The sequence below is a fragment of the Psychrobacter sp. 1176_08 genome, from assembly GCF_052850615.1.
Genome location: NZ_VXCU01000001.1, coordinates 519,045 through 634,387, shown reverse-complemented (window position 1 = coordinate 634,387; position 115,343 = coordinate 519,045). Strand labels below are relative to the sequence as shown.

The window sequence follows — 115,343 nt, the reverse complement described above, 5'->3', positions numbered from 1 at the left end:
TCAGCTGGTTGCTTTTTAGACAAACCACACCGATGGGGTCGGATATGAGCGGGGTAAAATCAATGTCTGTTTGATTGATACTCGTACAGTTGCCCAATGCTAAATCAACCTCGCCTGTCAGTAAGCGATTTGCCACCCCTACTGCATTATCATCTATCAATACAATCTCAATATCGGGATGCTTTTTTGAATAGGCAGCCAGCACGCTAGGCACTAACTTCGTGACCAATGATGGCACGCTAGCAATTCTGATCTTTCCTTTGTCCCCTGAGGCGATTGCCTGTAAATCGTCTTCTAATCCTTGATAAACGCTGAGAAATTGCTGAATTTTGGGTAAACAGCTTTCTCCAAAAGGTGTCAGTGTCGTTTTGTTTCCGACTTCGAACAAACGCTGATCCAGCGTCTTCTCTAATTCCTTTATAGACGCTGATATTGCTGCTTGTGAGCGATTGGCACGATTGGCTGCTGCCCGAAAACCTCCTTCTTCTACCACGATTAAAAAATGGCGTAACTGCTGTATTTTCATATTCAGACCATCCAAAACTATTTCTTAATAATTTACCTTAGGTGATAAATTAAATCTATCAAAATTAAAATTTAACTAGTTAGATTTATCACGTTTAATTGCGTAGCATAACAAGTAGAAAATAAAGGATTGATAAAATCATCTATTTAAAGGATATGAAAATGACTACTCACTCAACCAAACAAGCCATTAAAACCTCGCTTTATGCCTCAAAGTCGCCACTTGAGTGGGCCATTACTAATAACGGAACCTTATACACTGCGCAAATTCCTATCGATGAAAAGGGTGATGTGATTGCAGGCGGTATAGAAGCGCAAACACGGCAGACGCTAGACAATTTAAAACACACTTTAGAATGTGCCAATACCAGTATGGAGTCGGTATTACAAGTATTGATCTATGTCACTAATCGCGAGTATCTAAAAACGGTCAACCAAGTCTATGCAGAATACTTTACCGCGCCTTTCCCAAATCGAGCAGCGCTGGTCATATCGGGATTGGCACGAGAAGAGATGCTAGTAGAGCTGATCGTTTATTCCGCTGTGCCACAATAATTTCCTACTTTATTAGATAACTTATCTAACTGTTCAAATTATTTTATACCCTAAATTTTAGCAAACTAAATGAGGACGTCACTATGTCAGCTGAAACTTTAAAGCAAGATCCTACAAAGTCACTTTATATCAATGGCGAATGGCAGGAAGGTGAAAATACCATTGCGAATATCAACCCGTCTGATGTTACAGAAACGATTGGCGAGTTCGCTCAAGCAAGCATTGATCAAGTCAAAGATGCCATTGCTGCTGCCCGTCACGCACAGCCAAAGTGGGAAGCGACGCCATTGGAGAAGAAGCAGTCTATCTTGCAGGCGATTGGTGATGAGATAATTGCTCGTTGTGATGAGTTAGGCACGTTGCTATCACGCGAAGAAGGCAAGCCGTTTGCGGAAGGGCGCGGTGAGATTTATCGTGCTGGTCAATTCTTTCATTATTATGCTGCTGAAGTCTTACGTCAGATGGGTGACCTTGCTGACTCAGTACGTCCAGGGGTTAAAGTTGAGGTCACACGTGAAGCCGTCGGTGTAGTCGCTATCATCTCACCATGGAACTTCCCGACGGCTACCGCGGTCTGGAAAATCGCTCCGGCATTGGCTTTTGGCAATAGCATCATTTGGAAGCCTGCGAATCTCACACCAGCCAGCGCGGTTGCGTTGGCAGAAATCATTCACCGTCAAGGTTTGCCAGAAGGCACGTTTAATTTAGTACTTGGTGGTGGCTCATCGGTCGGTGATGCGTTGATTAACTCAAAAGACATTGATGCAGTTAGTTTTACGGGTTCAGTCGCGACTGGCCGCAAAGTCGCTGCGGCAACTGCCCCGAACTTTGTGCGTTGCCAACTAGAGATGGGCAGTAAGAATGCCTTGGTCATTGCTGATGATGCGGATTTGCAAGTCGCCATTGATGCTGCTGTTGCAGGCGCATTTGGCGGTTCAGGCCAGAAATGTACCGCGTCTTCACGTCTGATTGTCATGGACGGTATTCATGATGCGTTTGTTGAGGGCGTGGTGGCAAAAATGAAAACCTTGAAAGTCGGTCATGCGCTTGATGACGGTATTTTTATGGGTCCAATTGTGGACGATAAGCAGCTCGCATCAAATATGGAATGGATCGACAAAGCTAAGCAATTGGGTGCCAATTTAGCCTTTGGTGGCGAGCGATTAGAGATGCCTCACGACGGCTACTATATGTCGCCAACCTTATTTACGGAGACGGATAACAGCTGGGCTATCAACCAAGAAGAGGTGTTTGCTCCGCTGGCTTGCGTGATGCGCGTCAACAGCTTAGAAGAGGCGATCGCCATGACCAATGATACCCGTTTCGGCTTGACTGGCGGCATCATCACCCAAAGCTTACGTAGTAGCGCGATGTTCAAAGAACAAGTGCAAGCAGGCTGCGTCATGGTCAATCTGGCGACGGCTGGCACCGATTATCATGTGCCATTTGGTGGTCGTAAAGAGTCTAGCTTTGGTCCACGCGAACAAGGACAGTACGCCAAAGAGTTTTATACCATTGTTAAAACGGCTTATCAAAAAGCGTATTAGGGCACGTACTAGGCTTCTCAAAAGTTTATCAATTGTATTGAAAGTAGAAAAGGAATTTAACATGTACCAAGACCATATCGTTATTGACGGATTACAGTACAGCCATTGGGATCGTGACTATTTCAAAATGCTGCAAGCCAGCGGTATTCATGCGGTACATGCGACCTTGGTTTATCACGAAGATGCCCGCCAGACGATGACGCGTTTTGCAGAATGGCATGCACGATTTGAGCAAAACTCAGATCTTATCTTGCCTGTTTATTCGGTCGCTGATATTGAGTCGGCAAAAAAGCAAGGTAAAGTCGGCATATTTTTTGGTGCGCAAAACTGCTCACCGATTGATGACGAGATTGGTCTGATTAGCGTCATGCGCCGTTTAGGATTGCTTATTATGCAATTGACTTATAACAATCAAAGTCTGCTAGCGACGGGTTGTTATGAGCAGAACGATTCTGGTATTACACGCTTTGGTCAGCAGGCGATAGCAGAGATGAATCGCGTCGGGATGATTATTGATATGTCGCATAGTGCTGAGCGCTCAACGCTTGAAGCGATTGAGTGTTCTTCACGCCCGATATGTATCAGTCATGCCAATCCGCTCACCGCATATGATGCGCTGCGCAACAAGTCTGACGCTGTCATCAGTGCTTTAACCAAGTCGGGCGGGCTGTTAGGTTTTAGCTTATATCCTTTTCATCTGCCTAATGGTAGTGATTGTACGTTGAATGATTTTTGCAGCATGATTGCCGATTGTGCGGATAAATATGGTGCGGAGCATTTGGCCATTGGCAGTGATTTGTGCCTGAACCAACCGCAGTCAGTATTGGAGTGGATGCGTAATGGACGCTGGTCAAAGGCGATGGATTATGGCGAAGGCAATGCCAGTAATTCAGGCTGGCCAGATACGTTACCGTGGTTCGCTGGTAAGGACGGCATGGAAAATATTTATAACGGTCTGCTAAAACATGGTTTTGATGATAATACTGCTGGCAAAATCATCGGGCAAAATTGGTTTGATTTCCTTGAGTCTGGCATAAAGCCCGTCGCTTAACTGTTTAGAATCCTCCTCATTTAAATAATGTAACGCTATCATATGGAGCCACATCATGGCCGATTTAAAGGGACTTAACCGAGATAATGAGCAAGGACGCTCGCATACTGTTGGTAAAGTAGGCGATGATTTGAACAAGAGACAAGATTCAACAGATACGTTTGGTCTTAAAAACCCCGCATTTTGGTACAGTGGTGGTTTTATCATTGCCTTTGTTTTGATGGCAGTATTTGCAGAAGCCCAGTTGGCAACGGTCATTAATGAAGGCTTTGTTTGGTCTGCCAAAATCTTCGGTCCTTTTTGGCAAATTTTATTATTGGCGACGTTTGTCATTGCGTTAGCGGTGGGGGCAGGTCGTACAGGCGATGTCATTTTAGGTGATCTACCGAAGCCTGAAATGGATGGCTTCAAGTGGATGGCTATTTTATTTTGTACCCTACTGGCGGGTGGTGGTGTTTTTTGGGCAGCAGCAGAGCCTATCGCTCATTTTGTCAGCGCACCTCCTCTTTATGGCGAATCTGCTGATATCCAACAGCGTGCCATTAATGCACTCTCGCAATCATTTATGCATTGGGGATTTTTGGCGTGGTCGATTGTCGGTAGCTTGACGGCGATTGTGATTATGCATCTGCATTATGACAAAGGCTTACCATTGAAGCCGCGTACGCTTCTTTACCCTATGTTTGGCGAACGGGTGCTCACTGGCCAAACGGGCGCGATTATCGATGCTTGCTGTATCGTTGCGGTTGCTGCTGGTACAATCGGCCCCATTGGATTTTTGGGTTTACAAACCAGTTATGCGCTCAATACGTTATTTGGTATTCCTGATACTTTTATTACCCAGCTTATTATTATTATATTTGCCATTGCGCTTTACACGCTTTCAGCCATTAGTGGATTGGCTCGCGGTATGCAAATATTGAGTCGTCTTAATGTGATATTGGCTTCCGCACTGATGGTATTTATTTTGACGTTTGGGCCAACCAAATTTATTGTCAATGGCTATATTCAAGGCGTTGGCACGATGGTTCAGAACTTCATCCCGATGGCGACTTATCGCGGTGATGAAGGTTGGCTTGGTGGATGGACGGTATTTTTTTGGGGCTGGTTCTTGGGCTATGGTCCGATGATGGCGATTTTTATTGCCCGTATCTCACGTGGCCGCACTATTCGTCAATTGATTACTACGGTTTGTATTATTGCGCCGCTGGTTACGTGCTTTTGGTTCACGATCATTGGTGGGTCAGGTCTTGCGTTTGAAATTGCCAATCCCGGTAGTGTCAGTACTGCTTTTGAAGGCTTCAACCTGCCTGGGGCGTTATTAGCCATTACTCAGCAGCTGCCATTTCCTTTGATTATATCGCTATTATTTATTATTTTGACCATGATCTTTATTATCACGACAGGCGACTCGATGACTTATACCATTAGTGTCGTTATCAGTGGTGAGCACGAGCCAAACTCTATGATTCGTGCGTTTTGGGGCATTATGATGGGGATCACTGCTATCGTTTTAATCTCGCTTGGTGCGGGGGGCGTGACAGCGTTGCAATCTTTTATCGTGATTACAGCAGTGCCAGTGTCTTTCATTCTATTGCCGTCTTTGTGGAACGGACCACAAATTGCGCGGCAAATGGCTAGAGACCAAGATCTTTATCGTCCTAACCGAGTTGAGACTGAACATCTAATCATCGAGGAAGAAATGGCTAAAGACACAGCTGCCAGAAATATTGATCAAATAGATCATTAATATATCAGTCATTTATTGATTGTCTTATCGCGTTAATGAGCCTTGTGGCTTAAAGACCCTAACCAATCTGTGACTGGCTTCACGCATTATGTAAGGTGATAGGAATATGAAACAGACATTGCCAACCAACGATACTTTAGATGCCATCAGCTTTCGCACGCCTGATGTTGTGATGAAATCTGAAAGATTGGGTGCTATGCATCAAACGCGCATCAGCTTTGTGCGGACACTTTTACGTAAAATCGATCAAGAAAATTGGACGTTAAGTAAACATCTTTGGGAGTTGGATAAAGATGGTTATGGACAAGTTATCTATCGTTTGCTAACACCAGAACACGTTTATCACTTGGTCGTATTCTGTAATGAGCTTGCAGATGAAGAGCGCAATGATCGCGTTATTGCTCAAAAATGGGACGTCACGTTTGCTTTAGTTTATGGCGAGATAGATGAGGCGTTATTTGCTAACTTAAAAGCCAATGTACCGCTGCAAGAAGCAGGCCGCAACTCCCATAAGGTCATGGTGCTGGCTCGTGCGAATAAGAGTGTGCGCATTTTTGATCATATGGTTAGCGCTCTGGCTAGTGGACAGCAACCGGATCTTGAGGTGCTGGCGCAAGTCGGTTATATCCTACGCACTACCGCCGTCTATGGTAATGGTAAGTTTGGTATTTATGATTTCAAACCGCTTGATCATAGCGAAGACTTCAATCAATCATTTCGCGCGCAGATGTGTGCGGTTTATTTGTTGAGAGAGTTTAGCCTTGATTGGGTTGATTATTTGGCAAAGCAAAAAGGTGGTAGTAACGCCGTCAGCTTACATCCAGAGATTAAGCGTTATTTGGGTATCGGTAATGCGACTGGTCTTGGAATGGCACCCTATTTAATTAATCATCCGTGTGTGGTAGACCAATGGTTGAGTACTCGTGAAGCGGCATTACAAGCTGTATTGACTTGTGATATCGAGCCTAAAGCCGATAATAGCAAAATACAGCAATTCTCAACGTTAATAAGTCGTGCGATTCAACATTTCTCTGAAGTGGTGACCATTAATGAGCCACAAATCCTGTTGAATAGCATGGTGGTTAATGAGCTAACAATATTGCAAAAAACTCTTATGACTGATCTCAATGACTGCATTACATGGGCAGACTTTTTGCAGCGTAATGATCATCTAAGCTCTGAGAGCCAAGAAGTTATTATTTCTTGCATGATGGAGCTTTATCCTGAGCGTGTAGACGGGTTTTCAGGACAGGTTAATGCCGATGAAACGATGTCTTTACCCAGTGGTAAAGTGGTGCAAGATCTCATCGATGTATTAGAGGCGCGTTATCAGTGGGCCATTAGCATTGATTTTTCAAGCGATGACAATGTCTATTGGTTTTGGTATCGCTCTGAGGATAAAGAAGAGCCAAGAATGGGCGTGCGTGGACAAGAGCGAGGTGATGATAAGGAATTTCTACTAGATATTGGACGACAGGCAAATACCCTATATTTGGCATTACGCCAAGCAAATCCACAACAGCTTATTTCTGAATTTATCTTAACGCAGCCCAAATATCGCTCGATTGCACGTCGTGTCTGGACAATGGGTCATAAAAAGATGGGCGATATTCAAATTAATGTGTTGCAGAAAACCGCGTTACCAATGCATCTATTGCGCTGTAAGCTGTCTATGTTTGGGGCAACCAAATTTGATCCACGCTCGGATCGTTGGGTTCGTGTCACGCTATTCCAAGGCGCGCCTTTGTTTGACGACGTAGATAGCGACGAATGGTTGTTTCCTTTACTACCAACATTACCTTTATCCGTACAATAAGAAGGATTGAGACATGATTGTATCGCATAATGAAATCGTGACGATGGTCAATAAAGCGTTTTTGGGCATGCAGCGAGAAGTCGGTGAGGCGGATCTTATCGCCTCAATGGTAGCAGAGCTGCAAATGGCTGGACTCAACGGCATCTTACATTTTAACAATGCCAGTCCATTCATCGTGTCTGAACGCGATGTGCCGATTGAGATTCTCCATCAAGCTGATGACAAACTCACCTTGGATTTGCACGGTAGTAGTCTGGTCTGTCACTTGCCAGCGGTGATAGATTACGCGCTTGAAAAGATGGACGGTAGAGCCCACTTCAAAATTTATCTGCAAAACTGTCACAACCGCTGGCTGGCGTATAGTGAGCTAGTAAAATTGGCCGCAAAAGGCATCGCTTGTCTGGCAAAATGGGACAATGGTGCTGCACCCAAGCACACCATATTTACGCTAGACAAACGGTTCGTATATCCTGACTTGTATTATTTCGACGACGCGCAGAATAACTACAATACCAATGATATGGTGATTGAGCTGTCGACCGATAATTTTAATATTGAGCAAGATATTCACGGTTTTGATCATAAAATATCAACAGATGCGCTTTACGCGACCCATCAACGCGCTTGGAAAGAAGGCATTCATGTTGATGATCAACAGTGGTCAATACTTAAAAAACGCGCGGCTGCCATATTGGTCGAAAACAGTGAGGCATCGAGTAAAGGGGCAGGAGGCGTATAGGTCGGAAGGTTAAGCCTTGATTATGAAAGTGTAAGACATACTTAATGTTCGACTATAACGCTGGAAATGATCAATTGTATCGTTTTTCGACGATTGCTCTTTATATAGTTCATGCATCTAATTTTAATATAACTTATAAGTTTTTAAAAAAATCTAACCGTTCATCTATCAGACGAAGGGCTATTACTTGTCGATAAACAAAATCATATACTACTAAATAGCTCATAATTGTTGGGCAACTTAAGGAGAAAGGTATAAAGCTCGATATTTTTATGTTGAAAGTACTAGCTATATGTTTATTAATTTTTGCATTAATAACTACTGTGATAGTTAGGTTTCATTTGATGCAGCAAGTTGTCTTTTCTTAGTGCTAATCAACATTGCGAGTAAACGCTTGACTGAGATTGTCTATACTGACGCTAAGTGTATTCCCTATAATATAAATCCTACTATATGGCCGAGATCCTATAGTGGGAAATACATAAAAATAGTTAATAGAATATAAGTCGCCTTACTAAACATACTTTAGTAGGGCTTTATTTTTAATAGTGTTTTATACCAGCAGTATCTGGCGTGTCGATTTAATTTTTCGCTGACCATATCATCAGCCTCAAAGGTATAGACTGCTTAAAGCAGCGCAGTGGAGCCAGCCCAGAAATTTTACTTATGACACGAGTTATCAGCAAGCGCGTGCAGTATCCCGCAGGATTTAGCTGGCGCTTCTGTGGCACATTGTTGCCGCAACGCGAGTAGATGTCGCTTTAACTGAACCAACTCCTCAATACGTGTTTCTACCGCATCGATATGCTCATCCAACAACACATTGACCTCACCGCAGTTTTCATCAGGTTTATCTCTATACTGAAGCAGGGTTCGTACTTCATCCAAAGTCATGTCAAGCGTACGGCAGTGCAGGACAAATTGCAGACGTTCAAGATGCGCCGCATTATACAAACGATAATTGCCTTGGCTGCGCGTAGGCTCTGGTAATAACTCTTCTTTCTCATAATAGCGAATAGTTTCGACCGTCGCTCCTGTCCGTGTGGCAAGCTCGCCAATCTTGATAAGCATGTTCATCCCCTCAAATAATTCAATCCGTCAGTAATTACTTTAACGATTAAAGCTTATAGTAACTATAAGGTTCAATAATAAAAAAATCAAATGGCTTTGCTTTCAAATATTTTTGCTATCGAATATCTTTGCTATTAAAAGCTCGTCAAAAGCCTTGACCCTAAAGCCACTATAGGGTCCATACTGCCTTTAACAAGAGGAGGAATGACGATGCAATATCATGTTAAAGGGATGGACTGTGCAAGCTGTGTTGGCAAAATTGAACGGGCGCTCATACGTATGCCAGGAATCTCTGAGGTTCAGCTAAACTTTGCGACCCAAAAGTTAGCGCTAACCCTAGCACCTGATGCTGCAACTGACAGTAAAGATATCGAAAAGACCATTAAGCGCCTCGGGTTCGATGTGTCAGCATTAACTAATCAACAAGCGGATGGCGACACTGATAGTCATCAATCAGTGATAGAGGATGAACACTGGTGGCAAACCACAAAGGGTAAGCAGGTCATTGGTATTGGGCTTCTGTTAATCGCCGCATATGTAGTGTCTTTGATTTTCCCTGAATATGGCAAATGGACCTTTATTGCCGCTGTGGCTGTCGGTGTTTTCCCATTTGCTCGTAAAGCTTTTGCACTGGCATTAGTAGGTTTACCTTTTTCAATTGAAATGCTTATGTCTGTTGCGGCTATCGGCGCCCTTATCATTGGAGAGGCAGAAGAAGCTGCTGCCGTAGTCTTTTTATTTTCAGTTGGTGAGCTTTTAGAGAGCGTCGCGGCTGATCGTGCTCGCGCAGGCATTAGAGCGTTATCATCGCTAGTACCAAAGACGGCTATCTTGTTGGACGCACAAGGACAACAACGTCAGGTGGCAGCGACTTCACTACAAGTGAATGATAAAGTACTTGTGCGGCCTGGTGATAGAGTCTCTGCAGATGGCGTGATTGTTCAAGGGGTATCTAGCCTTGATGAGTCAACTGTGACGGGGGAGTCTGTTCCTATTGCCAAAACCATAGGCGATGACGTCTTTGCTGGTTCTATCAATGTGGAAGGGGCGCTACAAGTAAGAGTAGAGAAAACAGCGGCGAATAATACGATTGCTCGTATTATCGAGCTTGTGGAGCAGGCGCAAGCGTCTAAAGCACCGACCGAACGTTTTATTGAGACCTTTAGCCGCTACTATACGCCTATCGTCATGGCGATTGCCGTGCTGGTCATTATTGTTCCACCGCTACTGATGGGAGCAGAGTGGGGGACATGGCTATATCGTGGTTTGGCTTTATTGTTGATTGCGTGCCCTTGTGCCCTTGTACTGTCTACACCAGCTGCTATTGCCTCGGGTTTGGCTGTCGGTACGCGTCATGGCATGCTTATCAAAGGGGGTCATGTCATGGAGCTAGTGGGTCAGGTCAGCACCGTGGCTTTTGATAAAACGGGAACGTTGACAGAAGGCAAACCTCGGGTAACCGATGTCATTGGTTTTAAAACAGTAGATGGCAATGCTGAGGGTCACGATACATTATTGGCACTGTTTGCAAGCGTCGATGCTACCTCCAGTCATCCGCTTGCTATCGCTATTGTGGATCATGCCAAGGCCGCTAACGTCGTCATACCTGAGTCTTCTAATGCTTTTGCGACTGCAGGTAAAGCGGTTCATGCAACGGTTGCTGGGCGTTCTTTAGCCATCGGCTCGCCCGTTTACGTCGCCGAAAACGTTATGTTATTAGATGAGCAACAGACTCAAATTGAGACGCTACAAAACGAGGGTAAGACGGTATCAGTTTTGTTTGATGATCAAACGAGGTCGGTACTCGGATTGGTCGCTCTACGTGACGAGTTGCGAGAAGATGCACAGCAAGCCATTGCACAGCTTCAAAAGATGAATGTGCGCTCTGTCATGCTTACAGGTGACAATAGCCGTACGGCAAAAGCGCTTGCCAGTCAGCTAGATATAGAGTGGAAAGCGGAGTTATTACCTGAAGATAAGTTGCGTTTGCTTAGCGAGATGCAAGCGAGTGGTAAAATAGCGATGATTGGTGATGGCATCAATGACGCACCCGCTTTGGCAACGGCAGATGTTGGAATTGCCATGGGTAGCGGTACCGACGTGGCTATCGAAACGGCTGATATTGCCCTATTAAAAAACCGCGTGGTAGACATGGCAAATCTCATTGCCTTATCACGCGCCACGATGCGAAATATCCATCAAAACGTTGTCTTTGCACTGGGTTTAAAAGGAGTGTTTCTCATCACGACTGTGTTCGGTATAACAGGACTTTGGATTGCGGTACTGGCTGACACTGGTGCTACTGTGCTGGTTACTCTGAATGCGCTGCGTTTATTGCGCTTTAAAACAGGGTCTTCTAATTAACGGCTATTGAAGAATAAAGTAAAGAATAAAACGGTCTCGATCACATCAGAGACCGTTTTATCAAAACTGTGATATACCAGTAGAACATTATGATTTTTTAAAGTAAATTTCAGCCGCTTGATTATTAAAGGTTTGTATGCCATTTTTAAAGCCAGCCAGTGCTTGAGTATTCGAGCGGATAGCCTCAACTGCATTTTTAGACTCTAGTACGACGAGTGTGGCAGGTGCACCAACCTCAATCACGCTGTTTATTGTTAATAATTTAGCAGCATTTTTAGTAATCATATCAAAGGCATCATTTATCTCGTCATCTGTAGATAACTGCGCAAGATTGGCATACATATTTGCCATTCTTATCAAAGATGCATCACCATAGGGTGTAAAAGCATTTAAAATATTATTGCTAGAAATAGTTGTATTGATACCTAGCTCTGCGAATTGATTGGCATTGACCGTTCCTCTCGGAATCAAGGCCTCATAGCCACTACCGTTTATATAGATGTCAGTTGCAGGTAATACCGTCAAAGTAATATTGGCTTGTTTAAGTAGTCCTGCCATCTCACCACGCTTCATTTTGTCCATGGCCGACAGCTTGGTAACGTGACCAATAGAAACACGGCCTTGATAATCACGTTTGATGGTTTCTTCGACCAGTTTTGGTATGCTTGAATTTTGTGGATCTAAGTCAAAATCAAGATGAAAATCCACGTCAACGTCAAACTTTTCAGCGATATCAAATATCATCTCAATATGCTTATCTGGGTTTTCGTCTTTATAGGGGCAACCCCCAATAAGATCTGCGCCTTGCTCTAGTGCTTGCTGTAATAGCTGTTGAGTGGTAGGTTTGGTAGTAAGACCCGACTGAGCAAACGCACAAATCGCAATATCCACAGCAAACGCATATTTGTCGCGTGCTCTTTTTATGGCATTAAAACCTGCTAGCTCTGTTTTCTCATCCGTTTCTACAAAGGTGCGTAGGCCAACGGTGCCTTTTTTGATGGCCATTTCAATGACTTTTGAGGCGCGATTAAATACATCTGCTTCAGTAAAGTCCTCTTTCGCCTTACCTGTCTGTTCAACCGCTTCAGTAAGCGTACCTTCACTGATGCTACAACGGTCTAGAATACAGGCTTTATCGAGATGAATATGACTTTCAAAAAATCCTGAACACACAAAATGTCCTTGTGCATCATAAGTGTTTGTAGACACGTTAGCTTCTTCACCAGCTTTTTCGTCTTCAATGACCTCAATACTTTCAATATGCTCGTTTTTAATGTGAATATTAACGGGATATTGGTAGCTTATGAGCCGAGCGTTACGTATGGTTAAATCAGTCATTAATTTAGCTCCTTCAATTATTTATTAGCTTTAATATTTTTTGCTAAGGGCGGGTATCGAATGACTTATAATGAAACATTGTCACTTTTATCTATTATCTTCTTAATATTTTCAGCTTTAGAAGCTTTAAAACGAAGCCAAACGACATTTAAAGAATATTGAGAGAGTGTCAACTACTACTATTTGCTATATTTGGGTTCCTATCAGAAATTGGCAGACCTACACTAATGTTAAAAAAACAACTATCTTTAACTATAATATCCATTTTTCCATTATGAGCATTAATAACTGCTTGCACGATAGACAGCCCTAATCCTGTACCTGAATGCAAGGTATTATGTTTATGGTGACGATAAAATCGCTCAGATAATTTATCCGCTTCTGTCTGTGTTAGTGGTGCCGCTAATTGATTGGTAAATACTATATTTAAATAAGGTTTGAGGTCAGCTGTGACTTTTTTCTCATCGCCATTTAGAGCCCTGTTATTAATAATAGACGCCGTAATAGTAATCACACTGTCATTGGCGGCATAATAAACCGCATTTGATATCAGGTTTGCAAACAGCCTTTGTAGCAAGGGGTCATCGCCTAATACTGACTCAAAGTTACCACTTTTCTCAAACAATATGCTCTTATCTTCTGCAATTAATTCATAATAACCTATCATCTTTGTGATAAGGGCCTCAACATTAACAGCCGTAAATTGCGAGTCATAAAGTCCTTTTTGTGTTTTTGCTAATAACAGCATGTTGTTAATCAAGCCTGATAGCTGCTCAATCGTTTCATTCTGATCATGGAGTTGCTCAATATACTCAGAACGGTCTCTGGGCTTGCTTAACATCACTTGGGTTTGAGTACCTAGGGTGGCAAGAGGGGTACGTAGCTCGTGAGCAATATCATCTGAGAAACGCGATAACGCTGCAAAATTGTGTTCAAGTTTATCCATCATGGCGTTATAAGCATCTGCTAGCGGTCGCAATTCACTAGGCATATTATTAATAATAATACGATCATCAAGCTGTTCTGTGTTGATTCGGGTCATTTTCTGTCTAATAGTTGATAATGGTGTAAATCCTAAGTGCACACTAAAAGCCGCCACAAAAACCAAGATGAAGGTAATGGCGATGAGTATTATGATTAGTTGGCGGTTAAATTGGGCAAGGTATTGATGATGCACATCAATCGGTAAGGCGATGAGTGCCAAACGCCCAGAGTGCTGAATAACAAGTGCTCTATAATGACGATGGTCAATATTCAAATCGAACGGCTGTTCGTGATAGCGTTTCCAAAGTTTAATGATTGAAAATTTATACTTTGACTCACCCATAAACCCTATAGGTTTACTGGTAAGAATTTGCCCTTTATTATTCGCAATCATCGTTTTTATATCGTAGTCTAGTTCTATATTCTGTAGTGTCTGCAATTTTCTAGGTTGATTTAAGGTGGGTGCTATGTCTTTAGTATCAGATGTGCTATCAGTCATATATTGACGCAAGTTTAACGCTGCGTGGGTTAGTATTTCTGAATCCATCTGTTCGAAATGACCATTTACGGATCGTTGAATCCAAAGGTATAAGCAGATTTGGGTGATGACCACACAGAGTGTTAACAGAAATATCGTCCGCCATAACAATGAGAGGCGTCCATTGGTTACGATAGGGGTCATATCATTTATTTTCTATTGATAGTGTTGAATCATGACTGCTATCCATAACCTCTAGTCGGTAGCCCATACCGCGTACCGTATGTATCAGCTTCACTTCATAGTCATCATCGATTTTAATTCTTAAGCGTCGAATTGCCACATCAATGACATTGGTATCGCTATCAAAATTAATATCCCAAACCTGAGAGGCAATGACCGAGCGTGGCAATACTTCACCTTGACGCTCTAGTAAAAACTGTAACAAGGAAAACTCTTTTGCGGTCAATTTAACCGGTAGCTCATCTCGATAGACGGTACGCTTAGCGATATCCATCTTTAAATCTGCAATTTGCATCAGATTGCTGCTGTAATCAGCCTGATTGGCACGACGTAGCAAGCTCTTTATTCTCACCAACAGCTCAGCAAAGGCAAAAGGCTTAGTTAAATAGTCGTCACCACCAATCTCAATGCCCTTAATGCGATCAGCTAAGTCATCTTTAGCAGTCAAAAATAAAACGGGGGTGTGTTTACCTGCCGCGCGGTAGTTACGCACGAGCTCAAAACCGTTGATGTCAGGTAACATCACATCCATGATAACAGCATTAAAATCTTCACTTATTAAGGCGTGGTAGCCATCCAGCCCAGTAGTGTAATGCTCAACGATAAATCCTGCCTCGGTCAGACCTTTTTTTATATAGTCCGCAAGTGATACCTCATCTTCAACTAATAGTAATTTCATGACAGGCACGCGTTTATTGGTTAAATTTATAGTATGAATGATAGAGGAATGTTGACGATATTTCTACGACATGACCGCAACATGACAAAATTGTCATCTTTGCGTCATGTTGTTGTCAGAGTCATCATACTAAACTATTCATAATCTTAATTTATTGCCAGATTGATTCATAAATAGTATCAAGCATTATTAAGTACTGATTGCGCACTATCAAACCATATGAGAGCCACTATGAAAACCCCTACAAAGAAACTTAGTTTTCATGCTAACCGAAAGTCTAATAATTTATGGCAGGGTACACTGGTATTACTGGCTTCATCAGCGTTACTTGCTTGTAGTCAACCTGAAAGTAGTGCCTCCAACACAAGTCAAAGTTCTATAAAAACTGAACAGCAGGTTGTTACTGCGAATGCAGCTGAGCCACATGTTATAGCTAGCTCTTTGATGAATTCGCCTACAAATAATCCAAATTTACTCAAAAATATATCAGTAATTGTTTATAAAGATGTGAATTGTGGCTGCTGTAAAGATTGGATAAGTCATGCAGAAAATAACGGTTTAGGCGCAACGGCACAAAATGTTGCGGATGTGACATTATTTAAAGACCGTTATGGCGTACCAAACGAGATGCGATCCTGTCACACCGCCGTCACCACTGACGGCTACGTTTTTGAAGGTCACGTACCCGCCAAATATATGGCGCAGTTTTTAAAGAATCCGCTAGCACAAGCCATTGGACTTGCTGTCCCTGGAATGCCAGTAGGTAGCCCAGGTATGGAATATCAGGATAAATTCATGCCGTATCAAGTCATGCAGATTAATAAAGACGGTACTACCCAAGTTTATGCAAATATTAACTCTACTACCCAACAATTATAAATTATAGAGGTCGCTTTATGGACAATGCTCATCAAAAAAAGATGAATCCCTATGTGAAGTTTACGTTGATGATCGTGACGTCCACAGTCGTGATGTTCATCATGATGTATTTCAATACATATCAACTAGATCATGTGTATTTTAGTGAGACACGCGCTTATATGGCGTTATATATGGGCGCGGTCATGGCAATAATTATGCTCGCTTTCATGGGTAATATGTATAAAAAAACTAAGATAAATTTGATGGTTTATGGCGTTAGTGTTGTACTCTTTGCCATCGGTTTATGGAGTGTTAGATCTCAATCAACCGTTGACCAAGTAGACTGGATGCAAGCAATGATTCCGCATCATTCGATTGCTATTTTGACCAGTACTCGTGCTGATATTGAAGATCCACGTGTGCGTGAATTAGCAGATGGCATTATCAAAACACAAAAGAAAGAAATTGCTGAAATGCAAGAGTTGATTGAAGAGTTAAAGTAAAACGCATTATTTAATCTATTCATTTTAAGGGTATATCATGACTATTAACCATAAATCAGGCTTTTCAGTATTGGCTATCAGTATCAGTCTTGCCCTTTTTCTAAGCGCTTGTCAGCCAGCTAATGATATCGCTAAGATGCCAGTAGTGGAAGAGGGAGCATCCGTTGGTACTACTGAAGCAGATGCGACAGCGATCGACCCCCATGCTGAGCATAATATGAGTGCTGGTACTATGGTGGCTCATAGCACACCGATGACGCCAATGCTCAAAGACTATACCGAGTCCATGACTAAAATGCATGAAGAGATGATGATTGGTATGAATTATAATGATCCGGATGTGGCATTTGCCCAAGGCATGCTCGGTCATCATATTGGTGCGGTGGATATGGCAGAGATTGAGCTTAGATACGGTACTGATGAAGAGATGCGACAATTGGCGCAAGAAATCATAGAGGCCCAGCAGCCTGAGATTAAACAGATGAAAGCGTGGCTCGCCGACCATCCTGATTCCGCTGAACCAATAGCCAATACTAAAGTCATGCAACAAGCCTACGCTGACGGTATGGACGCCATGAATGATAATATGATGTCAAGCATTGCTGATCCTAGACCGGACATGGCATTTGCTCGTGGTATGTTAATGCATCATATCGGCGCAATCAATATGGCAAAAGTTCAGCTTAAATATGGTAAAAATGAAAAAATGCGAAAACTGGCGCAAGAAATCATTGATGCCCAACAGTCTGAGATTGAGCAGATGCAAAGCTGGATTAAAGCGAATAAAGGATAAGCGCATTGTTTAAGACCTTGCTAGTGAGCATTCATCTACTTAAACAAAGATTATTAAACCTAAAAAAACAGCTCTCTAAACATGTATTTTAGTCGCTGCTTTTTTAATTACCATCACTTAACAGTGTAGAAAACAATAAACTATAAAATGTATTAATTTTCGCCGCACAGACAACACTGAACCCTTCCGTCAAATTCGTACAGCTAAACTTGGGAGATTCTATTTACGCAACCTAACGATAAAAGTTAAACCACACTTGTCTTGGCAGTCTATAGCCCAAACTCTTTTGAATTCTTGTTGGATTATAATGCAGCTCAATACACCCAACCATATCGTTGATCGCTATAAATCTTGTTTTATAAGCTTGAGGATAGATTAGTTAATTTTTCCTTACGGAACAATGCTCCTCACCCGAGAAGTTTTTTATCCTCTCATTGTTAAAGTAATAATCTTTATCGCTTATTAAGCTCGTAAACTGCTGCTTAATAATCCTATGGTAGGCATGGCTACAGTACTAACTGACTATGTCAGCGTGAACAATTAGGTTTAAGCTAGGACGTCTTTTTTTGATTATTATGAGAAAAGCTGTCACGATGAAATCGGGACAGCTTATAAATAGATTTAATCATTCTTAAGATATCTAATGGATCCTGTATTTAATAAGATAAATATCTCAGTGAAGTACTATTGAACAACCTTGTCATTATAGCCGAGAGAACGAAAAGCCATTTTTAGATTACTGTTATGCTCAAGAATTTTTTTCTCAACTCTCATATATTCTTGCTTTAGTTTGTCGTCAATCTCATGCAAACGTTCAGAGTACCCATTCTTTTTCATTTCAATTTTTTGCGCTTTTAGTGCTTGCCATTCTGCTACGGTTTGCATGAAGGCGTTATGCTCAAAATTAATACGGTCTTGGAAGGTTTTCATAGCATGAGGAATATCTAGACCGGCTGACATTACTGTACTAATCTTTTGCTGAGCTTGTTTAAATTGCATTTTTACTTCGGCGTGTTTGATAGTAGCATTATCAACGGTACGTAAATCAGTAGTCAGACCCACTTTAGATAGACCCGCAATCAACCATTTAGTCGGATCATATTGCCACCATTTGACGCCATTACGATAGTCGTATTGAAAGAAGTGATGGTAATTATGATAGCCTTCGCCCCATGTGAATATAGCGAGGAAAAAGTTGTCACGTCCACTATTAGTATCGGTATAGGGACGTGAACCAAACATATGGCAAAACGAGTTGATAAAAAAAGTAAAGTGATGAGTTAATACCAAACGTAATAGACCAACAATCACTAATGAGCCCCATACATCGCCAAGTAACCAACCCAGCGCCGCAACCAGGCTTACATTCGTCACCAATACCCATATGCCATAGTATTTATGTTGAATCTGTAAGACTTTATCTTTAGTTAAGTCTGGAATGTTCTTAAAATCCATCTTACGGCTTGGATAGTTGCGTAACATCCAACCCATGTGACTAAAGAAAAAGCCACGCTTCACAGAGTAGGGATCGCCAAATGGATCATCAACATAGCGGTGATGGTCACGATGACTAGAAGCCCAATCAAAAGCTGAGCCTTGCACAGCAAAAGTCGCTCCTAATAATAAAAAATTTCTCACTATCGGATGAGCTTTATAAGCTTGATGTGACAATAAGCGATGGTATCCTGCTGTAATACTCATACCCGTCCATACCATAAAAGCAGCAAATATACCCCAAACAGGCGCACTGACTTGGTGAGTCATCAAATACCATGGGGTAATAATGACTGCTGCAATTGGCGTTGCTATCAAAATAGCAGCAGGTATCCAATTAATTGGAGCTTTTCTAAACTCAAGCTCTCTGATATCAACCGCTTCATTTATAGAAGTATTCTGTCTATTAGAGGTCTTAGTTACTCTGTTACCAAGATATGCCCTAAGAGTTGTGATATAGGAGTTGATGGTTTTTAGAGATTGTCTACTGAATTTAAGAGGCCAGCCTACCGTATTTTTTATACTCATATAACATCCATTATATTCTTAGCATTTTTCTTTGGTTTAGAAGCTATTAGACTTGAGACTGTCAAATAAGCTCTATTGACTATTAAGAATTTCGTCTAAACATCAAGAATGATGCAGGTTGTGGTGGCATGAGCATATAATTTGCCATCAGGCCCTACAATTTTGCCTTCAGCAGTCGCTGTTCTTCGACCAGCATGAATGACTTTACCTTCAGCTCGTACTAAAGGTGTTGCCACTGTCAAAGCTCGTACCATATTTACTTTTATCTCTAACGTTGTATAGGTTTTTCCTGCTGGTAAGAGAGTATGTACAGCACAACCAACAGCAGAATCTAAAAGCGTACAAAACCAGCCACCGTGGACTGTACCCAGTGGATTGTAATGATGACGCTTTGGACGCCCTTGAAAAACGGCAATACCTTTTTCCATATGGATAGGAGTGTAGTCAAGTGTTAGGCCGATAGGAGGATGAGGTAGCTCTCCTGCAAACATAGCATTAAAAATATCCATACCACTGCGAGTGGTTAAGTCTGATAGTGGAATAACACCAGCGTCACCTAGCTTTTCTCTAATACGTGCTTCTTCTGCTTCCCATGTTGCTATTGTTTCTTCAACATTCATTTTCAATTCCTTAAAACGATAAATAAGAGGTTAGCCCATTCTTATAAAGACTAAAGTTTCCTCAATTAATACTTTTAATGTCCGCTTTTATTTTTAAAATACATCGTTACATAGCCGATTAACCAAAAGGCACAAATTGCTTGAAACCAGATAAGACTGTGCATGGCAACGGTCATAATATTATCAGTCTCAACGTTGTAGTGTAGTAATGACAATAAACCCATCAAGGCGTACAAATAAAGCCACCAATGCCCCTTGTTCATTTGGCTTTTGACAGCCACGATCAAGCCATAGATACCGATTGGTGTCATGACGAACCAAAAAGCATCTACCAGATGAGGGGATAACCAATCAGGCTCAGGATAGTGGTCAAAATGAATCACATTATGAACATAGTGCAAAATGCTCGAAAACACATTAAGTAATACAATGAAAATTAAAGTTTTATATTGTTTGTAACGGTTTATCATGGTGTACCTTGTTGATCGTATCTAAAATATCTTGCCAAATATGAGTGTTTTTACTTCTAAAATAACCAAAATGCCCAATTGATTGTCCTGATCCCTTACGAATGCTATAGCGTTTAAAAATGATAGGTTGATCGCTAGTCACATTTTTCCAAAAATTATGCAGGTTGCGTTCAGTACAAATTTCATCATCATCGGCAGTGAAGACAAAGGTTGGCACATTGAAATTTTTATAAGTACCAAGAGGAATGGTTTTGCCATAGAACTTGTCAGAGAAAAACAGCTCTTTTTCTCGGCACCAGGCCCCCCATTCATCTGTAAAACCAGCAGGCAAATCTTCCATAAGTCTTAGGTTTTTAGCGGGTACATAATTAAAAATTTTATTACTAAGTGGCGCCAAAAAACGGAAAAAGAAATTGGCTTTAAGGCGATAACGAGGCGGCATATAGCTAAAATATCCCGCTGAAACAGCTACTGCGATTAGAGCATCCAATCGATCAGCGTTATGAGCAAGACCCACCTGTTGGCCTCCAGTGCTATGACCTACGCAATACAAGGGTAAATCATTGAATAGGCGCTTAGCTGTATCGATGGCAGCTGGAATGTCATAGCGCCCAATATCAGAATACTGATAATGACACTCCTTTAGATGACTTATTTTAGAATCGCAAAACCCTCTATAGTTCCAAAGAATGACATGAAAACCATGCTCTCTTAAGTATTTAGCAAACGGCAAATAATAAGAAGTTTTAGTGGCGGTTCCTGGATTTATTAGAACAACGGCTTTAGGGTTATTAGCTTTATAGAGTGTTGCACGCAGCTCGACGTTGTCATCCGTCAATATATTGATATCCATAAATAAGCCCGCTTGTTGTTAATTAACGCCTACTATAAACTATGGACATTACTCCACAGTCAAGTATTAATTGAGAGGGCCCGATTATGAATATAAAAGAATTAACTGAGACAGTCGGATTAAGCAGAGATACAATTCGTTTTTACGAAAGAGAAGGGTTGATATCGTCGCCATCTAGAAGAGCCAATGGCTATAGAGATTATGACGATAAAACGGTCGATCAACTTAATATGATTACTATGGCCAAAGAGTTAGGTTTTACCTTAAAAGAGATTAAAGAGTTAACAGAGTTACTGTATTCAAATAGCCTGACCCAATCACAAATGGGTGAAAAACTTCTAGAAAAGAATAAGCAGATTGAAGTTAAAATTTTAGAGTTGTCTAAAATGAAAGCATTGATAGATAATGCTTTAAAAGGTATGTGCGAGTATAAAGATAAGTTGGCACTTCAGTAGGTTATCGTCAAACTGTGTGATTCAAACCTCTTAGATTTGAATTTACACAGTTGAAGACTAGGACTAGTTAAAAGAAATTTTTTAGAACTTATCATTCTAAGTATTTATTCTACTTATCGGCAATATTATTAAGTTTCATTAATTGTTCACTCGAAAGCTGTACATTCATTGAGCCCAAGTTTTCATGTAAATGTTCTATTGAAGAGGTTCCAGCAATCACTAAAATATTAGGTGATCGATGTAATAGCCAAGCTAAAGCAACTTGTTTAGCAGTAGCACCTACTTCATTAGCAACGTCAGAAAGAATTGATGACTGTAATGGCGAAAAGCCGCCAAGAGGGAAGAACGGTACATAAGCAACGCCTTCTTTGGCTAATCTGTCAATAAGTTCGTCATCATGTCGATATATAAGGTTGTACTGGTTTTGTACACAAACAATATTGGCAATCGTCACAGCTTCATCATATTGTGCGGAAGAAACACAAGAAAGACCGATATGGTTAATCAAACCTTGCTTTTGTAACTCTACCAGAGTGTTGAGTGGTTCAGCCAGTGATCTATTATCAGCGCCTTCAGCATTTCCTAGACGTAAATTTACAACGTCTAAAGTATCTACCCCCAAGCTAGTAAGGTTTTCATTAACTTGTTTAATTAAACCGGCTTTCGAACAGTCAAAATTCCATGAACCATCGTTACCACGCTCGACACCAACTTTGGTTATAATTACCAAATCATCGTTATAAGGACTCAGCGCTTCATAAATAAGCTCATTAGATACGTGTGGACCGTAGAACTCAGCGGTATCAATATGGTTAGCACCCAAAAGAACCGCTTCGCGTAAGACTGCAAGAGCATTGTCTCTATCAAGAGGTGGTCCCATTACGTGAGGACCAGGCAACTGCATTGTACCGTAGCCCATACGTTTTAGCGTCAATGTTGTACCAGGAAGTGTAAAATCACTATTTAGGTTTCTTACAGTACTCATGTTTTTCTCTCTAGGTTATATATAGTATGGAATAATTAAAAAATGAGCAACGCGATAAAAGTGGTATATATCCAGCCACTTAATGTTTTAATTTATAAGAAGTCAATAACTCCTAATATGTCACAGTCATTACAATATGACGAATTAATCCTGCACTACTAAGTGCACTTTCAATGTCATTATTATCACCTGATTACATGGTAACTAGCATGTGCAGTCGAGCCAACCAATCATTCTTGTCGAAATTACCTCTCTTTAGCAAAGTGTTTTTGTCTGCTAAACAAGCAAATGAGCTATGCTAAAGAAATTATAGAAGCAAGCTTGGTAAGCTAGGGCTTGTTCTCATTTTTAGCCTATTTAGTCGCCTTAGCTCAGATTAAGGATAGAGCCTAAGTATATTAAAAGAAATTTATTACGATTAAAAAAATCAGCACCTACAGAATAGAATTCAAAGCTAAAGCCATCATTTGACTGTTTTATACCTTTATCAAAATTACGTCAGCATTTATCAATCAGATAGATAAAAATATCAATTTTAGTTTATTATCATTCATAACTGATATATTACATACCATTTGCACAAGGACAGATGATGAATTTTGTCACTATCGATGTAGAAACTGCTAACTCAGATGTCGGCTCTATTTGCCAAATAGGTATGGCGAAGTATATAAAAGGTAAGCTGATAGATACCTACTGTAGTTTTATAAGACCACAGTCTAGTTTTAGCCGAACGAATATAGATATTCATGGTATTGATAGTAACCAAGTAAAAGATGCACCTTCCATATTTGATATCTATGGCAATATTATTCAATTTATCGGTAATAATGTTGTGGTCAGTTATACCGATTTTGATCAAAGAGCAATAACGAAGTGTTTATTAGATCATGATTTGCCACTACCGTCTTGGCAATGGGTAGATGCCTCTGTCATGGTACGCGATACCTGCCAGCGGTTTAGTACATCAGGATATAATCTTGCTAATGTATGTAAGGAATGGCGGTACGCGTTTGATCATCATGATGCACTAGAAGACGCCAAAGCGTGTGGGTTTGTGACGACAACCATTCTTAGAGAAAATAATGCTTCAATCACAAAATGGTTAAATGCTCAGCCATCTCATTCAAAAAATAGTAATAGTCGGACACAGCGCTTCACTCAAAACCGATCTATAGAAGGTAATGAGCAAGGGCGGTTTTTTGGATTAAATATTTGCTTTACAGGCGAGCTATCTATAAAACGCGCAGAAGTTGCTGATATTGCAGCAAGGCAAGGTTTTCATGTTAAAGCCGGTGTATCTAAAAACCTCAATTATTTAGTTGTAGGTACACCAGATTTAACATTACTAAATGGACATGATAAAAGTAGTAAACAACGTAAGTCAGAGACACTAATTGCAGAAGGTGTCGACATCAATATTCTTACAGAACATGATTTTCTTAAAATGCTTAAGCTTTAATCTTGCTGTACAGCTCTTTTATCTAATTCTCTTGGAATGGGTTTTATAGGTAATGAAAAACTTTATCGACAATGTATTGGCGCTATTCAGAGAGAAATATGACGCCAAAAAAGATGAGACGAAAACTCATTTTATAGATTTGCCGCCTGACATAAAGCCGTCTAAAAATATTGTAGAGACCGAAGTTAATTTAGACGTTGCAAACCATAATAACTTTGCTAATCCCAGCACCCAAAATCGTTATGCGAAACAAAGCAAGACGAGAAGGTATCGTGATGAGCATTTAGATGATGTGGGGGAGCTGGCAACCTTTGTTATCTCGTCAAACAAGCAAAAGCATGATATTGCTTCATCGAACCGCAAACTAGGACGCTGGGTATCAAGGCATGAATCTCTAAAAATACAGGGACGTATCATTGATAAGGGCTTTTTTTATTTTGGTGGTAAGCTTGAAACTTTGATTGGTTACGGCACTGAGCCATCGTTAATAAATGATAGCTTATCGGTCGGTTCGCCAAAAGTTATTTATAGCACCTCACATATCCATAGTGACGAGTCGCTTGGCTATTGGCCAAGTTATGCAGCTTTATCACCCTTGTGCCGCGGGGCTTATTTGGATTGGTTGGCCTCAGATCGGGCGAATCCCAATACACCAATTGGATATGTTTTCATTTACTTTGGTGGGTTTGAACGTAGAGTGATTGAAGGTATTAGTGACGATAGCGTGTCTGATGATGAGTTCGTTAATATTTATAATGAGGTGTTACGGCTGCATGATATTTATGGCAAACAGTCCTCATTCAGTAACTACTCAGCGAATTTTTTAGAGTTTATGACACTAGTACGCTCGCCACTATCTGAAGAAAAAATACAAACAGCACAGCTTTTATCGCCGCCAGCCAGTAGTCAAAACCTAACCTTTAAAATGCAATTAGCAAAAATGGTAACCTTAAAGTTACCTATTCCTGCTACCTTAGCATGGGAATGGCTCATTTTTTCTAATGTATATAATTTCAAAACACCTGCAAGGCGCTGTGAATCAGAGTTCAAAGATCTGTTTGAGGTTTTATATCAAAAAACTTATCTCAATGGATTTATCGTCCCTCCTAATAAAACCAAATTAAAAATTAGCTATCGTGCTGCGAGCCAATCAATTGTGAGTGTTGACCTTACCCTCGATGATTTGCAAGACCCAAGCGCCTTAAGATCGCCTATCAAAAAACTGATCGAGATTGCCGAACAATGTAACGAGGCTTTGGATGCTTACAGTCGCTATCTAGGGAGAGAGGATAACTCTGCAACAGACATAGACGCCATTATGTTACTGCCAAAAGTGCTTATTCAGCAGCAAGCATATCGAGAAAAATATCCAGTCATACAAAACTTTAAGGCATGGGCAGAATCTGTTACTCAAAACGATGAAGGGCTGACGACAGTTAAAGAGCTATGGAGATATTTGGATGAGCGGTCGTCACATACTATGCCCAAATCATTTGCTAAAAAACATAGTGAGATGATAACCAATTTAGCTGAGTTGGCTGGCTTCGGTGTTGTACCAGATCAGCGTTATCATCAGACCAGTCTTAAACCGGATGGATATGTGGTTTTATTTGATGGTGGTCATGGTCAAGACTTTGACCCGAGTGCATCATTTTACCAAATCAGTTTGGCGCTTAGATTGGGTGCCATGGTTGCAACCATTAATGGCTATGTCGATAAAAGAGAGGTGGATACGCTACTGACGATTATTGAGCAAGACACTCAGCTTACTGCTATTGAAAAGGCGTCGCTAAAGGCTTATCTGTTATGGCGCTTAAATAGCCCCTCTAATATGGCGGGTCTAAAAGCAAAGCTAGCAGTACTTAATGAGAAGAACATTAGCTTTATCAGTCGTTTTATCATCTCAGTTGCCTTAGCTAACGGTAATGTAGAGCCAAGTCAAATCAAACAAATTGAAAAGTTGTACCAGGCTCTAGGTCTTGATAAAAACTCAGTAGTTAGTGATATTCATCATTTAACCAGTACTAAAAAGAGCGTGCCGACGTTTAGTGGTGCGACACAGCAAAAAACGACCAATGACAATAGTGTTGGGGTTAATGTTGAAATCTCAGATCGTAATAGTAAGCCGTTTATTTTTAATACGGAATTACTAGCTGCTTATGAAAGCGAGACAGGCGACGCTAAAGCAATGCTGGCAAGTATATTTGCAGTAGATGATGACGATATGGAAGCGGATAATGAATCCCTATCAGATGAGCAAATAAATAATGACACTGAGATTGATAGGGCCAAAGAATCTGTTGCTAAAGGTCTAGATACGATTCATAGTAAGTTGTATCAACAGCTTATTAGTAAAGAAGTATGGCAAAGAGAGGAAGCTGAAGTGTTATGTGAGTCCTTAAATTTAATGATAAATGGGGCGATCGAGACTATCAATGATTGGTCGTATGACAATGTCGATGCCCCAGTATTAGAAGCTGAGGATGAGATAGTGATTGACTATGAGATTGTCGAAGAATTAAAAATATTGGACTAAATATAAGAATCAGTAAGGATGCATAATGAGTGGTAAAAAAATTAGAGCAAAAGAGCGTGATGCTATTATTCAGTCATTGAAGGCGGGAGTCACGCCCAAGGTAGGGATTCAGCATATCCAAGTGGGGCGTATGAATGAGCTTAAAGCGCTCATAAGTGATATCGAGCGCGTCGCTGATGGTGGTTCGGCGTTCCGTCTTATTATTGGTGAGTATGGTTCAGGCAAGACCTTTTTTTTAAGTGTGGTAAGGGCGATTGCGCTTGAGCGTAAACTGGTCACTGTTAATGCTGATTTGTCACCTGACAGGCGTATCCAAGCATCGTCAGGACAAGCAAGAAACTTATATTCTGAGCTTATGCGTAATTTGTCTACTCGTAATAAACCAGATGGTAATGGTTTGGCCAGTGTAGTAGAGCGCTTCATTATAGAAGCACGCAAACAAGCAGACAGTACTGATGAGGCTATTAGTGAGGTTATCCAGCACAAGCTGGCTGAATTAACAGAATTGGTTGGCGGCTATGATTTTGCCAAGGTTATTGAAGCTTATTGGCAAGGGCACGAAGAAGGGAATGATGAGCTAAAGGTCAATGCAATTCGATGGTTACGTGCAGAGTACTCAACAAAGACCGATGCTAGACGTGATTTAGGCGTGCGTACTATCATATCTGATGCCTCTTTTTATGATGCGCTTAAGATAATGAGTTTATTCGTACGGCAGGCAGGCTATCAAGGATTGTTAGTCAATCTTGATGAGATGGTCAACTTGTATAAGCTTAATAGTACACAAGCACGCCAAGCCAATTATGAGCAGATTTTACGTATTCTAAATGACTGCTTACAAGGTACCGCTGAGCATCTAGGGTTTTTATTGGGCGGTACGCCAGAGTTTTTACTCGATCCGCGCAAAGGGTTGTATAGCTATGACGCCTTGCAAACGCGATTAGCAGATAATAGCTTTGCCAAGCGGGCAGGTGTCATTGATTATTCCTCACCTGCATTGCATTTGGCTAGCCTCACACCAGAAGAGTTATATATCTTACTTAAAAACCTGCGTCATGTTTATGCAGGTGGTGATGAAGCTGAATATCTGGTACCTGATGAATCCTTACAAGCTTTTTTACAGCATTGTAGTCAAACCATCGGTGATGCTTATTTTAGAACGCCTCGTAATACCATTAAAGCGTTTTTGGATATGTTAGCTGTCATTGACCAAAACCCAGACATTTCATGGGATCAACTTATTGAATCAGTAACTATTGAACCTGAAATGCCATCCGATATGGATATTGATATGAGTGGTATGGATGAAGAAGACGAGCTTACTGATTTTAGGTTATAGGTCACTAATAATATCAATAAAAAACATGAGAAACTACCTTTGAGAGACGCTCATCTCCAGCTCGACTTCCGTATACAGCGTTGGATATTTAACCAAGGTTGGAGTGGATTGCGCGAAGTGCAGGCTAAGGCGATCGCGCCAATTTTGTCTGGAAAAACCGACGTACTGATTAGTGCAGCGACTGCTGCTGGCAAGACTGAAGCGTTCTTTTTGCCAGCGTGTAGCGCCCTTATCAAGTCATATGATAGCCAAAATGTAGACGGATATGAGAAAGAGGGTCAGGGCAATGGAGTAGGCATTCTATATATAAGCCCACTAAAAGCGCTCATTAACGATCAATATCGAAGGCTTGAGAGTTTAGCAGACCTGCTTGATATGCAAGTGACGCCATGGCATGGCGATAGTCCACAGAGTAAAAAGAATAAACAAAAGAAGTCACCATCCGGAATTATTTTGATTACGCCTGAGTCGCTTGAATCTTTATTGGTTCGGGATGCAGGTTGGGTCAAACAAGCTTTTAGTAATCTAAAATATATTGTGATTGATGAGTTTCATGCGTTCTTGGGTAGCGAGCGTGGTCAGCATTTACTATCACTTCTGACGCGGCTTGAGCATGTCACTGAACGTTTAAATTCACCTATCCCAAGGGTAGCGTTGAGTGCAACGTTGGGAGAACTTAAAAGCGTACCGCAGTCACTAAGACCTAATCAGTCATTGCCTTGCGTCATTATTGAAGAGGATGAAGCAACCGCTAGCATTAAGGTGCAAATAAAAGGTTATATAGAGCCGAGTCAGTTAGCGCTTAGATCAAATAATGAACACGTTAATTTTGAAAGTTTTGGCTCTAAAAATGCTCTCTCTAAAGATACTGACTCTGAAAATATGGGTATTCAGCATCCCTATACTGCCGAAGCACAAGTCTGTGCTGACTTATACCGTTTATGTCGTGGCGGTAGCCATCTGGTATTTGCTAATAGCCGCAAGCGTACAGAAATGATTGCTACAGAGCTGAGCGAGCTATGTGAGCGTAACATCGTGCCCAATGAGTTTTTTCCTCATCATGGTTCACTCTCAAAAGAGCTTAGGGAAACCTTAGAAGCACGACTACAAAAAGAAGCGCTACCAACCACCGCTATATGTACCATGACCTTAGAGCTAGGAATTGATATTGGTAAGGTTGATACGGTGGTACAAGTGACAGCGCCGCATTCTGTAGCCAGTCTTCGGCAACGGCTCGGACGCTCAGGTAGGCGTGGTGGTTCAGCCGTACTTAGAATGCTCATTACCGAAAAAGAAATCAGTAAAGAGTCCAGTCTCATTGATGATCTACGTCTTGAGTTAATACAGTCACTCGCGATGATAAGACTGTTGATTGTCGATAGGTGGTTTGAGCCGGCGGACACTTCTTTATATCACTTTTCAACCCTATTACATCAAGTACTAGCGACTATCGGTCAATGGGGCGGTATTCGTGCTGACCAGCTTTATATCCTGTTATGCAAACAAGGACCTTTTCAAAAAATACAACCAACTCACTTTAAATCGCTGCTTAGCCAGATGGGAAATGCTCAACTGCTTACCCAACTCGGTAATAATCAATTGGTGTTAGGTATTGTCGGTGAGCGTATTGTTGGGCATTACACTTTTTATGCCGTATTCAAAACCCCAGAAGAATATCGTATTGTGGCGGCTAATAGAACGCTTGGAACGCTACCAATTGAGACTATGCTACTACCTGAGCAGTACATCATTTTTGGGGGTAGACGCTGGCAAGTTAAAGATGTTGATATAGACAAAAAAGTAGTGGATGTTATCTCTGTCAAAGGCGGTGGTAAGCCTCCAGCTTTTGGTGACAGTAGCATGTCTATACATGACCGAGTACGCCAAGAGATGTATGAGATATTGAACAACGGTGATTATCGTATTGCAGTTGGCGAGCAATATCTAGATTTTGCTGATACAACGGCTAGACACTTATTTTTAGAAAGTATAGATACTTTTAACAAATACGATTTAAGTAAACGACCGGTTATAGATAAAGATAATTATAGCTACATATTCATGTGGCGTGGCGATAAGATAGTGAACACTTTGAAAATGCTGCTTATACGAGATGACTTTGTCGTTGAAGCTTATGCAGGTGTCATCCGTATTCATAAAGTAGATTCGATTCAGGTTTCTCGATTTTTAAAAAGGCTTTCCAATCAGACTTTGCCCACCGCCACTGAGCTTGCAGAAACTGTACCTAACAAGATGATCGAAAAGTTCGATGAATACTTACCTGATGATTTGCTCAATATTGGTTACGGTGCCCAAATGTTTGATATCGTTGGATTGAAAGAGTGGTTGAAGGGGTTAGAAAAATAAAATCAGCTTTTCAGTCTAATTCAGAGGTTAAGCTAAAAACCAATCATTCAAAAAATGTTTGTCCTGAAGGGTCGAGGTATGGATATAAAGACTATAGAAAATTTTAATTCAATTAACAGAAAAACGGGATGTTCCTATGATAGTTATCAATAATTATAATGCATATATCATACGCTAGATTGGCAATGAAAAGTCTTTATTAATAATAGAAGATTCCTTTAAAATCAACGGAATACCAAATTATAATGAACTAACCCATGTGATAATAAATGAATTTAGACAGTATAAAAAAAATGGTTAAAGGCGAGCTACACGTTCACCTAAACGGATTAGTAAGCACTGAAGTTATAAAAAAAATGATCCAGGATGAGTTATGTGAAATACCACAGAATTTTGATTTAAGCGTAGATTTAAATATATTGAGGCCTGCACAATCCCTTATAGACTATTTGCGGCCTTGGCAAGTATTAAGACTTATACCAAGAAATAAAGATAATCTTAGACTTATCGTAGAAAGTGCATTTGAAAACCTTAAAGCTGATAGTGTTTCTTTTGTCGAAATTCGGAACAGCATAGTTTATATAGCTTCTCTTAATAATATTTCCGTAGATAACGCGCTACTTTGGCTTATTGAAGAGATAGAAAATGCTTCATATAAATACCAGATTAGAGCAGGTTTGATTCTAACAGTTTCAAGGGGTAGTCATACTAATGAACATCTTAAGATGTTACTTCAAGCATATAAAAATCTTAGTTTTCCCGAGTGTGTTATAGGACTTGATCTTGCAGGTAACGAAGACATTGACCCTCCAAAAGAGACAGCCCATTTATTTCTGAAAGCTAAATCTGAGTATGGTCTTAAAATTACTATCCATGCTGGCGAAACAGGCAATTACGAAAATATTAGAAAAGCTATTATAGAGTTTGGTGCAGATCGGATTGGACATGGAACGGCTGCATCGAAATCGGATGAAGTTATGGGGCTACTCAAAGATAGAGATATATGTCTTGAGGTGTGTCCTATTAGCAACAGACTTACCAAAGCAGTTGGTGAGTATGAAGAGCATCCTGTCAAAACTTTTATTGCTAAAGATGTGCCCTTTGTGATTTGCTCTGACAATCCAGCAATTCATGCTTCTTCTCTTAGTTTTGATTATTACAGGTTTCTAAGTGAAACAAATAGTGAACAACATCTAAGAGACATGTATTTAAATCAGAAAAAATATAGTTTTCTAGAGAGAATATAATGAAAATTCGCTTTCTTACTAAGAATGATCACAAAGCGGCTGAAGTTAGTGCAATCCTTATGGACACAGGGTTTGAAGTGGTAGCAGCTAAATACGTAATCAACGAAATTCAAACTGAAGACGTCAATATGCTCGTTAGAGATAAGGTCTTAAAGGCTTTCGAGATAGTGGGGCGTCCCGTATTTGTTGAACATACAGGGTTATATATAGAAAGTTTAAATGGCTTTCCAGGAGGCTTAACTCAAATATTTTGGGATAAACTACAAGCAGATAAATTTTCTGAGCTTTTTGGTTTTAGTGAAGATAATGGACTAATAGCAAAAACGGTTATTGGTTATTGCGATTCTATGAAAATACATATGTTTGAAGGAGAGGTCAGAGGGACAGTTGTAGATCAGCCCAGAGGAAACCGCGACTTTCAGTGGGATTGTGTTTTTATTCCCGAAGGACAAACAGAAACATTTGCAGAAATGGGTTTACGTAAGAATGAAATCTCAATGAGGAAAATTGCGTTCGATAAGTTTAAATCGTTTTTAAAGGACTCTACAAAATAATGGAACAACTTCTATCATCCTTTAAGAAAGGAAATGTCATACTATTCGTTGGAGCAGGCGTTTCGATGAACTTAGGTTTGCCTTCATGGAGAGCGCTAATAGACAAAATTGCTGAGGAATTAGGCTATGACGCTGACATATATCAGACTTTTGGAAATAATTATGCTCTAGCAGAATATTATAAGCTAAAGAAAGGCAACATTGGACAGCTAAGAAGTTGGATGGATAGGAAGTGGCATTCGGACAGCATTGATATATCTACATCAAAAGTCCATGAGTATATTGCCAAAGCTGAGTTCCCTATAATTTATACAACAAACTACGATCGTTGGATTGAGAAAGCATTAAGTAATTATGATATACCCTACAATAAGATAACGTCTGTTGCAGACCTCACTGAAGTAGATAGAAATAGTACGCAGGTTATCAAGTTTCATGGTGATTTTGATGATGACTCATCTATAGTGCTAGGCGAGACAAGTTACTTCGAACGCTTAGAGTTTGAGACACCATTGGACATAAAACTACGCGCAGATGTCTTGGGTAAATCAGTCCTATTTATTGGGTATAGCTTAGATGACATTAATTTAAGGTTCCTTTTCTATAAATTAACTAAATTGTGGAAGAACAGTGCGAACGGAAGAACACAGCCAAGGTCGTATATTTTTTCTCCCATACCCAATCCTATCCAAGAAACGATACTTGAGCAGTGGGGTATAGACGTAATTTCTTCAGAAACCGAAGATTTAGGCTACGCACTTGAAGAATTTCTCAGTAAGTTTCAGTCGACTAAATAAGATTTGATTACTTCCTTCCTCCAATTGTGTCGGATACTACTACAAATAACTTATCCGTTTCATCATAAATCACTGATGAACGTCGAATTAACCAATTTTATATTCCAACCTAGAAAATAAAATTATAGGTTGTTCACTATACTAGCCTCTATGATAAACATATAGGTTTGCCATCATGACTGCTTCTCCTAATAATCGCCCTTCACAAAATCCTCGCTCTATTGCACAAGCTTGTGCAATTACTTTCCTAGGTAATGCCAGTAATAACTTGCAGCAAGACGCCTTTTTCTTTTTAGACAATTGGTATCAAGAAAACTTAGGTGTGATGGCAGTGACACCAGTTGTATCACCATTTTGCTTAGCAGTGTCGGATGGAGTAGCAAGTTCTAATTACTCGCAGCACTGCTCAAGGGCAGTGGTAAAAGCAATCAGACGGTTATGGAACGATCAGAAGAGTATCTGCTCAGATAATATTCATCAACTGATTAATCAAACCAAGCATTCATCTAAGCGTCATGGTGCAGCGGCCACCCTTGCGATGGTTGCCTGTGAGTTAAATAGTGATGGAACAATAAAGGCAGTGATAACGCATGTGGGTGACAGTCGTGTTTACCAGTTATCTAAAGGTGCGTCACAATGGCAGTGCCTAACGCGAGATCATAACTTGCTAAATGAACTTATTGATCAGCAAGCACAAGAGCAAGGTCGCAAAGTAGAGTTTTCTGACTATAACCGAGAAGGAATGGCAGGGAGTCTATATAGCATCACAGAGTGTTTTGCATTGACGGCTGATGATGGTCTTTTGAGTAGTGAAGCGCCAGAAGGCAACTCTTGCACTATCGATGTTAATAGCGGTGACTGTATCGTGGTTTGTACGGATGGTATTCATGACTTAGTACCGAGCCACGAGTGGCAACCTGTCAGCACTGAGACTGATTTACAGAAGTGGTTAATTGCTCTTAAAGACCAAGTCTATGACTCAGAGGGTAATGCTTATGATAATGGCACTGCGATTTTGGTTCGTTTTGATTGAACATGTATTTTAATCATGAGTTGTTTACTTCATCAATTTAATAAAGAGGCTACTATGCCAGCATGTCCAATCGCCAGCTATACAAAGTCAGCACGTCTATTTGCTTTATATCAATGTTTGCCTCGAAGTGAGGCTGATGCTGTATCACTGACACAGCTTATGCAAAACTACGGTGATGATCCTGGTAATTATACAAATGAGCGTAAAAATTTAGAAAACGATCTGATTGGCCTAAATCAAATCTTTAACGATATCTTCTATAGTGAGGCTCTGGTTCGAGTACCGAGATGGGGAAAAATAATCAGCGGCAAGACGGCACGATTTTATATTGAACCCAGCTTTAGTATTGATGTCCTTAACGAGCAAACCGTGTTCTTTTGGGAGATGTTGGATAAATATACCGCCAACTATTTGCCAGTGTCTTTTAAGCAAAAAATTACAGATAAACTGACTCAGTTAGATCGACAAGAAAAAGACAGATTTAATCAAAGTTCTTTAGGGCATTGGCAAGATCATCTCATCAGTTTGCCCAGTGTCGTGCAAGCACCAAAGCTTGATAGTAAAGTGCTTGCTAGTATCCATCAAGCATTGCTACAGAGTCGTCAATTACAAATAAGGTATCAAAACAAATGGGAAGGACAGCCAACTCAAAGAGTGGTGTATCCCAAAGGGCTGATCTTTATTGACAATATGATCTATCTCACAGGTTTTAATCCTGTTGATGATCATATCAATGATGACATACTTTTAAAGGCGCATCGTAATTTTGCAGTCAACCGTATTGCCGAGGCAGTAGTCATAGAGAAGCCAATACCTGACTGGATAGGGCGTGATGCTTTTTCATTAGAGCATTTGCATCAACTGGGTAAGTTAGAGCCGACTATTGATGGCCAGATTAAACTGGTTTTAAAAGTACAAAAGTATGCCTGTCAGCATTTATACGAGCGTCCCTTATCGACAGATCAGAGTATTACGGTCATTGATGACACTTGGAATCAAGTTAGTGCTACCGTTTCTAATACCTATCGCTTGCAAGATTGGCTGGTAAGTATGTCGCAATTGTCTGTCGTTCTTGAACCACTGGAGCTAAAGACCGTTGTTTTTGAGCGTCTAAAAAGGGGGATGCAGCTTTATAAATGATATTTAAGTGGATGTTTTTCCATATTGTTTGTATCTATATATCAATAAATAATTACACTATTTTTTTTATAAAAACCAATTAAGGATTAATTATGGTAATGCCCAATTTATTTAAATTTGCTACTTCCGAGCTTTCTCAAGATGCATTTATATGCTGGTTACTTTCTTGGGCAAAAAAAGAGTATCAAACAGGAGATGACAAACAAAAGGCGCTAAATAAAATTGCAAATAAGGTCCTAGCATTATTCTTCGACAAAGCTGGTAAAAATTTACCGAGTAGCATCGACGCTATAGTTGTGCAACGTCAAGTCAGTAATATCGATATTCTATGTATTATCAATGATACGTACTGTGTACTAATCGAAGACAAGGTAGGTAGTATTCAGCACTCAGATCAACTGGTTCGATACAAACAGTTTATGATTGATGAGCATTCTCAAGTATTTGAAGAAGATAAAATTGTTGCTATTTATTTGCAGACCCATGATCAAAGTAATTATAAAACAGTGATTAAAGACGGTTTTTATCCTGTGGCTAGAAGAGATTTACTAGATATTTTTGACAGTGAACAAGTTGAAGCTCTGAAATATAGCGATATATATACCAATTTTTATGATTATCTTCAATCGATTGAAAATGCAGTGCAAAGTTTTAAGCACTTACCAGTCAGCAAATGGGGACACAAAGCTTGGATAGGCTTTTTTCAATACCTACAATCGCAATTAGGAGAGGGAAATTGGGGTTATGTGGCTAACCCTGCAGGGGGATTTATGGCATTCTGGGGACTTACTCGTAGAGTAGGTGATATGGATATTTATCTACAATTAGAACAAGATAAAATTTGTTTTAAAATGGCTATACCTCAAAAAGAAAACCGTAGCAATCTTAGGAATAGATTTTATAAGTTATTCGTAACAGAAGCCGCTAATTTTGAGTTAACAGTCAATAAACCTAAGCGTTTTGGTTTAGGTAAGCATATGACCTTTGCTGTACTTGATACAGATATTATTAATAATAATAATGAGAATGTAGTGAATTTAGAAGATGTAAATCTACTGATAGATGAATTACGTAGGTTTATTAATCATGGTGTAGATCAATACGATAAGCAAAACAACTCTTAATTATCATGGATCCTATACGTTAGAATGATTCTCTCTTTTAACAAGTATCTGTCTATGATAGCAACCCCTAAGACACTTTTATATAAGCCAAATATAAAGGAATAACATCCATCAGTTATCACTTATTTTTGTGTTAGTGGTGATTGATATTGCATTGGCTTATTTCACTTACTGAAAAACAAACACTTTTTATTAGTAGGTATACAGGCAACTGACAGCGAAATGGAGAGCTTGGATATCGGAGAAGGTGTTGTTAGTCGTCAATTTAATGAGGTCTAATAAGTGATGACAGTCTTTTTATCAGTACTATCTGATAGAGATAAAATTGGTGTAGATGCTATCGATAGCAAAAAATCCTGCCAAGTTGATACAGACTAGGTAGGCTGATGGACATGCAAGATTCAGAACAAGTAGAAAGCGCTGTTAATCATCTGCTCAATCAAACTCCTAAAGTTCTTAGTATTGAGTATAAATGTGGTTTGAATTGCATTCTAAATACGGCAGATAGGCAAACTACTATTACTTAAGTAGCAAGGAACACAGCAAATGAAAACTATTAATAAAAACTTGTTCGACGATTTTATCCAAGCTCAAGATACTATCTATTCACAAGTGATTGAAGAGCTGACCCAAGGGCATAAACGTACGCATTGGATGTGGTTTATCTTTCCGCAGGTTAAAGGGTTAGGACAAAGTACAATGGCTCGACGCTTTGCAATAGAAAGTCTAGAGCAAGCAAAAGCGTATTTGCAGCAAGATGTGCTCGGAGCACGGTTGATAGAATGTGCTGAATTACTATTGCTGCATCTTGATAAAAGTGCTTTAGATATCTTTGGTTCCCCAGATAACCTAAAGCTGCAATCCTCACTAACGTTATTTGCTTTTGCAGCTGGTAACAAGTGTGTATTTGAGCAGCTTTTGTACCAGTTCTACGCAGGCAGTTACGATATAAACACTATAAAAATATTAAAGCAATTGAGTGATTAATAACAAGACTAAAAACAACTGAATGATATTTTAAAAAGGATGTATGAGCATGAGTGTAGTGCAAAGTTTGATAAACGATGTTAGCCAAAAAATCCATGCTTTAGAGACCGCGCAAGCGCTCTATAGTCGTCAACTGTCTCCAGACTTCAGTACTTTTGATTATATTAATACTGATGAATTGGGACTTAGCCGTATTTTAGCGGCTCTGCTTGATCCTAAAGGGAGCCATGCTCAGCAGGAGAGCTTTTTAAAATTATTTGTTGAGCATTGTTTGCCTACTATACATAGAGATGATAAGTGGCAGCTTTTTCTTGATAATATCGAAAAAACGGAAGTTTTTCTTGAAGAAGTGACTGGGAAAAGTAACAGTCTACGTCGCATGGACATATACCTAAGATGCAAGGTGGATGATGAAAGTTACGGTATTTGCATTGAAAATAAACCCTATGCAGTAGACCAACCTAATCAACTGATTGATTATTATAATGAGCTTATAGCAAAAGGTCATACTGACCCTCAAATTGTTTATCTAAGTGAATATAACGATACCCCAAATCCAGCAAGTGTCGATGCAGAGACATTAAAATGCTGGATAGATAAGAAGCAATATAGCCATCTTCGTTTCAGTGATCTGATTGGTTGGCTCAAAACGTGTCAAGTAGAATGCCAAAATCCTAGTGTCAGCGAGTTTATTGCACAGCTCATTAAGTTTATTCAAAAACAGTTTATGGGGATAGAAGATATGAATGAAGACAACGCAATTTTAGAGATTATTAAAAAAAATGCGGCTACTATTGATGCCAGTATTAAGGTATCTAACACTGTAAATCGGATGAAGAAAGAGCTGATAGCGAAACTGAAAATCGATTTGTTAGCAAAATATAAAAAAGCTGATTATGAATTAGATATTAGTTATATCGGCGAAGGCAGAAGATACGAACAGATTAGATTCATAATTCCTGGCTATGATATGGGATGGATCTGCTTTGAGTTTGATAGTGCAGATTTTGATCGTCCAATTCTAGGTATTAAGTTCACCTCTGTAGAAGCCGCCAAAGCTTGTCCATATACAGAAAAGATGAAAATGGTATTGAATACGATGCTAACTGATAAAAAAGTGAACTCCTCTGCTCAATGGCCTGCTTATTACTACTTTGATCCACAGGATTGGAAAGGTTCGAGTGAGGCATGGTTAATGATAAATGAAGGAACGATGGCAGATAAAATTCTGGGAGAAATGGATGTCGTTTTTAATACTTTAAAAGCGAATGGTTGTTTTACGAAATATTAGTTTGAAAACACTTTATTCAAGGGTTCTGTCCTCACTCCACTCGATAAAGGAATTCAAAAAATGACTAAAATTAACAATATATCAGATACTACTACTACAAAAAAATGGATGACAGATCTTTGGGCATGGGCCGATGAGTTTGAGGTTTCTGAAGAGGATTTACCACGGAACGAAGCACATTTATTGACGATAACAAATTTGACTATTTGCTCTGACCAGATTACTGAGTTGTCTGAAAGTATCGGTTACTTGCAAAATCTAACCCATTTAGCCCTAAACTGCGAAGCGCTTAAGCGTTTACCAGAGTCTATAGGGCAGTTAAGCCAGTTAGAGAGACTGACGATTACTAGTGATAAGGTTAAGCAACTTCCTAAGAGCTTCGCTAGGCTAACTAGTTTGAGTTCGCTAAACATTCCTACTCACTTAAACAATCAGTTGCCCTCGACTCTTATGAATAAATATCGTAATGAAAATAAAAGGTTATGTATAGAGCGTATAGCTTTCACTTCGTTATATAAACCCTTGGAAAATAATTATGGCTTATCTCGCTACGGATTTTTCCTTATTAGTGATAATTGGGACGAAAAAGCACTAATTGACCTGAAGTTTGAAGCAGCACCAGATTTCTTACTCGGTTTGCAGACGACTGAAAAAAGCATCAATCAATTTGATGTGGTAGATGGCGTTATTATTTGCGAGCCTGATGAAGTACAACAAGTAATGGAAATGTTTAAACCTACATTTTATGAAGGTTATGTGTCTATAGACCATGCAGATATTGAAGAAGCGCTAAGTTTTGCAAGACCTGCTAAGTTTATACAAGTTAGCGCATTAGAAATGTCTAAATTGGACAAGGTATTTAGTCAGGTAATTGATCGAATTCCTAAAGATATCACTATAAAAGCTATGATGTTTCACGCTAGAAGCAACCGTGAATTTACGCTTGATGAGTTTAAAATTGTATCAGATACTATTGATAAAATGGATATAGAAGATGAACATATTTTCTATAGCACAGAAGTTGTCGATAAGCCTGAGCACTGCTGGATGGGTATAATATATATGGTTGGGTAGTTGTATTAAATGCAAGTGTAGTAGATGGCTCTTAATCGCTGCTATCATACTGTTATTGGGCTTTAGCTGCTTAAAATTTCTTACTTAAATTGATCTACATTTTTTTAATTTTAATAGGGGGTTTTTATGAAAAAATTTATTCAGATAATGAAAAACGATATTGAGGAATTTCACCTAAGTCGGAAAATCAGTCGGGCACAGGAGTTGTCAGAACAAACTGGTATGCATGTTAATCATAATGAGTATCCTGCATACTTTTTTGGTGACCCAAAAGCAGAATTTGTGTTGGTACATCTTAATCCTAAACAGCAGGATAACAAGTCAGATGTATATGAAGAAGATTTTAAATTTGCTAATTTCGATGAGTATTATAATTTTCATCGATACTATGGCAAAATTCATTATGGTAAGAATTCCAAAAAGACTCTTAAATCGCCCTTTGATCTTAAACAAATTAGATTTCTTAAGCCGTTCAATGTTATCGGATTTGATGACTCTGACAATAAATATCCGAACCTAGAAAAAGTTATGGATAATAAGCTGCAACTCGAGTTCTTACCTTTTGGCTCAAGTAAATTCGAAACGGCACTAATGAGGAGTAGCTTATTGGATCCTTATGTTGATACTTTATTAGATACCATTGATAGTCAAAGTAGAAAATATATTATATTTTGTGGCAAGGTGTTTGAGAGTGTGCTTAAGGATTATATTGTCTCCAAACAGGACTATGAATTTAAACTATTAAAAACAGATGGCTCAATTGCCAAAAACAACTCTAGCTTCTCTAAAATACTTTTAGATTTTAATGGCAATAAGATTTCAGCTGGTATTGCTCAATCTTTTGCTCAACAGGGCTTGAATATGTCAGAGTATGGTAAAAAATGTTGTGAGTTATATAATAAGTGATTCTTTTTTGATAACTCATATATTCAAGACTTGTGAGTTATTCCTTAAGATTCTATAAGGTCACTATCATGCCAACAGCAGAATTCCAGCTCAACTTTTTAAGACGTATTCAGTGGCTGCTTGAATCTAGCTCCTATACTTCGACCTATAAATTTGCCTTATTAATGGCAATGGTTAATCTGTCTATAGAGACTGGAGTTAGTGATGATAGTGAACACAGTATTTCTTATGAGCAGTTAGCAGAGCAATTTATACAGCTTTATTGGACACAAGCATTACCATACTCAGATCAAAGTAGTAATTCTGTACTCAGACAAAGCAGTACAACAGGGCAGGCTAGTGTTATTAATAGCATTCTAGATTTGCAGCATAAAACTAAGACAAACAGTCTAGCTATAGCCCGCACACAAAACATCAAACTCTGGCAATCGACTATAAAAGATATCGCTTCAACTATCAAAAAGTACCCTGCAAGATATCTGCAAAGTGCGGAGGACAAAGTTAGTCGTGAGTTCTTATATGTTTATGATTCAAAATTAAAGGTAGTAAATTTAAAGCCTGGCATTACATACTGTTTTACACGTTTTAGTAAAATAATTAACAAGCTGTGCCAGCAATACTGGACAGAGTTCGTACGTAAGAACAGTCGTAACCAAATACATTTTAGTGATGATATTGATTTGCAGCAGTTCTTGTTCAATCAATCGCGCCAAAGTCTAAAAGTATTAATACCTATACTGATTGATACTCAACAGGGACAGTGCTTCTATTGTCATAAACCATTGAGAAACAATATCGAAGTTGATCATTTTATTCCTTGGTCGAAATATCCTATTGATACGACTCATAACTTCGTACTTACGGATCATAGCTGCAATAATAGTAAGCGTGATTATTTGGCTGAAGAGTTGTTTTATGAAAAATGGCTAGAACGCAATCAACAACATGGTGATACGATTGAAAAGGAAGCGAAAACTATTGGTTTTACGACCAATCAACTTCGCTCTGAAACAATTAGCCAGTGGGCTTATCAAATAGCAGTGGAACATGAGGATCTAGTCTGGTCACCAGAACCAAGCATAAAACTACGAACTATTAACTCTAGTTTACTGCCTAGGCTTAGGGGCTGATAAGTAAACTTATTATTATCTACTGGACTAAAATGAAGACTATAGAAGTTGTTGCCGCCGTTATTGTTAATGATGGGGAAATACTGTGTGCTCAACGTGGCAAAAATAAGCTGGATTATCTTTCTGAGAAATTTGAGTTCCCAGGAGGTAAGTTGGAAAGTGATGAAACGCTAGAACAAGCATTAGCTCGTGAGATAAGGGAAGAGCTTAATATGTCGATTAGCGTTGACCGTTTATTACTAACAATTGAACATGTGTATCCAGACTTCAAAATTATTATGCACAGCTTCATTTGTTATACGCAAAGCCGTGCTTTGTTATTGAATGAACACTTACAAGTACTTTGGTTAGGTGTGAACGAGCTTGATTCGCTGGATTGGGCTGCTGCTGATCTTCCAATTGTAGAGCAGCTAAAGGCTATTATGTAATGAGCGATAAAATTCAAGAGCTACAAAATGCGCTGATCTCTGGCTTTATAGATCATACGCGAGCTTCGAAGCATACTTTTAAACCAGAATTACTAGTGAATGATGGTCAAGGTAGAAAGGTTTTAACTTCAATTAACTCGCATTTGCAATTTTGCGATAAGTTCTGGTTTTCTGTTGCATTTGTCACCACCAGTGGTATCGCTTGTCTAAAGCAAGAGTTGATGGAACTCGAAAGAAAAGAGATTCCTGGACATATACTTGTTTCGCAGTACCTCAATTTTACCCAACCAGAAGCATTGCGTGAACTACGGAAGTTTAAAAATTTAGATGTGCGAATTGCAACAGATTCTAATTTCCATGCGAAAGGATATCTATTTAGTTCATCTGACATTCATCATTTAATTATTGGCAGCAGTAACCTAACAGCGAATGCCTTAACGTCAAATAAAGAATGGAATTTGAAGGTAAGCTCTAGTAACTCTGGTTCTCTTTCTCAACAAGCCATACATGAATTTACGCAAGAGTTTGATTCTGCATTGCCTGTAACATCCGACTTTATTGAGCGTTACGAACTAATATACCAGCAAGCCAAGGCACTCTCTCAGCAAATAAAACAAGAGTGTAGTCAGGAGTCGGTAAATTCTATTGAACCTAATAAGATGCAGCAAGAAGCACTGGGAAACCTGACAGCGTTGCGTGCAGAGGGTAAAAATAAAGCGTTACTGATTTCTGCTACTGGGACCGGGAAGACATACCTTTCTACCTTTGATGCACTGAATGTCAATCCTAAACGCTTACTGTTTATCGTTCATCGCGCAAACATAGCTAAGAAAGCTTTACAGACCTATCAAACCATTTTTAAAAATGACAAAACATTTGGTCTATATAGTGGTCAATCAATGGACTCTGAGAGTGATTATATATTCTCAACCCTACAGACTCTCTCTAGAGAAAATCATTTGGCAAGATTTTCTCCTGATGCATTTGATTATATTGTTATTGATGAAACTCATCGTGCTAGCGCTTCATCGTATCAAAAAATATTAGACCACTTTACTCCTAAGTTTCTTTTGGGTATGACGGCAACTCCAGAGCGGACTGATGATAGCGATGTATTTGAGATTTTTGATCATAACATTGCCTATGAAATTCGCTTACAGAAAGCGCTAGAAATGGATATCTTAGCGCCGTTTCATTATTACGGTGTGACAGACCTAAGTATTGATGGCGAATCTATAGATGACACTTCAATGCTCAATCTGCTTATCAGAGAAGATCGTGTTAAGCACATCCTTCACTATATCGATCGCTATGGCTGTGACAATGGTGATGTTCGCGGCCTCGTGTTCTGCTCTAATATTCAAGAATGTAAGGCTTTGGCTGATATCTTTAGTAGCCATGGTTTACCATCCATTGCATTGACTGGGGAGAACTCAGAAGAACAACGTGACAGTGCAATAGAGCGTTTAAAATCCTGCAATCCAGTAGATAAGCTTGATTATATTTTTTCTGTTGGTATTTTTAATGAAGGAATCGATATTCCTTGTGTTAATCAGATTGTGATGCTGCGGCCAACAGAGTCGGCAATCATTTTCGTTCAGCAGCTAGGTCGAGGTCTAAGAAAGTCACAAGATAAAGACTATCTTACCGTCATCGACTTTATTGGTAACTACAAAAACAACTTCATGGTACCTATCGCTTTATACGGTGATGAATCCTATAACAAGGATACATTGCGTCGCTTATTAGCTAGAGAAAGCTGCTTTATTCCAGGCTCGTCCACGGTAAGTTTTGACAGAGTTGCAAAAGAGCGTATCTATCAAGCGATTGATACTGCGAATCTACAAACCAAAAAAGATCTATTGAAAGACTATAACTTACTTAAATATAAGTTAGGTTACGCACCTATGATGATGGACTTTATTCGTCATGGTTCCCGGGATCCTTTCTCATATGTGGAGTATGCCAAATCTTTTTATCATTTTGCCAAACAGCAAGAAAAAGATGCCTTACCGGCTCTAAATGATAACGAACTAAAACTAATTAGCACCTTCTCAAAAGACATTAATAACAGTAAGCGTATTGAAGAAAGCTTAGTGCTAAAAGCTCTTCTTACGGAAGAAGCTATTACGGTTGATGCTTTGGCATTGACTATAAAAGAGCGATACGGTTATAAGATGAACTCTGAAGTTGTATCGTCAGTGATTAACAACCTCAACTTAGGCTTTGTGACCGAAAAACATGAAAAAGAATTCAAGCCTGTAGGTGAAATTTATGGTTTTAATGTGGTTGAATTAAAAGAGGGTAGGTTCTGTTGGCATCCTGACTTCTTAGTTTATTTAGCCAACGACACTTTTGAGCAGTTTTTAATAGATAATACAGATTATGCTATTCATCAATACAGTGAGCAGTTCAAACTGTTTGATTTTTTTGATGGTTTTCAGTTATATCGCAAGTATTCACGTAAAGATGTTTTTAGGATTTTAAACAAGTCAGTTAATCCTCTCGCTCAGAACGTTGGTGGGTATATGGTTAGCCAAGATAAAACCAATTGCCCTATCTTTGTGAACTATCATAAATCTGAGGACATCGCTGACACTATAAGATATGAAGATGACTTCATTAATGAGTCTGTATTTAGTTGGATGTTTAAATCGAGACGAACGTTAAACAGTCCAGAAGTACAGTTATTCAAAGCGCATCATAGTGGATTTCGTATTCCTTTATTTATTAAGAAACACAACGACGAAGGAAATGACTTTTATTATATGGGCGACATGTCACCAAGAGCTGAAAGCTTTGAACAAACCACTATCTCTGGCGTTTCTGTGGTGAAAGTCGAGTTTGATATGCATACAGAGGTTCGAAGTGATATCTATAAGTACTTAATTGATGAGTAGAAAAGTAAGATTTATCGCTTGAAATTTCTGATGGTTTTGAATAGATCATTCTAATCTGCTAAGCCTATTCTACAATAAGCTTAGCTGCCTAGATTTTTTTAGTGATAACGAGTGTATAAGTAATTTTATACTAACCCTAACGCCTGCTCACATGCTTCAGCTAAATAAGGGTCAACCGTATCCTGTTTCAGTAGCCACTTTAGATATCCAGCTCCATCTGAATGAGTGGCTAAATCTGCAATAGCCTCACCCTTATGTTTACCAAAACTTAGATGCGTAGGTATACGAGCTATTTGACTAAAATTATATAAGCTCTCTACATTACTTATCTCATGACATTGGCTATTCGCTAAATCAATCAGACTACCAAGTACCAGCTGAGTGAAGTAAATATCAGCAATAGCAGCATGCGCATTCTTTGCTTGAACGCGGGCTATATCTCGATGAAAGTGATAGAGGAGGGATACTAGCTTATGGCTCTCAAGCGTAGGAAGAAGGAAGTTAGCCATAGCATTAGTACATATCAACTTAGGTGTATGAGATACGCCTGCATTTTTGAGAACTGCCATATCAAAATCAATATTGTGACCAATCAAGTACTCAACATTGTTAGGCAGTCTGAAGTCTGTATGAGGTGGCTCATCTGCCACATCCTCATCACATATATGTGATATCGCCATAGACCCCAAGCTGATTTCTTTCAGAGGGTTAAAACGCTTAGCTCTTGGGTTTTGTAGTACATCTACCTTGCCGTTATTAATCTCAACAATAGAGTAGGCTGCTTCAGTCATGTGTGGCTCAACAAGCCCTGTTGTTTCGGTGTCTAGTATGTACGTGGTCATAATGGGCCTTGATAAATATGAGGAGTTTAGCAGTCTGTTATAAGTGGTTCCATTGTATCAGTCTATTTTAAGTGGTCTATTAATTGATTAGAAGCTGTATATGACTAGTTCCCGTAGGGTATAGTTTAACAATAAGTTAGCTACTAAAAATATTGCTCTAGTTTATTAAATAGACGTAGACCATGCTCATTTGGCGGAACTGGATTGGCTGCTACTTCTTGGTCACATTGATCAATTAACTTATTTACTCTTCTTAAATCATTATTTGCAAAACTTAAAACTCTTTCTTGTCCAAACTTAAAAATACAAATTATCAAGGCTTTATCTACCAAATCAGTTATTATTCTTTGATTTCCCGTTGCATCGTCTAGACCTCTAGGTATCATCATTAAATTATGTTTGGCTGCCATGACATTTGAGAACTCTATACATAAATCTTTATAAGACAGCTTAGATATATTTTTAGAATATTTCATCACTCCCTGTTGAGTATGGACTTCTTGTTTAGGAGCAAAACTGTCAGTAATCACTGTTCCAACTTCGACTTTTTTTTTGAATAAACCAAACATATTATTATTTACCTGCCATTTATTTGCATTTTATTAAGGAAGAATTCGTGTGGCTTTACTTTTAACTTATTAGGAGCCATCATAGAAAACGGAGAAGATAGTACGCTAAAGAATTTTATCGATTTTTAGGCAAATCACCAAGAATATTATTCATTCACTGTTTCAGAAATTACCTTTCTTATTGCCTTAATCAGAAAAGACTATTATAAAAATTGTTAACTTTTATAATAGTTGCTTCAAGATCGTCATTATCATGATCCCAGATACCTGAATTAAAAAATATCATGCAGAATTTTGGTTTTACAACTATATGACATAAGTTATGGCATGCTTCTTCATTACCCACCTCGTTAATTAACGCATAAAACAAAGCTTCATGAAGGCAAATACCTTTTTTTGCTGCTACAACAAATAGACTAGCTGTTCTTTTTTCGAAAGAATCACAGTAGGTTTGGATGAAATCTATAGCATAGTCTAAAGATTTTTCTTGAAAATATACCTGGTCTTTATTAGAAAGTAAGTGAGCTATTTGAAATAGCATATTGTGGTGCAATGTATCTGCTAGATCATAGTCTTCTTTGGGTAGTAACCCTTGAATATATAGCCCTGCTATAGCTGTTCTATAAGCATAAAGCATAGGCATCATGAATTCTGGCCTTTGTACGTCTAGACTTTTAACAAAAATCTCCAAGTCATATTGAATATCTTGCAAAAAGTTGAGACTGTCGCTACTCTTATCTACAAGACCTATAAGGGGGACAGGTTTTAGAGTTTTGCCTTGACTTCCTAAAGATTTAGACATTAGCCTTCCTTTTAAATTCTACTTTTATAGATTTTTTTGGATATAAATCATATACAGTAGCTAGTTTCCGTTCTTATGAAAGTGACTTTAAGATTGAGTCTATCAGACCTTATGGCTATATGTAACGTATAAAACAGGAGCTTTATGAATCAAGACGATGTTGAATCTAATGCTATGGTTAAATATGATAGCAGTTCGCTTTCTATAAAAGGCCGTAGAAGCCCAATAACTTTAGCAACTGATGTTATTAAAGCAGCAATCGAATCACGTCAAACTAAACAGTTGCAAGTTGGCGATAACTGGATAAATAGTATATGGAATTGGGCTGACAATTTTGAATTATCTGAAAAAATATTACCTCGTAATCGAGAATTGTTGTTAGCACTAACCTCTCTGAGAGTTGTTTACAACGATCTTGATTTTTTACCTGAGAGCATAGGTAACTTAAGAAGCCTCACCTTGCTATATATGGGTAGTAATAATCTCGAAGCTCTACCTGAGAGCATAGGTGACTTAAATAACCTCACCTCGCTATATATGGGTGGTAATAATCTCGAAGCTCTACCTGAGAGCATAGGTAACTTGAGTAACCTAGCCTCGCTAGATGTTACTGATAACAATCTTGACTCTCTACCTGAGAGCATAGGTAACTTAAGAAACCTAACCTCACTAGATGTTGCTGGCAACAATCTTGACTCTCTACCTGAGAGCATAGGTAACTTAAGAAATCTAACCTCACTAGATGTTGCCGATAATAATCTTGACTCTCTACCTGAGAGTATAGGTAACTTAACCAACCTCACCTCACTGTATGTTACTAATAATAATCTTGAAGCTCTACCTGAGAGCATAGGTAGCTTAACCAACCTCACCTCACTGTATATTGCTGGCAATAATTTCGAGTCTCTATCTGAAAGTATCAATCAGAATAGAGTTAGAGTGTTTTTTGAATGACAATAGTAGATATCTCTTAGTTCTATAATGTTAAACATTGAAAGGTAATATCAAGTGCAAACTGAAGCTGTATTCGAAAATATCGCAAACCGTATAACTCTAGAATTAGAAGCAGCTCAGCATACTATTTATATTGCTGTAGCTTGGCTTACTAATCGCAATTTATTCGATGTCTTGTTAGAAAAAGCTAAAGAAGGTGTTACCGTTCAGCTAATGCTTTCTAATGATTTTATTAATCAGAAAAGTCATCTGGATTATGATCAGCTTAATATAGCCTCTTCAGGAAGCTACTTGATTGGGGATGGTAATCAAGATCTAATGCACAATAAGTTTTGTGTTGTAGATGCTGATACCGTTATCAATGGCTCCTACAACTGGAGCTATAAAGCTGAGAAAAATCACGAAAACATCCTGATCACTAAAGGCGATAGCCTTTTAGCTCAACAGTTCATCAAACAGTTTAAGAAAATTCGTAATATCTATTTCGATCATCAGGATCCCACTCTAAAACTACCGATTGATAAAATTATCAAGCGTCTCGAGATTATCAAAAACTATGTTGTCTTAGAGGATATAGGAGATATTACACGCGAGAATAACAAGCTGATGGTATATGCTTTTCAGCAAGATATTGCTGCCATTACCCTCGCTCTAAAGCAGCACAGCTTTGATACTGCTACTACTCTAATTGATCAATTCATCAAAAAGCATCATTCCTTAGTAGTCTATAACGATATTGATATTAGCGCTTTAAAGCTCGCGATTCGACAGCTTGAACACCAACTCAACGCCTATGACAATGAAAAAATAGAGTTGGAACAACTAATCTCAGAGTTCCATCACCGACATACTAATGAGCTTGGAAGCTATATTAAGCGACTCCTATATCTACGTAAAATATCTACTCAAGATAATCCTGAAGAGTATGCAAATGCTGTACAAGATGAAGAAGACTATAGTGAGCAAATTGAAATCGAGTTAGAAAAAGTTATTTATGAACTAGATGATGAACAGCGCTTAGAGTTAAAGAAAGCATATAGACAAGCAAGTCAGATATGCCACCCAGACCGTGTTAATGAAGACATGAGAGATATTGCTGAAGAAGTATTTATTCAGCTTAACGAAGCATATAAGAAAAATGATGTGATTGAGTTACAAAGAACCCTATCTGAACTAAAGCAAGGCATGTTCAAACCACGATCAGAGACTGTCAGCGAAGCTGATCAGCTTAAAGCTATCATACAAATACTCAAACACAAGATTGCAAAAATTGAGCAAGAAATTTTTGCAATTAAAGATAGCGAAGATTATCAGACTATCAATGGTATTGCTGATTGGAATGTATATTTTGGAGACATGAAAACACAATTAAATGAAGAGATTAGTTATATTGAAGCAAATGTACAGTAACTTTGGGTTTTTCAGTAAAGTTTCTAAAGAACACTCTTGTTTCCATAACACGTTATGGAAATAAGAGTGTTTATTAAAGAGGGTATCCCGCGTGATTACCACTTTGAGCCAATGATTATACAAATTCAAGGGAACCCCAGATGTTCAAATTAACTCTCTAATTAGAATTTTCCGATACCATATCTTCTCATTACACATTCAACGAGCCCTAGCCTTAAAGGAACAATTATATCCATGCGCGGGTATAGTTTTGAAGTAAGCATCTGCATCCATTCTTGAGCTATATCTAACTCAGGTGTATCCTGGTTTAAACTGCCTTTATATTCGTACTCTGAAACACCACTATTTTCCACGAATTTTATCGACAAGTCATTACCCTGCCGCGCTCCATCCAACTCTTGCATTACAAACCCATAAGCTAATGATCTCTTAGTCAAGAAACTTTCCATTAGAATGCTTGAAAATCTTTCAGCAGCATAATCTACTCCATCTTCTGTAATTTGCTTAAGAAGAGCAGGATCATTTACTTTTTTGTTTTTTAAAAAACCAAACATACTAAAAACTCCCTTTAAAAAACTAACTTAAGTTAGTTTTGATCTATAGTCAATCAAATCCACAAGTTTTGTAAAATAAAAAAATTCAACTCATAATATTCATTTCTTTGACATCTGATGAGTAAGATCAAATAGGATTTCTAACTGCCATTTAGATTAAATGCTTACTAATACGGTCATCAAACATAATCATAAAGCGATTTAAAGCAGACGTCCAGTTACGGATAGGCATAGACCACTTTTTAGGAAAGGCTCCATTTCATCAGACCTCGAGACCTTCTAGCTAATACCAAAGGTTTTTTTATATCTACAAATTCTTTTTAAATCATATATATAGGTTTTTTATGAATGTGTAAAGCAATAGAATAATGTTAGCTCAACTACTTTATCTATCATTAATAGATTTATAGACGTATGGCATCTGATTTTTACACTGTTGCTTATCCATCTCAAACTCTTTCAGATATTTGTTAAAGATGTCTGCTGTATCGTTGGCTATTTTTATATTATCTTTAGTCAAAACATTCCCAATGGCTTGAGGGTTTTCTTTAATGAGATTCTGAATTTTTTCTAAAGATAGTGCTGATATGCATAAGGACTGGGAAGATGTAAGATACAACATGTACAAGTCCTCAGGATTCGTATCAGGGTCTTCTGCTAATTTGTTTAGCTTCTCAGCTTCTTTAAAAAAATTAGTTGATTGGAGCTTAAAGGTCATATTTAGCGAAAGAATTTTTTCTGTTAAAGTATTTTCATCATACGAGAATGCTGGATTCATTTGACAGAGCAATATAAGAGTTAAAAATAATTTTTTCATGGGGCACCCATTTAACACCTAATTAAAAATACAGGTTAGTTCTTTATGATCTGCAGCGTTATTATGGACGAGGTACATAATAATGCTGCAGAGTGGGGACATCTATTCTAGGTGTTGTAATCTGAGGTTGATTATCAAATACAGCGGATGTGATATCAAGCTCTAAGGGCTCAGGAGCTTTAAGATCGCTATATAGCGGACAGTTCGATGCCTCTACAGCGCACCGATCACGATTTAAGACAATTCTAGTCACCAATAAAGGATAGTAAGATTAATGAAAATCGCTCTAATTTTATTACTTCTAACTATATTTATGTTGGCAGGTGGCATCTACGTAATTCTTTTTTGTATAGGACTCGTACTTGTTATCCTTAAATATACAGTCGAATATACACTTTACTTTTTTATGTTCCTCTACTTTGCTATAGAAGAGCGAATACCTAAAAATAAAAGAAAGAAACTAGCTAGGCAAGCTAAAGAAAAAAGACTAGAAAGACGAGCTCAACAAGAAGAAAGACTAGGAAGACTAAAGAAAAAAGACTAAATAATTAAAGCTAAGTTTAAGCAGTGATATTTTTATTTGAGAAATAACTCCATGGAAGATTCAATTCATCAAATCGCCTCGAATTACTCACTTAAAGTACACTGAGTACGCATATCTATAGATAAAATTAATAATATCAGTAACTTATCTATAAATGATGGTACCCACTATAGGACTTGAATGTTCGCTAAGTACACTAAGACTACCTTATTCACTCAAACCATTGGTTCTACTAGCCTAAATATCTAAGGGTCTATTTTGAATGAGAATGAGTGGTCACGAAGGGCAGTATTTTCCAAAATATAGTAATGATCATAAAAATGATGGGCTAATATTTAAAATACCTCAGCTATTAACTCTGCTTTAAGACCCGATAAACGGTAGCTACCCCAACACCAACTGCCTTAGCGACTTCCTCTTTTTTCATACTGTTTTGACTGTCTAATTCTCTAATACGATTGTGTTTCGTTGTATTAGGCTTCTTACCAGTGGGATTATAGCCACTGTTAGCCAATCCCTGCTTAATACGCTCTCTACGCTTGTCGTTATCAAGCTTTGCCATCGTCGCCAATAAGTCGATCAGCATATCGTTAATCACTCTTAGGATGTCGCCTGTCATACCCTCGCTAACCGTATGCGTGGTTGGTAGATCAGCTACCACCAATCGTAAGCCCTTATCTTTGATACGCTGCTTTAGAATCGCAAAATCATCTTGAGATAGCCTGCTTAATCTATCCACGCTTTCAACCAGTAGGATATCGCCTTGCTCAGAGTCCTTTAGTAGCTGAGCTAATGCGGGTCTATCAAGTTTTGTACCACTGAAATGCTCAACGTACTCAACATGGTTATCATCATAACCTGTACTAAAATCCACCAAATCAGCTAATGCTCTGGTAGCGTCTTGATCCTTAGTACTGGCTCTCACATAGATACGAACGGTCATAACGCCACCTCTATTACTTAGACTTAATAATTAATGTTCATTGATAATATCAAGATATTACTATCATTTAATAATATAAAAAAGTCTAATGATAGATTATTTATCATTTAGAGGTTTTATGTTTTGGGTATAGTGTGAGTGATAAAATCGATACTAATAAATTTTTTATTTTTTACTCCTTACAAATTGGCATTTAGAGGAGAGCATAAAAATTTAAAAGCTATACAAATAATTTTCCATTATTCAAACAGAAAATTATGTGGATCAAGATTACGAGCCATCACTTCAATTTCCTCCAAAGTCATTTCTGGATTACTTTCAAGCTTGCTTTCTATCTTTGAAAATTGTTCATTGAACTTATTACTGTCGTAGTCCTCTTTTTTTGTCTTTGTCCGGATAGAAGTTGCTTTTGCTCGTGATAAGTCTTTTTTCCAAGCAGGACGCGCTTTTGTTGGAAGCAAAGATTCAAACTCAGAAGAATCTGCTGCTACTGCACTAGAAAACCTAGGGGAAAGCATTTCTGTTTGAAACATTGTTTCTTCAATTTTCCATTTAGGACCAAACGAATACACCGCAAAATACATTAATTTCGCTCTTGTTTTACTTACTTTAAGAGCTATAAGTGCATCGTAATACATTAAGTGCGTATCTTGCCATGTTCGAATTTGACCTTTTTCATAACAATAATGATCATGGATAATTGAAGCCTTTAAATAAGACAAATCATAACGTCTTCCAAGGAATGGCCGTGCCATTATTGGAAGTGTCGTACCGTCGGTTGTCCCTTCTGGATTTTCACCCTTTGTCCACAGCATGGATGGATTTTTCCACTCTTTTGTTTCCCATACCATACCATTACGAGGTGACACGAAACTGAGCTTACCTTTCAGATGGCAAATCCCATCACCTGTGTTCTGACATCCTTCAGGGAAAAGAATTACCTCTCCAGTAATAAAGTTAGAGTTCATATAACCTCCTAGACTAGCTGGCTAATAAAACGTTTATATAAAATATTTTTCGTATAAAAAATCATAATAATTTACTATACATAGTTTGTTATAGGCTAAAAATATTGAATTAGCTAGTAAATTTTTACTGTTTTACTAAAGATAATATTAAATAAAATTCGTCTTTAAAAATACTCTTAATATCTTCAGCTAATCAAGGGTATGTAGATTCACAGTTTAATTTTGGTGCTAAATCTGATCAATGTATTGGCATACGCCAATATTACAGCCAAACTATCAAGTAATACTGAAAGGCTACTGATTAAGGGCTTAGTAATGCACAAAATAATATGACAAAAGACAAACCAGTATTAGTAATTTAGCTAATTTAAGTCAATAATAAATAACAGTCAGTATAATTTATTGTAAAACATGCGTGTCCATAGAGTATTGAGATTTCTTATCTTCAAAAGGAGCATAGAAATGAAAAATCTACTGTTAGCAATACTTGTAGTTGCAATTTCAGGTATTAATTCTTCTTACGCATTCAAATTCGACCCTTTCAGCAAACCAGACACATCAGGTTTGTACAAAAAAAAGTTTTCAGAGCCAATTCATGAACGGCTTACGATTAAAGCAATTAATACTGCACAAATACCAGATTCTCTGAAGAAAGATACCGTATTCCTCTCTGCAGTAGTTAGGGGGGTTAGATGGAATGATGATCCATTGGGTATGGCCAAAAAAAGACCTCATGAAGCATTTATTTACTTCAATGATTCTTGCCGCGAATCAAAGGATATAGATCAGTCATACGACATGTACTATCGAACTCATTGTGGAGATATGCAATTTCTGCACGCGATGGCATCAAAGAAAACTGAAAATGCAGGCGCTACTAGTGAACTCATAAATATGTGGGCTGAGTTTTCATATCGGGTTGCAGCTGGTGATATTGATAAGGATTTACGTTTTAGAAGCATTGGAGAAAAACTTGAAAAGCGTTCTGCTGAACTATTCAACAATAAGATGACTTATAACGGTGAATATCGCATGGAGTGGCAGCCAGAATGGTTGTTTGCCGCTGACTGCAATAGGAGTATTAATCTTGGTGCATTTCCTACTAAACTAAAATGCAAAGACGTAAATAATAAATATTCAGAGCAAACAATACAGAATATAGCACTGGGATCTTTACTTCATATGTTGCAAGATTCATTTTCGGCCAGCCATACGCTGAGGGAAAATAGCATATTAAATGCTTCACAGATAAATGGAGCCGGGAAAATAAAAAGATTTGGATTATACAATGCTCAAGATGGAAGAGCTCATAGTCGTGCAGATTTAAATATTGAAGATAAATATGAGCACAAAGAGTTGTCATTAAATGATCTTTCTGCAAGCCTAATCGAGCTCGTTGTAGATCAAAGAATTTCAGGTCAGGACAATTGGAGTGAAGCCAAAAAAACAATAGAAAAGGCTTTTGAGATTAGTAACTCTAGTGAGAAACCAGGTGATATTGGTTACGGCGATACAATCAAGCGCTGAAACGAATCATTCATCTATCAAATGCCATCTATTTATTGGTTTAATTAAATAGACGGCATTTGATTTACAGTCAAACTTCGCTGACGGTAAGAACCTCACCCTATCTTACAACCCTCATAACAAGTGAACCGCCCCCGACTATATCAGAGGCTGATTTACTTGTGTCAGGCAACTTCACCTAACAGATTAAGATTATCATAATATCGATTGATTTAACGCCGGCATCACCATATCCGTGTTCATACGATTAGATACTTTCCATCCTACTATAGCGCGCTTTTGGTCATCACGGCTGTGAGTTGTTATTTTACCTTTACCGCGCCAAACGCCTTGCAGCTCATACTGAGTCATTAACCGCTCTACCGTACAACGAGCCACATGAATGCCATCCGCTTTCATCTGCTGCCAGACTTTAAGCACACCATAACGACATTTGCTGTCCTGCCAGATGTGTCTGATTTCACTAATATAAAAGTCATCACGTTAACTGCGCAGTGATCGCTTTTCAGGGCTGTACTCTAGGTCTTCAGCACGGTGATAGACTGATGGATAACCGGTAGTACTCGGCAGATTGACTCGATCCCATAATTGTTTTTATGGTCATTAATAAAGTCGACGGTCGAACTCCGCCTGGGCGAAAAAAGCAGCTTTTTAATGCTATGGCTTGAAATCACCAGACGCTTCTCTCAGCATACGAACGGCACGTTCTTTAATCTCAGGAGTGCAGGCTTGTTTTTTCATTGTCGCATTCTCTCAGAATGTCGAGTATCCGACAATCCCGGGGCGATTCACAGCGTTAGGAAATCAAAGATAAAGTCTTCTTTTTTATTCTTATCGATGACTTTAGTGGTTAACTTTTCTAAATCTTCAAAAAACTGGGTTTGATTAAATACCATGGTTGTCTCTATAGATGATTTACTAATGTAAAAAAGTAGGCTAATGTGCAATTATAGCGCTATCTTATAATATTTAAAGGCTTATTTGCTCTGAATGAAGTGATACAGCATCTTATTACTTGCAGTAATAAGACTAGAATTTTATTAATGGGGCTTAGTAGTGATAGTTGGTAGTTACTTTCATGGTGACTCTACCCGTATTGGATTAATTCAGCATGGTTGATATGGAGAAGCATTACATATCATCGTTAATTTTGCCAGAGCTAAGTATCGTAAAGCTGAAAGGGTGATTGATTTTCGTACAGAGTTGAGTGACTTACGTGATGAGCTTAGAGGCTTTGACCATAGAACTTTGCAGTGGTTGCATGATTCTATGGCGGCTGCGTTCCGTATGGAGTATTGTCTTAACGCAGATTTTTTCACTTACAAGATACCAGACCCTCATACACTCGAAGAGACTGTGAAATTTTGGCTTGAATTCCTTAGAAAAGAGCTTGAAAGAGTGTTTGCTGAGTATTTGCAGCTTCCTCGATTAATTCTTACTGCAGATCTCTATCCAAACCCTGATTAAAAAGGTAAAGATGCAGAAGATAAGCTTTATGAAATGACAATACAGTTATATCCTGATTTGAAGCATTTCCAATCTAAATAATTCAGAATACTTTAAATACTGTGGTATGGCAGTAAACGTTGCAAATTTATTAAATAGTATCTAAGGATAAGTCACTGTGGCCATAGCAATGCAAACGACTCTTGCTAGTTTAACAAAGAAAGACTGGATAACTTCTCTACAACAACATTACTTAAGTACAGAAGGCCCATATGGTAATTCAGACCTAACTAATTTAGATGTTACTCCAGCAGGCTTGGCAGAGGCGATAGGTGTGAATGGATATTCTGATGAAGATATTCAAAATACATTTATGTCAATTTTTACTAGGAAATTAGTAAGAGATTTTTTATCAACTAAAGTACATGAGATCCAAGGAGCAAGAGCCTATAGCAACTTTCATTTTTTAATATTATCTTGCTTGGTGGCTGCTACTACGACTAATGCGGGAGATAGTAACCAATATCGAGAGCGACTAGGCGCTTTGCTAGATGATAACCAAGGTGCCGAGCAAGGTGTCAGCGGAATTAATAGTTTATGGTTGGCTTTATCAAAATGGATAGGTAGTCAAGTCCAGCAAGGTAAGAGTTATAGAAAAATTATTTTGCCTAAAGATATAGGGAATATGACGGTTATTGGCTATGCCGTAAAGTTAGCTTATCCCTCTCGTGATGATCGAAAACAGCTAAAAAATATTTTAAAAAAGCTAAGCTATAGAGCATTCGAAAGTTCAATATCTTTATTGGTCGAGCTAGATGAAGATTATTATGGTGAATTACCACTATTGATGCAACGAGAATTATTTAACCTAAGAAAACTCTATGAAAGCAACCACGCCATAGAGAACCATTACTTTTGGCAGTTAATACTCAGTATTTTATCTGAGATTAATCGAGAAAATCCCAAAAACCATACTTTGTTGTGGTCGGTGTCGGTCAGATTTGGTGGATGGGATGGTGATGAGCTAGAAGAGGTAGTTTTAGCAAAAGGAAATCGACGTCAAGATTTAGAAGTGCCTTCTTGGCAAGGGGATTTTTTACAATTCTTAGAAATGCATAGAATACCAAAACAAATTAAAGCTTTATTAGATAACGGCTGTATTATTCTATTAGAGCGTCATGGTGGTCTATGGACACAGGATGATAGAAAGGCTCATGCAGAAGATACAGCTATTATTCTAGCCAATCGCCCTGAAATCATTGAGCGGTTTCAATATCCTTGTAGCATTGCCGAAAGGTGGTGTTATTCTGAAAACATGCCATTACAAGAGGCCTTAAAGATAACTGGTGATCAAGGGGTAGCTGGGGAAAATACGTCAGAAAAGGGATTGAAGTTTGAAGGAGGGATTCCAGTAGGACGTAATAAGTGGCTGGCACGTTCAGGATACTTACCCCATATTAAAATTGAATCCAATAGTAAATTTAGCACAAACCCAGCATTAAAAGTTCAAATTGAGAATGACATCGTTACGATCATTGATGATGACTTGATTGATAAAGAATGGCACTTAAAGCACATTGATAGTTATGATGAACTTACATTAAAAAGAATTCGATTTTTTAATAATGCACCACTCAATGACTCATGGCCACAAAGGAAAAATGCGTTTGAGGCGTCGGTAGAACTTAATTATCAATTAGGTACTTCAATTGTTGAAACCCAAAATGTAATGTCAGTGGGTGTATTTCCTAATCGTCTGTGCGATGCATTAGAAGCACTATATGCTCGTGCACAATCATCTCGATCAGAATCAGAGATTGTTGCTATCTTACGAATAGTTTTACCTCAAAAACCTGAATTTAAATACATGGTCTGGGATGTGCTACGCTCTTTGGAGGAAGCAGGGTGGCTAGAGCAAGATCTTAGTTGCCGATGGCGGGGACGTGTTTGGCGTCTGCGAGCACCAAAGATTGTATTAACAGGTGGTTTAACCGCAATCGTAGAGGGTGCTATCGCTCATAAAGAACTAGAAATACTCAAAGTTGAAGCTATAAGACAGGGTATTGAAATACATATTAATGCTCAGTTGGAGTGGGCAGTACCTGTTATAAGTTTGTATGGTGACAAAATTAAGAAATTAGCTGAAGAACTTCAGTGGAGTATTGAAATTGGTAAAAACATTGTCGCAAAACCAGCCCCAAAATGTTGGCCAGTAGAAAATAGAACCGTTATAGGACGTCAATTATCTAGCATTTGGAAAGCTGAGCCAGGATTGTTTATTTCATTAAATCAAAATATATCTAGCACTAAAATGTTGGTAAGGTTTACACGTGATGATGATAGGGATGTATACGCTATTGATGAAGAGCAGGGATTTGTTACGACGCAACGCAATATTGCAATTTTGGAGTATGCAAGACAAATTAAAAAACCGGTTTTTATATACAGTGATGGATTATTAAAACGACAGAGTTTAAATGGCCACTTGCCGTTGCCAGTTGCTAAATGGTTACGACAATCAACGGGTCTGCAGTCCGGCCCTGCGATTATATCAAAATATTCACAGTATCAATATGCTTTGGGTGAGGAACAGTTAAACACATTGCAAGCTATATTTGGGCTTGCTATTCAAGGTAACAATAAAATTAAACCAAAGAAACTTATTCTGGAAATTGCAAAGCAACGCAGTCGCGGTATCCGAGTAAGTTATATTTAAAAAGAGGAAAGATAAGTGTCAGAACAATGGTATTTTGGTGAGGTTGATTATACACCTCGACCTCAAACACGAATCAGTGGAATTGCAAAAGTAGATAATGGTAAATGGAAAAAACAAGCCTTGACTAGTGATTTAGCACCTGTCGGTAAAATCTTCGCTCCTTCATTGTATGGCGTAGCTGAAAAACAATTCCTTATTTTTACTGCTAAATTAAATCCAAGAATAAATGAGCACAACAGTTATTCATCCGATAAAGAGCATGATCATTATATTATTGAGGAGCGGAAGAAGCCTACAGTCGTTATTGATTATAGGCATATGAGTACAGAACAAATACGCTATCAGTTAGTAGAGTTTGGTTTGGGGAGTATTGATGCTATCGATGCAGAACCCAATGAAGTTATTGTTGCATTATCTGACACAGAATGTGCCATTGTCGAAGTTATGTCCCATCCTCGTAATGGTCGTTATGTGGCTAAGACAAGAAATGTGGAAGTTTATTCTTTTAATAGTGCAATCTTTGAAGGAGATGCTTTTGAAGGACAGTTTATAGAGATCCCTAATGTGACTGTTGGCGATTTCATTCGCGAAATAACATGGAAGCTAGACGTTGATATATTAAATGACTTATTGGATAAACTAAAAGATTATGATGAGTATCTAAAAACTACTACTAAACAACAAAGGGCGGATTTAGTTAGTCTATTAGATCGTGCACTCAATATTACAAAACAAGAAGATTGGGCTGATACACATGAATGGTTGAAAGGGTATAAACAAAGAGTTGCTAGATCGCTAATAGAGCCAAGAGAAGTCATCAACACTTTATCAAACATGCAACCTTTTCAGCAGAAGCTGGATATAGCACAACAAGCGGCAAGTAATGCCTACCGTCAAAAAATACAACCTATTATTGAACAAGAGATTAGGTTAGAGCTAGCAGAATTGCTATCACAACAAGAAAGCTTGAAACAAAATATCCAGGAAAAACATGACATATTAGAAAATAAAAAAGTCGTTCAAGATGATTTACAGCAAAAGATTTCAAGCTTGAATAAACAGTTAGTAGCAGAAATTGGCCATCTGAATCAAACACTTGGTGATATTAAAGAATTAGATAGTCAAGAAAATATATCCCTTGTAGATCGTCTCAAGCGAGCTCTGCATGATCAAGGAAAGTTAATTAACCCTACAGACACTACTTTCCCACCATGGTCGAGAGGATCAGGAAGAGATGATATTCCATATATCGATAATTCAGAGTTTGATGCCAAATTTCAGGCATTCGAAGAGAAAGCAGCTATATCACAATCAGAGCTTAACCTATTTGATAGGGCTTTACGCTCAGGTGATTTTGTTCTTTTACCATCAATTTCAGCAGAAATTATTATACCTAAATACGCAGAGATTGTTACGGGTGGAGTGACTTTTCGAGAGAGTTTAGGTCCAAATATCTTAAATTTAGATGACTTATGGATGCAACCAAACCAAGGAACCAAGACTGGTTTTGCGAGAGCATGGTCAACGGCAGTAGCAAACCCAAATCAATATCATTTAGTTTGGCTTGATGGCTTACAACGGACGGCCATAGATTTATGGTTGCCAAGTCTAATAAGTGTCATATATAGCTCTGAGAGACCAAGTAATTTACTTGTTATGGCGACTATTGATGATAATTTCATTGATAAAGAGCATCTGTGGTCAGAATTATCAAGATTTAGTACGCCACTTAAATTTGATAATCAAGTTGAGTATAACAAAAGGTTGTTACAACGGCTTTCAATTGTTCCAGAAAAATGTACACAACTTGCTTATCAAAAGGTATCTGTAGCTAGCGAGAACTACTCTGAGATGCTTGAAAAAGGTCAGCTATGGCTGAAAGAGTTATTAGATAAATAAGAGGGTAATATGCTAGATCCAATAGGTGCTTACAATGATATTTTAGAGCTTTATCTTTCTTATTTAGATACAGTTTATCGATTACGCCGTGAAGACTTAAGTCAAGAAAGGCAACGCTTGTTACGACAACCAGGCAATTTAATGCCAGAACCTTTTATTGAACCTATTTTACGCTATCAATCAACAAATATTCGATTGGAAGATTGTTTAGATGACGAGTGTCAGGATAACCCATTAAAGAAATTTAATCGTGAGCAACGCCGAGCTATCGTTGAAATGATGTTTTCTGGGTTGTTCCCTGGCAAACCAGCCACAGGTGAGTTATCACGACAGAGTGTATTTTCACCTTATGTTCATCAAATGCAAATGCTGCAACGCGGTTTAAAGAGTGGGCATCCTGGTATTGTTGCATCTGGTACAGGCTCAGGTAAGACAGAGTCATTTTTATTGCCTATTTTGGCAGAATTGACGGCAGAAGCGACGCAATGGGGACCGCCCCCAGTAGATTATTTGCAACACCAATGGTGGCGTGAAGGAAGTAGGTTTGAGTACCACCGCAAAGGTGAAGACAGTAATCGACCACAGGCAGTGCGTGCATTAATTTTGTATCCAATGAATGCACTAGTAGAAGATCAAATGGTACGCTTACGCACTATGCTAGACTCGCCAGAGGCTATAGAAGTATTAGACAAAAGAGCCAATGGTAATCGGATATTTTTTGGCCGTTATACCAGTGCAAGTCCTGTTCCTGGCTATTTGAATCATCCAAGACGACAAGATGATGAAAAAGAGAAAACAGCTACTAATCGCCGTTTAAAACGCACTAAGACCACGTTGTTGACATTGGCGAATGATCAAGAAAAAGCATTGGCGTATGATAGAAGTAATCCTGAGACTGATACAACACGTTATTTATTCCCATCTCTTACGGGGTCAGAGCTTATTACCCGATGGGACATGCAAGAAACGCCACCGGATTTGCTGATTACTAATATTTCAATGCTGAACGCAATGCTGTCTAGAGAAGTTGATGCTCAAATCTTCGATAAGACTAAACAATGGCTTGAAACAGATCCTAAAGCTTACTTCTTCTTGGTTTTGGATGAGTTGCACTTAATACGCGGTTCAACAGGAACCGAAATGGCGGCTCTCATTCGTACTTTAATTAACCGACTGGGGTTGGATCGTGCAGAGTATCGCCATAAGCTGCGTATACTAGCGTCTAGTGCTTCATTACCCTTGGATGGTACTGAAGGTGATCAAAGCTTGGGGTATCTTTATGACTTCTTTGGACCGTTTGGAACTTATGTAGATAGTCATAGTGAAGGAGCTAAAAGTCCTGAGGATTGGGCAGAAGCGGTTGTTTCAGGCAATACCCATATGCCTAAACCCATTATTCAACAATGTATAGATACTAGACCGTTTATAGCAGTGGTAGATTATCTAGCACCAGATGGCCGCTATCTAGGTCAGCTAACGAATAAATTGGACAAAGATGAACATTTAGAGAAACTACTAAATGCTTGCAAAATAGCTTTAGGATTGTCTCAATCTCGCGCAACCAGTGATATGGTGAATGAAGTCGGTGAGAGACTGGCAATAAGTTGTACAGATGAAGAGGGGAAAACTAAAGCTCGCTCAATATCAACGTTAGCAGAAAAGATTTTTGGTGAAAGTCGAGAGCATAAAGCTTTACGTGGTTTAATGATACTCAGAGGGTTAGGAGATATAGAGGGGTCAGAGGCTATTTCCTTTAGGGAGCACTTGTTTTTAAGGAGCTTGGAGGGTTTATTTGCCGCACCCATGATCCAAAACGGTCAGCTTGTTTATGAAGGGGTGTCGGTTGAGAGTGGTACTAGTCACACCCATACTTCTAAAGATACCCAGCGGCTATTTGAATTATTTTTATGTGAGGGATGTAATACAGAGTTTATTGGAGGGCTACGTGGAAAAGCTTCTCGTAATAACTCAAGATCGCCAATTGAAATTCTCCCTCAAACGCAGGACCTTGAAAAACTTCCAGAGTTTGGCGTTGGTTCTGGGATTGAAGATCTCAGTCACGAGGAATTTGTTCTATTTTGGCCCTCTATAGCTTCAGCCAAACGAGGTGATAATGACAAAGAATCCTGGGTTCCTGTGTCGTTAGATCCATATAATGGTCAGTTACGTTCAACTCGTCCAACTAACCCTGCGGATTTTATCTCAGGACAATTCTTCGACATGATTAATGTATCTGATAAAGATAAACAACGTAAGAAGACTGCAGCACCAAATTGCTGTCCTGCCTGCGGGGCTGATTATTCACATCGTAGTGAGCAATATCGTAAATCACCTATTCGTAGTTTTCGTACTGGTTTTGCTAAAACATCGCAGTTACTAGCCACTGAAGTTCTTGAGCTGCTTAAACAAGCTGGTAATAGTCCTAAAGTGATTGCGTTTTCTGATAGTCGTCAAGATGCGGCTAAAACAGCCATTGATATTGAACGTCATCACCATAATGACACTCGCCGTAGGATTCTGGTGGATGCACTAATCAATAGTGCATTTGTTGAGGATATCGAAACTTTAAAAGCCCAGCGAGAAGAAGCAGAAAAAAAAGGGGACTATGATTTAGCAGATGAAATTGATAACAAGATAAAGAAAATTCAAAGAAATCAGATGAGTCCTGATCGTATCGCATTGGCAACAATTTTAGAGACAAATGAAGCAGGTATTATCGAGACGGGTTTTAAGGCTCAGCCACTGCTTTCTGGGATGACTGCTATAGGTGTGCACCCTACAGATGACACCGGCGTAGAAAAGATTAATCACAATGAGTGGTTTAGTTATTTTGAAGAGAAGCAGGACGGAACAATCTATTGGGATGACAAGATTGATGGTACGAAAATTACAGATGCAAAAAATGCAGTGGCGAAAGCACAACAAACTTTGATTGAAGATGTTATTTTTGCGCGTAACTATTTTGCTTTGGAAGAAACAGGGATCGGTTACGCTTGTTTTCAATCTCAACATCAACAAAACTCAGATGAACTTAATGCGATTTTGAGGGTTTTTGCAGATAACTATCGTGTATTAGCTAACAAATGGGTAAAGCAAGACTCAATTAAAGAGTGGGTAAGCGGTTATTCTATAAGTAGTAGAAGAGTGAAGAATTTTCTACAAGCCTCTGGCATCAGTGAAGATAAAATGACTGATATTTTAAGGGAAATGGAAAAGCTTAAGCATCCAGGTGGCATTATACGAATCGAACGGTTATATATTCAACTTACTAGACCTGAAGATCCAGTTTATGAATGTACCACATGTAGTAGAGCTCATTTACATCGTGGCACAGGGATATGTACGCGTTGTCACCAACCCTTGCCTACTGAACCTAATCTCAAATCACAACAGCTTAGGGAACGCAACTACATATCCAAACGATTAGATAAAGCCTTTGCAGATGATCAGTCTATATTTAGATTGCGTTGCGAGGAGTTGACAGGTCAAACAAGATCGCCCGCAGAGCGATTACGGCGCTTTCGGGGTATTTCGATTGATGATAATAGCAATCCAATCAAGGAAAAAGCTCAAGAAATTGATTTGCTTTCAGTTACTACAACAATGGAAGTTGGTATTGATATCGGTGCACTACAAGCTGTATATCAAGCTAATATGCCTCCCCAACGTTTTAATTATCAACAGCGTGTAGGACGTGCTGGACGACGTAAACAAGCATTTTCTTTAGCAATGACATTATGCCGTGGCCGTAGTCATGATATGCACTATTTTCGTCATCCTGAAGCAATCACAGGAGATGCTCCACCACCGCCTTTCTTAACAGTAGAGCACATAGATATTAGCTTGCGTTTATTGAGAAAATCTTGGCTAACAGAAGCTTTCAAACGATTAAGAGAGGAAGATGATAGCAATTATCCAGGTGATAATATGAAATCTGATATACATGGAGAGTTTATACTAACGACTGACTACTACGACGAAGTCAAAGGCTGGAAGCAACGCTTAACAACTGCACTTAAGCAGACCCAGTCAATTGCTGAAAAACTAGCCAATACTCTAGGTCAGGGGGTAGTAAATCGAGAGCAAGATCTTTTAACTTACTTAACAACTGATAAACTGATCGATGAGATCGATGTCTTAGAAAAAGAAGGTAGCAATCGTGAAATGGGACTGGCGCAATTCTTAGCTGAGAACGGATTATTACCAATGTTTGGCATGCCGACCAGAGTAAGAAATCTATATTTGAATTTAGAGTCAGTTGGTGAAAATGAGTCTGAATGGGATTCTGTCGATCGCGAAATTGATATCGCTATTTATGAGTTTTCTCCAGGACAAGTGGTGATTCGAGATAAACAAATTCATGAAAGTATCGGCTTTACTGATCAATTAGGTTTTGTCCAGCTAAGGCGTGGTGGTGCTAAACTCATTCCTGAGCCTAAAGAAGAGTGGTGGAATGATAAAGTGAGCATTGCTGACTGCCCTACTTGTGGTGCACTAAAGCTACTTGCCCAAAGTGATGATGGAATCAAATGTGACGACTGTAAACACAAGATACCCCAAGAAGCTTTTAGTGTCTACTATTCACCTAGTGCATTTAGAACTGATTTTCGACCACGAGTGTCTGACGGCACTGAGCCTCCTCGTCCTATGATAAGACGGGAAACTGGAGCGATTATTGCACCTATGCAGATGGAAAAAGTTGTAGGGACAAACTTATCACTTGCAACTGGTAAAGAAGCTTATATTATCAGAAGAAATAGAGGGGTTTTAGATGTAGATGGAAACCCTAAAAGCTACGAGATGGTTCACAGAATTCAGAATAAGGTATATTGCCAAGGAAATTCTAGATTAAATATTGATAAGGTTCCAAATCAAGCGATATTATTAGATAAAGCTCAAAAACATTCAAAGCCTTGGCAAGTACAACCAGAATTACCTGAAGTACAAGAAGTAAAGCTGTTTTCAAAAAAGCGAACAGATGCTCTAAACCTTAGCATGTTGTCAATCGCGGATGGTTTATCTATGGATAGACTGGGACCTAAATTAGAACGCTCAGGGACAAGCTTAAGGGCTGCGGCTATTAGTGCGACACAGCTTATAGTTCAGAGGGCTTCTCTAGCTTTAGATATATCACCAGATGAGTTCGAACCTCTTGAGCCTAGACTTCGTGAAGAGAGGCCAATCTTGCAGATAGCTGATACATTGGTAAATGGCGCTGGTTTCTGTCAAAGATTAACAAAAAATATAAAGGGAAAATCACCTCTAATCGTAGAACTTATAGACTCAATGTTAAATGATTTATCAGACCCTATGGTGGGCAGTTTTTTTGAAAGTAAACATCGTGAGGAATGTCAGCGCTCTTGCTACCGTTGTATTCAACGCTATGGTAATAGGGGATACCATGGTCTACTAGATTGGCGATTGGGACTCAGTTTTTTAAGATGTTTATTTGATCCTACACACCGAGTGGGTTTAGATGGGGATTTCACGAAGTATTCTGAGCTTAAAGATTGGCCTGAGCTTGCTAAAATTGCTGCACAGGATATCAAGCGTCTAGATCCGCATAAACGAGATATTATCAGTGTAGGTCCATTAAACCTTCCGGTTGTATTACATAACTCCAGTGGGCCTAACTCTGAAGCATTTGTTATTGTTCATCCTTTTTGGGATGTAGTGGATATGAGTGCAGAACTAAAGCAAACTGTCGATTCCTTAGATTCTAGCTACTCTATAATGTTCATTGATACCTTTGAAACGAATCGTAGATTAATGAGTGCTATTGAAAATGTTAGGTCTAAATAAAAAAAGATAGTGATTTGAAATACAAAGATTCTATAAATAGAAACCCCAAGACTCATTAGGACGATTAGCATCAAACTGCTGATCCAACACGTTTGGGTAAACCATTTTATTATGGTTTGAGTCCATGGTGACTTTAAAACGTTTATGGCGACGGCATTTGATGCCATGTTCTTCTCTAATACGTCTGACCATGTACAAGCTAATGTCATGGCTGGGGTATGCTGTTAAATCCCTAGAACCAAACTTGGGAGATTTTAATCAAGCGGCGTTGCAATAAAACTCATGATAAACCTATCTAGGTGATTTCATCCCCAAATCCTTTTGAATTATAGTTTGATTGTATTCAAGCTCAATATAGAGCTTGTAAGACTTGACCAAACCTTATCAGGTTATTATTTTAATAAGTAATTTTAGAAAAAATTATTTAACTTAGTTGATGTGGAATTAAACAAATGTACTTACCATACTATAATTTCCGTTTTCTGTATTGACCCCTATTAAAAAAGGAATTCTTATGAAAAAGCTTGCGGCTTATCTTTGTTTTGCCTTGGCTTGTATCTCTACCTCTCATGCTGAAACCATCGCTGGTTACAGCTTTGAAAAATACCCTGCTAAAATTTATAACGGTAAACAAGCACCTTTAAAATTAGGTGACTGGAGCTCTTTTCGTACTCGTCTGAAAGAAGCTCATAAAGATGGTGAAATTAACTTCGCGGGTAACTATATCGTGACAACCTGGGGCTGTGGTACAAGCTGTGTGTCAGGGGCTATGATTGATAAACGTACTGGCAAAGTATACGATATCCCACTGGGTGAAACTGAGGATAGTGTCACCCCTTATGAAAGTGGCGCAGAATGCTTCGCAGACGGAGTGGAACTCGATGACAACGAGCGTTTGGCTTTCTATCCAAATAGCCGCTTATTTATCAGCCGCAATTGTGAAGGCGAGAAAGTCAACGAAACCACCGGTAAACAACTTATCACCTATTATGTCAACATTTGGGATGAAAAGACCAAGACATTCAAACTAAAAAAGGTTCAGCAATCTAAACTCGTTAAAGTAGACTACAGTCAATTTTAAACTAGCTTTTTTCCTGTATTTACCTTTTAAAGCCAAGTTTTTAGCCTAAACTTGGCTCATACTACCCTCTACCTTTTTAGAGGTCTTAGCTTGGGCTATCTTGACCAAAAAATAAACCATCTCGACGTTGTAGTGGCACACTAAATTTAAGCTGTATTTAAGAGAAGATCTGCTGCCCACAAAAAAGCCAGACAACCTAAGCTGTCTAGCTTTAAAATTTGAACGACTTATTTATGATTGTTTTCCCGCCACAAGGCATGCTCACATACTTCACAGTACCAACTGTCTTTTGCCCGCATATACGGAATGTCTGCCGGTATCTGTAGAGGACACACATAACCACAGTATTCGCATCGCACATCATCTAAATAAGCAAAACACTCACCGATTGTCTCGAAAAATAATTGAGGGCTAATCTCATACTTCTCACAGATGGTTTCGACATGTGCGATATAATCACCTTTATTATCGTATGCCCAGTAATCCTCACAGATTTTTAGATCGCGTGCGTTCTGTGTCATATTCGGCTGAAGCTTTACACTCATCATGTTCTCCTCAGTAGCCGACATATTCAGAGTGCGGTAATAGCTCATAAAGCTCGCTCTGAAGCTGACAACGCATATCCTCAACCACATAACCAAAACTTGCATCCAAGCGCTTCTGCACCCATACCCGCATCGCCATATCGTTATCAAAGCAGCGTTTCACTCCTAAGAAGCGTGCGAGTTGATGACCAGATAAAATATACAACTCACGCATCAATGCATTAGCGATGAGATTTGCATCTGCACTGATCGCACCGTCCCGTTTAAACTCGCTAAACAGCTCTTCATAATTGATGATTTTCATTGTGACGTCTCCTTGTCAGTTTGTGCATTCGTGATTAGTGCTTCAGTGTCGGAGCTATTCGATGTGCTTGTTAACTTCTCTTTACTCGCTAGTAGTAAGTTATCCATCGCTGAACCATCTTGACGGGTAATATCAGGCACATAACGGCTATATACCCGAAACAGCATCTCCGTACTGCTGTGACCCATCTGCCGTGCAATCCACTCGGGATTCTCACCAGCAGCGAGCCAAAGCGTCGCTGCGGTATGCCGAGTCTGATAAGCACGCCTGTGCTTAAGTCCGAGTAGGGCAAGTGTGGGTTTCCATACCCGTCTATTCACATTACGATACTCCATTGGATTGCCCTGTGAGTTGCAGAATACGAACTCTGACTTACCATAGGTGCGAGCCTTCTGCTCTAACAAGGCATCGTATACCAGCTGTGATATCGCAATATCACGTTGTGAGCCTAACGTCTTCGTTGGACCCATCTCACCGTTTACTAATGCGCCTCTGATACTGATCTCACGGCGATCAAAATTAATGCAGTCCCATTTCAGCCCATCAATCTCACTGGTACGCATTCCTGTAAAGAAGCGAATGGTGTAATAGGGCCTATAATCAGTACGGACATTCTTTAAAATCAGCCATACCTCAGAAAGTGTAAAAGGATTCACATCAGGACGAGCTTGCTTAAGATTCTTAATATTTTTATAAGGCATCTCAAACTCATGGCGATCAGATGCTTCTTCTAGTATCATACGAAGAAGTATCATGATCTGGTTGATCCGTGCTACTGACAGATTTGACTGACCATCTTTACCGTAACGAACTTTGGCGAGGGAGCTACGGAAGGTCAGCAAGTCTGGTTTTTTTATCGCATGTACTGCTTTACCACCAAACTCAGGTAATAAATACTTATTCAAAATAATCTTTATTTTTTGCCGATAGCTCGGTCGCCATTCAATCTTCCTCTCCTCAAAAAATGTTTCCGAAAACTCCTTAAAGGTCGGATTACGACTGATACAAGCTTCGGCTCTATCAGCCAATGCCGTCATCTCCTGCGCTCGTTCACTCTTTGGGAAGTAAGCAGCATAGTCGAAAATATTTAGGGTGATTTCTGCTTCCATTTTTTCGATAATTTTAGCCAGCTTCTTTCGATTAGCTGGAGTGTCTGTGAGATTAGTCGTCTCACGGCAACGCATATTCATATATCGAAAATCTACGAATAGCTTGCCACGTCTGGATCTTATTGAGGCCATTATTTGACTCCTTGTTTAAATGAAACTTACTGTAAAGCCATACCGTTGATGGCACTCATAACCGGCTTGCACATATCTTCTTCGATACGCTCCCATACGTATAAAATCTTGCGACCGCCAAAAGGACGAATGTAATGGATGTTTTCAATCAAAACAGTGTCCTTAAGTTGGTTACGGATAGTACGTGCATCGTATTTGATACGTTCGGCTAGTTCTTGAGTGGTGAGATAGGTCTGTGACATAATAGTTCTCCAGTCAGTATTAAATAGTTTTTAATAAACACTTTGTTGTTGCCAACGAGTACTATATTATCAGAAAAGTAGTCATTGGCAAGTACTTTTTACTTACCAATAAGGAATTTATTGTGATTTCATGTAACTTACCTGTTCTTTTGGCAGAAAGAAGGTTGCGTGTGGCAGATTTAGTGAGAATGACAGATATCAGTAAATCGACGCTGCATAGGATCTATAACGATGATACGACTAGAATTGAGTTCGATACTTTGAGCAAGCTATGTAATGTATTAGAAGTAACGCCAGGGGATATTTTGAAATACGTTCCAGATGAACTTGGTGAGGACGACTCTTTAGAAGAGTAAATTAACTATCGCTATAGTTGAGAGGAAATTTCTAGCTAAAGGTCTACTTAGAGCCAAAAAATACTTACGAAGCTTAATAAATTTTTTATTGTTAGGTTGTAGTCATCGCTTTTTAAGTGAAGACCAATAGTAAATACTATAAATTTGAAACGTATTTCCAAAAACTAGGCATCTGAAAAACACGTTTTTTTGTTGAATTGAGGTTGGGTTCAAAAATCATCATAGTGCCAAATTTACTAGGTTAGGTGTCATGATGGTTTTTTATCCAAAAATAGCTAGGTTGTGGTCAGTTATGTATGTGAGGTTTTAGGGCAGGGCACAGTTTGGGCACCACATGGGCACCGCCATGAAAATGGGTTTTTTGTTTGAGTAGTTAGACTTAACTATATTCAAAAAGATATTTCGAGAATTTCTCTACAAGCCCTGAAAATTAGACAAAAAAAAGCCTCACTGTTAAGTGAGGCTTTTTAAGTATTTGGAGCGGGAAAAGAGATTCGAACTCTCGACCCCAACCTTGGCAAGGTTATGCTCTACCACTGAGCTATTCCCGCTAAATCATCTGATAAACAATCTATCGTCTAGATGATGACGAGGTATTATACGCAGTTTTTTTTATGTGTCAACAGTTATAACGAAAAAAAATAAACTGACTAAAACAGGCATGTCATCTAGGACTTGATATATGTTATAACAGTTTATTATATTATGTATTCCAAAAGATTTAATAGGAATAAATAAGCTGGAATGCCTTTTATAATTCACTTCAATTACATCAACAATATCGACCCCTATAATAATGAGTCATAAGGATAAAGGAATGAGCCAACAATATACCATCGCTGATTATCTGTTTGATCGTATCGCGGAAGCGGGTGCGACTGAGATATTCGGAGTCCCTGGTGATTTTAACTTAACTTTTTTGGACAATATTGTCGCCTCCGATAAGCTGCGCTGGGTGGGTAACACCAATGAGCTCAATGCAGGCTATGCTGCCGATGGCTACGCACGCGAGCGTGGGTTTGCCGCGATGGTGACAACGTTTGGGGTGGGGGAGTTGTCCGCTATCAACGCCACCGCTGGTTCTTTTGCTGAGTATGCCCCTGTATTGCACGTAGTAGGTGCACCCAATACCGCACTGCAAGATTCAAAAAGCCGCATCCATCATACCTTGGGTGACGGCATATTTAACCATTTTATCAAGATGGTGGAGCCTGTGACAGTCGCGCGGGCACAGATTACGCCAGAAAATGCCGCCTCAGAGATTGACCGCGTGATTCGTGTGATACTCAAAAAGCATCGCCCAGGTTATTTATTATTATCGCCCGATGTAGCGCGTCAGCCCATTTATCCACCAACGACCAAGCTTGATGACAGCCAAGAAGACATCACCAGTCAAGCCGCGTTGGCAGATTTCAAAAAAGCACTGATAGAATTTTTACCAAATAAAACCACGACGCTGATGGCAGATCTAATGGTGCACCGTTTGGGATTGCAAAATCAGCTAAAAGCACTGATTGCCGATACCGATATTCCTTATACAACGCTGTCGTGGGGCAAAACGCTACTTGATGAAAACAGCAATCGCTGGGCAGGAACGTATGCAGGTGTGGCATCACGGCCCATCGTCAAAGACGCCGTAGAAAACTGTGAATGTTTGATCAAAATTGGTGTGCAATATACCGATACGACCACGGCAGGATTTAGCCAAGACATTGATGAAAATGTGGTGGTTGATCTGCATTATGAGCGTGCGTCTGTCAGTGGTCAGAATTTTGCCCCAATTGCTTTAAAAGACGCCTTGCAAGCACTACATGAAGTCATGACTTCAGGTATTGAGATTGTGCCAAAGCAGTTTTGTAAAGAGGTAAAACCACATGAGCAAAATGGCAAAGACGACGAAGCCATTCGCCAAGATGACCTCTGGCATATTATTGCGGATCATTTAGACCATAATAATTTGGTGTTTTCTGATCAAGGAACCGCGTATTTTGGGATCAGCGATGTGCGTTTACCAGAAGGGGTGACCTCTTATGGACAACCAATGTGGGGCTCAATTGGTTACACGTTGCCTGCCAGCTTAGGCGGTGCGATTGCTTCACCAGATAAACGCAGTGTCCTACTGATCGGTGATGGTTCCGCTTTATTAACAGTGCAAGAAATCGCCGTAATGATTCAAGAGCGTATCAATCCAGTCATTGTGCTGGTGAATAATGATGGCTATACTGTCGAGCGTGCAATTCATGGTGAAAACCAGCACTACAATGATATTCCCAAATGTAACTGGCAGCTGATGCCACAAGCCTTTGGTGCCACAGAAGACAACAGTTTGGTGCTGAAGGTAGAAACTGCTGGTGAGTTAAAATCTGCTCTCATCAAGGCTGCCGAGACCACGAACAAGTTGGTCATGATAGAAGTGATAGCAGATAAGCACGATATCCCGCCATTGCTGGCTGATATTAGTGCGGCGCTAAAACCAAAAGCCGATTAAAAGCTGGTAATCGCTTTAATTATAAAATAAAAACCCCCATTTGGTTATAAGACTGAATGGGGTTTTTTGATTATTTTTACAATGAGGGTCAACTAAGTCGATATGCCCCTTATGTCAGTTTGCATACTTTAGTATCATGGCAATTCGGCTATTTCAGCCCTTGGCACTTAACAGGAGATGATCCACCATGATTTGGCTAAAAATGCTTATTGGTGCTGTGATGGTATTGGTGATTCAATTATTTGCACAAACCCGCTTTTTTTATTTGGCAGCACTTGCGCCACTTTTCCCCACCTTTGCTTTAATCAGTCACTTTATCGTTGGTACTGAGCGTAGCCAAGCTGATTTAAAGGTTGCGTTGATTTTTAGTATATTGGGGGTCATACCGCATCTTGTTTATACGCTTGTGGTCTTCGTAGGTATTAACTACATCAGCTTATACAAAGCATTAATGCTAGGGGTCGTCGCTTGGATCATCGCTGCCGCTATTTTAGTACTAACGTGGCAATATATTCAGTCTTAACTTAACAACAATCAATACAGTGCCATTAAATTAAACAGTGCCATTAATTTGTATTTTGATCAGCGCAGAGTCAGCGCTAAATCACAGCGCACCAAACAGAGTAGAAAAAAGTATATAAATCTGGGATAGATAATTTCTCAAAATCTGGCAGCAAGTGTTATTCTTAAGGACACTCTAAAATAATAATAAAATTTTTGATAGTGGGATACAAACCCTACTGTCACCTTGGTATTAAGACGCGAAAATGATCGGTCGCAAAATAAAGCGGATCTGATTGTAATAATTCAACGCATTATAATTTATAAAAATAGGGCTTAAAAAAATGGATACCTTAAATATCCTATATCTCGTAGGGGCATTGTTGATTTTTGCCAGTATCATGGCAAGCACTTTATCAGCAAGATTAGGCGTACCCCTGCTACTGTTATTTTTAATAGTGGGGATGTTGGCTGGTGAGCAAGGCATTTTGGGTATAGAGTTTTCCCAGTATGGACTTGCCAATTTTGTTGGACAAGCTGCCTTAGCGTGTATTTTGCTAGATGGTGGTTTGCGTACTTCTTTTAAATCGTTTCGAGTCGGCCTCAAGCCTGCGATTACCCTAGCAACTTTGGGCGTACTGGTGACGGTAGTAGTATTAGGGATATTTGTCACTTGGTTGCTCGATGTTGATTGGCGCTTTGGTCTTTTGATGGCAGCCATCGTGGGCTCAACCGATGCAGCAGCTGTCTTTTCTTTATTGCGTAATGGCGGTGTTAAGCTCAATGACCGTGTCCAAGCCACGCTTGAACTAGAATCTGGTGCTAACGATCCTTTGGCGATTCTTTTAGTCACAGGTTTGATTGCCCTAAATGTCGATCCCGCAGGTCAGACAGCCATTGGCTTTTTGTTGCTGTTGTTACAGCAGTTAGGGTTCGGTTTGGGTATGGGCTTGCTGTTCGGCTTTTTACTGGCGCGCTTATTGCCCAAGTTGCATTTGGCAGAAGGGATGTATGCCATCTTGATACTGTCAGCAGGCTTGGCAGTCTTTGCCGCAACCAATCTGCTTGGCGGTAGTGGCTTTTTGGCTGTTTATTTGGCAGGTGTATTGATTGGCAATCACAAGGTGCGTTCAACAGAGCATGTCATGCGAGTGATGGACAGCTTTGCGTGGTTGTCGCAAGCAGTACTCTTTGTGGTGTTAGGTCTATTGGCGACGCCGTCCAACGTCATTAATGTCTGGCACTATTCAGTAGCGATTACCGCCTTTATGATTCTGATCGCGCGTCCGATTGCTGTTTATACCAGTGTCAAACCTTTTAAATTTAAAGATAGAGAAATTGGCTTTATCTCTTGGGTGGGTTTGCGCGGTGCGGTGCCTATTACCCTTGCGCTTTTGCCTGTTATGGCAGGAATAGATAATGCCTTTATGCTGTTTGACATTGCTTTTGGGGTGGTGGTTCTGTCCTTGATTTTGCAAGGCATGACCATTCCTTTTATGGCAAATCTCTTTAGAGTCCGTATTCCGACCAATAAAGATCCAAAAGAAGAGCTTGAGGTGTGGGTATCAGATAAAGCGAGTATTACGCTTTATGAATTCGAGGTTCAATCAGGGGCGTTTGCGATTGGTCGTCATCCGATGGATGTCTCTCGCCGCATTAGTCCTGATGAAATCAGCGTGTTTGCATTGTTGCGTAAACAAGAAATCGTCGTTGTAGATGAAAGTACGAAGTTAAAATTTGGTGACAGCGTGTGGTACGCCATGCGCGGCAATCATGCCAGCAAAATTGCCAATATTTTTAATGACACAACGCTCGATCGCAAGGTCATTGATGACTTTTATGGCGATTGGCTATTATCACCCAGTGTCAAACTCGGCGATTTGCCATTCTTCACTGACATCATGGAATCTGAGACGCTTGTAGAGAGTTTAAAATCTCAAGCGGATCATGTCGAGCAAGAGGATAAAACGTTTCAAAAAAGCATGTGGGATCAAACCGTCGCTGAGTATGTCAAAGGGAGTTTGGGTACCGCGCCAGTCTCAGGTGATACCGTGGCAATTAGTGAAGAGTGGGCATTGGTCATCAAGGAAGTGGATGACAAAGGCAAGCTAAGAACCATTGGTCTCAAACATACGGAAGTACCAGCAACGATATAGCAACTGCTTATAGCAGATCTATCATTTTACTCAAAAAATCTGCGACTTGTTTGTGCAGATTTTCTCGATAAGCCCAGTGATGCTTGACATCGTAACTTGCTTCATTGGGCAGTAAGATTTTCATCAAGCCCATTTCTTCATAACGCGTCGCCAAATCGTGGGGTAAGTAACCGACATGGTGACCAGCAAGAATCAGCTGCGCGGTCGCCTCCATATGGTAAGTGGTGGCACTCAATGTCTTAGGGCGAATGTGATTGATACTATGATCAGTCGCATAGCCTCTTTTGATCCATGGATAGTCTTGTTCCAACTCATGAAATGTCAGCGTATCTGCCTCATAAAACAAGCGATGCGTGTGACCACAGCAAACCACTTGTTTTTCGATAAAAGCTGGCTGAAAAGTCAGTAAAGGCGGAAAACTGCCAAAATATCCTACCCCAATATCACTCTCATTGCCCAACAGCTTATCCAGCATGTTTTCAGGGCTTTGCACATCGATAGAAAAATGTATCAATGGATTGGTGCGATAGCTACCAGCAAGGCATTGCCTGAGTGCATCATAAAAAAACGTAGGCATTTGATCTGTTAAACACAGTCGAATATGACCGCCACGGACAGAATCTAATTGCCGAATATAGTGTAGCTGATGCTGAAAGCTCGCAACCGCTTCAGTGAAACTCAAGCAAGCCTCGTAGACTGCCGCGCCATCTTCTGTCAGCTTGAATCCTCCTCGACCACGATGACAGAGTGTCATGCCCAAACGATCTTCTAAGTGCGTTAAATGACCACTAATCACTGAAGGCGTCACGTTCAAACGCGTTTGAGCGGCCGTCACTCCTTGACATTCTACAATGGCCATAAAGCTACGTAGGGTTTTGATGTCTATTTTTATCAGTTCATCTAGCATTGATAATAGCGCCTTATCACATCATGTTTTGGTTGCATAAACTTCTAATAATAATGGTTAAATCCAATTTACTACGAAAAACCAGAAGTTTACTTCTGAATTTTACCATGGTCTACCGTCTATTATTTAGGTATTGTCGAGACATACAACAAATTGTCTACCTCGAAAGATTGCCTATTTCGAAAACCTGAACAAGGATGTGATTTATGAAATTTAATCAACCATTGAGTGGCAATGATATGCCAAGATTTGGCGGTTTTGCCTCTATGATGCGCCTGCCAACACAAGCGGATGCGGAAGGGCTAGATGTTGCTTTTGTGGGTGTCCCTCTAGATATTGGCGCATCAAATCGCAGTGGTGCCCGCTTAGGCCCAAGACAGATTCGCGATGAATCACGCATGATTCGTCCTTACAACGTAGCCACGCGTGCTGCGCCCTTTGAATCCTTACAAGTCGCTGATATTGGCGATGTGCCTATCAATACGTTTAACCTCCTAAAAAGCGTCGATATCATCGAAAAATTCTATTCTGAAAAAATCGTCAAGCATGGCGCTGTTCCATTGACACTAGGCGGCGATCATACCATTGCACTGCCTATCTTGCGGGCGCTTGCTAAAAAACATGGTCCAGTTGGCATGGTACATATCGATGCCCATGCTGATATCAACGATGATATGTTTGGTGAAAAAATTGCCCACGGCACACCGTTTCGCCGCGCTGTTGAAGAGAACCTCATTGACGGCAACCGTGTGGTACAGATTGGTTTACGCGGTACAGGCTATAGTGCCGAAGAGTTTGATTGGTCAACCCAGCAAGGATTCCGAGTTGTACCCGCTGAAGAGTGCTGGTACAAGTCGCTTGCGCCCTTGATGGCAGAAGTACGCGAAAAGCTGGGTAATGGTCCTGTTTATTTAAGCTTCGATATTGATGGTATTGACCCCGCGTTTGCCCCCGGTACTGGAACTGCGGAAATCGGTGGTTTGACATCCACTCAAGGCATAGAAATCATTCGCGGTATGCGTGGTCTCGATGTGGTGGGCGGTGATTTGGTAGAAGTATCTCCGCCTTATGATCCCTTTGGAAACACTTCGGTGCTGGCAGCAAACTTACTGTTTGAGATGCTATGTATTTTACCGGGCGTGCGCTATGACGATAAGGTTAAAGCCGTTTATTAATCATAATTTGTGATAGAAGCAGTAAATGGCCGCTTGTAAGTAGATAAATTGTCGTTTTTTATATCGTTAAACAAGTTATTAAACAATATTAAAATTTTTAGGATGACTCATGACGCACTCTACAAAATCGCCTTTGGCATCATCTCCGCGCTCGTCTTTGACCTGCGGTGAGCTGCTTGTTCAATGGTTAGAATACTACGGCGTCGAGACTGCATTTGGCATACCGGGCGTGCACACAGTCGAGCTGTATCGCGGTCTACCCAATACTAACATTCGCCACATAACACCGCGTCATGAGCAAGGGGCTGGGTTTATGGCAGATGGTTATTACCGCGCCTCAGGCAAAATCGGTGTCTGTTTTATTATTACAGGTCCTGGCATGACCAATATCATGACGGCAATGGCGCAAGCACTGGCGGATTCGATACCGATGCTTATCATCTCTAGTGTGAATAAAGTAAAAGACACAGGCAGTGGTGAAGGGCACTTGCATGAGCTGCACGATCAGCAAGGTATGGTGAGTAAGGTCGCGCTCACAAGCAAAACCATCTGGCAGCCTGAATCATTGCCCAAAGTCATTGCCGAAGCCTTTGCGTTATTTAACGGCGCACGGCCTGGGCCAGTTCATATCCAGTTGCCTATCGATATCATCACCGCTGATGCCAGCCATGTCGAAAGACCGCCACGCTCAAATACGTCAGCAGACCACGTATCCTTACCGCGGGTCATGAAGCCATTGCCAAACCCTGCGCAATTAGACCTGATTATCGAATCCTTAAAAACAGCGAAAAACCCAGTGTTGCTCTACGGTGGTGGCTGCGTCGATGTCGATCAGGATGCGCAAAAACTGGCCGAGCTGATAGACGCGCCCACGTTTTTAACCATCAATGCCAAAGGTTTGTTGCCACCTCTTCATCCATTAAGCTTGGGCAGCAATCAGTCATTAGCAGCAGGTCGTGCGGTGATTACTGAGGCTGATTGGGTATTAGCAATCGGTACTGAGCTTGGCGAAACTGATTACGACGTGTTTTTTAATGGTGGGTTCCATATCAATGGCACACTGGTGCGTATCGACTGTGACGCTGCGCAGTTACAGCGTCCGTTTAGAGCAGATATAGCAGTATTGGGCGATGCACAACTGGCTATCAGTGGTTTGTGTGCGCGTCTAGAGGGACAAGTATTCGATCATCAGGCAGTGTCACGAGTAAACGATGCAAAACAAGACCTTATAAAGGATATAACACCAGACTTCGCCGGTCAAAATGCACTGCTTCAGCTCATTCGCGATGAAATAGAAGATGTCATCTTCGTCGGTGACTCAACTCAGCCTGTTTATAGTGGCAATCTTGGCTTTGAGGCATTGGCAACTCGCAGATGGTTCAATTCATCAACAGGGTTTGGCACGTTAGGTTATGGATTACCAGCTGCCATTGGGGCAATGATTGGATCAAAGGTGCCCGTTGTCAGTCTGATTGGTGATGGCGGTATTCAATTTACCATTGCTGAGCTCATCTGTGCAGCAGAGCTTGAGCTGCCATTGATCGTATTATTATGGAATAACCAAGGTTATGGCGAGATTCGACGGTATATGGAAGAGGGCGGATTGCCACTGATTGGGGTCAATATCAAAACGCCAAACTTTGAGCCATTAGCCGCAGGGTTTGGGTCAGGATATCGCAGAATCACAGAGAAGCAGCAATTACTGGATGCGCTAAAGACAGACACAAAAGGTAAGCAGCCAATCATTTATGAAATTGATGAATCCGATGCGTTTCTGATGGAAATGGGTAAGGATTTTGGGTGTTTTACGTAATGAGATGACAGATTTTGGGAGCAAACTTTAAGTAGTAGTCAGACAGCAAAATGGATAAATTGGCGATGGTCGCCTATCAAGGAGGAATTGAATGACAAACTATATGGATAAGTCGCAACAGTCGATTTTAGAGAAAGATGCTGTCGATTCAGACTCGCTAAGTGAAAAGCAATGGCGTGCATCATTATGGAAGTTTTTACTGTTTTCTGTATTCGGTATTGCTTTGTTTATTATACCGTTTCAGTGGGACGGCAAAGTCACGATTTTATTAGGGGTATTAACAGATACTCTGCAAGCGTTGCTGGGTGGTTATGTCGTTTATGTGGTCATGGCGCTTGTGACGACCTCTTGTATAGGGGCGTTGGCAGTAAAGGTATTAAAGCCCAACTTACGTGACGGCAGTTTGGTCAAAAACCTTTTTGATGTGAATTGGTTTTGGTTGGTGACGCGGCTTTTGGGGATGGTCTTTGTTTGGATGATTTTTTTACAAGTCGGCCCTGAATTCATCATTAGCCGTAATACTGGCAGTGTGATTTTTGAAGATTTGATTCCTATTTTGATTCCTCTGTTCTTTTTTGCCATTCTGTTATTGCCGTTTTTGACTGACTTTGGTTTGATGGAGTTTTTGGGTACGTTATCAAGTAAGCTTTTTGTTAAGCTCTTTAATCTGCCTGGGCGTTCGGCCGTGGATGCCATGTCTTCTTGGTTTGGTGCCGCGTCCATTGGCTTGTTGGTGACGATGCAGCAGTATGATAAAAGCTATTATAGTCAGCGCGAAGCAGCAATTATCGCAACGACGTTTTCAGTCACCTCGATCGCTTTTACTTATGTAGTGGCAAAGACCATCGGCGTGGACAATAACTTCGTCTATTTTTATTTGACCATTGCCCTCACTGGGTTTGTCGCTGCCGTTATTATGCCGCGTATACCGCCACTATCATTGAAGCCTGATACGTACCATTCTGGCAAAAGTATGCTAGACGAAGAAACACCAGCGCATTACACCACGTATCAATGGGCGGTCAATCGTGCTGTGACTCGTGCGCAGTCTATGCCAAAGCTTGGTCAAGTATTCAAGAGTAGCACCAAAAACTTATTTGATATTTATTTTGGGCTGATTCCAGTGGTTTTCGCTATCGGTACGATTGGTCTTGGGTTGGCAGAATATACCCCTGTCTTTAATTGGTTGGCCACGCCGCTTGTGCCTTTGCTTGAATGGTTGCAAATTCCAGAGGCAGCAGAAGCTGCGCCTGCGATGATTATGGGTTTTGCTGATATGTATCTGCCAGCACTGGTGGGCAAAAGTATCGAGAGTGAAATGACAAGGTTTATCGTTGGTGCTGCTTCTATCACTCAGATTATATATATGTCAGAAGTCGGCGCGCTTATTTTAAAATCAAATATCAAGCTCAATATATTGGAGCTGTTTGGGATTTTTATGCTGCGCACGCTTATCAGTTTGGTCGTAATTACCTCAGTTGCGCATCTGTTGTATTAGGTCAATCAACTCTTTGAACATGAGCAGCACAAGTATAAGTATAAACAGTCTACACAACCCAGCTGGTTGAATATGAAATGACATAAGGCAATCGATAATATGAAAAAAATAGACACAAACTCTCTAACGAGAGAAATGGCAAAGCAAACCGTTCGTAACGACGTCGTTCTAAATGCAGCGTATATAGAGGGTGATTGGGTGACTATTGAAGCATCTGATAGCCTAGATGAATACGCTTTGTATGATCCCAATTCAGGAGAAGTGATTGCCACCACTCGTTTGTGTAGCGCAGAACACGTAGAGTCTGCTGTCAACGCTGCTGCTACCGCCTATGCCAGTTGGTCACAGACAAGCACAAACGAGCGTGCGCATTATCTAAATGCCATCGCAGACGCGATGACACAGCAGTTTGATACATTGGTTGGTTTGTCCGTGTTGAATAACGGTAAGCCGATTGAAGAGGCAAAGATAGACGTCAGCGACGCCATTGCTTGTTATCGCTATTATGTTCAGCTCATTACCAAACAAGAGACTTGGGCTGAGGTCGAGGCCAATGAGGCAGGTGTGCGTCTATTAAAAACATACGCACCTGTTGGGGTTTGCGCCTTGATTGTGCCTTGGAATTTTCCTATGGTCACCACCGCTTGGAAGCTTGCACCTGCATTGGCGGCAGGCTGCACGGTGGTACTAAAACCGTCCGAGGTGACATTATTACCAGAGCTGATGCTGGGCAATATATTGTCTGCTATTGATCTGCCAAAAGGCGTGGTGAATATTTTACCGGGAGCGGCAGCGGTGGGCGCTGGCATGACCAGTCATCCGCTGATTGACAAAGTGTCTTTTACAGGTAGTAATGCGGTGGGTGAAAAGGTCATGAGCCAAGCAGCAAAAGGTATCAAAGATATCAGCCTAGAGCTGGGCGGTAAGTCGGCCATCATCGTCTGCGCGGATGCGGACATTGAATATGCTTGCGACTTAATCATCGGTGGTATCTTTACCAACGCAGGTCAAATCTGTTCGGCGACGTCCAGACTGCTTGTTCATCAGGATATTGCTGACGCGTTATTTGAGAGGTTGAAGACAAAGACAGAAAACCTGTCCATCGGTGATGGTTTTAATACAGACACGCAAATGGGGCCAATGGTCAGTGAGCAGCAGCTCAATCAGGTAAAAAAATACTTCGATATCGCCATAACTGAAAAGTTAGAGTGCCTAACAGGTGGCAAAGTGTTGGATAGAGCGGGGTATTTTGTCACGCCAACCATCTATCACAATGTGCCCGTGACCAGTCAGCTGTGGACAGAAGAGGTGTTCGGTCCCGTCTTAGTCAGCAAAACGTTTGCAGAGGATTTGGATGCGATTCGTTTAGCCAATGACAGTAAATTTGCCTTGGCTGCAACCATTGTGAGCGCTGATGAGAGCGCTGCACTCAAGATAGCGCTACAAATTCAAGCAGGTCATATTTGGATTAATGAGCAACAAATCGTATTGCCGCAAGCAGGATGGGGCGGGTTTAAGCAAAGCGGGATCGGTCGTGAGCTTGGCGTCGATGGTCTGTCTGCCTATCAAAAAAGCAAACATGTGTTGCTCACACATTAACACATTAAAAATATCGATTAGTAATAAATGATGTGGATATAGAAAAACCCTTTATCGATTATTCAATAAAGGGTTTTTTTGATGTTGTATATCAGAGGAGACTTTTACCACATCAGATCATCTGGAATCACATAAGCAGCATAAGGATCATCTTCTTCCAACGCTTCTTCTGAAGTATCGTTAGAGACGACGATAAAGCCTTCCATTTTTGTATTTATGCGATCTGCCAATGGACGAGGCAGTAGCGCATAGCTGTCTTCTAATCGTGCGATGACCACATGACCGGCCACGATTTGATCATAGAGCTTTTGAGTGATCGCAATTTTCTTAACCTTAGCATGATCTACAAATTGATAGTTGACCTCACCACTTGTGTCGGTGATTTGATGCTGCTTAATCATTTGTACGATATTGGCTCTGAGCATTTTCTCTTCTAAAATCCGCTGCTTTTCTTGATTGAGCTTTTGATCTTTTTCTAGTTTTTTTGCTTGCGCGTCTGCCAACGCTTTTTTTGTCTCGATGCTTTCTGAGTCGCCAGTACGCTTGGCATGATCAGCTTGCTTACTGATTTTTTTGGCTTTCTTGCTATCCACCAATCCTGCTTTTAATAACTGAGCTTGTAGGGCATTTTTTGCCATAACTTCGTTCCCTAAATAATGATGCTGTAATCTTAACCACTAGATGATAAATATTAAAAAATACATTGTAGCAAACTTTGCTATGGCATGTTGTTAGGAGAATACAAGAGGGGATTGATAAATCAAACTTAAACGATCAAAAGATAGGTTTAGCTAGCATAGAGACAAGCCAAATAGGATGTCACAATCACACATACATGACTGGATGAAGTGGCTTAAATTGGTTATTATCAAGTAAGGTATGAAGTTAACAAACAAATGTATTTTATAGAGCGTATAGAGAAGGTGCTTTTCGTAATACGGCGTAAAGTGGTCATAAACTAAAAACACCCTAAAAAGTGACATAGGATTAACCAACCATATTTAAGGATGAATTATGACAACATCACAGCACATTTTGGCCTGTATTGACGGCTCCGCAGTGACTGAATCGGTTTGTGACTATGCAGCATGGTATGCAAGCAAACTGAATTTACCTGTTGGGTTGATGCATGTTAGCAATGTTCCTGTCTCTACCAGGCGAGATTTGTCAGGGGCAATCGGCATCAATAGCCGCCAGTTCTTATTAGAAGAGTTGACCCAACTGGACGAGCAAAGGGCAAAAATAGAAAACAGCTATAGCAATGCGTTGGTAGAAGACGCAAGAAGTCATATTCAAGAGAAATTTGCGCATATTGATGTCCGTCTTTATCAGCGGCATGGCAAATTATTGCCTGCCATTGAGCATTTCAAAGCTGAAAACCGAGCCATCGTCATGGGCCGACGTGGCGAAGACCATAAGAATAGCCGTATCAACATCGGTAGCCAAATAGAAACGGTTGCTCGTGCATCAGAGGTGCCTATCTTGGTTTGTTCAGAGGCGTTTAAAGAGCCACGCTCCTACATGATTGCCTTTGATGGCAGCAAAACCGCTATCAAAGCCGTTTTGATGGTTGCAAGAAGCCCTGTATTAAAGGGAATGCAAGGTCATATCGTCATGGTAGGCAATCATAATGATGCTGCCAAACAAAGTCTAAGCGCGGCAGGGGCGCAATTAGAAGCCGCTGGCTATGCCGTAGGTGCTCACCATGTCACAGCTTCTGATGCTGTGAATGGCTTATTAAAATTTCAGATGGATAATGACGTTGATATGATGGTCTTGGGTGCGTATGGTCACTCAAAGTTGCAGCAATTGTTTTTGGGAAGTACTACAACAGAAATTATTGCCAGCACCTTGTCTCCTGTCATTTTAGTCCGCTAACATTTTATAATGTAGATAAATAGAGTCACAATAAACACAGTCACGTTCTTATAAAAAAAGGCTACTGTATGTTTTCATCGTTTTTCGATGGCAAATGTACAGTAGCCTTTTTCAATCGCTAAAAGTAAATAATGCACTATTTACGATCGTTGATTTTAGTTAAATAGGGCATTTAATTGTCTAGCACTACACAGATAAAAAATTACTATTTTGAAAATCTATACCTGATCGGTGAGTCAGAGTCTTGTATTTTTAGTTGTAATTATGATTATACAAAGTGCTCAATACATGAATTTTATTAGATTTAAATCCTTATGTTTCCCTATTATAAGTTTGAAATAAGAGGTGTTGTCAAAATAAAAAGTGTCGATATATTTTTTATTTACTATAAGCCAAAATCTATAAACTAAGAGGCTTAAGAAAGTTATTCTAACCACACTATAGTCTTTGCAATTCTAAGAAAAGGCATGGTATCCACGCACACACTTCAAGACTTATCGTTCTTATGATAATCAATACATTTCTTATAAGTACTAATAATGACGTACAAAACCAAACCACCCTCTATAATCGTCGTAGGCAAGCCATCAACGAAGAGGTTTCTTCACTTGAAAAGATGCTCGTGCTGGCAAGACAAGAGCTTAAGATGAATGAGCCGTTATTGAAGTATGGTGATGTCAGTCAAGCAGATATCATAAAGCTGAGCCGTCAAGTCGCTGACATCGAGGCGCAAATCAATAACAAGCGCAATAAGTATTTTGAAGAAGCGCAAGCGGAGATGACCAAAGCACAAGAAGAGCTAGATACCGAGATTGAAGTGCTGCGAGACAGTTTACAAGTATTAGAAGAAAAGCGTCTGCTGTCACCGACAGAGGGTAAAATTAACAACATTAACGTGACAACCATTGGCGGTGTGGTCAAACCAGGCGAAACCATCATGCAGATCTTGCCGACCAGCAGTGATCTTGTGATTGATGCAAAAGTCAGTCCTGCTGATATTGCTTATGTACAAGAAGGACAGAGCGCAACTGTCAAGCTCGATGCTTATGATTATTCAATCTTTGGGGCTATGAATGGCACAGTCAATTACATCAGTCCAGATACCTTGATAGAGCAAACGCCCAAAGGCGAAGAACCTTATTATCGGGTGTTGATTGTTATCACTGGCGCTGAGTTTGAAGGTCGGGAAGATGAGATCGTCATTAAGCCTGGTATGACAGCTTCTGTCGATATCAAAGCGATGGAGCGTACGGTATTGTCTTACCTCACCAAACCTATTAATAAAACCTTATCAGAAGGCATGGGGGAACGATAGTAGAGGGTTGATAAATATTTAGTGCGCAAATAATAAAACCCCAGTTACTCGCTGGGGTTTTATTATCAATGCAATGTTGTAGTTATCTTTAGAGTGAATCACCTTGGCGCTCTTGTTCAAATACCTGATTGGCGCTTTGATTTTCACTGGTATCAGCACCATTTCTTAACCGCTGCGTCTCATCTATTTTTTGCTGATTGCGGTTTTTAACTTCATTAATGGCGGCGCTCAATTGGCTATTGATGTCTTCTACTTCAGATTTTGCCGAGAGATAGTCTTTGTCTATTTTGATAGTGGGCTGCTGGGTCGGCACGTCGATAGACAACAAACCAGCACGGGTCTTGATACTCTCTAGCGCCTCGATATTGTCCGATGGTATAGACGCAGACATCTCATTTGTACCGGGACTTGGCGGCTTGATTTTTTCGGCCCGCGCTTTAAGCGTGGAGGCTGACTTAGTAGACGTTAATACAGCGTCTTCTGTCATTGTTTTAGCAGCACTTATGTCGTCTGTCTGTGTAGATGTGATGGGGTTTTTCTGAGTCGTTGATGGTATTTCTGTCGTATCTTTGGAGCTGACGGTATTTAAGTTTTTAACAGGTGCAGTATAGGTTTTGGCAATGGTAGGTGGCAAGTCATCTAGAATGTTAGGTGTCACGGAAGGTTTGGCCGTATTGACACGACTGTTGCTCACTTGTGTCGAATCTTCTTTATTCACATTCATATAAAAAATAAAGAAAAAACCCACATGTACCAATATCGCAAGGCACAATGCCCAAAGCCATTTTTCACGAAATATTATCATTAGATGACGATACCTTTTATAGATGATAGCGTGCGGCCAATACCTTGATGCTATAGATGAGGTTAACAAATAATGTCGCACGTTGCTATCGATATCAGTCATTACAAACGTTGGTTTTAGAAATAAAAAATACCTATCAAACCAAAAACCCCTTAAGCGATATGACTGAGTATAAAACATCATCATATTGCTTAAGGGGTTGCTAATGTTATTACGAATATTGTCACGGCCACCGAAGAACGTCGCCTATTAGGCAGCGCTTTCTGCATCGTTGCGTTTCTCAATTTTGTGCTGATCTTCGGTATTGTCGACTTTCCAATAGCTTGAGATGTATAAATGCGTTTTTTCTATCGGACGATCGACTTTAAAAAACTGGCGTAGCGCGCGCATGCTATGAAACTCACAAGCCGCCCATACCGCGGGCTTTCCTGTCAGCCACGTTAACGTTTTGGTGTGCTCAAGTAATGGAGAGGTGTCATCATTTGGTTCAGCGTTGATGACCCAATGAATATCAATGTTTTCGGGTTTTTTGAGCGTTTGTCGATCGTCCTCAGTCGTTACCTCAATGACAGCATAGCCACGAGCATCATCAGGAAGCTGGGCAAGATTGACGGTAATTGCAGGTAGGGCTGTCATGTCACCAATTAACAAAAACCAATCAGCTTCGTTGTTGATGAGCTTCTTTGGCCCAGGGCCACCCACTAAGATTGTGTCACCAATTTGGGTGTTTCGTGCCCAAGTGGAGGCAGGGCCTTCAACGTCGTGCAGTGCAAAATCCACATCTATCTCGTTGTCACGTTGGACGCTGACAGTATAGGTGCGCATTAATGGTTTATTATCTTCGCCTTGAGGGAAAATGAGTTTGATATATGCACTTTCTTGATCGATAGGAAAATCTGTCAATCCCTCACCGCCAAGTGTGACTCGGCACATATTTGGCGTAAGGTAGGTGGTACGAATAACTTCAAGTACTCTTGGATTAGATTTTGCCATGGGTGTTTCCTTCTTTTGTAACGATTCTTTTGGTACGGTATTGATAAGCGTATTGCTTATTATCTTGTGACGGTGTGATAAAAATAAAACCAGTTTTTATGCAGGCCATATTAATAAATAGACAGCTTGTATGGATTAAAAATTGGCCTTTAGACTGACTGACATTTGTCGTTCAGGTCCCATCCAGCAATTATTGATGTCATAACAGGCACCCACGTAGGTTTTATCAAACAAGTTATTGATGCTAGCACCAACCGTGAGCATGGGATTGATTTGATAATTACCGCCAATGTCTACCAATGTCACACTTGGCAATTGATCTGAGTTTTGTTTATCAAGCTGCATGCCGTCCTCATAACGCACGCCTGCGTTTAGGGTAAGCTTGTCTGTAGCATAATAATCTGTCCATAATGTGGCTTTGTGTTTGGCCGTTTGTGCGGGCGTATTGCCGACCACATTAGGGTTGAACTCATCTGCTGTGATTTCGGCATCGGTATAACTGTAGCTTGCGGCAACATCTACCCAGTCATTGAGCATGTGACTGCCTGAAACCTCGAATCCTTTAGAGCTGATTTCACCCGTTTGCGTTTGGCTTCTGTAGTTGATCTCATCCGCTACGACGACGTTTTTTTGCGTGATATCAAAGACCGCCAATGTGCCTTGCGTGGCGCGGTTGGGAGAGAGATACTTGATACCTGCTTCTAATTGATCGGCAGTGGTAGGTTCGAACGGCTTATTGGTGATGAAGTTACTGCCCACCACAGGCTGAAATGACTGCGAGTAGCTGGCATAAGGCGATATGCCATTATCGAAGGCATAGATGGCAGCGAGACGGCCACTGGTTTTTGATGCGTCATTATCAATCTTTTGGTCGCCATAGATCGCACCAGCAGACGCTTTGGTCTGGTCAGTAATACTATCAAAGTTATCATGACGCAAACCTGCTACGATCGTCAAATCTTGCCATTTCATCTCGTCTTGCACATAAAACCCAAGCTGGCTTTGTTCGATACTCTCATCCTGACGATAGTTATTTAGCGGTAAAGTATCCGCATTGATCTGCGAAAAATCTGGCTGAGACAAGTCAAGATTTGGTGTGCCATCCGCTCCAGCATCATAGTAAGTCGCGGTGCTGTCTGTCTCTTGATATTCCACACCGAACAATAAATTGTGCGATGTATTGGCGGTATCTAGTTTATAAGCCAGCTGATTGTCCGTTGTCCAGTTGTTCATGCTCTCATCGGTGGTGTAGGCCACGCGATTCAATATTTTATCACTACCACTGACAAACCCACTGTTGTACATATTGCGCTGCTGCACCTCGGCATCGGTATAACGAAGTATATGCTTAAAAGTTAGCTTGTCATTGATATCCCAGTTGACAGTGACGCTTGGCATAAGCACTTCTTTGCTAAAGCGATTCCATTTGTCACCTGCATAAGCATCGCTACCCAGCTTCCCATAGCTGGCGTTGTAGACAGTGCCCACAGCAGGCAGCGGCGTAGAGGGCACCATCTCTGGATCGTCTTGATAAAAGACATTGGCAAGCACGGAGACATCTTCTGTCGGTCGCCACTCGATTGATGGGTTAACCAGAGTACGCTCTTCTTCAGTGGTCTGCATCTGACCATCTTTTTTACGCTTTAATGCTACTAAGCGATAATTTAGCGTGTCTGTGATAGGACCTGTCGTATCCACGCCAACTTCTTTTAGGTTTTGATTGCCCAGTCGTAGCTGCACCTCAGACGCTTGGGTGTTTTTTGGGGTTTTGGCGACTTGATTGACCATACCGCCCGGTGATGCATAGCCATACAATGAGGATGCTGGCCCTTTCACCACCTCGACCAACTCGGTTGCATAGATATCTACTTGCGGCATCAGATTCCAAGCGCCGTCATAAGGCAGTCTTAGTCCATCATAAAAGTTGGAATACGTCTTAAATCCACGAATATTGTATTCATCAAAGATAGAAACCGTTCCGCGGCTCTCAGCGCTGATACCGGGCTCGTAACGCAGGGCGGCATTGACGCTATCTGCCTGACGTTTTTGCAATAATTCTTGATCAATTCTGGTATAACTCATTGGCGCATCATTGGGGTCTAATGCGGTTTTTGTACCTGTGCTGCGGTAGCTGTCAGCATAAACAGCGATAGTATCCAAGGTGGTCGATGGTGTGGCGGTCTCATTGTCTCCAATATTGCTTCGTATATCTTCGGCATAAGCGATATGACTGACACTTAGGATTAAACCAATTTGTACAGCCGTAGTGAGACGTTTTTTTTGAGTGGAATTGGAGGTGACAGGAGACCGCATCGTATGTCCTATTAGCAAGTTATCGGTGAATATGGCAGGTTGTTTTGACAAGAGTAATTGCTGTAGATAATAACACTAATGATTATTATTATCATTAAAAAAATAATAGTAAATCATCAGTGCTTGATTGGATGTAGTAAATAAAGAGGGGATTATCTAATAATACAAATGGACTAAAAATCAACCTGTTACAAAAGTGACTCGCTATGAATAGTGGTGTTTAAATACGTTTTCTCGTATCATGCAGCCGTAGCTAAAATATAGAAAGGATGACTGGCGTAAATAAGAGGATAGTCACGGTATCTGTGGTTATGATCAATACGTCTGGGTCATTTATTGAGCAACCAAAGAGTGTTAAAGGTCATATCCATGAACAGACAAACCCCTCAATCAGACAATAATCAGCGCTATTTTACGGTATGGCGATGGCATTTTTATGCTGGCATGTTTGTAGCGCCTTTCTTAATTATTTTAGCGTGCACAGGGCTTGGCATGATACTCATGTCCAATACCTTAGGTCGAGACAATGATCGTTTGACTGTACCTACGCCAGAATCGATGGCTCAAGCGCCTGTCGCTACCCAAGCCAAAAATGCGCTGGGCACGTTGCCCGATAGTACACTGATAAAGTATATTGCCCCTCGTGAGAGTGATACCGTGGCTTTGTTTCAGGTGGTATCAGAAGGGCATGACAATATGGTGGCGGTGAATCCTTACACGGCCGAGATTGTTAAGAGCATACCGACGAATAGTAATCTGTATAACACCTTTGATGATATTCATAGTGATTTGCTATTGGGCAGAGTCGGTGACTACATTCAAGAAACCACGGCTTCCTTAACGATTTTAATGATTTTAACGGGCTGGTATTTGTGGTGGAAAAAACGTAAATCTGTTAAAGCTATGTTGATTCCTGATGATAATACTACGCTTAAGAAAAAACGCTCATTTTTTCGAACCATTCATGGAACATTGGGTAGTTGGATATCGATTGTACTGTTGTTTTTTTGCATTTCAGGCATGGCGTGGGCTGGTATTTGGGGCGAACGAGTCGTGCAAGCGTGGAGTCAATTCCCTGCGGGTAAGTGGGGCGTCGCACCCATACCGCTTTCGATTGACCATAGCCAGCATCATGTTGGTATGGATATGGATAACGCCGATGCCGCGCCGCACGTTCATGGCGCAACACCAGCGATTGTACCAACACATGGCGATGCACTAAACACAGGTAGTACCAAGGATGTGCCTTGGGTGCTAGAATTGACGCCGATGCCCGTGTCAGGGACAACGATGGGTGAGAACGGTATTGCACCCAATATTCCTATTATGATTGACACGGTAGATAGGTTTGTCCGTGAAATTGGTTTTGAAGGGCGTTATCAGATGAATTTACCTCAAGGCGCGACTGGGGTATGGACGATCAGCCAAGATTCGATGAGCTATGATATGAAGAGTCCAACGGCGGATCGTACAGTACATATCGATCGCTATTCGGGTAATGTCTTAGCAGATATCCGTTTCAATGATTACAACGCCTTTGGCAAATTCATGGCAGCAGGTGCCGCCATACACATGGGAACGCTAGGATTATGGAGCGTGCTCGCCAACGTTTTATTTTGCTTATCCGTCATTGCCATTTGCGTGAGCGGTTATATCATGTGGTGGCAACGTCGCCCGCGTGGCATCGATGAGATGATAGGATTGAACCCGCCCGCTCGTCATCTTAATCTATCAGTGTGGTGGCCGTTTGCCATTCCTTTATTGGTAGTGGCTGCTATATTTCCGACGGCTATCATTGCCATTGTTGCCATAGCATTGTTGGATTTTTTGGTGATATCTCGGGTTGATTTCCTACAGAAGCTACTAAAATAAGGCTTCAGTAAATCGCATTTATATCAAATAAACAATTTATTTGGGTACTAAAAAAGGGCATCTTTTAGCAAGACGCCCTTTTTATTGCAATCGAATCAATATGATTGACGCTATATGCTTTTACTCGTATGTCTTAAAAATTAAAAGTCGCTGATACTTTCAGCGCAGTAGGATCGCCTGCATTCAAATAACCATAAGTTGGTAAACCACCTACTGATTGCCAGTAGTCTTCACCAGTGACATTGGTCACCATGCCTTTTAACGTGACATCTTGTCCTGCCAGTACCGTACGATAGCGGGCACCGAGGTCCAAAGTGGTATAGCCATCAACTTTTAACGTGTTGGCAGCATCTGCATAACGAGCACCTGTGTGAATAATATCGCCCGTCAATGTCAGTCCTTCGACTGCCGCTAAATCGTATTCTAAGTTAACGTTACTTTGGAGTTTAGGCACACCAATAACGCGGTTGCCATCCAATGTTACATCGCCTGTATCTTTTTGCTTAGCACTCAAATAGCTGACACCTGCAATCAGACGCATGTTTTCGCTTGGACTACCAAATACTGATAATTCAGCGCCCTCATGACGGTTTTCTCCAGCTTCTACAAAAGTGTCGTTGTCGTTAACATAAGCACGTGGTTCATCGGTACGGAAGATCGCAAGACTGCTGCCAATAACGCCATTGTCATATTTTACACCCACCTCTGTCTGTTTGCTGACATAAGGTGCCAAATCTTGACCACCATTGGTGACCGTGGTGCCACCTTGTACCAAAGGCGCAGTATCTCCTTTGGCTAGGCTTTCGATATAGTTACCATAGACAGACCAGTCCATACTAGATTGATAAACAAGACCGACACTAGGTGTCCATTTGCTTTCATCATAATCCGAGGTTTTTTCCTGAGTATTATAGTCATAGCTGGTTGTTTGAATGTTTTGATGACGAACGCCTAAGGTGGTTTTTAATTTGTCATCGAACAAAGAAAAAGTATCTGCTAGAGCGAAGCTTTGTAGCTGCGTTTCACCTGTTAATTTTGGGTTGTCTAAGTCACCACCAAAAAAGGCTGCATCTGACCAACTGTTATCACGATACTTAGTAGGGTTATATAAATTGGTCGCAAGTAGGTTATTAAAATCAAAACCGTAAGCGCCTTTTTCTTCTTGATCATAAAGCTCTGTTGCGATTACCCAATCATGATCGATTTTGCCCGTTTGTAATTTACCGCGTAGACCAAGCTCGGCACTTTGTACCAAGTCCTTTCTAGCATTGTCAAAGCGGTAGGTGGTGCCTGTACCATCGACGTCATTGACAGTTAAATTGGCCAATGAGTTTTCTTCTTCGCCGCTTCTAACACCATAAGCACCATAAGCGGTGAGGGCGTCATTAAAGTCATATTCGCCTCTAATGGTGCCGAATACGTCTTCTTCGTTTGAATACGTCCAAGGCTGTGCCCAGTTTTTGGTTGCTTTTGGTGCTTTTGGCACTCTAGAAACCCCTTCAAGAGTGACGTTGGTGCGAGTCTCATTCATCTTGTTGTCTTGCCAACCCAAGTCAGCAGACAGTCGATACTGATCGCCTCTATAGTCTAGACCCAAAGCGGCTAAACCCAATGTTGCAGATTCGTCGTCGATAGCGCTGTCGCCATCTTGGTAAGCGGCGTTAAAACGAACACCAAGTGCATCATCTGTACCAAAGCGGTCACTCACATCTACTGCTACCTTGCCTTGATCGCCCGGACCATAACCGAGCGTTACTTCACGTAGTGGATCATTACCAGCACGTTTTGGTAGTAGGTTAATCGTACCACCTGAGTTACCACCACTTGGAGCAGCACCATTTAGCATAGTAGAGGCACCGCGCTGGACTTCGACACGCTCAAACAATTCAGTCGCGATGTACTGTCTTGGCAATATACCGTATAGACCGTTGTACATCGTGTCATCTGATGTCGTCACAAAACCGCGCATAAAGTAGGCTTCTTGAAAGTTACCAAAGCCTCTTGCGACGCGGACAGTCGGGTCTTTTTTGAGCAGATCCCCCACACTTTGTGCTTGCTGATTGGTGATGTATTCATTGGTATAAGAGGTGGTGGAAAACGGCGTGTCCATAATATCTTGATTGCCCAAGATACCGACGCGGCTACCAGTTGCCACTTGACCGCCTTCATAGGCAGTTGGCAGTCCATCTGCTGAAGCATCAGCACTGCTGGTCACCACAATCGTATCTAATACCACACTAGGATCAGACTGAGTATCCGTGTTTGGCTCAGTCTGTGCCCATGCAACTTGGCTTGCGCCGATCAGTAGTACCGAAGTGGATAGGCAGGTTGAACCTAGCGCTCGTAGTGAAGACGGCGAGCGAAATAAAGCAGAATATAAACGAGACAGTTGCATGAAAACAGTTCCAGCAGATGGTTGAAGTGCTTATTATAATGATAATTATTTTCATTACAATATTATTACAAGATTAAGTTTTAACCTGTCTGTCAAGAATATAAATGGTTACCAACGTTATTTTATTGTTTAACTTCATACAGATAAAGAAGGCTGAGCTTATCGGTAGTTATTTGGACAAAAGCCTTGCTGCATGTATCGAATTGTCCAATATTTGTCCGCAAATAAATTAACTGGTGTTGATTGGTCATAGCGTAAGCTTGTCTTAAGATTGGTCTGTTGTAATAGCGATATCTCAATTAGATTCGATGTCTAACGATTCTCTTGCTCGCAAATCAATGAACTATCTAGGGAATGATGGCTATGATTAAAAACAGCGTAATAAATCCGACCCATGAGTCCGGTCTTTCGTTATCAAATACCTCTAAAACGAGGCAGATACGTGTCTGGGATATTTTAGTCAGAGTGACGCACTGGACAGTGGCAGCTGGTATCACGGCCAATCTGTTCTTTACTGAAGAGGGCAGTGAATGGCATCAATATGTTGGTTACACCGTGGTAGGGCTGGTAGTCGTACGTCTACTTTGGGGGTTGGTTGGCACGCGCCACGCCCGTTTTAGTGATTTTTTGCCCACGCCCTCTCGTATCAAGCGTCACCTATCTGATTTGGGCGCTCGCCGTATAGATGAGCAGCATCTTGGACACAATGCATTGGCTGCCATGATGATGCTTGCGCTATGGGCTGTGATTATAGGGTTAGGTATCAGTGGTTATCTGATGGAAGCAAACATTTTTGGTGATAAAAACCTGCTTGAAGAAATCCATGAAACACTGGCCAATAGTTTATACTTACTTGTCCCCTTACATATTGTTTCTGCGATTGTCATGAGTTATTGGGAACGGCAAAATCTCGTTAAATCGATGATAACAGGTAATAAGACGGTGACGATACGTCGTCCACGATAATATATAAAATAATGGGGTGGTTATGGCGCGCATATTACTAATAGAAGATGATAACAATATTGCAGAAGGCATCGTGCTTGGCCTAAAAAATCACGGCATGATGGTCGATTGGTTCCGTGATGCCAAACAGGGTGAGATGGCGTTGCAAGAAAATATGTTTGATGCCGTATTGCTGGATTTGACTTTGCCAAAAGGGGACGGGATGACGGTGCTACAAAGTTGGCGACACAAACGGCTAGACACGCCTGTATTGATCATCACTGCTCGTGATGCCATTGCCAATCGAGTGGCGGGATTGAATGCAGGCGCCGATGATTATTTGGTCAAGCCGTTTGCCTTAGATGAAGTGGTAGCGCGCTTGCAAGCTTTGATACGGCGCAGTCAGGGACGCAGTCAACCTGAGATTCGCTATGGTGAGGTCGCTTATTGGCCGCACAACCATCAAGTCTCTTACCAAGGTCAAATTATCGAATTAACCATCAAAGAAGTGGCTGTACTCGAGCAAATGTTGACGCATCCCAAACAAGTTCATAGTCGAGCCAGTTTGGAGGACAAGCTGTATGGCTGGCAACAAGACATCGATAGTAACGCGATAGAAGTACATATCCACCATTTACGCAAAAAACTGGGCAATGACTTTATTCTAACCAAGCGCGGTATTGGCTATTATCTCAATCCAGCGCTTGGCCAATAAATGATCTATATCTAGTTTGAGCTTTACTATATGAGCAATATGTGAGCTTATGAAAAGTATCCAGCAGCGCTTGTTAATCTCTTTACTCATTGGTCTGCCTTTACTGTGGCTGATCACATCGAGCTTTATTGCTTGGCGATTGTGGCATGAAATCAATGAGATGAATGACACACAGATTACGCAAGTTGTGCGCTATTTGATTGGCATATCTGCAAATGACAATGATCAAGAGCGCAGCGAGCAAGAAAACAGCCAAGGTGAGAGTAAAAGTAGTAACGAAAAGGTGGATAGCGGAGTACCTGTTGCCAAGATATATAATTTGAAAAGTAAGGAGCTATCAGGGGATCTTGGCGATGCTGAAGATGATTACATGGGTTTTGCCATTTGGGATAGACAGGGACATCTATTGGCAGCTGACGAGAATGGTCAGTCTTTTTCTTTTTTGCCAGACCAGCGTGGTTTTGTAGAAGATGATAACTCAGCCTATCAGCGCTTGAATCCCTTTAGCAAGCATTGGCGATTATTCTATGCGCATGAAGACTATAATAATGACAACGATAACGATAACAAAGACAATGGTATGCGTAAAGGACGGGTATTGGTGGTTGGTCAAAGCCTTGACTCTCGTCAAGAAATGATTGTTAAAGCCATGTCTGTGCAAGTGCTGCCTATGTTGATTGGCTTATTTGCCTTCATGATTTTGGCCGTTTGGTTGATACGGCGTGGACTGATGCCGCTCAGTCAAATCAGTGCTGAGGTTGAACAGCGACAGCCGCAAGATGATAGTCCTATTACAGCAGATGTCCCGCAAGAGATTCAACCCTTAGTCACAGCTTTGAATGTATTGTTCATTAAAGTGGCAGACACTCTAGAACGTGAACAGCGCTTCACGGCGGATGCCTCTCATGAGCTGCGTAGTCCGCTGGCTGCTTTAAAGCTACAGGCAGATCTATTGCAACAGCAGCTATTGCAATTGTCTGGGATAGAAGATGACGATCAGTTGTTTTATCACACGCAAAAGATCAGCGATGGCATTGAGCGAGCCACGCATTTGGTCGAGCAACTACTGATTTTGGCCAAGTTGGAGCCACAACAGCAATTGCCATCTGAGCAATTGGAACGTCCAGACTGGCTCACACTCACCAATACGGTACTCAGTGATGTGAACCGTCTGGCGCGTGAAAAGCACATCCAATTAAAACGTATAGTGCAGTGTCACAGTCCTGAGGATATTTTGCCCATATGCATCAATCCAGTATTGTTTAAATTGTTAATCCGCAACCTATTAGACAATGCCATTCGCTACTGTCCAGAAGGCTGTCTGATTGAGCTGCATTTAGATGTAAATACGATCAGAGTGATCGATAACGGTGTGGGCGTCGATCCAGAACAACTAGAGCGACTCAGCGAACGCTTCTATCGTCCAGCTGGTCAAGCACAGCTAGGCAGTGGTCTGGGCTTGTCAATCGCCAATCGAATCGCCGAGCTTCACAACCTCACGCTAGATTTTGCCAATCGCGCGGCACCAAAAACAGGTTTTGTCGTCACGATAAGAAGTAAAAAACCACTATCAAGGACGTTGCCACCATAAGTTATCGTCAGGTCACTATAAAAAAGAGTCATCGTGGGCGCAATGCTATGTGAGCAAAACAAAGGTTTTGTCGTTTGTCGGTAATGGTACCGCAAGCCGTCAAGATTTATATCAACCACGCATCAGCATATCGCGTATCCATCTTATTGCTTATGGGTGATAGCGTAAGCTTGATATATTCTTACGTCTCAAATGGTATGCGCTGCGGTGGCATCAAAAATGTCATTAGAGTCATGCTTTTATGTCTACACTTTTGGGGGTCTTATGCATCACTCTATTCATGACGAAACGCATTTGAGCAATCGTAATCATTGGCTGCGGGCGGCAGTGCTGGGCGCAAATGACGGTCTAATTTCGACTGCCAGTTTGCTGGTTGGGGTAGCAGCTGCTGGGCCAAGCAGCCAGACATTACTGCTGACAGGCATGGCAGCATTGACGGCAGGTGCTTTGTCGATGGCTGCTGGCGAGTATATTTCTGTCTCATCGCAGGCAGATACCGAAAAAGCGGATCTCGATAAAGAAAGATATGAGCTGACGCATAACGCTGAGCGCGAGTTACTAGAGCTCACAAAAATTTATGAGACGCGCGGACTGAATCATGAATTAGCAAGGCAAGTTGCTGTGAGTTTGACTGAGCACAGTGCGCTAGAGACTCATGCGCGTGATGAGATTGGGCTCACCGATCTTAGTCAGGCAAAACCCATTCATGCATCGGTCGCTTCGGGTCTGTCGTTCGTGGCTGGAGCGATACTTCCGATTATCGGTATAGTACTCTTACCAGCAAGCACTTTGGTATGGTCATTAGCGATTTTGACGATTATGGGCTTGATACTGCTTGGAATTATCTCTGCTCGTCTAGGCGGCGCGCCTGTTATTCGTGCGACGACCAGAATCGTCATTTGGGGCGTGCTTGCGATGATGGCAACCGCCTTAATTGGTCGTTTGTTTGGTGTGGCTGTTTAAGGGGCAAACTCATGCGACGAGTACCGAGTCAACCCTTACGTTTTTTTAGCATATAGCTTGATGGTGGGTAAGTCTTTGACAATGGCGTTGCCAACGACATTTGGAAACAACCGATTGAGCCATGCAAAAAAACGTTCGGGGAAGCCTAAATGCTGATGAGACTTTGTGGTTGAGATAAAGTTTACCAAAGCCTTTGCAACTGTTTCGGGTGAGTCCATCTTAACCTTCAATGCTTGATTCATCGCAACGACGGTATTTTTATTCATGGTGGTTTTTGTGGCTCTGGGCGCAAAATAGCGAAACTTCACTGAGGTATCGGCATACTCCCGACCCAAGGCTTCACTGGCTCCGCGTAAAGCAAACTTACTGGCACTATAAGCACTAAAACCAGGGTAACCAATGCTTCCAAACGTTGAGCCAATACTTATTATTTGGCTAGAGCTTTGTTGAATCATTAATATAGGCAGCAGTCTTTTTATCAGCTGTAAGGGATAAGCCACATTGACCAACATCATTTGTTCGATAATCTCATCACTTTGGTCAGTGAGTAAAGCAAAATCATTGACACCTGCATTGAGTATGACCGTATCAATGGCATTGCCACAGTCTTGTACCGTCTCTCGCAGCGCTGCTATCAGTTGAATTTGTGATGCCCGTGAGCTCAAATCACAACTGAGCGACAGTCGCGGTATATCAGGGTATTCTTTGGCCAGTTTTTTAGTCAAATACGTCAACGTTTGGGCATTACGTCCAACCAAAATTATAGGTCGATTGTGTGCGCATAACTGTGTTGCAATCGCTTGCCCGATACCGCCTGTAGCCCCAATGAGCAAGGTATATGACAGGATAGGCTGAGCGAGGTTTGATTGAGATGTTGATTGGTAGCTAGATGATGTCATGATATCGCATCCTTAGTGAATACTGATTATGGAAACATGGATTATTAAAGCATGGATTTTTGAAACACAAGTTGTAATGATACGTGCTGCTTCTAATCGTCTGAATCTTTAATACCAAGTCCCATCGCAATATAAAGCTTACGCTCAGCCAAAGGCACTTCGATTTGACGACGACCATGCATGATGCGTTTGTTGTCTAATATCACCACATCACCGTTTTGCCAATGCACTTCTTGAGTATACTTTTCACAGATTCGTGTGAGCTTAGCGACCAGCGCTTCATCCACACTTTGACCATCTGCTAGCGTGAACTCAGGTTTTTCATAGTTAAATGATGGCCCCAGCAACGTATTGGCAAAGGCGGGCTGCCTACTTAAGTTATCTGTACGGATAGCAGGTATTTGTAATACGTAACGCACACCACCATCATCCTGAGGCTCTACATGATGCGTTAGTGTTTTGCTAGTAGTATCAGTGATGAATTGATTCAAATCATCCAAGCTTATTTGATCGGCATCAGCTCTGCCTGTTGCAGTCGCTACATAATTTTGCCAAATGACTTGAGGCAAATAGCGACTGATACGTATTGGTTGACTAAATAGGGCTTTTAGTTCAGGCGATAGTGCTCGATACACAGCGTATCCGTCACAAATGGTCGTTTGTGAGCCTTTTTTGGCACTCAATTCACTAAAAAAAGCAATGACGTCAGGCGGCATCGGCGTATTGCCATTTTCGATATGTAGGCCAATAGCATGCGTGCCTGCATCCACTTTTTGCGCTTCAGAAGTGATGTTTTGGCGGGCAGGGTCATAGGTTAGCGTTTGACATAGCTGACTCATCAACTGGCTAAACGTCTCTACATCGTAGTGATAACCTCGCAGTAATATCCAGCCCTGTGTCCTTAAGGCTGCTAAAATATCTGAGGTATCAGGAAAAGGTGGCGTCACTGATGATGGAAATGGGATTGTTTTAGCATCATTATCGTTGATAAGGTTGCTTGGCAGTGGATCGTGAGACATCACGTTATGTGCCATAAGAGTGGTTTTCATAATAAGGTGCTCCAAAAGTAAATGATAAATACCCTTAATCACAAGCCCAATGCCGACTTATAAGTGGTGAAAATTTGTGGTCGTCGCAGTTTGCCGTTATCAGTCAATAATCCATTGTCAGTGCTAAATGACCGTTTTTCTAAATGCCAATGTTTGATACGGGCATAGTCGGGTAAGGCTTGATTAACAATTTCTATCGCTTGTTTGATAGCCAATTGTAGGTCGCTACTATTGGTCGCTACCTCGTTAGGGTTGGCGACTATTACAGCAGATAAACTTGGCTCCCCATCTCCCAGCACCGCCGCTTGATAGATGATGGGCTGTGTTAAAAGCTGTGCTTCTACCCATTCAGGTGAGATATTGCGCCCAAAACTACTGATTAGTACGTTTTTTCGTCGACCCGTAATATATAAATAACCATCGTTATCTACATAACCAATGTCACCTGTGGCAATAACGCCATTGTCTTTATTATTCATATCTTCGCTGGTATTGTCATGGTTTAGGTAGCCTTGCATAGCATTACCCTTTACCATAACTTCGCCGCTAGCTGCGATGCTGACTGAGGCATGGGGCATAGGTTTGCCCACACTGCCTTCGCGCTTGGCTTTTGGCGTATTGAGACTGACCACAGAGCCGCATTCAGACAAGCCATAGCCCTCATAGACAGGCAGGTTTAGCGCTTTAGCATCTTGTAATAGATTGGGAGAGACTTTGCCACCACCGACTGCCATAAACCGTAAGGAGGGCAAAGCGACATTGGCTATATAATTGCTATTAGCGTAGTTACTAGCAGCATAATCATTATTAGCATGGTTACTGGAAGCGCTCGTATGAGCGTGAGGACTTTCGTTGGCTGCCAGATACTCGCAAATGGCTTTGAGCATTTGCGGTAACAAGATAACGCTGACGATGCGATGCGTTTGCACGGTTGTGATCAGTCGTTCGGCATCAAACGCTTGATTGGATAGCAAGCCAAATTGATCAATCTTGCCAATGACTAAGGTACGTCCCATGTATAAGCTCACGTAGACGCCAGCCACATTTTCTAACAAAGTGGCAAAAGGTAACACGCTTAAATGACCAAAATTACTTGTGATATCAGTGATGTCTAAAGGGTTGGCAGCGTCATCTGTCAAAGTGTCAGCGAGTGCTTCTGCTAGAGACTCGACAATACGCATCAAGGTGTTTTGTCCCAAGCAAACCCCTTTTGGCATACCTGTGCTGCCTGAGGTATAAGTGACTTTACAAAATTCGCTGACAGTAGCTGAAGCTTGAGAGGTCAGCGTATAAGCCGCATCGTTGTTAAGTTGATAAAACTTACCTGCAATATGAGCAGCGTGCTCAAGCTTTACGGTGTCTACTTCTGCTGTCTTAGCAACGACCCAGTTATTTACACTATCCACGTCATGTATGGCGGGCAGTGTCAAACCTGCGCCAATGTATACCAGCTCGATCTGCGCATCTTGGAGTAAGTGAGCCACTTGCGAGGCACTAAAAAATAAGGGTATAGGCACGACGACAGCACCTATGGTACTTAGTGCCAAATCAAGTATGACCCAATCTATCTCATTATGCGCATACAAGGCCACACGCTTGCCTTGCCATGTATGCAATGTCTGATGAAGCAAGGCCAGTGTGCGCTGAAGCTCATCATAATTGAGGCTAACAGTATGCTCGCCCTCTATAGTTTTGATTGCTACCTGCTTGGGTACCTTGCGAGCGTATTCACATATTGCAGTATAGATTGGTGTCATTTCGTCCTCATTACTTTGTGGTTTTACAGTTCTATCAGTTAAGTGGTTATTTTGTGGAGAGGGAGATCTGCGTTAGCAGCCATCTCTAACATCTCGGTATAGCGATAATGAGGCGCGCATACTCTTTTGGCGTCTGCTACATTGATGGCAACCACTAAGGGGTTTTGTTGATAGTAATGTCCCCATGCTGATATTTGTTCAGGGTCTATCAAGGCTTCGGCAGTGGCTTTGGCAATAATATGACTACGAATACCCATATGTGCCAATATATGTCGCACAGCATCTGTGCCTGTGCAGACCACCCAGTCGGCTTTGGTCTGGCTCTCATGGGTTACTGGATGCAGGGTAGGCGTAGATAAATAAAACACCAAAAATGCAATCATGAGCCGAGCGCTGCCAGCATGACCGGATGCCAAATTGCCAATCTCAAAAATGCGCTGCCGACTGACTGGTTCACCTGCTATCTGACTGACTTCATTTTGTATATGAGATTCCAAATACTGCTCTAAAAATACCTTATCTTCAGAAATAGGCTTTAGACCAATCGCAACGCTCGTTCCTCTAAATGCAGGTAAAGCGCTATCATCAGAGGATAACCAATCGCCATAAGAGGGCATATCAGCAAAACCTGAAAACAAAATAGGCATAAAATAGCTTAATCTGGCGTGATGAATGTATTCGTAGATTTGCTTGATAAAGGCTTGAGCATCTTGGTTTTGAGCATATGAAACGGGCGATGCCTCTACTGGCGTTTGTGTGCTGGCGCGAACGTATAAGGACGAAGGGATTCCTTGCACATTCAATACTGGCATTGGCTTAATTGCCTCAATATAGAAAGTCGTGTTGAGGACATTCTGTAAGGGATGAGTGCTATTGATAAATAATGACATGAGCGGCCTCCAAATTGTTAAAAGCGTTTAGAACGATTAACATCATGGAAGAATCATAAGGTACCAACCTTAACTGAACCTTAAGACAGTATCGTTGCAAATGCCCAATCGGATGAGAGGCTCATACAAGGGTATAAAAGGTAATGCAAGGCACACAAAAAAATAGCGCATCCATATCATGAATACGCCAAAAGCTGATTAATATTAAAAGGTGTTCCAGCACTGAATATGAGGCTTTAATCAGGACTATGTCGATATTGGAGTGTTCAAAGTACTTGGCTGGTTTTTGCTTTTTTTGCCATCGACAGCCGCACTGAGATTGACTAAAAAGATAGCAACGGCTGCAATCATACCTGGAATGGCAATGAACAAGAAATTGGTCTGATGGCTCAGCTCAAGCGTGAGTAATGCACCCGTCAAGATGGGGCCGACGATCGCGCCAATGCGACCAATACCTGATGCCCAGCCCATTGCTGTCGTTCGAACGGCAGTCGGGTAGTACTGCGCCACAAAGGTATAAAGCAGAATTTGTGAGCCAATCGTGGTCGCGCCAGCAATGGCGATAAGCGTATATAGCACCACCTGCGGACTGTTATAACCAAGCAGTATTAATGAGACTGCGCCGAGCGCAAACATGATGGTTAAGACGGGTTTAAGATGAAATTTATCAGCGAGCACACCGCCCCCAATCGCGCCAATCATACCGCCAATGTTGAGCGCAAATAAGAACAGCATACTTGCCCCTAGCGAATAACCTGCTTGAATCATCAGTTTGGGCAACCAGCTGGCTAGGGCATACACCATCAGTAGGCACATAAAAAAAGCCACCCAAAACATCATCGTCGTAAAGCCACGGTTTTTTAAGAAAAGCGCTTTGATAGGGGCATCGTCACCTTTGGTTGGCTCGTCCAATAGCAAGGTAGTAGCCGGAGTGATGGTTTCTTGTGGAGCCAGTTTTTGTACGATAACTCTTGCTTCTTTATCCCGTTTTTCTTTGACCAAATACATCAAAGACTCAGGCAACATTTTCCAGATGATGGGGAGTAATAAAGTCGGTATACCAGCAATATAAAACATGATTTCCCAGCCAAAATCCACCACTAAAAATGATCCAAGTAGGGCAGACGCCATGCCACCGATGGCATAACCGCTGAACATAATAGCGACTAAGGTGCTGCGAATGCGTTTTGGTGCATATTCAGACGTTAGGGCCACGCAGATCGGCATGACGCCACCGATACCCAGCCCTGCAAAAAAACGCAGAGTGGCAAATTGGATGGGACCGTTGGCAAAGGCTCCCAAAAAAGTAAAGCTACTAAAAAGCGCAACGCAGATCATAATCGTTTTTTTGCGACCGATTTTGTCAGATAACGTCCCAAAAATCATCGCGCCAAACATCATACCAAAAAGTGCCGCGCTCGCGAGTAACCCTGCCTGTACGGCGGTCAATGACCATTCTTCCATAAGTAGAGGTAGCGCCACACCATAAATGACAAGATCGTAGCCATCAAAAATAATAATGAGTAAACACCAAAAAAGCACTTTCCAATGAAAGGGCGCAAATTTGGCATCATCAATGACCTTATTGATGTTTAAAGTTGGTGATTCCATTCGACTTTCTCCGTGGGTAATGTCCCTATAAGTACTTATTAAGTTAGGGTTTTATAAGGATCAAGTCAAAAACCCTCTAAGTATAAATTTATACCTAGAGGGTATGGATGTTGATTGGCTGGTTGGTGCAGTATCGGTATCAATGGTCATATTTTCTTTGAAAAGCTAATCGCTCTAACAATGCCGATTTAAAAATACCAATAAAAAACCGCTCATCTATTTTAAAGATAGGTGAGCGGTTTTTTATTTAAGTGTGTTGAGTATTTACAAACTGGATCAGTTCAAAATACCATAAGCAACCAACGCATCGGCAACTCTCTTAAAACCAACGATATTGGCACCAGCCATATAATCGATATAGCCATTATCGGTTTGACCGTACTGTTCTGAGGCATCGGCTGCGCTATCATGGATGTTTTTCATGATATTTTTGAGACGTAGATCTATTTGCTCAAACGTTTTGTATTGACGTACCGAGTTTTGCGACATCTCAAGCGCGGAGACAGCCACGCCGCCTGCGTTAGCAGCTTTACCAGGCGCATAATGCACACGGTGCAAGCGCACGTAATCAATTGCCTCGGCAGTTAGCGGCATATTGGCACCTTCGACGATATAGGTAATGCCATTGGTAACCATGAGCTTGGCATCTGCTTCTGTGACTTCGTTTTGGGTTGCTGATGGAATCGCAATATCACCTTTGAATTGCCACGGCTTTTGATTGGCTAGCCATTCACCGCCGTACACAGCTACATAGTCTGCCAAAGGTTTACTTTTTGCTTTTTGCGCTTTAAGCCAGTCGATTTTTTCTTGGTTGAGGCCCGCTTCATCGTACAAAGTACCTTGTGAGTCTGATACTGTGACGACGATACCGCCCAGCATATGGACTTTTTCAGCAGCATGTAGTGAGACATTACCTGCGCCTGAAATGAGTATTCTTTTGCCATTGATGGTTTGGTGTTGCGCCGCCAGCATATTTTCTAAGAAATATACGGCGCCATATCCCGTTGCTTCCGTTCGCATCAAACTTCCGCCAAAACCAACGCCTTTGCCAGTCAACACGCCGCCATATTCATGCGTGAGATTTTTATACATGGCAAACATATAACTGACTTCACGCCCACCAACGCCAATGTCGCCTGCAGGCACATCAATGTCTTTATTCACGTAGTGATGTAGTTCGCGCATAAAGGCATAACAGAAGCGGCGTATTTCGCTGTCCGTTTTGCCTTTGGGGTCAAAATCTGAGCCACCTTTACCGCCACCCATTGGCAATCCAGTCAGTGCATTTTTGAATATTTGCTCAAAACCCAAAAACTTCAAAACAGATTGATTGACGGTAGGGTGAAACCGTACACCGCCTTTGTAAGGCCCCAGCGCATTGCTAAACTGGACGCGCCAACCTCGGTTGACCTGCACTTCGCCTTGATCATTTTCCCAGTTAATACGAAACGCCATAATGCGGTCAGGCTCAACGAGACGCTCGAATACTTTCAACGTATTGTATTCAGGATGGGCGTCGTATAGCGGTGCAATCGTCATGGCAACTTCTTTCACTGCTTGAACGAATTCAGGTTGGTGGGCATAACGTGCTTCGACTTTTTCGATGGCCTGACTGATACTCATATGTTTTCCTTGTTAATATGGCAAAGCTATAGGTAATAGTTTAGCGTCATTGAGACGCCTAGGTTTTATGCGTCACTGATTCATGGCTAAATAATCTATGGCCAGCTGACTCAGCGCTTTAGTACCGATTTTAAAAGAGGATTCGTCGGCGTAAAAATAGGGAGAGTGGTTGTAGGGTGCTTTACTGGCGTCTTGTCCTACTGGTGTACCGCCTAAGAAAATAAACAAACTCGGTACTTCTTGAGAATAAAACGCAAAGTCTTCAGAGGCTGTTAATTTTGGTACATCAAAGACATTGTCAGCACCTGCTACATTTTTGAGCGTGGGCAGCATCTGCGCGGTAAGCGCGGGATCGTTGATGGTGACAGGATAGCCTTTGGTGATTTTGACGTCTGCCTCTGCGCCTGATGCCATGGCTATATGTGAGGCCGTTGTTTTTATGTTGGCAAAAATCTTAGCGCGATTGTCCATATCGAAGTTGCGAATCGTACCAATCATGTTAACACTGTCTGGAATAATATTGTCGCGGACACCGCCACTTATTTTACCGAATGAGATAATGGCAGGCTCTTTAGTGATGTCAATTTGACGACTGACAATATGATTGACCCCAGTCACGATCTGTGACGCGGCAGCAATAGGATCAACGCCATTCCACGGCGCTGAACCATGAGTCTGTTTGCCTTTTACGGTAATATCAAACGTGTCGCCACTGGCCATGATAGGGCCGCTTCGATAACCAATCTGTCCAGTGTTTAGATTCGACATAATATGCAATCCAAACGCAACATCTGGTTGATACTTTTTAAATATGCCTTCTTTTAACATCAAGTTGGCACCGCCTTCTTCTCCTTTAGGCGCGCCTTCTTCTGCTGGTTGAAACACAAACATGATATTGCCGTGCAGCTCTTTTTGTACCGCAGCCAATACTTCAGCCGTTCCCATAAGCATGGCCACGTGGGTATCGTGTCCGCAGGCATGCATCACACCTACGTCTTCTCCCATGTATTTGGTAACGATCGTTGATTTAAATGGAACATCGGCTTTTTCGGTGACGGGTAGGGCATCCATGTCTGCGCGTAGCATTACGGTCGGGCCGGGTTTTGCCCCTTTTAAGTAGCCCACAACACCAGTATGGGCGATATCAGTTTCGACCTGCATACCGAGAGATTTTAAATGCTTAGCCACGATAGCAGCGGTACGGGTTTCCCGATTACTTAGTTCAGGGTGCTGATGAATGTCGCGTCGCCATTCAATCACCTTTTTTTCAACACTTTTAACTTCTTTATCGATATTGATATCAGCGTGAGCGCTAAAGGCACTACAGACAGCAATGCTAATAACCAATGCTTGCAATGATTTTTTCATGTTTCTTCCTTGTTGGGGGTAACGTCCTTGTGGGTAGTACTTTTATAGCCTTGTTTGGATACGCCGTAGTAGTGACGTGATCAACGCACCAAGTATTGCCGTATAAACTGATTGAATACGTCAGGTTGTTCAATATTCGAGATGTGCGACGCCTCAATGGTAGCGAGCGTGGCATTGGGAATGCGTTCGACCATATATTGAGCATCCTCAACTGTCGTTACCGGATCGGCTGACCCTGCCAATACGGTAATAGCAGCATCAATATCTCGTAATTGCGAACGTGTATCAGCGGTCGATAACGCCTCGCAGCAACTGGCATAACCTTCGCTACCACCAGTGGCAAGCGCCTCAGACAAGGTCTCGACCACATCAGGATGACTGCTGATAAATCCTTGTGTAAACCAACGCGATGCTGCTGTGGCCGCGATAGGATCTAAACCTTGCTCTCGTACCAATTGCGCGCGATCATTCCAAGCAGCTTCATTACCAATTTTTGCAGCCGTATTGCACAGCATCAAATGATGAAAGCGATTAGGATGCTGAATAGCCAACCATTGACCTGTCATGCCGCCCATTGAAATACCACAAAAAAAGGCTTTATCAATATTCAGATGATCGAGCAAATCAATGACGTCTTGTCCAAGCTCATCAAGGCTATAAGGGCCTTTGGGTGCAGAGGATTTACCATGACCACGGGTGTCGTAACAAATGATGAAATACTCGTTTTGCAAGTCAGCGATTTGTGGCTGCCACATCTGGTAGTTGGTCCCTAAAGAATTAGAGAATATCAGGGCAGGGTTGTGGCGATCACCAAAAGTGGCATAGTTGAAAGCAACGTTTTTATGGTTAAATACAGGCATCATGAGTCTCCTTTCATATATTCATATTGTGGTCATATCATTGGTACATGGCGCAAAGCTACGCTGTTTGATAATTTATATGCCATTAATCAACCCGTTCAATAATCATGGCTATACCTTGTCCCACGCCAATACACATCGAGCAGATGGCAAAGTGTTTGCTGGTTTTTTCGAGCTGATTGAGCGCGGTCAAGATCAATCTTGCACCTGATGCGCCTAATGGGTGGCCAAGAGCAATCGCACCGCCATTGGGATTGACGCGTGCGCTATCGTCAGGCAATCCCAAGTCACGTGTACAGGCTAGAGATTGCGCAGCAAAGGCTTCGTTCAGTTCGATGACATCCATCTCGTCAAGTGACAGACCTGTGTGTGCCAGTAACTTTTTTATGGCAGGGGCTGGCGCAAATCCCATAATGCGCGGTTCTACACCGACTGTCGTTGCTGCCACAATACGAGCACGTGGTTTTAAATCGAACTGTGTTACCGCCTGCTCTGAGGCGATTAAAAAAGCGGCCGCACCATCATTAATGCCTGAAGCGTTACCTGCCGTCACTGTGCCGTTTTCTTTGACGATGGCACGAAGTTTGGTTAATTTTTCAAGCGTGGTATCAGCGCGAGGGTGCTCATCCGTATCGACAATGACTGCATCGCCTTTGCGCTGCGGAATAATGACAGGGATAATCTCATCTTTAAAGAACCCTGATGTTTGCGCCGCTTTGGTACGTTGTTGACTACGTAGCGCAAAGGCATCTTGGTTAGCGCGACTGATATCAAACTGCTCAGCGACATTTTCGGCAGTTTGTGGCATGGTTTCCGTACCGTATAAGGCATCAAGCTTTGGATTGATAAAGCGCCAGCCCATCGTGGTGTCTTCAAGGGTTTGAGCACGACCAAACGCTTTGTCTGATTTACCCATCACAAATGGCGCACGGCTCATGCTTTCAACACCGCCTGCGATAATAAGATTTGCTTCTCCCGCCTTAATGGCGCGTGCGGCGATAGCGATGGCGTCCATTGATGAGCCGCACAAACGATTGACCGTAGTCGCGGGCACTTGATAAGGCAGACCAGCCAGTAGTGATGACATGCGTCCAACGTTACGATTGTCTTCTCCGCTTTGATTGGCGCAGCCATAGATGACATCATCTACTTGTACCCAGTCCACATTGGCATTACGCTTCATTAATGCTTTGATGGGGATGGCACCTAAATCGTCTGCTCTTATTGGTGCCAAGCCACCGCCATAACGCCCAAACGGCGTGCGAATGGCATCAATGATATAAGCGTTATTTAAACCAGTAGTTGAATCGATCATAGCGATTATCCTAAGTTTTAATTGTGAGATATTTTTATTTAGTCTCGTCAATGAGTGTGGCGGCAGTCATAGCTTGCAACTCAGCAAAGCTCATGCCGTCTACTATCTCTGTCACGACCAATCCTTTTACCGTGACATCAATGACACATAGATCGGTAAAGATACGATCCACGCAGTGTTTGCCTGTCACAGGATAAGTGAGTTCGCTAACTATCTTTGGCTCGCCTGTTTTGGTCGTATGATTGGTCATGACGAAGACTTTTTTGGCACCAACGGCTAAGTCCATGGCGCCGCCAACAGCAGGTATGGCATCTGGCGCCCCTGTACTCCAATTGGCTAGGTCGCCATTGGCGGCCACTTGGAATGCACCTAGTACACAAATATCAATGTGACCACCGCGCATCATGGCAAATGAGTCGCCATGGTGAAAGAAGCTACCGCCATCAAGTATGGTGACGTATTCTTTTCCGGCATTGATAAGTTCTGGATCTTCTTCACCTTTGGCAGGTGGCGGGCCGAAAGCCAATAAGCCGTTTTCTGAATGCAAAAATACGTCCTTATCCGCTGGTAAGTACTTTGCAATTTTGGTGGGTAAGCCAATGCCCAAATTGACATAGGCACCATCTGGAATATCTTGGGCAGCACGCTCAGCGATTTGATCACGGGTTAGTAACGTATGGCTCATGGTGACGCTCCTTATAAATGGCAATATTGGGTGATGACTAAATTATGACTAAATTATGATTAAGTTATGACTAGGCGATGGCTGTGTTGGTAGAATGAGCAGGCTGGATTTGCACCACGTGCTGCACAAAGATACCTGGCGTGATGATGTGTTCGGGATCAAGCTCACCCAGATCTACCGTTTCAGAGACTTGGGCGATAGTCACGTTAGCCGCCATGGCCATGATGGGACCAAAGTTACGGGCAGATTTTCGGTAGATCAAATTTCCCCAGTGATCACCTTTATCCGCTTTGATTAAGGCAAAATCCGCTTTGATCGGATACTCAAGGACATAGTCTTTACCATCGATATGGCGCGTCTCTTTACCTTCTGCCAGTAAAGTGCCAAAACCCGTTGGCGTATATACCGCCCCAAGTCCCATACCTGCGGCTTGAATACGGCACGCCAGATTGCCCTGTGGCACCAGCTCAAGCTCGATTTTGCCTGCATGATATAGCTCATCAAATACCCAAGAATCCGATTGGCGCGGAAACGAGCAAATAATTTTGCGCACCGCGCCTGTTTTTAATAGCTTGGCAAGTCCATGATCACCATTACCAGCATTATTGTTGATAATCACTAGGTCTTTAACACCCAAATCAATGAGCGCATCAATCAGTTCGGCAGGTTGTCCTGCTGTGCCAAAACCGCCAATCATAATAGTGGCACCGTCTTTGATTTGACTGAGCACATCCGTGATGTTTTTATCTGCTTTGTTAATCATATTGATATCCTATAAAAGGGGGAGAGTTGGTCAACATTGGCTAGCATTTTCTTTGATAAATCATGATAGTAATGTGGTTTTAACAGAGGTTACTGAGAGATGGCATTATCAATAACTCGTGTCATTTGCGATTAAGTAAATGACAATAAACGTTTTTTGTTTAAAACATAATGGGCCACCATACCGATCACAATGCCCCAAAACACAGAGCTCAATCCTAAAAAGCTCATGCCAGAAGCGGTCGCCAAAAAAGTGATTAAGGCGGCATCTCTTTGTTCGTCGTCTTTCATGGCAATTGTAATGTTGGTAGCGATAGCGCCAATGAGTGCCAGTCCAGCCAATGCCGCGACCAACTCCTTTGGCAACAGGCTAAACACCATGACAATACTGCCTGCAAACAAGCCGCCTAATAAATAAAAGATACCGTTGGCAACCCCTGCGATATAGCGTTTTTCTTGTAGCTCATGCGCATCTTTGCCCGTACACAAGGCTGCGGTGATAGCCGCAAGTACAATAGTAATGCCGCCCACACAAGCGACGGCTAATGAGGCAAGGCTTGCCACGCTGACGATGGGTTTGGCAGGCGTGTCGTAGCCACTGAGATTCAAAATGGCCATACCGGGTAAAAACTGTCCCGTTAAGCTGACCAAGATAAGCGGAATGGCAAGGTTAAACGTCGCATTCCACGTCCATTCAGGCCAGATAATCGTCGGTATGGTAATGGCCAAATCCATATCGACAGGGTTGATTCTCCCAAGTAACACGCTTAATGTGACCCCGCATAGCAAGACCCAAAGCATGGTGTAGCGCGGTGAAAACCGCTTGGCGAACAAGTAGCAACCGAGCATGCTAAATACGATAAATGGCATGGTGTTGGTGGCAACAAACAACTCTAAGCCAAACTGAAACAAAATACCGGCCATCATGCCTGCTGCAATACCGCTAGGAATCCACCGCAAAATCTTGTCAAAAGAGCCAGTGGCACCCACCAAAAATATCACCACAGCTGAGAGGATATAAGCAGATATGGCCTCATTGATGCTCATCTCAGGAAAAACAGTCACCAGTAGCGCCGTGCCAGGCGCTGACCAAGCAGTGATGATAGGTGCCTTATACCTAATAGACAGATAAATGCCAGAGACAGCAGCGCCTATAGATATACCCCAAATCCAAGAAGCCATCATGGCGTCTGAGACCTGAGCGGCTTGTGCGGCTTGAAAAAAAATAATCAACGGGCCAGCATATGAGATGAGCACCGCCAAAAATCCTGCCACGGACGCCGAGAGTGACCAGTCTTCTTTTAAGGTTTGGATGACAGAGGCCATATTGCTTCCTTGCAAATGAGCGGTAATCAAAGGGTAGTAACGATAAGTCAGTCTACAATACTGCTAACACATTTAGCCTGCGTCGCCGCCACCGACAGGGATTGTACTGCCGGTGATATAGGAAGATTCATCTGACGCTAAAAACAAAATGGCATTAACCTGCTCATCGATTGTGCCGTAGCGTTTCATAAAAGTGCGATCGATGGTTTGATCAACGACTGCCTGCATCCATAGCTTTTCATCATCTGTTAAGGGCGTAGCATTTCGAGGGATTTTTCTGGGCGGCGCATCAGTACCGCCCGTTGCGACCGCATTGACGCGGATACCATCATTGGCGTATTCAAAAGCGAGGGAGGCGGTCATAGCGTTGACACCGCCTTTCGCAGTGGAATAGGGGATACGGTTGATGCCGCGTGTGGCGATGGAAGAGACGTTTACGATAGTGCCTGATTGCTGCTCGACCATGACTGGCAATACCGCACGGCAACACCAGAGTGTGGGAAATAATGAGCGACTGATTTCTTTTTGGATGTCCTCTTCTGAGAAGTTGATAAAGGGCTTCATCCATATCGCACCGCCAACATTATTCACGAGTACATCGATACGACCATAAGTCTCCATAGCTTTATTGACCGCATCTTGTGCCCCTTGATAGGTTTCAAGATTGGCTTGAATCATTATTGCATCGCCGCCGTCTGCTGTGATTTCTGCTAACACGTCCTCCACCAAAGGTGAGAAGTCTGCCATAACGACTTTTGCGCCTTCGCTGGCAAGACGTATGGCAACGCCGCGCCCGATACCTTGGGCGGCACCCGTTACGATACAGACTTTATTATCAAAGCGTTTACTCATAGCTATCTCCTAAAAACCTTGCTTGTCGTTTTATGATTTAAGCCCTGTTATTTTTCACTTGGCGTAAATTTCTCATAATAAAAATTACTGGGCTTGAGCTGGCTTTCATCTAACCAATGACTGACAGCATCAACCATGGCTAAAGGGCCGCAGAGATAAACATCAACATCACCGCCATTTAACCAGTCCTCTTCCACGTGACTTGTGACATAGCCTTTACGCTCGTGACGACTGTCTTCGCTTGCCACACAGGTACGATAATCAAACCAAGCATGGTTTTGTTTCACCTCTTCAAGTGTTTCGATTTCTACTAAATCTGTATCATTGGTGACTCCATAAACCATCTTGACAGGGTGATGACCGCCACTCACTTCTAGGCTTTTTAGCATGGATAAGAAAGGGGCAATGCCCGTTCCACCTGCCAAAAATAGAGTTGGGCGAACCAACGGACGCAAATAAAAGCTACCAAATGGCCCTTCAAAATCAATGTCTTGACCAAGTTGCGCGATATCAGATAAAAAGGTGCTCATCTTGCCGTTAGGAATATTACGAACCACAAACTCAGCTTGCTTGGCATTGGGCACAGAGCTGAACGAGTAAGAGCGTGTCTCGTCAGAGTCGGGAATATTGATATTGACGTATTGTCCGGGTAAAAATACCAAAGCATCTGGGTTTTCGATATCAACGCCAAAATGAATGGTCGATTCAGACAAGACATTGAGCTGTTGAAGCTTGCCTTTAAAAGTCGATTTGCCTACTTTGCAAGCTTCAGAAGAGCTTGGTACTTTGATGACGCAATCGCTTTCAGGAATCATCTGACAGGTCAATACATAGCCCTCAGCCGCCTCAGCTTCTGTGAGGGCATCTTCGATATACATATCAGGGTGCATGTCATAGCTGCCTGATTCACAATGGCAACGGCAAGTGCCACATGCGCCATCTAGACAATCCACTGGAATGTTAAATTTTTGACGATACGCGGCTTCGGCAACCGTTTCATCTGCTTCACACTTGATGAATCCTGTGACGCCGTCTTCGAACTGTAGAGCAATATTGTATTCCATGAGAAATATCCCTTTTCAACACGTATGAAATGAAACGTAGTGACTAAATAGTGACTAAGTATTGATTAGATAGTGGATGACCAAATAATAAGCAAACGTTAGACGTGATAGACATCCATAATTTGATGCACATAGTCGTCTTTTAAGACCACATACTTATCCAAAATCTTTGGACGGTTTTGGGTCATGTCTATTTTGTATTGAGAGTAACCCCAGTAGGTATTGGTCTCATGATAGCGATAAGATTTATTGATCCAGTTAAAACGCACCGTCACAATACCGTTGTTATTCTCAAGTAACTCAATGTTGGACAAGTTGTGGGCAGTGCGAGTATCGGGAATGGTTGCGGATGAGCGCTCCGTTTCGATACGGAAGATTCGATCTTCAAGACCACGGCGATCAGGGTAATAAATCAATGAGATCTCTCGTTGCGGGTCGCTAATCAGCTCGCCATCATCATCCCAACTCGGCATCCAAAACGGGCAGTCTTCGTTATAACAGGTGAGCCATTCTTCCCATTTTTTTTCATCCAGTAAGCGTGCTTCACGGTACAAAAACTGCCGAATCTCTTCGATACTAACGCTTGTGTTTTTCATGATCATATCCTTTATATTGATTGGTCTTGCCACCATCAGCCACTGACAGGCTTAGGTAGAAAGCTATACCGTGTCGTTGTTTTTTTGCGCCAAGGCTTTTTTCATCTCTTCATGCCAGTAGCGATGCTGTACGGTATAAAGACCCTCATCTTCAGTCTTAACCCCACTCATCAAAGGTTTAAGAT

At 41.1% G+C, this 115,343-nt stretch carries 96 protein-coding genes, 1 tRNA gene, 1 pseudogene and 1 other annotated feature (2 of these 99 cut by a window edge); of the genes and pseudogenes, 52 read left to right on the top strand and 46 right to left on the bottom strand.

Features of this window, described 5'->3' with window-relative positions; all coding sequences use genetic code 11:
- A protein-coding gene (locus tag FW759_RS02575) for a LysR family transcriptional regulator (RefSeq protein WP_353670014.1) crosses the window boundary here: on the bottom strand, nt 1–526 show its 5' portion. The gene continues 365 nt to the left of window position 1, outside the view; only the first 526 of its 891 coding nucleotides appear in the window; its start codon is at nt 524–526; the stop codon falls past the left edge of the window.
- A gap of 161 nt (nt 527–687) precedes the next feature.
- On the opposite strand from FW759_RS02575, the gene FW759_RS02570 reads away from it, so the two are divergent.
- The 6 genes from FW759_RS02570 to FW759_RS02545 all read left to right on the top strand — a co-directional run bounded on the left by FW759_RS02570 (nt 688) and on the right by FW759_RS02545 (nt 7,983).
- Nucleotides 688–1,080 carry a RidA family protein gene (locus tag FW759_RS02570; RefSeq protein ID WP_353670013.1) on the top strand — a complete coding sequence of 131 codons (393 nt, stop codon included), beginning with the start codon at nt 688–690 and terminating at the stop codon, nt 1,078–1,080.
- An 83-nt stretch (nt 1,081–1,163) separates the two neighbouring features.
- The gene (locus FW759_RS02565; protein WP_353670012.1) at nt 1,164–2,627 is read left to right on the top strand and encodes an aldehyde dehydrogenase family protein; all 1,464 of its coding nucleotides are present in this window, start codon (nt 1,164–1,166) and stop codon (nt 2,625–2,627) included.
- Between the two features lie 61 nt (nt 2,628–2,688).
- Complete coding sequence (locus FW759_RS02560; RefSeq protein WP_353670011.1) at nt 2,689–3,678, top strand: membrane dipeptidase; 990 nt, start codon at nt 2,689–2,691, stop codon at nt 3,676–3,678.
- Nucleotides 3,679–3,733: 55 nt separating this feature from the next.
- Complete coding sequence (locus FW759_RS02555) at nt 3,734–5,428, top strand: BCCT family transporter (protein ID WP_446442101.1); 1,695 nt, start codon at nt 3,734–3,736, stop codon at nt 5,426–5,428.
- A 106-nt stretch (nt 5,429–5,534) separates the two neighbouring features.
- On the top strand, nt 5,535–7,244 hold the full coding sequence (locus FW759_RS02550; RefSeq protein WP_353670009.1) for a hypothetical protein: 1,710 nt from the start codon (nt 5,535–5,537) through the stop codon (nt 7,242–7,244).
- 13 nt (nt 7,245–7,257) lie between these two features.
- Entirely contained in the window at nt 7,258–7,983 is a 726-nt protein-coding gene (locus tag FW759_RS02545; protein ID WP_446442100.1) for a DUF3726 domain-containing protein, read from the top strand.
- Nucleotides 7,984–8,643: 660 nt separating this feature from the next.
- On the opposite strand, the gene cadR is transcribed toward FW759_RS02545, so the two are convergent.
- The gene (cadR, locus tag FW759_RS02540) at nt 8,644–9,054 is read right to left on the bottom strand and encodes a Cd(II)/Pb(II)-responsive transcriptional regulator (RefSeq protein ID WP_434969014.1); all 411 of its coding nucleotides are present in this window, start codon (nt 9,052–9,054) and stop codon (nt 8,644–8,646) included.
- A 210-nt stretch (nt 9,055–9,264) separates the two neighbouring features.
- Here cadR and FW759_RS02535 point away from each other — a divergent pair, with 210 nt between their 5' ends.
- Entirely contained in the window at nt 9,265–11,418 is a 2,154-nt protein-coding gene (locus FW759_RS02535; protein WP_446442099.1) for a heavy metal translocating P-type ATPase, read from the top strand.
- 87 nt (nt 11,419–11,505) lie between these two features.
- On the opposite strand, the gene FW759_RS02530 is transcribed toward FW759_RS02535, so the two are convergent.
- The 3 genes from FW759_RS02530 to FW759_RS02520 all read right to left on the bottom strand — a co-directional run bounded on the left by FW759_RS02530 (nt 11,506) and on the right by FW759_RS02520 (nt 15,140).
- Nucleotides 11,506–12,756, bottom strand: a complete 1,251-nt coding sequence (locus tag FW759_RS02530; protein WP_446442098.1) for an amidohydrolase family protein — start codon at nt 12,754–12,756, stop codon at nt 11,506–11,508.
- 169 nt (nt 12,757–12,925) lie between these two features.
- A complete protein-coding gene (locus tag FW759_RS02525) occupies nt 12,926–14,422 on the bottom strand; it encodes a histidine kinase dimerization/phospho-acceptor domain-containing protein (protein WP_353670006.1) in 1,497 nt (498 codons plus the stop codon).
- A gap of 1 nt (nt 14,423) precedes the next feature.
- A complete protein-coding gene (locus tag FW759_RS02520; RefSeq protein ID WP_353670005.1) occupies nt 14,424–15,140 on the bottom strand; it encodes a heavy metal response regulator transcription factor in 717 nt (238 codons plus the stop codon).
- A gap of 231 nt (nt 15,141–15,371) precedes the next feature.
- Here FW759_RS02520 and FW759_RS02515 point away from each other — a divergent pair, with 231 nt between their 5' ends.
- Genes FW759_RS02515 through copM form a run of 3 tightly spaced genes read left to right on the top strand, consistent with a single transcriptional unit; the run spans nt 15,372 to nt 17,297 of the window.
- On the top strand, nt 15,372–16,019 hold the full coding sequence (locus tag FW759_RS02515; RefSeq protein ID WP_353670004.1) for a DUF411 domain-containing protein: 648 nt from the start codon (nt 15,372–15,374) through the stop codon (nt 16,017–16,019).
- Between the two features lie 17 nt (nt 16,020–16,036).
- Nucleotides 16,037–16,504 carry a DUF305 domain-containing protein gene (locus FW759_RS02510; RefSeq protein WP_446442097.1) on the top strand — a complete coding sequence of 156 codons (468 nt, stop codon included), beginning with the start codon at nt 16,037–16,039 and terminating at the stop codon, nt 16,502–16,504.
- Nucleotides 16,505–16,541: 37 nt separating this feature from the next.
- Nucleotides 16,542–17,297 carry a CopM family metallochaperone gene (copM, locus tag FW759_RS02505; protein WP_446442096.1) on the top strand — a complete coding sequence of 252 codons (756 nt, stop codon included), beginning with the start codon at nt 16,542–16,544 and terminating at the stop codon, nt 17,295–17,297.
- A gap of 684 nt (nt 17,298–17,981) precedes the next feature.
- Here copM and FW759_RS02500 read toward each other — a convergent pair.
- From FW759_RS02500 to FW759_RS02485, 4 genes are all read right to left on the bottom strand, one after another.
- Nucleotides 17,982–19,319, bottom strand: coding sequence for a fatty acid desaturase (locus FW759_RS02500; RefSeq protein ID WP_446442095.1), 1,338 nt, complete (start codon nt 19,317–19,319; stop codon nt 17,982–17,984).
- A 95-nt stretch (nt 19,320–19,414) separates the two neighbouring features.
- Nucleotides 19,415–19,939 carry a PaaI family thioesterase gene (locus tag FW759_RS02495; protein WP_446442094.1) on the bottom strand — a complete coding sequence of 175 codons (525 nt, stop codon included), beginning with the start codon at nt 19,937–19,939 and terminating at the stop codon, nt 19,415–19,417.
- 74 nt (nt 19,940–20,013) lie between these two features.
- Nucleotides 20,014–20,322 (bottom strand): hypothetical protein, encoded by a 309-nt coding sequence (locus tag FW759_RS02490; RefSeq protein WP_446442093.1) that lies wholly within the window; start codon nt 20,320–20,322, stop codon nt 20,014–20,016.
- Between the two features lie 61 nt (nt 20,323–20,383).
- Complete coding sequence (locus tag FW759_RS02485; RefSeq protein ID WP_446442092.1) at nt 20,384–21,262, bottom strand: alpha/beta hydrolase family protein; 879 nt, start codon at nt 21,260–21,262, stop codon at nt 20,384–20,386.
- Between the two features lie 86 nt (nt 21,263–21,348).
- Between FW759_RS02485 and FW759_RS02480 the strand changes: the two genes are divergently transcribed.
- The gene (locus tag FW759_RS02480; protein ID WP_446442091.1) at nt 21,349–21,717 is read left to right on the top strand and encodes a MerR family transcriptional regulator; all 369 of its coding nucleotides are present in this window, start codon (nt 21,349–21,351) and stop codon (nt 21,715–21,717) included.
- A 109-nt stretch (nt 21,718–21,826) separates the two neighbouring features.
- Here FW759_RS02480 and FW759_RS02475 read toward each other — a convergent pair whose 3' ends face one another.
- Nucleotides 21,827–22,702: an oxidoreductase gene (locus FW759_RS02475; RefSeq protein WP_446442090.1), complete on the bottom strand. Its 876-nt coding sequence runs from the start codon at nt 22,700–22,702 to the stop codon at nt 21,827–21,829.
- Nucleotides 22,703–23,294: 592 nt separating this feature from the next.
- Here FW759_RS02475 and FW759_RS02470 point away from each other — a divergent pair.
- The 17 genes from FW759_RS02470 (at nt 23,295) to FW759_RS02390 (ending at nt 45,017) form a co-directional block, all read left to right on the top strand.
- A complete protein-coding gene (locus FW759_RS02470; RefSeq protein ID WP_353669993.1) occupies nt 23,295–24,164 on the top strand; it encodes an exonuclease domain-containing protein in 870 nt (289 codons plus the stop codon).
- A 52-nt stretch (nt 24,165–24,216) separates the two neighbouring features.
- Nucleotides 24,217–26,700 (top strand): tellurite resistance TerB family protein, encoded by a 2,484-nt coding sequence (locus FW759_RS02465; RefSeq protein ID WP_446442089.1) that lies wholly within the window; start codon nt 24,217–24,219, stop codon nt 26,698–26,700.
- 25 nt (nt 26,701–26,725) lie between these two features.
- On the top strand, nt 26,726–28,039 hold the full coding sequence (locus FW759_RS02460) for an ATP-binding protein (RefSeq protein WP_446442088.1): 1,314 nt from the start codon (nt 26,726–26,728) through the stop codon (nt 28,037–28,039).
- 39 nt (nt 28,040–28,078) lie between these two features.
- Nucleotides 28,079–30,406: a DEAD/DEAH box helicase gene (locus FW759_RS02455; protein ID WP_446442087.1), complete on the top strand. Its 2,328-nt coding sequence runs from the start codon at nt 28,079–28,081 to the stop codon at nt 30,404–30,406.
- Nucleotides 30,407–30,675: 269 nt separating this feature from the next.
- Entirely contained in the window at nt 30,676–31,653 is a 978-nt protein-coding gene (locus FW759_RS02450) for an adenosine deaminase family protein (protein ID WP_446442086.1), read from the top strand.
- Nucleotides 31,653–32,207, top strand: coding sequence for a non-canonical purine NTP pyrophosphatase (locus tag FW759_RS02445; RefSeq protein WP_353669988.1), 555 nt, complete (start codon nt 31,653–31,655; stop codon nt 32,205–32,207). The genes FW759_RS02450 and FW759_RS02445 overlap by 1 nt, the downstream gene beginning before the upstream one ends.
- Complete coding sequence (locus FW759_RS02440) at nt 32,207–33,004, top strand: SIR2 family protein (protein WP_353669987.1); 798 nt, start codon at nt 32,207–32,209, stop codon at nt 33,002–33,004. The genes FW759_RS02445 and FW759_RS02440 overlap by 1 nt, the downstream gene beginning before the upstream one ends.
- Nucleotides 33,005–33,179: 175 nt before the next feature.
- Complete coding sequence (locus FW759_RS02435) at nt 33,180–34,037, top strand: PP2C family protein-serine/threonine phosphatase (RefSeq protein WP_353669986.1); 858 nt, start codon at nt 33,180–33,182, stop codon at nt 34,035–34,037.
- A 54-nt stretch (nt 34,038–34,091) separates the two neighbouring features.
- On the top strand, nt 34,092–35,177 hold the full coding sequence (locus FW759_RS02430) for a helix-turn-helix transcriptional regulator (protein WP_446442085.1): 1,086 nt from the start codon (nt 34,092–34,094) through the stop codon (nt 35,175–35,177).
- Between the two features lie 92 nt (nt 35,178–35,269).
- Nucleotides 35,270–36,301 (top strand): PD-(D/E)XK nuclease family protein, encoded by a 1,032-nt coding sequence (locus tag FW759_RS02425; RefSeq protein ID WP_446442084.1) that lies wholly within the window; start codon nt 35,270–35,272, stop codon nt 36,299–36,301.
- 546 nt (nt 36,302–36,847) lie between these two features.
- The gene (locus FW759_RS02420; protein ID WP_353669981.1) at nt 36,848–37,288 is read left to right on the top strand and encodes a DUF1810 domain-containing protein; all 441 of its coding nucleotides are present in this window, start codon (nt 36,848–36,850) and stop codon (nt 37,286–37,288) included.
- Between the two features lie 49 nt (nt 37,289–37,337).
- Nucleotides 37,338–38,579, top strand: coding sequence for a PDDEXK-like family protein (locus FW759_RS02415; RefSeq protein WP_446442083.1), 1,242 nt, complete (start codon nt 37,338–37,340; stop codon nt 38,577–38,579).
- A 60-nt stretch (nt 38,580–38,639) separates the two neighbouring features.
- Nucleotides 38,640–39,653, top strand: a complete 1,014-nt coding sequence (locus FW759_RS02410; protein WP_446442082.1) for a leucine-rich repeat domain-containing protein — start codon at nt 38,640–38,642, stop codon at nt 39,651–39,653.
- 126 nt (nt 39,654–39,779) lie between these two features.
- Complete coding sequence (locus FW759_RS02405; protein ID WP_446442081.1) at nt 39,780–40,559, top strand: hypothetical protein; 780 nt, start codon at nt 39,780–39,782, stop codon at nt 40,557–40,559.
- A gap of 68 nt (nt 40,560–40,627) precedes the next feature.
- Entirely contained in the window at nt 40,628–41,689 is a 1,062-nt protein-coding gene (locus FW759_RS02400; RefSeq protein WP_446442080.1) for an HNH endonuclease domain-containing protein, read from the top strand.
- Between the two features lie 32 nt (nt 41,690–41,721).
- Entirely contained in the window at nt 41,722–42,117 is a 396-nt protein-coding gene (locus FW759_RS02395; RefSeq protein ID WP_446442079.1) for a (deoxy)nucleoside triphosphate pyrophosphohydrolase, read from the top strand.
- On the top strand, nt 42,117–45,017 hold the full coding sequence (locus tag FW759_RS02390) for a DUF3427 domain-containing protein (protein ID WP_446442078.1): 2,901 nt from the start codon (nt 42,117–42,119) through the stop codon (nt 45,015–45,017). The genes FW759_RS02395 and FW759_RS02390 overlap by 1 nt, the downstream gene beginning before the upstream one ends.
- Nucleotides 45,018–45,142: 125 nt before the next feature.
- On the opposite strand, the gene FW759_RS02385 is transcribed toward FW759_RS02390, so the two are convergent.
- The 3 genes from FW759_RS02385 to FW759_RS02375 form a co-directional block, all read right to left on the bottom strand.
- On the bottom strand, nt 45,143–45,859 hold the full coding sequence (locus tag FW759_RS02385) for a 3'-5' exonuclease (protein WP_446442077.1): 717 nt from the start codon (nt 45,857–45,859) through the stop codon (nt 45,143–45,145).
- A gap of 143 nt (nt 45,860–46,002) precedes the next feature.
- Nucleotides 46,003–46,428: a hypothetical protein gene (locus tag FW759_RS02380; RefSeq protein ID WP_446442076.1), complete on the bottom strand. Its 426-nt coding sequence runs from the start codon at nt 46,426–46,428 to the stop codon at nt 46,003–46,005.
- 190 nt (nt 46,429–46,618) lie between these two features.
- Nucleotides 46,619–47,230, bottom strand: a complete 612-nt coding sequence (locus FW759_RS02375) for a hypothetical protein (protein ID WP_446442075.1) — start codon at nt 47,228–47,230, stop codon at nt 46,619–46,621.
- A 144-nt stretch (nt 47,231–47,374) separates the two neighbouring features.
- Between FW759_RS02375 and FW759_RS02370 the strand changes: the two genes are divergently transcribed.
- Together FW759_RS02370 and FW759_RS02365 are read left to right on the top strand one after the other, a co-directional pair.
- Nucleotides 47,375–48,184 (top strand): leucine-rich repeat domain-containing protein, encoded by an 810-nt coding sequence (locus tag FW759_RS02370; RefSeq protein ID WP_446442074.1) that lies wholly within the window; start codon nt 47,375–47,377, stop codon nt 48,182–48,184.
- A gap of 54 nt (nt 48,185–48,238) precedes the next feature.
- Complete coding sequence (locus FW759_RS02365; RefSeq protein WP_446442073.1) at nt 48,239–49,594, top strand: phospholipase D-like domain-containing protein; 1,356 nt, start codon at nt 48,239–48,241, stop codon at nt 49,592–49,594.
- Between the two features lie 161 nt (nt 49,595–49,755).
- On the opposite strand, the gene FW759_RS02360 is transcribed toward FW759_RS02365, so the two are convergent.
- Together FW759_RS02360 and FW759_RS02355 are read right to left on the bottom strand one after the other, a co-directional pair.
- Nucleotides 49,756–50,148, bottom strand: a complete 393-nt coding sequence (locus FW759_RS02360) for a hypothetical protein (RefSeq protein ID WP_446442072.1) — start codon at nt 50,146–50,148, stop codon at nt 49,756–49,758.
- 385 nt (nt 50,149–50,533) lie between these two features.
- Nucleotides 50,534–50,965, bottom strand: a complete 432-nt coding sequence (locus tag FW759_RS02355) for a hypothetical protein (protein WP_446442071.1) — start codon at nt 50,963–50,965, stop codon at nt 50,534–50,536.
- 274 nt (nt 50,966–51,239) lie between these two features.
- On the opposite strand from FW759_RS02355, the gene FW759_RS02350 reads away from it, so the two are divergent.
- Nucleotides 51,240–51,509: a hypothetical protein gene (locus FW759_RS02350; RefSeq protein WP_446442070.1), complete on the top strand. Its 270-nt coding sequence runs from the start codon at nt 51,240–51,242 to the stop codon at nt 51,507–51,509.
- Between the two features lie 352 nt (nt 51,510–51,861).
- On the opposite strand, the gene FW759_RS02345 is transcribed toward FW759_RS02350, so the two are convergent.
- Together FW759_RS02345 and FW759_RS02340 are read right to left on the bottom strand one after the other, a co-directional pair.
- A complete protein-coding gene (locus tag FW759_RS02345; protein ID WP_446442069.1) occupies nt 51,862–52,452 on the bottom strand; it encodes a recombinase family protein in 591 nt (196 codons plus the stop codon).
- 239 nt (nt 52,453–52,691) lie between these two features.
- Entirely contained in the window at nt 52,692–53,420 is a 729-nt protein-coding gene (locus FW759_RS02340) for a DUF1353 domain-containing protein (RefSeq protein ID WP_446442068.1), read from the bottom strand.
- Nucleotides 53,421–53,882: 462 nt separating this feature from the next.
- Here FW759_RS02340 and FW759_RS02335 point away from each other — a divergent pair, with 462 nt between their 5' ends.
- Entirely contained in the window at nt 53,883–54,947 is a 1,065-nt protein-coding gene (locus FW759_RS02335; RefSeq protein WP_446442067.1) for a hypothetical protein, read from the top strand.
- Between the two features lie 195 nt (nt 54,948–55,142).
- On the opposite strand, the gene FW759_RS02330 is transcribed toward FW759_RS02335, so the two are convergent.
- Nucleotides 55,143–55,406, bottom strand: a complete 264-nt coding sequence (locus FW759_RS02330) for an IS3 family transposase (protein ID WP_446442127.1) — start codon at nt 55,404–55,406, stop codon at nt 55,143–55,145.
- 87 nt (nt 55,407–55,493) lie between these two features.
- Nucleotides 55,494–55,593 (bottom strand) — a sequence feature (AL1L pseudoknot).
- 536 nt (nt 55,594–56,129) lie between these two features.
- Between FW759_RS02330 and FW759_RS02325 the strand changes: the two genes are divergently transcribed.
- From FW759_RS02325 to FW759_RS02310, 4 genes are all read left to right on the top strand, one after another.
- Nucleotides 56,130–56,414 carry a hypothetical protein gene (locus tag FW759_RS02325; RefSeq protein ID WP_446442066.1) on the top strand — a complete coding sequence of 95 codons (285 nt, stop codon included), beginning with the start codon at nt 56,130–56,132 and terminating at the stop codon, nt 56,412–56,414.
- Between the two features lie 157 nt (nt 56,415–56,571).
- The gene (locus FW759_RS02320; RefSeq protein WP_446442065.1) at nt 56,572–59,109 is read left to right on the top strand and encodes a hypothetical protein; all 2,538 of its coding nucleotides are present in this window, start codon (nt 56,572–56,574) and stop codon (nt 59,107–59,109) included.
- A 15-nt stretch (nt 59,110–59,124) separates the two neighbouring features.
- A complete protein-coding gene (locus FW759_RS02315; RefSeq protein WP_446442064.1) occupies nt 59,125–61,008 on the top strand; it encodes a hypothetical protein in 1,884 nt (627 codons plus the stop codon).
- Between the two features lie 9 nt (nt 61,009–61,017).
- On the top strand, nt 61,018–66,810 hold the full coding sequence (locus tag FW759_RS02310) for a DEAD/DEAH box helicase (protein WP_446442063.1): 5,793 nt from the start codon (nt 61,018–61,020) through the stop codon (nt 66,808–66,810).
- Nucleotides 66,811–66,855: 45 nt separating this feature from the next.
- Here the strand turns inward: FW759_RS02310 and FW759_RS02305 are convergent.
- Nucleotides 66,856–67,020 (bottom strand): annotated as a pseudogene (locus FW759_RS02305) (IS3-like element ISPar1 family transposase); the annotation flags it as partial.
- 304 nt (nt 67,021–67,324) lie between these two features.
- On the opposite strand from FW759_RS02305, the gene FW759_RS02300 reads away from it, so the two are divergent.
- Nucleotides 67,325–67,891, top strand: a complete 567-nt coding sequence (locus FW759_RS02300; protein ID WP_446442062.1) for a hypothetical protein — start codon at nt 67,325–67,327, stop codon at nt 67,889–67,891.
- A 227-nt stretch (nt 67,892–68,118) separates the two neighbouring features.
- Here the strand turns inward: FW759_RS02300 and FW759_RS02295 are convergent, their stop codons facing one another.
- The 4 genes from FW759_RS02295 to FW759_RS02280 are packed head-to-tail and all read right to left on the bottom strand — an operon-like array spanning nt 68,119 to nt 70,223.
- A complete protein-coding gene (locus tag FW759_RS02295; RefSeq protein ID WP_446442061.1) occupies nt 68,119–68,436 on the bottom strand; it encodes a hypothetical protein in 318 nt (105 codons plus the stop codon).
- A gap of 10 nt (nt 68,437–68,446) precedes the next feature.
- Nucleotides 68,447–68,740 (bottom strand): hypothetical protein, encoded by a 294-nt coding sequence (locus FW759_RS02290; RefSeq protein ID WP_446442060.1) that lies wholly within the window; start codon nt 68,738–68,740, stop codon nt 68,447–68,449.
- On the bottom strand, nt 68,737–69,981 hold the full coding sequence (locus FW759_RS02285; RefSeq protein WP_446442059.1) for an Arm DNA-binding domain-containing protein: 1,245 nt from the start codon (nt 69,979–69,981) through the stop codon (nt 68,737–68,739). The genes FW759_RS02290 and FW759_RS02285 overlap by 4 nt, the downstream gene beginning before the upstream one ends.
- A 26-nt stretch (nt 69,982–70,007) precedes the next feature.
- Nucleotides 70,008–70,223 carry a hypothetical protein gene (locus FW759_RS02280; protein WP_045456309.1) on the bottom strand — a complete coding sequence of 72 codons (216 nt, stop codon included), beginning with the start codon at nt 70,221–70,223 and terminating at the stop codon, nt 70,008–70,010.
- 122 nt (nt 70,224–70,345) lie between these two features.
- Here FW759_RS02280 and FW759_RS02275 point away from each other — a divergent pair, with 122 nt between their 5' ends.
- Nucleotides 70,346–70,579, top strand: coding sequence for a helix-turn-helix domain-containing protein (locus FW759_RS02275; RefSeq protein ID WP_193009007.1), 234 nt, complete (start codon nt 70,346–70,348; stop codon nt 70,577–70,579).
- A 476-nt stretch (nt 70,580–71,055) separates the two neighbouring features.
- Here the strand turns inward: FW759_RS02275 and FW759_RS02270 are convergent.
- Nucleotides 71,056–71,130: transfer RNA gene (locus FW759_RS02270), tRNA-Gly, on the bottom strand.
- Nucleotides 71,131–71,396: 266 nt separating this feature from the next.
- Between FW759_RS02270 and FW759_RS02265 the strand changes: the two genes are divergently transcribed.
- The 3 genes from FW759_RS02265 (at nt 71,397) to FW759_RS02255 (ending at nt 75,724) form a co-directional block, all read left to right on the top strand.
- Nucleotides 71,397–73,067 carry a thiamine pyrophosphate-binding protein gene (locus FW759_RS02265; protein ID WP_131401333.1) on the top strand — a complete coding sequence of 557 codons (1,671 nt, stop codon included), beginning with the start codon at nt 71,397–71,399 and terminating at the stop codon, nt 73,065–73,067.
- A 187-nt stretch (nt 73,068–73,254) separates the two neighbouring features.
- Nucleotides 73,255–73,590 carry a GlpM family protein gene (locus tag FW759_RS02260; protein WP_062844816.1) on the top strand — a complete coding sequence of 112 codons (336 nt, stop codon included), beginning with the start codon at nt 73,255–73,257 and terminating at the stop codon, nt 73,588–73,590.
- 322 nt (nt 73,591–73,912) lie between these two features.
- Nucleotides 73,913–75,724, top strand: coding sequence for a potassium/proton antiporter (locus FW759_RS02255; RefSeq protein ID WP_443571165.1), 1,812 nt, complete (start codon nt 73,913–73,915; stop codon nt 75,722–75,724).
- A gap of 7 nt (nt 75,725–75,731) precedes the next feature.
- On the opposite strand, the gene FW759_RS02250 is transcribed toward FW759_RS02255, so the two are convergent.
- Nucleotides 75,732–76,631 (bottom strand): LysR family transcriptional regulator, encoded by a 900-nt coding sequence (locus FW759_RS02250; RefSeq protein ID WP_446442058.1) that lies wholly within the window; start codon nt 76,629–76,631, stop codon nt 75,732–75,734.
- 206 nt (nt 76,632–76,837) lie between these two features.
- On the opposite strand from FW759_RS02250, the gene speB reads away from it, so the two are divergent.
- The 4 genes from speB to FW759_RS02230 all read left to right on the top strand — a co-directional run bounded on the left by speB (nt 76,838) and on the right by FW759_RS02230 (nt 82,716).
- The gene (gene speB, locus FW759_RS02245; protein WP_062844813.1) at nt 76,838–77,806 is read left to right on the top strand and encodes an agmatinase; all 969 of its coding nucleotides are present in this window, start codon (nt 76,838–76,840) and stop codon (nt 77,804–77,806) included.
- 109 nt (nt 77,807–77,915) lie between these two features.
- Nucleotides 77,916–79,619: a 5-guanidino-2-oxopentanoate decarboxylase gene (locus FW759_RS02240; RefSeq protein ID WP_443571164.1), complete on the top strand. Its 1,704-nt coding sequence runs from the start codon at nt 77,916–77,918 to the stop codon at nt 79,617–79,619.
- A 91-nt stretch (nt 79,620–79,710) separates the two neighbouring features.
- The gene (locus FW759_RS02235; protein ID WP_446442057.1) at nt 79,711–81,117 is read left to right on the top strand and encodes a YjiH family protein; all 1,407 of its coding nucleotides are present in this window, start codon (nt 79,711–79,713) and stop codon (nt 81,115–81,117) included.
- 135 nt (nt 81,118–81,252) lie between these two features.
- The gene (locus FW759_RS02230; RefSeq protein ID WP_443571162.1) at nt 81,253–82,716 is read left to right on the top strand and encodes an aldehyde dehydrogenase family protein; all 1,464 of its coding nucleotides are present in this window, start codon (nt 81,253–81,255) and stop codon (nt 82,714–82,716) included.
- A gap of 104 nt (nt 82,717–82,820) precedes the next feature.
- Here the strand turns inward: FW759_RS02230 and FW759_RS02225 are convergent, their stop codons facing one another.
- The gene (locus tag FW759_RS02225; RefSeq protein WP_443571161.1) at nt 82,821–83,354 is read right to left on the bottom strand and encodes a DUF2058 domain-containing protein; all 534 of its coding nucleotides are present in this window, start codon (nt 83,352–83,354) and stop codon (nt 82,821–82,823) included.
- Between the two features lie 376 nt (nt 83,355–83,730).
- Between FW759_RS02225 and FW759_RS02220 the strand changes: the two genes are divergently transcribed.
- Complete coding sequence (locus tag FW759_RS02220; RefSeq protein ID WP_443571160.1) at nt 83,731–84,594, top strand: universal stress protein; 864 nt, start codon at nt 83,731–83,733, stop codon at nt 84,592–84,594.
- Between the two features lie 505 nt (nt 84,595–85,099).
- Entirely contained in the window at nt 85,100–85,909 is an 810-nt protein-coding gene (locus FW759_RS02215) for an HlyD family efflux transporter periplasmic adaptor subunit (protein WP_443571159.1), read from the top strand.
- 88 nt (nt 85,910–85,997) lie between these two features.
- On the opposite strand, the gene FW759_RS02210 is transcribed toward FW759_RS02215, so the two are convergent.
- From FW759_RS02210 to FW759_RS02200, 3 genes are all read right to left on the bottom strand, one after another.
- Nucleotides 85,998–86,714 carry a hypothetical protein gene (locus FW759_RS02210; protein WP_443571158.1) on the bottom strand — a complete coding sequence of 239 codons (717 nt, stop codon included), beginning with the start codon at nt 86,712–86,714 and terminating at the stop codon, nt 85,998–86,000.
- Between the two features lie 249 nt (nt 86,715–86,963).
- Entirely contained in the window at nt 86,964–87,707 is a 744-nt protein-coding gene (locus FW759_RS02205) for a siderophore-interacting protein (RefSeq protein WP_446442056.1), read from the bottom strand.
- A 135-nt stretch (nt 87,708–87,842) separates the two neighbouring features.
- Nucleotides 87,843–90,020: a TonB-dependent siderophore receptor gene (locus tag FW759_RS02200; RefSeq protein WP_446442055.1), complete on the bottom strand. Its 2,178-nt coding sequence runs from the start codon at nt 90,018–90,020 to the stop codon at nt 87,843–87,845.
- Between the two features lie 369 nt (nt 90,021–90,389).
- On the opposite strand from FW759_RS02200, the gene FW759_RS02195 reads away from it, so the two are divergent.
- On the top strand, nt 90,390–91,892 hold the full coding sequence (locus FW759_RS02195; protein WP_446442054.1) for a PepSY-associated TM helix domain-containing protein: 1,503 nt from the start codon (nt 90,390–90,392) through the stop codon (nt 91,890–91,892).
- Nucleotides 91,893–92,025: 133 nt separating this feature from the next.
- Here FW759_RS02195 and FW759_RS02190 read toward each other — a convergent pair whose 3' ends face one another.
- A complete protein-coding gene (locus FW759_RS02190; RefSeq protein WP_446442053.1) occupies nt 92,026–94,287 on the bottom strand; it encodes a TonB-dependent receptor in 2,262 nt (753 codons plus the stop codon).
- Between the two features lie 363 nt (nt 94,288–94,650).
- Here FW759_RS02190 and FW759_RS02185 point away from each other — a divergent pair, with 363 nt between their 5' ends.
- The 4 genes from FW759_RS02185 to FW759_RS02170 all read left to right on the top strand — a co-directional run bounded on the left by FW759_RS02185 (nt 94,651) and on the right by FW759_RS02170 (nt 98,501).
- Nucleotides 94,651–95,253 carry a cytochrome b/b6 domain-containing protein gene (locus FW759_RS02185; protein ID WP_446442052.1) on the top strand — a complete coding sequence of 201 codons (603 nt, stop codon included), beginning with the start codon at nt 94,651–94,653 and terminating at the stop codon, nt 95,251–95,253.
- 22 nt (nt 95,254–95,275) lie between these two features.
- Nucleotides 95,276–95,947, top strand: a complete 672-nt coding sequence (locus FW759_RS02180; RefSeq protein ID WP_446442051.1) for a response regulator — start codon at nt 95,276–95,278, stop codon at nt 95,945–95,947.
- Nucleotides 95,948–95,996: 49 nt separating this feature from the next.
- The gene (locus FW759_RS02175) at nt 95,997–97,538 is read left to right on the top strand and encodes an ATP-binding protein (protein WP_446442050.1); all 1,542 of its coding nucleotides are present in this window, start codon (nt 95,997–95,999) and stop codon (nt 97,536–97,538) included.
- A gap of 264 nt (nt 97,539–97,802) precedes the next feature.
- Nucleotides 97,803–98,501, top strand: a complete 699-nt coding sequence (locus FW759_RS02170) for a VIT1/CCC1 transporter family protein (RefSeq protein WP_446442049.1) — start codon at nt 97,803–97,805, stop codon at nt 98,499–98,501.
- A 35-nt stretch (nt 98,502–98,536) separates the two neighbouring features.
- Here FW759_RS02170 and FW759_RS02165 read toward each other — a convergent pair whose 3' ends face one another.
- From FW759_RS02165 to benA, 16 genes are all read right to left on the bottom strand, one after another.
- A complete protein-coding gene (locus FW759_RS02165) occupies nt 98,537–99,400 on the bottom strand; it encodes an SDR family oxidoreductase (protein WP_446442048.1) in 864 nt (287 codons plus the stop codon).
- 92 nt (nt 99,401–99,492) lie between these two features.
- Nucleotides 99,493–100,449 (bottom strand): TauD/TfdA family dioxygenase, encoded by a 957-nt coding sequence (locus FW759_RS02160; protein WP_446442047.1) that lies wholly within the window; start codon nt 100,447–100,449, stop codon nt 99,493–99,495.
- 38 nt (nt 100,450–100,487) lie between these two features.
- A complete protein-coding gene (locus tag FW759_RS02155; RefSeq protein WP_446442046.1) occupies nt 100,488–102,206 on the bottom strand; it encodes an AMP-binding protein in 1,719 nt (572 codons plus the stop codon).
- 38 nt (nt 102,207–102,244) lie between these two features.
- Nucleotides 102,245–103,096: a thermostable hemolysin gene (locus tag FW759_RS02150; RefSeq protein WP_446442045.1), complete on the bottom strand. Its 852-nt coding sequence runs from the start codon at nt 103,094–103,096 to the stop codon at nt 102,245–102,247.
- Nucleotides 103,097–103,342: 246 nt separating this feature from the next.
- The gene (locus FW759_RS02145) at nt 103,343–104,707 is read right to left on the bottom strand and encodes an MFS transporter (RefSeq protein WP_443571148.1); all 1,365 of its coding nucleotides are present in this window, start codon (nt 104,705–104,707) and stop codon (nt 103,343–103,345) included.
- A gap of 276 nt (nt 104,708–104,983) precedes the next feature.
- A complete protein-coding gene (gene gdhA / locus FW759_RS02140) occupies nt 104,984–106,330 on the bottom strand; it encodes an NADP-specific glutamate dehydrogenase (protein ID WP_446442044.1) in 1,347 nt (448 codons plus the stop codon).
- Between the two features lie 72 nt (nt 106,331–106,402).
- Nucleotides 106,403–107,698, bottom strand: coding sequence for a M20 family metallopeptidase (locus FW759_RS02135; protein WP_446442043.1), 1,296 nt, complete (start codon nt 107,696–107,698; stop codon nt 106,403–106,405).
- An 80-nt stretch (nt 107,699–107,778) separates the two neighbouring features.
- Nucleotides 107,779–108,558, bottom strand: a complete 780-nt coding sequence (gene pcaD / locus FW759_RS02130) for a 3-oxoadipate enol-lactonase (protein ID WP_446442042.1) — start codon at nt 108,556–108,558, stop codon at nt 107,779–107,781.
- Between the two features lie 85 nt (nt 108,559–108,643).
- Entirely contained in the window at nt 108,644–109,873 is a 1,230-nt protein-coding gene (gene pcaF / locus FW759_RS02125) for a 3-oxoadipyl-CoA thiolase (protein ID WP_446442041.1), read from the bottom strand.
- 34 nt (nt 109,874–109,907) lie between these two features.
- Nucleotides 109,908–110,558, bottom strand: a complete 651-nt coding sequence (locus FW759_RS02120; RefSeq protein ID WP_446442040.1) for a 3-oxoacid CoA-transferase subunit B — start codon at nt 110,556–110,558, stop codon at nt 109,908–109,910.
- Nucleotides 110,559–110,628: 70 nt separating this feature from the next.
- Nucleotides 110,629–111,321 (bottom strand): 3-oxoacid CoA-transferase subunit A, encoded by a 693-nt coding sequence (locus tag FW759_RS02115; protein WP_446442039.1) that lies wholly within the window; start codon nt 111,319–111,321, stop codon nt 110,629–110,631.
- Between the two features lie 131 nt (nt 111,322–111,452).
- Nucleotides 111,453–112,646: a benzoate/H(+) symporter BenE gene (gene benE / locus FW759_RS02110; protein ID WP_446442038.1), complete on the bottom strand. Its 1,194-nt coding sequence runs from the start codon at nt 112,644–112,646 to the stop codon at nt 111,453–111,455.
- Nucleotides 112,647–112,718: 72 nt separating this feature from the next.
- On the bottom strand, nt 112,719–113,498 hold the full coding sequence (gene benD, locus FW759_RS02105; protein ID WP_446442037.1) for a benzoate diol dehydrogenase BenD: 780 nt from the start codon (nt 113,496–113,498) through the stop codon (nt 112,719–112,721).
- 47 nt (nt 113,499–113,545) lie between these two features.
- Complete coding sequence (gene benC / locus FW759_RS02100; RefSeq protein WP_446442036.1) at nt 113,546–114,562, bottom strand: benzoate 1,2-dioxygenase electron transfer component BenC; 1,017 nt, start codon at nt 114,560–114,562, stop codon at nt 113,546–113,548.
- 98 nt (nt 114,563–114,660) lie between these two features.
- Nucleotides 114,661–115,158 (bottom strand): benzoate 1,2-dioxygenase small subunit, encoded by a 498-nt coding sequence (gene benB, locus FW759_RS02095; RefSeq protein WP_446442035.1) that lies wholly within the window; start codon nt 115,156–115,158, stop codon nt 114,661–114,663.
- 63 nt (nt 115,159–115,221) lie between these two features.
- Nucleotides 115,222–115,343 carry the final stretch of a benzoate 1,2-dioxygenase large subunit gene (gene benA / locus FW759_RS02090; protein WP_062844783.1) on the bottom strand. 1,252 nt of this gene lie beyond the right edge of the window, so 122 of the gene's 1,374 nt are visible here — the last part of the coding sequence; its start codon lies beyond the right edge, outside the window — the gene reads right to left on this strand; the stop codon is at nt 115,222–115,224.

Bases quoted from the DNA above. Each gene is read 5' to 3' on its own strand.
- FW759_RS02450 (WP_446442086.1), top strand. From the start codon at position 30,676: ATGAATTTAGACAGTATAAAAAAAATGGTTAAAGGCGAGCTACACGTT.
- FW759_RS02480 (WP_446442091.1), top strand. From the start codon at position 21,349: ATGAATATAAAAGAATTAACTGAGACAGTCGGATTAAGCAGAGATACA.
- FW759_RS02300 (WP_446442062.1), top strand. From the start codon at position 67,325: ATGAAAAAGCTTGCGGCTTATCTTTGTTTTGCCTTGGCTTGTATCTCT.
- FW759_RS02485 (WP_446442092.1), bottom strand. From the start codon at position 21,262: ATGGATATCAATATATTGACGGATGACAACGTCGAGCTGCGTGCAACA.
- FW759_RS02135 (WP_446442043.1), bottom strand. From the start codon at position 107,698: ATGAAAAAATCATTGCAAGCATTGGTTATTAGCATTGCTGTCTGTAGT.
- FW759_RS02355 (WP_446442071.1), bottom strand. From the start codon at position 50,965: ATGAAAAAATTATTTTTAACTCTTATATTGCTCTGTCAAATGAATCCA.
- FW759_RS02430 (WP_446442085.1), top strand. From the start codon at position 34,092: ATGCCAGCATGTCCAATCGCCAGCTATACAAAGTCAGCACGTCTATTT.
- benE (WP_446442038.1), bottom strand. From the start codon at position 112,646: ATGGCCTCTGTCATCCAAACCTTAAAAGAAGACTGGTCACTCTCGGCG.
- FW759_RS02565 (WP_353670012.1), top strand. From the start codon at position 1,164: ATGTCAGCTGAAACTTTAAAGCAAGATCCTACAAAGTCACTTTATATC.
- pcaF (WP_446442041.1), bottom strand. From the start codon at position 109,873: ATGATCGATTCAACTACTGGTTTAAATAACGCTTATATCATTGATGCC.
- FW759_RS02515 (WP_353670004.1), top strand. From the start codon at position 15,372: ATGAAAACCCCTACAAAGAAACTTAGTTTTCATGCTAACCGAAAGTCT.
- FW759_RS02525 (WP_353670006.1), bottom strand. From the start codon at position 14,422: ATGACCCCTATCGTAACCAATGGACGCCTCTCATTGTTATGGCGGACG.
- FW759_RS02350 (WP_446442070.1), top strand. From the start codon at position 51,240: ATGAAAATCGCTCTAATTTTATTACTTCTAACTATATTTATGTTGGCA.
- FW759_RS02180 (WP_446442051.1), top strand. From the start codon at position 95,276: ATGGCGCGCATATTACTAATAGAAGATGATAACAATATTGCAGAAGGC.
- FW759_RS02170 (WP_446442049.1), top strand. From the start codon at position 97,803: ATGCATCACTCTATTCATGACGAAACGCATTTGAGCAATCGTAATCAT.
- FW759_RS02440 (WP_353669987.1), top strand. From the start codon at position 32,207: ATGGAACAACTTCTATCATCCTTTAAGAAAGGAAATGTCATACTATTC.
- benC (WP_446442036.1), bottom strand. From the start codon at position 114,562: ATGGAATACAATATTGCTCTACAGTTCGAAGACGGCGTCACAGGATTC.
- FW759_RS02380 (WP_446442076.1), bottom strand. From the start codon at position 46,428: ATGTTTGGTTTATTCAAAAAAAAAGTCGAAGTTGGAACAGTGATTACT.
- FW759_RS02560 (WP_353670011.1), top strand. From the start codon at position 2,689: ATGTACCAAGACCATATCGTTATTGACGGATTACAGTACAGCCATTGG.
- FW759_RS02205 (WP_446442056.1), bottom strand. From the start codon at position 87,707: ATGGCAAAATCTAATCCAAGAGTACTTGAAGTTATTCGTACCACCTAC.
- cadR (WP_434969014.1), bottom strand. From the start codon at position 9,054: ATGCTTATCAAGATTGGCGAGCTTGCCACACGGACAGGAGCGACGGTC.
- FW759_RS02280 (WP_045456309.1), bottom strand. From the start codon at position 70,223: ATGTCACAGACCTATCTCACCACTCAAGAACTAGCCGAACGTATCAAA.
- FW759_RS02530 (WP_446442098.1), bottom strand. From the start codon at position 12,756: ATGACTGATTTAACCATACGTAACGCTCGGCTCATAAGCTACCAATAT.
- FW759_RS02495 (WP_446442094.1), bottom strand. From the start codon at position 19,939: ATGAATGTTGAAGAAACAATAGCAACATGGGAAGCAGAAGAAGCACGT.
- FW759_RS02265 (WP_131401333.1), top strand. From the start codon at position 71,397: ATGAGCCAACAATATACCATCGCTGATTATCTGTTTGATCGTATCGCG.
- FW759_RS02290 (WP_446442060.1), bottom strand. From the start codon at position 68,740: ATGAAAATCATCAATTATGAAGAGCTGTTTAGCGAGTTTAAACGGGAC.
- FW759_RS02400 (WP_446442080.1), top strand. From the start codon at position 40,628: ATGCCAACAGCAGAATTCCAGCTCAACTTTTTAAGACGTATTCAGTGG.
- FW759_RS02340 (WP_446442068.1), bottom strand. From the start codon at position 53,420: ATGAACTCTAACTTTATTACTGGAGAGGTAATTCTTTTCCCTGAAGGA.
- FW759_RS02175 (WP_446442050.1), top strand. From the start codon at position 95,997: ATGAAAAGTATCCAGCAGCGCTTGTTAATCTCTTTACTCATTGGTCTG.
- FW759_RS02545 (WP_446442100.1), top strand. From the start codon at position 7,258: ATGATTGTATCGCATAATGAAATCGTGACGATGGTCAATAAAGCGTTT.
- FW759_RS02165 (WP_446442048.1), bottom strand. From the start codon at position 99,400: ATGACATCATCTAGCTACCAATCAACATCTCAATCAAACCTCGCTCAG.
- gdhA (WP_446442044.1), bottom strand. From the start codon at position 106,330: ATGAGTATCAGTCAGGCCATCGAAAAAGTCGAAGCACGTTATGCCCAC.
- FW759_RS02160 (WP_446442047.1), bottom strand. From the start codon at position 100,449: ATGAAAACCACTCTTATGGCACATAACGTGATGTCTCACGATCCACTG.
- FW759_RS02570 (WP_353670013.1), top strand. From the start codon at position 688: ATGACTACTCACTCAACCAAACAAGCCATTAAAACCTCGCTTTATGCC.
- FW759_RS02390 (WP_446442078.1), top strand. From the start codon at position 42,117: ATGAGCGATAAAATTCAAGAGCTACAAAATGCGCTGATCTCTGGCTTT.
- FW759_RS02445 (WP_353669988.1), top strand. From the start codon at position 31,653: ATGAAAATTCGCTTTCTTACTAAGAATGATCACAAAGCGGCTGAAGTT.
- FW759_RS02150 (WP_446442045.1), bottom strand. From the start codon at position 103,096: ATGTCATTATTTATCAATAGCACTCATCCCTTACAGAATGTCCTCAAC.
- FW759_RS02405 (WP_446442081.1), top strand. From the start codon at position 39,780: ATGAAAAAATTTATTCAGATAATGAAAAACGATATTGAGGAATTTCAC.
- FW759_RS02155 (WP_446442046.1), bottom strand. From the start codon at position 102,206: ATGACACCAATCTATACTGCAATATGTGAATACGCTCGCAAGGTACCC.
- FW759_RS02210 (WP_443571158.1), bottom strand. From the start codon at position 86,714: ATGATAATATTTCGTGAAAAATGGCTTTGGGCATTGTGCCTTGCGATA.
- FW759_RS02115 (WP_446442039.1), bottom strand. From the start codon at position 111,321: ATGATTAACAAAGCAGATAAAAACATCACGGATGTGCTCAGTCAAATC.
- FW759_RS02285 (WP_446442059.1), bottom strand. From the start codon at position 69,981: ATGGCCTCAATAAGATCCAGACGTGGCAAGCTATTCGTAGATTTTCGA.
- FW759_RS02360 (WP_446442072.1), bottom strand. From the start codon at position 50,148: ATGTTTGGTTTTTTAAAAAACAAAAAAGTAAATGATCCTGCTCTTCTT.
- FW759_RS02345 (WP_446442069.1), bottom strand. From the start codon at position 52,452: ATGACCGTTCGTATCTATGTGAGAGCCAGTACTAAGGATCAAGACGCT.
- FW759_RS02465 (WP_446442089.1), top strand. From the start codon at position 24,217: ATGAAAAACTTTATCGACAATGTATTGGCGCTATTCAGAGAGAAATAT.
- FW759_RS02230 (WP_443571162.1), top strand. From the start codon at position 81,253: ATGGCAAAGCAAACCGTTCGTAACGACGTCGTTCTAAATGCAGCGTAT.
- FW759_RS02195 (WP_446442054.1), top strand. From the start codon at position 90,390: ATGAACAGACAAACCCCTCAATCAGACAATAATCAGCGCTATTTTACG.
- FW759_RS02370 (WP_446442074.1), top strand. From the start codon at position 47,375: ATGAATCAAGACGATGTTGAATCTAATGCTATGGTTAAATATGATAGC.
- FW759_RS02395 (WP_446442079.1), top strand. From the start codon at position 41,722: ATGAAGACTATAGAAGTTGTTGCCGCCGTTATTGTTAATGATGGGGAA.
- FW759_RS02335 (WP_446442067.1), top strand. From the start codon at position 53,883: ATGAAAAATCTACTGTTAGCAATACTTGTAGTTGCAATTTCAGGTATT.
- FW759_RS02550 (WP_353670009.1), top strand. From the start codon at position 5,535: ATGAAACAGACATTGCCAACCAACGATACTTTAGATGCCATCAGCTTT.
- FW759_RS02375 (WP_446442075.1), bottom strand. From the start codon at position 47,230: ATGTCTAAATCTTTAGGAAGTCAAGGCAAAACTCTAAAACCTGTCCCC.
- FW759_RS02460 (WP_446442088.1), top strand. From the start codon at position 26,726: ATGAGTGGTAAAAAAATTAGAGCAAAAGAGCGTGATGCTATTATTCAG.
- FW759_RS02425 (WP_446442084.1), top strand. From the start codon at position 35,270: ATGGTAATGCCCAATTTATTTAAATTTGCTACTTCCGAGCTTTCTCAA.
- copM (WP_446442096.1), top strand. From the start codon at position 16,542: ATGACTATTAACCATAAATCAGGCTTTTCAGTATTGGCTATCAGTATC.
- FW759_RS02500 (WP_446442095.1), bottom strand. From the start codon at position 19,319: ATGAGTATAAAAAATACGGTAGGCTGGCCTCTTAAATTCAGTAGACAA.
- FW759_RS02420 (WP_353669981.1), top strand. From the start codon at position 36,848: ATGAAAACTATTAATAAAAACTTGTTCGACGATTTTATCCAAGCTCAA.
- FW759_RS02520 (WP_353670005.1), bottom strand. From the start codon at position 15,140: ATGAAATTACTATTAGTTGAAGATGAGGTATCACTTGCGGACTATATA.
- FW759_RS02260 (WP_062844816.1), top strand. From the start codon at position 73,255: ATGATTTGGCTAAAAATGCTTATTGGTGCTGTGATGGTATTGGTGATT.
- FW759_RS02385 (WP_446442077.1), bottom strand. From the start codon at position 45,859: ATGACCACGTACATACTAGACACCGAAACAACAGGGCTTGTTGAGCCA.
- FW759_RS02415 (WP_446442083.1), top strand. From the start codon at position 37,338: ATGAGTGTAGTGCAAAGTTTGATAAACGATGTTAGCCAAAAAATCCAT.
- FW759_RS02555 (WP_446442101.1), top strand. From the start codon at position 3,734: ATGGCCGATTTAAAGGGACTTAACCGAGATAATGAGCAAGGACGCTCG.
- FW759_RS02240 (WP_443571164.1), top strand. From the start codon at position 77,916: ATGACGCACTCTACAAAATCGCCTTTGGCATCATCTCCGCGCTCGTCT.
- FW759_RS02410 (WP_446442082.1), top strand. From the start codon at position 38,640: ATGACTAAAATTAACAATATATCAGATACTACTACTACAAAAAAATGG.
- FW759_RS02215 (WP_443571159.1), top strand. From the start codon at position 85,100: ATGATAATCAATACATTTCTTATAAGTACTAATAATGACGTACAAAAC.
- FW759_RS02200 (WP_446442055.1), bottom strand. From the start codon at position 90,020: ATGCGGTCTCCTGTCACCTCCAATTCCACTCAAAAAAAACGTCTCACT.
- pcaD (WP_446442042.1), bottom strand. From the start codon at position 108,558: ATGCCTGTATTTAACCATAAAAACGTTGCTTTCAACTATGCCACTTTT.
- FW759_RS02120 (WP_446442040.1), bottom strand. From the start codon at position 110,558: ATGAGCCATACGTTACTAACCCGTGATCAAATCGCTGAGCGTGCTGCC.
- FW759_RS02235 (WP_446442057.1), top strand. From the start codon at position 79,711: ATGACAAACTATATGGATAAGTCGCAACAGTCGATTTTAGAGAAAGAT.
- FW759_RS02310 (WP_446442063.1), top strand. From the start codon at position 61,018: ATGCTAGATCCAATAGGTGCTTACAATGATATTTTAGAGCTTTATCTT.
- FW759_RS02255 (WP_443571165.1), top strand. From the start codon at position 73,913: ATGGATACCTTAAATATCCTATATCTCGTAGGGGCATTGTTGATTTTT.
- FW759_RS02185 (WP_446442052.1), top strand. From the start codon at position 94,651: ATGATTAAAAACAGCGTAATAAATCCGACCCATGAGTCCGGTCTTTCG.
- FW759_RS02510 (WP_446442097.1), top strand. From the start codon at position 16,037: ATGGACAATGCTCATCAAAAAAAGATGAATCCCTATGTGAAGTTTACG.
- speB (WP_062844813.1), top strand. From the start codon at position 76,838: ATGAAATTTAATCAACCATTGAGTGGCAATGATATGCCAAGATTTGGC.
- FW759_RS02535 (WP_446442099.1), top strand. From the start codon at position 9,265: ATGCAATATCATGTTAAAGGGATGGACTGTGCAAGCTGTGTTGGCAAA.
- FW759_RS02470 (WP_353669993.1), top strand. From the start codon at position 23,295: ATGAATTTTGTCACTATCGATGTAGAAACTGCTAACTCAGATGTCGGC.
- FW759_RS02220 (WP_443571160.1), top strand. From the start codon at position 83,731: ATGACAACATCACAGCACATTTTGGCCTGTATTGACGGCTCCGCAGTG.
- FW759_RS02295 (WP_446442061.1), bottom strand. From the start codon at position 68,436: ATGAGTGTAAAGCTTCAGCCGAATATGACACAGAACGCACGCGATCTA.
- FW759_RS02225 (WP_443571161.1), bottom strand. From the start codon at position 83,354: ATGGCAAAAAATGCCCTACAAGCTCAGTTATTAAAAGCAGGATTGGTG.
- benD (WP_446442037.1), bottom strand. From the start codon at position 113,498: ATGAGTAAACGCTTTGATAATAAAGTCTGTATCGTAACGGGTGCCGCC.
- FW759_RS02435 (WP_353669986.1), top strand. From the start codon at position 33,180: ATGACTGCTTCTCCTAATAATCGCCCTTCACAAAATCCTCGCTCTATT.
- FW759_RS02475 (WP_446442090.1), bottom strand. From the start codon at position 22,702: ATGAGTACTGTAAGAAACCTAAATAGTGATTTTACACTTCCTGGTACA.
- benB (WP_446442035.1), bottom strand. From the start codon at position 115,158: ATGAAAAACACAAGCGTTAGTATCGAAGAGATTCGGCAGTTTTTGTAC.
- FW759_RS02145 (WP_443571148.1), bottom strand. From the start codon at position 104,707: ATGGAATCACCAACTTTAAACATCAATAAGGTCATTGATGATGCCAAA.
- FW759_RS02190 (WP_446442053.1), bottom strand. From the start codon at position 94,287: ATGCAACTGTCTCGTTTATATTCTGCTTTATTTCGCTCGCCGTCTTCA.
- FW759_RS02250 (WP_446442058.1), bottom strand. From the start codon at position 76,631: ATGCTAGATGAACTGATAAAAATAGACATCAAAACCCTACGTAGCTTT.